This is a genomic window from Streptomyces sp. NPDC091416 (assembly GCF_044756845.1).
In the GTDB taxonomy this organism is placed as follows: Bacteria; Actinomycetota; Actinomycetes; order Streptomycetales; family Streptomycetaceae; genus Streptomyces.
The window spans coordinates 166,242-281,584 of the sequence record NZ_JBIVTU010000003.1; the positions used below are offsets into that span (position 1 = coordinate 166,242).

At 72.0% G+C, this 115,343-nt stretch carries 89 protein-coding genes and 1 riboswitch (2 of these 90 cut by a window edge); of the genes, 48 read left to right on the plus strand and 41 right to left on the minus strand.

The features are described 5' to 3' along the window. The 5 genes from ACIQMX_RS11460 to ACIQMX_RS11480 form a co-directional block, all read left to right on the plus strand. On the plus strand, window positions 1-383 hold the final stretch of the coding sequence (locus ACIQMX_RS11460) for an ABC transporter ATP-binding protein (protein WP_402476773.1). 460 nt of this gene lie to the left of the window's left edge; only the last 383 of its 843 coding nucleotides appear in the window; its start codon lies off the left edge, out of view; the stop codon is at window positions 381-383. Window positions 384-497: 114 nt separating this feature from the next. After that, window positions 498-1,559 carry an iron-siderophore ABC transporter substrate-binding protein gene (locus ACIQMX_RS11465; RefSeq protein ID WP_363072108.1) on the plus strand — a complete coding sequence of 354 codons (1,062 nt, stop codon included), beginning with the start codon at window positions 498-500 and terminating at the stop codon, window positions 1,557-1,559. A gap of 40 nt (window positions 1,560-1,599) precedes the next feature. Further along, entirely contained in the window at window positions 1,600-3,387 is a 1,788-nt protein-coding gene (locus ACIQMX_RS11470) for an ABC transporter ATP-binding protein (protein ID WP_402476775.1), read from the plus strand. A gap of 61 nt (window positions 3,388-3,448) precedes the next feature. Continuing rightward, window positions 3,449-14,368, plus strand: a complete 10,920-nt coding sequence (locus ACIQMX_RS11475) for an amino acid adenylation domain-containing protein (protein WP_402476778.1) — start codon at window positions 3,449-3,451, stop codon at window positions 14,366-14,368. Beyond that, window positions 14,355-16,055 carry an ABC transporter ATP-binding protein gene (locus ACIQMX_RS11480; RefSeq protein ID WP_402476780.1) on the plus strand — a complete coding sequence of 567 codons (1,701 nt, stop codon included), beginning with the start codon at window positions 14,355-14,357 and terminating at the stop codon, window positions 16,053-16,055. The genes ACIQMX_RS11475 and ACIQMX_RS11480 overlap by 14 nt, the downstream gene beginning before the upstream one ends. Window positions 16,056-16,189: 134 nt before the next feature. On the opposite strand, the gene ACIQMX_RS11485 is transcribed toward ACIQMX_RS11480, so the two are convergent. Further along, entirely contained in the window at window positions 16,190-17,344 is a 1,155-nt protein-coding gene (locus ACIQMX_RS11485; protein WP_402476783.1) for an alpha/beta hydrolase-fold protein, read from the minus strand. A gap of 213 nt (window positions 17,345-17,557) precedes the next feature. Between ACIQMX_RS11485 and ACIQMX_RS11490 the strand changes: the two genes are divergently transcribed. Continuing rightward, entirely contained in the window at window positions 17,558-17,770 is a 213-nt protein-coding gene (locus tag ACIQMX_RS11490; RefSeq protein ID WP_363072117.1) for an MbtH family protein, read from the plus strand. Between the two features lie 91 nt (window positions 17,771-17,861). Next, on the plus strand, window positions 17,862-18,383 hold the full coding sequence (locus ACIQMX_RS11495; protein WP_402476786.1) for a GNAT family N-acetyltransferase: 522 nt from the start codon (window positions 17,862-17,864) through the stop codon (window positions 18,381-18,383). A 78-nt stretch (window positions 18,384-18,461) separates the two neighbouring features. Here ACIQMX_RS11495 and argB read toward each other — a convergent pair whose 3' ends face one another. Further along, window positions 18,462-19,409: an acetylglutamate kinase gene (argB, locus tag ACIQMX_RS11500; RefSeq protein WP_402476789.1), complete on the minus strand. Its 948-nt coding sequence runs from the start codon at window positions 19,407-19,409 to the stop codon at window positions 18,462-18,464. Window positions 19,410-19,763: 354 nt separating this feature from the next. Between argB and ACIQMX_RS11505 the strand changes: the two genes are divergently transcribed. The 5 genes from ACIQMX_RS11505 (at window position 19,764) to ACIQMX_RS11525 (ending at window position 26,760) form a co-directional block, all read left to right on the plus strand. Beyond that, a complete protein-coding gene (locus ACIQMX_RS11505; RefSeq protein ID WP_402476792.1) occupies window positions 19,764-20,426 on the plus strand; it encodes a TetR/AcrR family transcriptional regulator in 663 nt (220 codons plus the stop codon). Window positions 20,427-20,811: 385 nt separating this feature from the next. Then, a complete protein-coding gene (locus ACIQMX_RS11510; protein ID WP_402476795.1) occupies window positions 20,812-22,182 on the plus strand; it encodes a GH1 family beta-glucosidase in 1,371 nt (456 codons plus the stop codon). A 14-nt stretch (window positions 22,183-22,196) separates the two neighbouring features. Continuing rightward, window positions 22,197-23,453 (plus strand): MFS transporter, encoded by a 1,257-nt coding sequence (locus tag ACIQMX_RS11515; RefSeq protein WP_402476798.1) that lies wholly within the window; start codon window positions 22,197-22,199, stop codon window positions 23,451-23,453. A gap of 137 nt (window positions 23,454-23,590) precedes the next feature. Continuing rightward, window positions 23,591-25,663, plus strand: coding sequence for a discoidin domain-containing protein (locus tag ACIQMX_RS11520; protein ID WP_402476801.1), 2,073 nt, complete (start codon window positions 23,591-23,593; stop codon window positions 25,661-25,663). A gap of 338 nt (window positions 25,664-26,001) precedes the next feature. Then, on the plus strand, window positions 26,002-26,760 hold the full coding sequence (locus ACIQMX_RS11525; protein ID WP_402476804.1) for an IclR family transcriptional regulator: 759 nt from the start codon (window positions 26,002-26,004) through the stop codon (window positions 26,758-26,760). Window positions 26,761-26,814: 54 nt separating this feature from the next. On the opposite strand, the gene ACIQMX_RS11530 is transcribed toward ACIQMX_RS11525, so the two are convergent. Further along, window positions 26,815-27,228, minus strand: a complete 414-nt coding sequence (locus ACIQMX_RS11530) for an organic hydroperoxide resistance protein (protein WP_402476806.1) — start codon at window positions 27,226-27,228, stop codon at window positions 26,815-26,817. 118 nt (window positions 27,229-27,346) lie between these two features. Between ACIQMX_RS11530 and ACIQMX_RS11535 the strand changes: the two genes are divergently transcribed. Next, entirely contained in the window at window positions 27,347-27,850 is a 504-nt protein-coding gene (locus tag ACIQMX_RS11535; protein WP_402476809.1) for a MarR family winged helix-turn-helix transcriptional regulator, read from the plus strand. Window positions 27,851-27,879: 29 nt separating this feature from the next. Here the strand turns inward: ACIQMX_RS11535 and ACIQMX_RS11540 are convergent, their stop codons facing one another. From ACIQMX_RS11540 to ACIQMX_RS11570, 7 genes are all read right to left on the minus strand, one after another. Beyond that, window positions 27,880-28,572 (minus strand): hypothetical protein, encoded by a 693-nt coding sequence (locus ACIQMX_RS11540; protein ID WP_402476812.1) that lies wholly within the window; start codon window positions 28,570-28,572, stop codon window positions 27,880-27,882. A 131-nt stretch (window positions 28,573-28,703) separates the two neighbouring features. After that, on the minus strand, window positions 28,704-29,051 hold the full coding sequence (locus ACIQMX_RS11545; protein ID WP_363072139.1) for a DoxX family protein: 348 nt from the start codon (window positions 29,049-29,051) through the stop codon (window positions 28,704-28,706). A 169-nt stretch (window positions 29,052-29,220) separates the two neighbouring features. Further along, window positions 29,221-29,853: a class I SAM-dependent methyltransferase gene (locus ACIQMX_RS11550; protein ID WP_363072141.1), complete on the minus strand. Its 633-nt coding sequence runs from the start codon at window positions 29,851-29,853 to the stop codon at window positions 29,221-29,223. 28 nt (window positions 29,854-29,881) lie between these two features. After that, a complete protein-coding gene (locus tag ACIQMX_RS11555) occupies window positions 29,882-30,667 on the minus strand; it encodes an SAM-dependent methyltransferase (RefSeq protein ID WP_363072143.1) in 786 nt (261 codons plus the stop codon). Window positions 30,668-30,815: 148 nt separating this feature from the next. Then, entirely contained in the window at window positions 30,816-31,829 is a 1,014-nt protein-coding gene (locus tag ACIQMX_RS11560) for an FAD-dependent monooxygenase (RefSeq protein WP_363072145.1), read from the minus strand. Then, the gene (locus ACIQMX_RS11565) at window positions 31,826-32,347 is read right to left on the minus strand and encodes an isoprenylcysteine carboxyl methyltransferase family protein (protein WP_363072149.1); all 522 of its coding nucleotides are present in this window, start codon (window positions 32,345-32,347) and stop codon (window positions 31,826-31,828) included. The genes ACIQMX_RS11560 and ACIQMX_RS11565 overlap by 4 nt, the downstream gene beginning before the upstream one ends. Window positions 32,348-32,359: 12 nt before the next feature. Beyond that, window positions 32,360-33,415 carry a type III polyketide synthase gene (locus ACIQMX_RS11570; protein ID WP_402476816.1) on the minus strand — a complete coding sequence of 352 codons (1,056 nt, stop codon included), beginning with the start codon at window positions 33,413-33,415 and terminating at the stop codon, window positions 32,360-32,362. A gap of 118 nt (window positions 33,416-33,533) precedes the next feature. Here ACIQMX_RS11570 and ACIQMX_RS11575 point away from each other — a divergent pair, with 118 nt between their 5' ends. Further along, window positions 33,534-34,403 (plus strand): UbiA family prenyltransferase, encoded by an 870-nt coding sequence (locus tag ACIQMX_RS11575; protein ID WP_402476819.1) that lies wholly within the window; start codon window positions 33,534-33,536, stop codon window positions 34,401-34,403. Window positions 34,404-34,434: 31 nt separating this feature from the next. Here the strand turns inward: ACIQMX_RS11575 and ACIQMX_RS11580 are convergent, their stop codons facing one another. From ACIQMX_RS11580 to ACIQMX_RS11590, 3 genes are all read right to left on the minus strand, one after another. Next, on the minus strand, window positions 34,435-34,992 hold the full coding sequence (locus tag ACIQMX_RS11580; RefSeq protein WP_402476821.1) for a hypothetical protein: 558 nt from the start codon (window positions 34,990-34,992) through the stop codon (window positions 34,435-34,437). Window positions 34,993-35,014: 22 nt separating this feature from the next. Then, the gene (locus ACIQMX_RS11585) at window positions 35,015-35,749 is read right to left on the minus strand and encodes an SDR family NAD(P)-dependent oxidoreductase (RefSeq protein WP_402476824.1); all 735 of its coding nucleotides are present in this window, start codon (window positions 35,747-35,749) and stop codon (window positions 35,015-35,017) included. 185 nt (window positions 35,750-35,934) lie between these two features. Further along, complete coding sequence (locus ACIQMX_RS11590) at window positions 35,935-36,117, minus strand: DUF6381 family protein (RefSeq protein ID WP_363072159.1); 183 nt, start codon at window positions 36,115-36,117, stop codon at window positions 35,935-35,937. Between the two features lie 193 nt (window positions 36,118-36,310). On the opposite strand from ACIQMX_RS11590, the gene ACIQMX_RS11595 reads away from it, so the two are divergent. Next, window positions 36,311-36,997: a ribonuclease H gene (locus tag ACIQMX_RS11595; RefSeq protein ID WP_363072160.1), complete on the plus strand. Its 687-nt coding sequence runs from the start codon at window positions 36,311-36,313 to the stop codon at window positions 36,995-36,997. A gap of 142 nt (window positions 36,998-37,139) precedes the next feature. Further along, a complete protein-coding gene (locus ACIQMX_RS11600) occupies window positions 37,140-37,871 on the plus strand; it encodes a CDP-alcohol phosphatidyltransferase family protein (protein WP_402476828.1) in 732 nt (243 codons plus the stop codon). On the opposite strand, the gene ACIQMX_RS11605 is transcribed toward ACIQMX_RS11600, so the two are convergent. Further along, window positions 37,840-38,286: an adenylyltransferase/cytidyltransferase family protein gene (locus ACIQMX_RS11605; protein ID WP_363072164.1), complete on the minus strand. Its 447-nt coding sequence runs from the start codon at window positions 38,284-38,286 to the stop codon at window positions 37,840-37,842. The two genes, ACIQMX_RS11600 and ACIQMX_RS11605, sit on opposite strands and share 32 nt — an antisense overlap. Window positions 38,287-38,513: 227 nt before the next feature. Between ACIQMX_RS11605 and ACIQMX_RS11610 the strand changes: the two genes are divergently transcribed. From ACIQMX_RS11610 to ACIQMX_RS11620, 3 genes are read left to right on the plus strand one after another with little or no spacing between them, the layout of a single operon-like run. Next, window positions 38,514-39,776, plus strand: coding sequence for a glycosyltransferase (locus ACIQMX_RS11610; protein ID WP_402476831.1), 1,263 nt, complete (start codon window positions 38,514-38,516; stop codon window positions 39,774-39,776). Continuing rightward, a complete protein-coding gene (locus tag ACIQMX_RS11615; RefSeq protein ID WP_402476834.1) occupies window positions 39,773-41,527 on the plus strand; it encodes a lipopolysaccharide biosynthesis protein in 1,755 nt (584 codons plus the stop codon). The genes ACIQMX_RS11610 and ACIQMX_RS11615 overlap by 4 nt, the downstream gene beginning before the upstream one ends. Further along, window positions 41,524-42,771, plus strand: a complete 1,248-nt coding sequence (locus tag ACIQMX_RS11620; protein ID WP_402476836.1) for a hypothetical protein — start codon at window positions 41,524-41,526, stop codon at window positions 42,769-42,771. The genes ACIQMX_RS11615 and ACIQMX_RS11620 overlap by 4 nt, the downstream gene beginning before the upstream one ends. Here the strand turns inward: ACIQMX_RS11620 and ACIQMX_RS11625 are convergent. Next, window positions 42,740-44,254, minus strand: a complete 1,515-nt coding sequence (locus tag ACIQMX_RS11625) for a hypothetical protein (protein WP_402476838.1) — start codon at window positions 44,252-44,254, stop codon at window positions 42,740-42,742. The two genes, ACIQMX_RS11620 and ACIQMX_RS11625, sit on opposite strands and share 32 nt — an antisense overlap. Window positions 44,255-44,367: 113 nt before the next feature. Between ACIQMX_RS11625 and ACIQMX_RS11630 the strand changes: the two genes are divergently transcribed. Next, window positions 44,368-45,531, plus strand: coding sequence for a glycosyltransferase (locus ACIQMX_RS11630; RefSeq protein ID WP_402476841.1), 1,164 nt, complete (start codon window positions 44,368-44,370; stop codon window positions 45,529-45,531). A gap of 1 nt (window position 45,532) precedes the next feature. On the opposite strand, the gene ACIQMX_RS11635 is transcribed toward ACIQMX_RS11630, so the two are convergent. From ACIQMX_RS11635 to gmd, 5 genes are read right to left on the minus strand one after another with little or no spacing between them, the layout of a single operon-like run. Next, window positions 45,533-46,360, minus strand: a complete 828-nt coding sequence (locus ACIQMX_RS11635; RefSeq protein ID WP_363078015.1) for a glycosyltransferase family 2 protein — start codon at window positions 46,358-46,360, stop codon at window positions 45,533-45,535. Then, window positions 46,357-47,061: a hypothetical protein gene (locus tag ACIQMX_RS11640; RefSeq protein ID WP_363078013.1), complete on the minus strand. Its 705-nt coding sequence runs from the start codon at window positions 47,059-47,061 to the stop codon at window positions 46,357-46,359. Before ACIQMX_RS11640 ends, ACIQMX_RS11635 begins: the two co-directional genes overlap by 4 nt. Continuing rightward, window positions 47,058-49,313, minus strand: a complete 2,256-nt coding sequence (locus tag ACIQMX_RS11645; RefSeq protein ID WP_402476845.1) for a LamG-like jellyroll fold domain-containing protein — start codon at window positions 49,311-49,313, stop codon at window positions 47,058-47,060. Before ACIQMX_RS11645 ends, ACIQMX_RS11640 begins: the two co-directional genes overlap by 4 nt. Further along, window positions 49,310-52,099, minus strand: coding sequence for a LamG-like jellyroll fold domain-containing protein (locus tag ACIQMX_RS11650; RefSeq protein ID WP_402476848.1), 2,790 nt, complete (start codon window positions 52,097-52,099; stop codon window positions 49,310-49,312). Before ACIQMX_RS11650 ends, ACIQMX_RS11645 begins: the two co-directional genes overlap by 4 nt. Continuing rightward, window positions 52,096-53,109 (minus strand): GDP-mannose 4,6-dehydratase, encoded by a 1,014-nt coding sequence (gene gmd / locus ACIQMX_RS11655; protein WP_402476851.1) that lies wholly within the window; start codon window positions 53,107-53,109, stop codon window positions 52,096-52,098. The genes ACIQMX_RS11650 and gmd overlap by 4 nt, the downstream gene beginning before the upstream one ends. Window positions 53,110-53,222: 113 nt before the next feature. Here gmd and ACIQMX_RS11660 point away from each other — a divergent pair, with 113 nt between their 5' ends. Beyond that, window positions 53,223-54,206, plus strand: a complete 984-nt coding sequence (locus tag ACIQMX_RS11660; protein ID WP_402476853.1) for a GDP-L-fucose synthase family protein — start codon at window positions 53,223-53,225, stop codon at window positions 54,204-54,206. 99 nt (window positions 54,207-54,305) lie between these two features. Here ACIQMX_RS11660 and ACIQMX_RS11665 read toward each other — a convergent pair whose 3' ends face one another. Next, the gene (locus ACIQMX_RS11665; RefSeq protein WP_363078003.1) at window positions 54,306-55,808 is read right to left on the minus strand and encodes a sugar transferase; all 1,503 of its coding nucleotides are present in this window, start codon (window positions 55,806-55,808) and stop codon (window positions 54,306-54,308) included. A 417-nt stretch (window positions 55,809-56,225) separates the two neighbouring features. Here ACIQMX_RS11665 and ACIQMX_RS11670 point away from each other — a divergent pair, with 417 nt between their 5' ends. Further along, window positions 56,226-57,485: an FAD-binding protein gene (locus ACIQMX_RS11670; RefSeq protein WP_363078001.1), complete on the plus strand. Its 1,260-nt coding sequence runs from the start codon at window positions 56,226-56,228 to the stop codon at window positions 57,483-57,485. 72 nt (window positions 57,486-57,557) lie between these two features. Here the strand turns inward: ACIQMX_RS11670 and ACIQMX_RS11675 are convergent, their stop codons facing one another. Then, a complete protein-coding gene (locus ACIQMX_RS11675; protein ID WP_363078023.1) occupies window positions 57,558-58,553 on the minus strand; it encodes an MASE1 domain-containing protein in 996 nt (331 codons plus the stop codon). 64 nt (window positions 58,554-58,617) lie between these two features. Beyond that, the gene (locus ACIQMX_RS11680) at window positions 58,618-59,445 is read right to left on the minus strand and encodes a PP2C family protein-serine/threonine phosphatase (protein WP_363077999.1); all 828 of its coding nucleotides are present in this window, start codon (window positions 59,443-59,445) and stop codon (window positions 58,618-58,620) included. A gap of 255 nt (window positions 59,446-59,700) precedes the next feature. Between ACIQMX_RS11680 and ACIQMX_RS11685 the strand changes: the two genes are divergently transcribed. Continuing rightward, the gene (locus tag ACIQMX_RS11685) at window positions 59,701-60,000 is read left to right on the plus strand and encodes a DUF1876 domain-containing protein (protein WP_363077997.1); all 300 of its coding nucleotides are present in this window, start codon (window positions 59,701-59,703) and stop codon (window positions 59,998-60,000) included. 91 nt (window positions 60,001-60,091) lie between these two features. On the opposite strand, the gene ACIQMX_RS11690 is transcribed toward ACIQMX_RS11685, so the two are convergent. Further along, window positions 60,092-61,396: a pectate lyase gene (locus tag ACIQMX_RS11690; protein ID WP_402476860.1), complete on the minus strand. Its 1,305-nt coding sequence runs from the start codon at window positions 61,394-61,396 to the stop codon at window positions 60,092-60,094. 283 nt (window positions 61,397-61,679) lie between these two features. On the opposite strand from ACIQMX_RS11690, the gene ACIQMX_RS11695 reads away from it, so the two are divergent. After that, window positions 61,680-62,327, plus strand: coding sequence for a DUF6629 family protein (locus ACIQMX_RS11695; RefSeq protein WP_402476863.1), 648 nt, complete (start codon window positions 61,680-61,682; stop codon window positions 62,325-62,327). A gap of 415 nt (window positions 62,328-62,742) precedes the next feature. Then, on the plus strand, window positions 62,743-63,228 hold the full coding sequence (locus tag ACIQMX_RS11700) for a lamin tail domain-containing protein (RefSeq protein WP_402476866.1): 486 nt from the start codon (window positions 62,743-62,745) through the stop codon (window positions 63,226-63,228). A 185-nt stretch (window positions 63,229-63,413) separates the two neighbouring features. Here the strand turns inward: ACIQMX_RS11700 and ACIQMX_RS11705 are convergent, their stop codons facing one another. Then, a complete protein-coding gene (locus tag ACIQMX_RS11705) occupies window positions 63,414-65,438 on the minus strand; it encodes a SpoIIE family protein phosphatase (protein WP_363077991.1) in 2,025 nt (674 codons plus the stop codon). Between the two features lie 262 nt (window positions 65,439-65,700). On the opposite strand from ACIQMX_RS11705, the gene ACIQMX_RS11710 reads away from it, so the two are divergent. Then, on the plus strand, window positions 65,701-67,581 hold the full coding sequence (locus ACIQMX_RS11710; RefSeq protein ID WP_363077989.1) for a rhamnogalacturonan lyase: 1,881 nt from the start codon (window positions 65,701-65,703) through the stop codon (window positions 67,579-67,581). 44 nt (window positions 67,582-67,625) lie between these two features. Here the strand turns inward: ACIQMX_RS11710 and ACIQMX_RS11715 are convergent, their stop codons facing one another. Beyond that, window positions 67,626-68,924 carry a DUF6777 domain-containing protein gene (locus ACIQMX_RS11715; RefSeq protein ID WP_363077987.1) on the minus strand — a complete coding sequence of 433 codons (1,299 nt, stop codon included), beginning with the start codon at window positions 68,922-68,924 and terminating at the stop codon, window positions 67,626-67,628. A 335-nt stretch (window positions 68,925-69,259) separates the two neighbouring features. Here ACIQMX_RS11715 and ACIQMX_RS11720 point away from each other — a divergent pair, with 335 nt between their 5' ends. Then, on the plus strand, window positions 69,260-70,546 hold the full coding sequence (locus tag ACIQMX_RS11720; RefSeq protein ID WP_363077985.1) for a streptophobe family protein: 1,287 nt from the start codon (window positions 69,260-69,262) through the stop codon (window positions 70,544-70,546). Here the strand turns inward: ACIQMX_RS11720 and ACIQMX_RS11725 are convergent. The 5 genes from ACIQMX_RS11725 to ACIQMX_RS11745 all read right to left on the minus strand — a co-directional run bounded on the left by ACIQMX_RS11725 (window position 70,543) and on the right by ACIQMX_RS11745 (window position 77,047). Then, complete coding sequence (locus ACIQMX_RS11725; protein ID WP_363077984.1) at window positions 70,543-71,559, minus strand: serine/threonine-protein kinase; 1,017 nt, start codon at window positions 71,557-71,559, stop codon at window positions 70,543-70,545. The two genes, ACIQMX_RS11720 and ACIQMX_RS11725, sit on opposite strands and share 4 nt — an antisense overlap. Beyond that, window positions 71,559-72,140: a hypothetical protein gene (locus ACIQMX_RS11730; protein ID WP_363077983.1), complete on the minus strand. Its 582-nt coding sequence runs from the start codon at window positions 72,138-72,140 to the stop codon at window positions 71,559-71,561. Before ACIQMX_RS11730 ends, ACIQMX_RS11725 begins: the two co-directional genes overlap by 1 nt. A gap of 9 nt (window positions 72,141-72,149) precedes the next feature. Then, window positions 72,150-74,501 (minus strand): FHA domain-containing protein, encoded by a 2,352-nt coding sequence (locus ACIQMX_RS11735; RefSeq protein WP_402476873.1) that lies wholly within the window; start codon window positions 74,499-74,501, stop codon window positions 72,150-72,152. 121 nt (window positions 74,502-74,622) lie between these two features. After that, entirely contained in the window at window positions 74,623-76,263 is a 1,641-nt protein-coding gene (gene pgm, locus ACIQMX_RS11740) for a phosphoglucomutase (alpha-D-glucose-1,6-bisphosphate-dependent) (protein ID WP_363077980.1), read from the minus strand. 46 nt (window positions 76,264-76,309) lie between these two features. Further along, window positions 76,310-77,047: a 4'-phosphopantetheinyl transferase superfamily protein gene (locus ACIQMX_RS11745; RefSeq protein WP_363077978.1), complete on the minus strand. Its 738-nt coding sequence runs from the start codon at window positions 77,045-77,047 to the stop codon at window positions 76,310-76,312. Window positions 77,048-77,231: 184 nt separating this feature from the next. On the opposite strand from ACIQMX_RS11745, the gene ACIQMX_RS11750 reads away from it, so the two are divergent. Further along, on the plus strand, window positions 77,232-77,726 hold the full coding sequence (locus tag ACIQMX_RS11750; RefSeq protein ID WP_402476876.1) for a GNAT family N-acetyltransferase: 495 nt from the start codon (window positions 77,232-77,234) through the stop codon (window positions 77,724-77,726). 72 nt (window positions 77,727-77,798) lie between these two features. Here ACIQMX_RS11750 and ACIQMX_RS11755 read toward each other — a convergent pair whose 3' ends face one another. Continuing rightward, entirely contained in the window at window positions 77,799-78,278 is a 480-nt protein-coding gene (locus tag ACIQMX_RS11755; protein WP_402476879.1) for a hypothetical protein, read from the minus strand. 71 nt (window positions 78,279-78,349) lie between these two features. Here ACIQMX_RS11755 and ACIQMX_RS11760 point away from each other — a divergent pair, with 71 nt between their 5' ends. The 10 genes from ACIQMX_RS11760 (at window position 78,350) to ACIQMX_RS11805 (ending at window position 91,889) form a co-directional block, all read left to right on the plus strand. Further along, the gene (locus ACIQMX_RS11760; RefSeq protein ID WP_402476882.1) at window positions 78,350-78,571 is read left to right on the plus strand and encodes a hypothetical protein; all 222 of its coding nucleotides are present in this window, start codon (window positions 78,350-78,352) and stop codon (window positions 78,569-78,571) included. 366 nt (window positions 78,572-78,937) lie between these two features. Continuing rightward, window positions 78,938-83,227, plus strand: coding sequence for a discoidin domain-containing protein (locus ACIQMX_RS11765; RefSeq protein WP_402476885.1), 4,290 nt, complete (start codon window positions 78,938-78,940; stop codon window positions 83,225-83,227). Window positions 83,228-83,441: 214 nt separating this feature from the next. After that, complete coding sequence (locus tag ACIQMX_RS11770; protein WP_363077970.1) at window positions 83,442-84,866, plus strand: extracellular solute-binding protein; 1,425 nt, start codon at window positions 83,442-83,444, stop codon at window positions 84,864-84,866. 79 nt (window positions 84,867-84,945) lie between these two features. Further along, the gene (locus ACIQMX_RS11775) at window positions 84,946-85,905 is read left to right on the plus strand and encodes a sugar ABC transporter permease (protein ID WP_363077968.1); all 960 of its coding nucleotides are present in this window, start codon (window positions 84,946-84,948) and stop codon (window positions 85,903-85,905) included. A gap of 16 nt (window positions 85,906-85,921) precedes the next feature. Further along, the gene (locus tag ACIQMX_RS11780) at window positions 85,922-86,878 is read left to right on the plus strand and encodes a carbohydrate ABC transporter permease (RefSeq protein WP_363077966.1); all 957 of its coding nucleotides are present in this window, start codon (window positions 85,922-85,924) and stop codon (window positions 86,876-86,878) included. Window positions 86,879-87,017: 139 nt separating this feature from the next. Beyond that, entirely contained in the window at window positions 87,018-88,643 is a 1,626-nt protein-coding gene (locus ACIQMX_RS11785) for a glycoside hydrolase family 13 protein (RefSeq protein WP_363077964.1), read from the plus strand. A 164-nt stretch (window positions 88,644-88,807) separates the two neighbouring features. Beyond that, on the plus strand, window positions 88,808-89,134 hold the full coding sequence (locus tag ACIQMX_RS11790; protein WP_363077962.1) for a cupin: 327 nt from the start codon (window positions 88,808-88,810) through the stop codon (window positions 89,132-89,134). A gap of 68 nt (window positions 89,135-89,202) precedes the next feature. Then, the gene (locus tag ACIQMX_RS11795) at window positions 89,203-89,838 is read left to right on the plus strand and encodes a GNAT family N-acetyltransferase (RefSeq protein ID WP_363077960.1); all 636 of its coding nucleotides are present in this window, start codon (window positions 89,203-89,205) and stop codon (window positions 89,836-89,838) included. A gap of 102 nt (window positions 89,839-89,940) precedes the next feature. Continuing rightward, on the plus strand, window positions 89,941-90,804 hold the full coding sequence (locus ACIQMX_RS11800; RefSeq protein ID WP_402476890.1) for an ABC transporter substrate-binding protein: 864 nt from the start codon (window positions 89,941-89,943) through the stop codon (window positions 90,802-90,804). A gap of 152 nt (window positions 90,805-90,956) precedes the next feature. Further along, the gene (locus ACIQMX_RS11805; protein ID WP_402476893.1) at window positions 90,957-91,889 is read left to right on the plus strand and encodes a carbohydrate kinase; all 933 of its coding nucleotides are present in this window, start codon (window positions 90,957-90,959) and stop codon (window positions 91,887-91,889) included. A gap of 158 nt (window positions 91,890-92,047) precedes the next feature. Here ACIQMX_RS11805 and ACIQMX_RS11810 read toward each other — a convergent pair whose 3' ends face one another. Beyond that, window positions 92,048-93,370 (minus strand): hypothetical protein, encoded by a 1,323-nt coding sequence (locus ACIQMX_RS11810; protein WP_402476896.1) that lies wholly within the window; start codon window positions 93,368-93,370, stop codon window positions 92,048-92,050. A 166-nt stretch (window positions 93,371-93,536) separates the two neighbouring features. Between ACIQMX_RS11810 and ACIQMX_RS11815 the strand changes: the two genes are divergently transcribed. The 4 genes from ACIQMX_RS11815 to ACIQMX_RS11830 all read left to right on the plus strand — a co-directional run bounded on the left by ACIQMX_RS11815 (window position 93,537) and on the right by ACIQMX_RS11830 (window position 98,970). Next, window positions 93,537-95,468: an acyl-CoA dehydrogenase gene (locus tag ACIQMX_RS11815; RefSeq protein ID WP_363077952.1), complete on the plus strand. Its 1,932-nt coding sequence runs from the start codon at window positions 93,537-93,539 to the stop codon at window positions 95,466-95,468. Between the two features lie 333 nt (window positions 95,469-95,801). Next, window positions 95,802-95,988: riboswitch (cobalamin riboswitch) on the plus strand. Between the two features lie 59 nt (window positions 95,989-96,047). Next, window positions 96,048-97,088, plus strand: a complete 1,041-nt coding sequence (locus tag ACIQMX_RS11820) for an ABC transporter substrate-binding protein (protein WP_402476900.1) — start codon at window positions 96,048-96,050, stop codon at window positions 97,086-97,088. Then, window positions 97,085-98,185, plus strand: coding sequence for a FecCD family ABC transporter permease (locus tag ACIQMX_RS11825; protein WP_402476903.1), 1,101 nt, complete (start codon window positions 97,085-97,087; stop codon window positions 98,183-98,185). Before ACIQMX_RS11820 ends, ACIQMX_RS11825 begins: the two co-directional genes overlap by 4 nt. Continuing rightward, window positions 98,182-98,970 (plus strand): ABC transporter ATP-binding protein, encoded by a 789-nt coding sequence (locus ACIQMX_RS11830; RefSeq protein ID WP_402476905.1) that lies wholly within the window; start codon window positions 98,182-98,184, stop codon window positions 98,968-98,970. The genes ACIQMX_RS11825 and ACIQMX_RS11830 overlap by 4 nt, the downstream gene beginning before the upstream one ends. A 138-nt stretch (window positions 98,971-99,108) precedes the next feature. Here ACIQMX_RS11830 and ACIQMX_RS11835 read toward each other — a convergent pair whose 3' ends face one another. Further along, entirely contained in the window at window positions 99,109-100,167 is a 1,059-nt protein-coding gene (locus ACIQMX_RS11835) for a PRC and DUF2382 domain-containing protein (RefSeq protein WP_402476908.1), read from the minus strand. A 484-nt stretch (window positions 100,168-100,651) separates the two neighbouring features. Here ACIQMX_RS11835 and ACIQMX_RS11840 point away from each other — a divergent pair, with 484 nt between their 5' ends. The 6 genes from ACIQMX_RS11840 to ACIQMX_RS11865 all read left to right on the plus strand — a co-directional run bounded on the left by ACIQMX_RS11840 (window position 100,652) and on the right by ACIQMX_RS11865 (window position 107,512). Next, window positions 100,652-101,452, plus strand: a complete 801-nt coding sequence (locus tag ACIQMX_RS11840) for an IclR family transcriptional regulator (RefSeq protein ID WP_363077233.1) — start codon at window positions 100,652-100,654, stop codon at window positions 101,450-101,452. A 127-nt stretch (window positions 101,453-101,579) separates the two neighbouring features. Beyond that, window positions 101,580-103,247 (plus strand): OPT/YSL family transporter, encoded by a 1,668-nt coding sequence (locus ACIQMX_RS11845; protein ID WP_402476913.1) that lies wholly within the window; start codon window positions 101,580-101,582, stop codon window positions 103,245-103,247. Window positions 103,248-103,323: 76 nt separating this feature from the next. Beyond that, complete coding sequence (locus ACIQMX_RS11850) at window positions 103,324-104,388, plus strand: hypothetical protein (protein WP_363077237.1); 1,065 nt, start codon at window positions 103,324-103,326, stop codon at window positions 104,386-104,388. 85 nt (window positions 104,389-104,473) lie between these two features. Continuing rightward, window positions 104,474-105,775: an alpha/beta fold hydrolase gene (locus ACIQMX_RS11855; protein ID WP_402476917.1), complete on the plus strand. Its 1,302-nt coding sequence runs from the start codon at window positions 104,474-104,476 to the stop codon at window positions 105,773-105,775. 50 nt (window positions 105,776-105,825) lie between these two features. Further along, the gene (locus ACIQMX_RS11860; protein WP_363077241.1) at window positions 105,826-106,551 is read left to right on the plus strand and encodes an adenosylcobinamide amidohydrolase; all 726 of its coding nucleotides are present in this window, start codon (window positions 105,826-105,828) and stop codon (window positions 106,549-106,551) included. A 55-nt stretch (window positions 106,552-106,606) separates the two neighbouring features. Beyond that, on the plus strand, window positions 106,607-107,512 hold the full coding sequence (locus ACIQMX_RS11865; protein ID WP_363077243.1) for an NAD(P)-dependent oxidoreductase: 906 nt from the start codon (window positions 106,607-106,609) through the stop codon (window positions 107,510-107,512). A 28-nt stretch (window positions 107,513-107,540) separates the two neighbouring features. On the opposite strand, the gene ACIQMX_RS11870 is transcribed toward ACIQMX_RS11865, so the two are convergent. The 7 genes from ACIQMX_RS11870 to ACIQMX_RS11900 form a co-directional block, all read right to left on the minus strand. After that, a complete protein-coding gene (locus tag ACIQMX_RS11870; protein ID WP_402476920.1) occupies window positions 107,541-108,809 on the minus strand; it encodes a sulfite oxidase in 1,269 nt (422 codons plus the stop codon). Window positions 108,810-109,348: 539 nt separating this feature from the next. Continuing rightward, window positions 109,349-110,308 (minus strand): RNA polymerase sigma factor SigF, encoded by a 960-nt coding sequence (locus ACIQMX_RS11875; protein ID WP_402476923.1) that lies wholly within the window; start codon window positions 110,306-110,308, stop codon window positions 109,349-109,351. A gap of 310 nt (window positions 110,309-110,618) precedes the next feature. Beyond that, window positions 110,619-111,230, minus strand: a complete 612-nt coding sequence (locus ACIQMX_RS11880; protein ID WP_363077247.1) for an XRE family transcriptional regulator — start codon at window positions 111,228-111,230, stop codon at window positions 110,619-110,621. Between the two features lie 68 nt (window positions 111,231-111,298). Continuing rightward, window positions 111,299-113,227, minus strand: coding sequence for an ABC transporter ATP-binding protein (locus ACIQMX_RS11885; protein ID WP_402476927.1), 1,929 nt, complete (start codon window positions 113,225-113,227; stop codon window positions 111,299-111,301). Continuing rightward, window positions 113,227-114,051: an ABC transporter permease gene (locus tag ACIQMX_RS11890; RefSeq protein WP_402476930.1), complete on the minus strand. Its 825-nt coding sequence runs from the start codon at window positions 114,049-114,051 to the stop codon at window positions 113,227-113,229. Before ACIQMX_RS11890 ends, ACIQMX_RS11885 begins: the two co-directional genes overlap by 1 nt. Continuing rightward, window positions 114,048-115,106 (minus strand): ABC transporter permease, encoded by a 1,059-nt coding sequence (locus ACIQMX_RS11895; RefSeq protein ID WP_363077253.1) that lies wholly within the window; start codon window positions 115,104-115,106, stop codon window positions 114,048-114,050. The genes ACIQMX_RS11890 and ACIQMX_RS11895 overlap by 4 nt, the downstream gene beginning before the upstream one ends. After that, window positions 115,103-115,343: the 3' end of an alpha/beta hydrolase family protein gene (locus ACIQMX_RS11900; protein WP_402476934.1), read on the minus strand. It continues 1,886 nt past the right edge of the window; only the last 241 of its 2,127 coding nucleotides appear in the window; the start codon falls outside the window, past its right edge; it ends in the stop codon at window positions 115,103-115,105. Before ACIQMX_RS11900 ends, ACIQMX_RS11895 begins: the two co-directional genes overlap by 4 nt.

Here is a 115,343-nt window from a genome sequence, read left to right on the forward strand (position 1 = left end):
ACTCGCTGTCGGGCGGACAGCGACAGCGCGTCTGGATATCGATGACGCTGGCTCAGGGCACCGATCTGCTGCTGCTGGACGAGCCGACCACCTACCTGGACCTGGCCCACGCGATCGATGTGCTCGACCTGGTCGACGACCTGCACGAGTCGGGCTGCACCGTGGTCATGGTGCTGCACGACCTCAACCTGGCCACCCGGTACAGCGACAGCCTCATCGTGATGCGCGAAGGCGCGATCCTGGCGCAGGGGCACCCGCGCGACGTGATCAGCCCCGGGCTGCTCGAGGAGGCGTTCGGGCTGCGGGCCATGGTGATCGACGATCCGGCCGGCGACCGGCCGCTCATCGTTCCGATCGGCCGAACCCATGTATCGATCAACTAGGTTTTGAGTCAAGCGAATCCGAAAGTTAGGCTAGGCTTACCTCACCCCGTCGGGGTAAGGTTTGGCTGCCCTTACGCAGGGCTCATTGGACAGTGCGAAAGCAAGGGATTCCGGATGCTCCTCCATAGAACGATGCTCACCAAGCCCTGGCAGCGGGTGGCGGCGACGGTCTCCGCCGTGACCCTCGGCATCGGCCTGATGGCGGGATGCGGTTCCGACTCGAAGGACGAGGCGGACAAGGCGAGCGACAAGGCTCCGGCCGCCGCGGCCGGAGCGTTCCCGGTCACCGTGGAGCACGCGTTCGGATCCACCGAGGTCACCAAGGCGCCCGAGCGGGTCGTCTCGGTCGGCTACACGGACGACCAGACGATCCTGGCGTTCGGCATCAAGCCGGTCGGCATGGTCGACCAGTACCCGAACCCCGCCGGCAAGACCCCCGACATCAACACCCAGTGGCCCTGGGTGAAGGACAAGTGGGGCGACGCCCGCCCCGAGGTCATCATGAAGAACGGTGACGCGGGTCCCAACTACGAGAAGATCGCCGCCCTTCGGCCGGACCTGATCATCGCGGTCTACTCGGAGGTCGACCAGGCCGCGTACGACAAGCTCTCCAAGATCGCCCCGACGGTGGGCCGCACCAAGGCGGAGAAGGAGCCCTTCAGCGCGCCCTGGCAGGACAACGCGCTCCAGATCGCCAAGGCGCTCGGCAAGGAGACCGAGGGCGCCGCGATGGTGAAGGGCGTTCAGGCGCAGCTCGACGCCGCCGCCAAGGCACACCCGGAGTTCGCGAAGCAGACCGGTGTCGCGCTCTCCTGGTACGAGAAGTCCGTGGCGCCGTTCACCACCACCGACGTTCGCGGACGGCTGCTGACGGGCATCGGCTACAAGGGTGCGACGGAGATCGACAAGATCGCGGGCGGCAAGTTCTACACCGTGCTCTCGCCCGAGCGGATGGACCTCGTCGACGTCGACCGCATCTTCGTCATCAACGACAAGGCCGACCAGGAAGCCCTGAAGAAGTCCGAGCTGTTCAGCAACCTGAAGGCGGTCAAGGACGGCCGGGTGTCGTACCTGCTCGACAGCGAGGGTCCGGCGATCGGCGCGGCCATCTCCCAGGGCACGCTGCTGTCGATGCCGTACGCGATCGACGAGCTCGTGAAGTCGGCCGAGCAGTGACGTCGTCCGGAACCCCCGGCCGGCCCGTCCCGGTCCGCGTGTGAGTACCACCGGCACCCGCGCCGCCCCGGCAACGCTGCGCACGGCCACCGGGCGCGAGGCGACCCGGTGGGTCGGGGCGCACTGCCGCGAGGTGCCGTGGCTGACCTCGGCCACCGTGCTCACCACGGTGGCCGGGGCGGCGCTCCAGGTACTTCCGGTGCTGCTGCTCGGCCAGGTGGTCGACGGGGTGGTCGACGGCGAACCCCGTTCCCTCCTCGTCCGGATCGGCGTGCTGATGGTGGCCGCCGCGCTTCTCGGGGCGGCGGCCACCGCGGCGTCGACGTACCTGATCGGGCGGCTCGGCGCCGATCTGCTGGCCCGGCTGCGCGAGCGCGCCGTCCGGGCGGTGCTGGGGATGCCCAGCGCCCGGATCGAGCAGGTCGGCCGGGGCGATGTGCTGTCCCGGGTGGGTGACGACGTGGCCGTGCTGTCGCGAGGCATCCGGTCCGCCGTGCCCACGGTGTTCTCGGCGGGCGTGCTCGTCGCCATCGCGACGGCCGGCATGTTCGGGCTCGACTGGCGGCTCGGCCTCGCGGGCGCCGGTGCGCTCCCCGCGTACGCGCTGGCGCTGCGCTGGTACCTTCCCCGGTCCGCGCCGCTCTACCGGAAGCAGCGGGCGGCTCAGGCCGACCGGGCCCAGGCGCTGATCAGCGGTCTGAACGGGATCGACACGGTCAGGGCGTACCGTCTGGAGGGTGCCTTCCGCGAGAAGGTCACGGCCGAGTCGTGGCGGGTGCGCGAGTTCGGCATCGAGGTGTTCCGGTTCTTCGGCCGCTTCGTCGGCCGGGAGAACCGTGCCGAGTTCATCGGACTGGTCCTGATCCTCCTGGTCGGGTACGCCCTGCTGGAAGGCGGCGCGGCCACCCTCGGTGAGGTCTCTGCCGCCCCCCTGATGTTCCACCGGCTGTTCACGCCGCTCGGCGCCATCATGTTCACGTTCGACGAGGCGCAGAAGTCGGGTGCGAGTCTGACCCGCCTGGTCGGCGTGCTGGGGGAGGACGCTCAGGACCGTCTGGTGGGCGACTCGGCCGTGGCGCCCGCGGACTCTGCTCCGTACCCGGTGACGGTGGAGGGGCTGACGTTCAGTTATCCCGATGCCGAAGACCCGGTCCTCAGGGACGTCAGTCTGACGATTCCGGCCGGTGGTTCGCTCGCCCTGGTCGGGGCGACCGGTGCGGGCAAGTCGACCCTCGCCGCGCTGATCGCGGGCATCGGGACCCCGCAGTCCGGTTCGGTGCGGATCGGGCCGAACGATCTCGCGGATCTCGACGAGGCCGGGGCCAGAGCCATGGTGAGCATCCTGACGCAGGAGACGCATGTGTTCTCCGGCCCGCTCGCCGACGATCTGCGGCTTGCCGCGCCGACGGCGACCGACGCCCGGCTGACGGACGCGCTGCGGACGGTCGGTGCGGGTGTGTGGGCCGACGCGCTGCCGGACGGGCTGCTGACCGTGGTCGGTGAGGGCGGTGAACGCCTCGACGTCACCAAGGTCGCGCAGATCGCCCTGGCCCGGCTGGTGCTGGCCGGGGCGCCGGTGGTCGTGCTGGACGAGTCGACGGCCGAGGCCGGGAGCGAGGGCGCCGCCGAACTGGAGCGCGGCGTGCTCGCCGCGTGTGCCGGCCGGACCACGCTGTTCGTGGCACACCGGCTGACCCAGGCGATGGCGGCGGACCGGATCGCCGTACTGGACGAGGGCCGGGTGGTCGAGCAGGGGACACACGAGGAACTGGTGGCCCTGGGCGGCCGGTACGCGCGACTGTGGCGGGCCTGGCGCGAAGGTAGTTAGGTAAGCCTTAGTTAGGCTAGGCTAAGTTGGACACCTCGTCGGTTGGGAAGCGGAGTTTTCGATGATGGAACCGGGCGCTCGTCTCGTACTGCTTTCCGAGGAGGGCCTGGCCGGCCTGCGCCGGAGGGCCGGTGATCACAGCGACGGGACCCTCGTCACCGCCTGTGCCATCGCTCTGGCCCACTGGGCGGCAGGACAGAGTCCTGAGGGCATGGACCTCACCCCCGGCACCCTGTTCGCCGATGTCCTCGGATGGGCCGGCAACGGCGGCTCCGGGACCGCCGGTTGGGAGGCCGACGCGGCGGAGCGCACCATCGCCGTCCCGGAGGGCTTCTCCGTGGCCGAGGCCCAGCTCGCCCTCGACGACCTCGCCGAATTCCCCGACCGGCCGCTGGGGACCATCGGCGCCTCCGGCCTCGCGGAACGGATCGAGGTCCTGGCCCGGTGGAACGACACCGAGGCCGGCCGGGTTCGTCCGACCATCGTGGAGATGTTCCACGAGCAGGTGCGCAAGCGACCCGACGCGGTCGCGATCGTCGACGAGAACCGCTCACTGACCTACGGTCAGGTCGGCCGTTGCGCCGCACAGTTGGCCCACCACCTGATCGACCGCGGGCTCACGGCCGAACAGGTCGTGGGCATCTCCCTGGGCCGCAGCGCCGACATGGTCGTCGGGCTGCTCGGCGTGCTCCAGGCGGGATGCGCCTTCGTCCCGCTCGATCCGATGTGGCCCGCCGCGCGCCGCGCGGTCGTCATCGAGGACGCCCGCGCCGTCCTCCAGCTCAACAGTTCGGGCGAGTCCGAGCCGGGTGAACCGGAGGCCGTGGCCGTCGACCTCGACGACTGGAAGTTCACCTCCCACCCCGTCGAGGCGCCCGACGTCACCGTTCCCGGACCCGCCCTGGCCTACGTGATCTTCACCTCCGGCTCGACCGGCCGGCCCAAGGGCGCGATGATCCGTCACGAGGCGATCAGCGAACGCCTGTTGTGGCAGGTCGACGAGATCCTGCACTTCGGCCACGACGACGCGTCCCTGTTCAAGGCGCCGCTCTCCTTCGACATCTCGATCAACGAGATCTTCCTGCCGCTGGTGTGCGGCGGCCGGCTGGTGGTCCTGCGGCCCGGCGGCGAACGCGACCCGCACCACCTGCTGAGCGTGATCGCCGAGCAGCGCGTCACCTTCACCTACCTGGTGTCGTCCATGCTGGACGTCCTGCTGGAGATGGCGGGGGACTCCGGGCGCCTCGACAGCCTGCGCCATGTGTGGTGCGGCGGCGAGGTGCTGACCCCCGAACTCTACGAACGGTTCCGCACCCGCCTCGACATCCCCATGTACCACGGCTACGGCCCGGCCGAGACGACCATCGGCGTCTCCCACGTCATCTACCGGGGCGCCGCGGAACGCCTGTCGACATCGATCGGCAGGGCCAATCCCAACACCCAGCTGTACGTGCTGGACGACGAGCTGCGCCCCGTCCCGGTCGGGGCCGGCGGTGAACTGTACGTCGGCGGCTTCCTCCTGGGCCGCGGATACGTCAACGCGCCCGGCCTGACCGCGTCCCGCTTCGTGGCGAACCCGTTCGCCGCCGACGGCTCCCGGCTCTACCGCACCGGCGACCTCGCCCGCTTCGCCCCGGACGGCTCACTGGACTTCCTGGGCAGGGCGGACAACCAGATCAAGATCCGGGGGATGCGCCTGGAGATCGAGGACGTCGAGGCCGGTCTCGCCGAGCACCCCGGCGTACGGCACAGCTGTGTCGTCGCCAGGAAGAACACGGCGGGCGGTACCTACCTGGTCGGGTACGTGATCCCGGCCGCCGGGCACGAGGACCTGCACGCCGACGAGGTCAGGGCATGGGCCGACGCGCACATGGTCGAGTACATGGTGCCCACCCACACGGTCGTGATGAAGGAGTTCCCGCTCACCGCCAACGGCAAGCTCGACCGGGCCGCACTGCCGGAACCCGTCACTTCGGCCGGTCCCGTCGTCCAGCCCGCCACCGAGAACGAACGCGTGGTCTGCGCGGCCGTCGCCGCCGTCCTGAGGCTGGACGAGGTCGGCGTCGACCAGGACTTCTTCCGGCTCGGCGGGGACAGCATCCTGGCGATCTCCCTGCTGAGCGCGTTGCGCGACGCCGGGCTCCACGTCACCGCGGGGCAGATCTTCGCCCACGGCGTCGTCGGCGCCCTCGCCGCCGTCGCGAGCCGCGAGAGCGCCTCCGCGGTGCAGGACGACGACGTGGCGACCGGGCCCGTGGCCGGATCGCCCATCGTCCAGTGGCTCGGCGAGGTCACGGACGCGGTCGACGGATTCGTGCAGTCGGTGGTGCTGAACACCCCGCCGGACCTGAGCGCCGAAGCCCTGGGCGAGATCCTCACCGCCGTGGTCCGGCGGCACGACATGCTGCGGGCCAGGCTGGTGCGCGGCGAGCGCTGGAGCTTCGACATCCCCGAGGCCGGTGAAGCCGTCGTCGGGTGGCAGGAGAGCGGCCTGCCGCTCGACGCCTGCGTCGAGCTGGCCACCGACGGGCTCGACCCGGACCGCGGGGTCATGCTGCGTGCCGTCTGGCGCCGCGCGGCACGGGAACTGGTCGTGGTCGTTCACCACGTGGTCGTCGACGGTGTCTCCTGGCGGGTCCTGATGGAGGACCTGGCCACGGCGTGGCGGCAGTCGAGCGCGGGCGCGCCGGTCGAACTGCCCCCGGTGGGAACGTCGTTCCGGCGCTGGACCGAACTCCTCGCCAACACCCCGTTCGACGAGGACCGCGCCCACTTCGCACGTCCCCTGCCCGGCGTGGACGGCCCCCTGGGCAGGCGTGCCCTGTCCGGCGCAGACACCGTGGCAAGCGAGCGGGAGCGTACGGTATCGGTCGGATCCGGGATCACGTCGGCGCTGCTCGGCGAGATCCCCGCCAGGTTCCACGCGGGCGTCAACGACGTCCTGCTCACCGCGCTCGCCGTCGCCCTCGCCCGGTGGCGCCGTGACCTCGGACAGGACCAGACGTTCGCCCACATCGAACTGGAGGGCCACGGCCGCGAAGGACGCTTCGTCGCGGACGGCGCCGGCTTCGAACCGGAACTGTCACGGACCGTGGGCTGGTTCACCACCCTCTTCCCGGTGACCGTCGACCCCGGTCCCGCAGCCGACCTCACCGCACCCGCCTACCTGGCCGCCGCGCTGAAGGCGGTCAAGGAGGACCTCGCCCGCGTCCCGGGCAACGGCCTCTCCTACGGCGCCCTGCGGTACCTGGGCGGCGCCCGGTTCGAGGCGCCCGCGCCACAGGTGCTGTTCAACTACCTGGGCCGCTTCGACTCCGACTCCGCCGGGGACTGGCAGCTCGCCGGTGCCACCGGGCAGCTGGGCGAGAAGCGCGACCCGAGGATGCGCCTTCAGCGCGCCCTGGAGTTCAACCTGATCGCCGAACCGGCCGCCGACGGCGGGTACGAACTCGTCACCACCATCTCCTGGCCCGACGGCGTGTTCACCGACGACGACATCACCGTCGTCGGCGCGTACCTGCGGGAGGCCCTCGCCGGGCTGGCCGCGCTCGAAGGCGGCGGCCACTCGCCCAGTGACTTCGCCCCGCTGCCGCTCACCCAGTCCGATGTCGACGCACTGGACGGCCCCGGGCTGTGCGACATCCTGCCGCTGACCCCGCTGCAGGAAGGCCTGTACTTCCACTCGGTCTTCGACGACGAATCTGCGGGCAGCTATGTGGAACAGCAACTGCTCACGCTGGAAGGCGAGGTGGACCCCGCACGGCTCGCCGCGGCGGCCACCCGGCTCCTGACGCTGTACCCCAACCTCGCCGCCCGGTTCACCGCCCTCGCCGACGGCCGGGTCGTCTCCGTACTCGAAAGCGGCGTCGAGGCACCCTTCACCACGCTGGAGCGCCCCGGCATCACCGACGCCGGGATCCGCGACCACGCCGAGCGGGACCGCCGCGCCGGGTTCGACCTGGCCACCGGCCCGCTGATGCGCTACACGCTCATCCGTGACGGCGCCGGCCGCAACGTGCTGGTGCAGACCGTGCACCACATCATCGCCGACGGCTGGTCGGTGCCGCCGATGCTCCGCACGCTGCTGGCCGAGTACCACCGGCCCGGGAGCGCGTACCGGACCGGAGGCTTCCCCGACTACGTGCACTGGCTCGGCGGACGGGACGCCGACGAGAGCGACCGGGTCTGGCGCGAGCAGCTCGCCGGTCTGCCCGGCCCCTCACTCGTCGCCGACGGGCACATTCCGTCCGACCGGTTCGCCGACACGGCCGTTGAGCCCCCGGACGACATCGACGCGGCAGCCCGGTCGGCCGGCGTACCCCTGAGCGTGGCCGTGCACAGCGCCTGGGCGGTGACGCTCGGCGGCATCCTGCCCGGTAACGACGTCGTGTTCGGCTCCACCGTGTCCGGACGCGACGCGGACGTTCCCGGCATCGCCGACATGGTGGGCCTGTTCATCAACACGATTCCCGTACGGGCCCGCTGGGGCGCGGCCACGACGGCCTCCGGCCTGCTCGCCTCCGTACGGGAACACCAGAGCGCCGTGCTGCCGCACCAGCACGTCTCGCTGGCACGGATCGGCAGGCTGAGCGGCGCCGGCGCCCGCTTCGACACCCTGGTCGTGTTCGACGTCGCGACCGATGTGGCCGCGCTGCGCCGGCCCGGCGACGAACTGGTCGTCACCGGCATCGTGAACGAGGGCGCCCCGCACTACCCGCTGACGCTGGTGGTGGAACGCACCCCTGACGGACGGCCGCGCTTCAACCTGATCTACGACGGCGCGCTGATCCGGGAATCCGGCGCCGCGGAGATCCTGCGCACGTTCACCCGCACGCTGACCGGACTGCTCACCCGGCCGGACGCACGGGTCGAGGAGCTGGCGGCCGAGGACGACCGGCGCCCCGCGCCCGTCACGCCCACGACCCTGGGCGCCCTGTTCGACGCCGCCGTACTCCGCGACCCGGCCGCGGTCGCCGTCACCCAGTGCGCGCTGGACGGCTCGGCAAGCTCCCTCACCTACGGCGAACTGGCCGCAGAGAAGGCGAGGCTGGCAAAGGCGCTGCGAACCTCCGGTGTCGGACCGGGCGGTCGTGTCGCCGTCGCGGTCCCGCGTTCCCTGGAACAGGTCGTCGCCCTGGTCGCCATCGTCAGCGCGGGCGGCGCGTACGTACCGCTCGATCTGGCGTACCCGGACGAGCGGCTGGAGTACATCCTGTCCGACGCCGCACCGCAGGCCGTGCTCGTGGACCGTGAGCAGCGCGAGCGGTTCACCGGCCTGCTGGCCCGGGCCGGCGTACCGGCCCTGGTGCTCGTGCTCGGGGACGAACTGCCGCGGGCGGACGAAACGGTGCCGGTGAGCGCGGTTCCGGGCCCGCAGGATCCCGCGTACGTGATCTACACGTCCGGGTCCACCGGCCGGCCCAAGGGCGTCGTCGTTCCGCACGCCTCCGTGGTGGCGCTGCTCGCGCACACCCGTCCCGACATGGAGTTCGGCCCGCACGACGTGTGGGTCCAGTTCCACTCGTACTCCTTCGACTTCGCGGTCTGGGAGCTGTGGGGCGCACTGGTGCACGGCGGTGAGCTGCTCGTACCGGACTACGCGCTGACCCGCTCCCCGGTGGACTTCCACCGGCTGGTCCGCGAGCGCGGAGTCACCGTGCTCAACCAGACCCCGTCGGCGTTCTACCGGTTCATCGAGGCGGACCGGCACGCCGGCGAACCCGCAACGGCGCTGCGCCGGATCATCTTCGGCGGCGAGGCGCTCGATCCCGCGCGGCTGCGCGGCTGGGTCGAGCGCTACGGCACCCGTTCGCCGGAACTGGTCAACATGTACGGCATCACGGAGACCACCGTCCACGTCACCCACCGGGTGCTCACCGACGAGGACTTCGGCGGTGACGTCAGCCCGATCGGCGGTCCGATCCCCGGTCTGGACACCTATCTCCTCGACGACAGGCTCCGGCCGGTGCCGCCCGGCACGGTGGGCGCCATCTATGTCGCGGGCGACCAGGTCTCCCTCGGCTACCTCGGCAGGCCGGGGCTCACCTCGGGCCGGTTCGTGGCGAACCCGTTCGCGGGCGACGGCTCCCGCATGTACCACACGGGCGACCTCGCCCGCCGGACGCTCGACGGCGAGCTGGAGTTCGCCGGCCGGGCCGACGGACAGGTCCAGCTCAAGGGGTTCCGGATCGAGCTCGGCGAGGTGGAGTCGGCGATCAGGGAACTCGACACCGTGGTCGACGTGGCCGTCACCGTGGCGGCCGGCGGCGACCACCTGGTCGCACACGTCGTGGGCCGGGCACCGGCCGGCCTCACCGCGCTCCTGGCCGCGAAGCTGCCCGCACACATGGTGCCGGGCCAGGTGCGGTGCGTCGACGCGCTGCCGCTGACGGTCAACGGCAAACTGGACCGCGAGGCCCTGGCCGCGCGCGCCGCCGGGGACGACGCCCCGCAGGACCAGGGCGGCGACGCGCGGACCGTCGTCCCGCCGGCTGCGAGCGGTGCCGCGCTCGCCGCGCTGACCGGGATCTTCGGCGAGACGCTCCCGGGCGTCACCGCGGACGCCGACACCGACTTCTTCTCGGCCGGCGGTGACAGCATCCTCGCCATCACCGTCATCAACCGGGCCAGAGCGCTCGGACTGCACATCGCACCCCGCGACGTCTTCCTGTTCAAGACCCCGCGCGCACTCGCCGCGCAATTGGACTCCCGCACACCGCGGAGCCCGTCCACCGGTCCCGTCCGCCGCGAGGACGGCCCGCTGCTCCCGACGCCGGTCATCATGCGCAGGCGGGAACGGGGCGGCTCGCTCGCCCGGTTCGCCCAGGCCAGGACGCTGCCGGTCCCCGAGGGCGCCGGCATCGGCGACGTCCAGCGCGCCGCGAACGCCGTCGTCGCCGCGCACCCCGTCCTCCGCCTGAAGCTGGACGTGGAGCACGGCGTGTGGGCCCTGCGCACCGAACCCCACCGCGAGGTCACCGTCGTCCGCGCGGAGAGCGACGACCCGACGGCCGTCGCGAACGAGGCCGCCGGGCGGCTGGACCCCGAGTCCGGGGAGGTCGTCGCCTTCTCCTGGATACCGGAGAGCCGGACCCTCGTGGTCACCGCGCACCACCTCGCCGTCGACGCGGTGTCCTGGCTGATCCTCCTCGACGACCTGGCCACCGCCCTGGGCGGCGCGGCCCTGGCGCCGCCCACCACCTCCTACGGCGAGTACGCCGAGGCGTCGGGCGCCCGCAGCGGCGAGGTGACCGGCCTCGGCGACTGGATCACCACGCTCCGGGCACCCGCGCTGCTGCCCTTGGCCGAGGGCCTGCGCGAGACGACCGTCGTGCTCGCGCCCGACGTGAGCGACCGGGTGACGCGCACCGCGCCCGCCGCACTCGGCATCGGGCTCACCGAGCTCCTGTGCGGCGCGCTGCGGACCGCACTGACCCGGATCCAGACGACCCCCACCGATCTCGCCGTCGACCTGGAGCGGCACGGCCGTGTCCCCGTCCGGGACGACCACGACTACACGCGCACGGTCGGCTGGTTCACCGCCATCGCGCCCGTACGGCTCACGGCGCACACCGACCCCGTCGAGGCGGCGCGCGAAGTCGCCGACCGCCAGAGCGACGAGGACGGTCACGTCGCCTACGGCAGGCTGAGATACCTCAACCCGCAGACGGCCCCGCTGCTGACCGCCCGCCCGCAGGTCCTGTTCAACTACCTCGGCCGCAGCGGCGAGTCCCAGGTGCCGCACATCACCGGCGCGGACGAGGGCAGCCCGTACGCCGTCGAGGTCAACGCGTGGACCGACGACACCACGGGCAGCCTGCACGCGGCCTTCACTCTCGCCGACGGCGTTCCCGACGAGATCACCGGTCACTGGCTGACCGCACTGGAGCGCATCGCGGAGGCCTCCACCACGGCCGAGCGCACCGCACCGGTCACGCCTCTCCAGCGCGGCCTGTACTTCCAGGCCCAGATGGCGGGGACGGCCGGGCACTACGTCGCGCAGAGCTACTTCACCTTCGACCGTCGCCTGGACACCGGCGCCCTCGCCGAGGCGATGGCCTGCGTGATCGCCCGGCACCCCGTCGTGGGCGCCGGCTTCACCACCGACGAGCGCGGAAACCCGGTCCAGGTCCTGCGGGCGGGCCGCCGCGTCGACGTCCGCACGGTCACCGTCGCGACGGAGGCAGAGGCCGACGCCCTGCGTGCCAGGGACCGCGACACGGGATTCGACCCGGGCGAGCCGCCGCTGGTCCGGCTGACCGTGGTGCGCCTGCCCGGTGACCGCGACGGCCTGCTGCTGAGCTACCACCTGCTGCTGTGGGACGGCTGGTCCCGCGAGATCCTGCTGCGGGACCTGTTCGACGCCTACCAGGCCGTCCTCGCGGGCGATCCGCCGGCCGCGATCCCGCTCTCGCCCGGCTTCGAGGACTACGCCCTCGCGCTCGCCGCCAAGGACCCCGCCGTGGCGGAACGCTTCTGGGCGGACCACCTCGACGGCCTCACCGGCCCCACCCTGCTCGCCGGGGAGCAGCCGGCCGTCACGGACGAACTGCCGCGTGCGCTCGTCCGCACGATGTCGGCCGAGCTGTCCGATCTGCTGCGGCAGGCGGCCAGGACCCACGGCGTCACCCTGAACACGGTGCTGACCGGGGCGTTCGGCCTCCTGCTCGGCGCGCACACCGGCCGCAGTGACGCCGTGTTCGGCGTGACCGTCTCCGGCCGCGAGGGCGAAGGACTGTCCGGCATCGTCGGCGTCCTGCTCAACACCGTGCCCATGTGGACCCGGGCCCGGCCGGACGACACGGTCGGCGCGTACCTGTCGGCCGTCCAGGCGGCCCGCGTCGAGGCCATGGAGCACGAGCACCTGGGCCTCGGCGAGATCCAGCGTGCCAGTGGCCACGACACCCTGTTCGACAATCTGTTCGTGCTCCAGAACTTCCTGGACCTGGACGCCTTCGCCGAGATGAACGCCCGCCACGGCATCACCGCGGTACAGGCCGACGACTCGACCCACTACCCGTTCACCTGGGTCGTCACGCCGGGCGACCGGCTCACCGTCAAGCTGGAGCACCGCGACGACGACCCCGAGGGCGCCCGCCGCCTCCTCGACGGCTACCTCCGCGTACTGGAGGACCTGGCCGGATGGGCCGGCCCGGTCGGCGCGCTGCCCGGGGCGGGCACACTGCCCGAACCGGCGCCCCGTACGGACGTCGGCACGGACACCGTCGTCGACCGGTTCGACCGGGCGGCCGACCGTGACCCGCAGCGCGTCGCGCTCGTCGCCCACGGATCGGCGATGACCTTCGCCGAGCTCCGGGACCGCAGCCGTGCGGTGGCAGGCGTGCTGGCGGGCCGCGGCATCGGACCGGAGCGGACCGTGGCCCTCGCGATACCGCGCTCCCTGGACTCGATCGTGGCGCTGTTCGCCGTACTGCGCGTCGGAGCGGCCTATGTGCCGCTGGAGCTCGACCATCCGGACGAGCGGATCGCCGCGATCGTCGAGGCCGCCCGCCCGGACGTGATCCTCACCGTGAGCGCGGTGTCGCCCCGGCTGACCGGTGAACTGATCGAGCTCGACCGCCCGCTGCCCGGCGCCGAACCGTTCCGCACGTTCGCGCCGGAGGATCCTGACCGCCTGCGGCACCCCGCGTACACGATCTTCACCTCCGGATCGACCGGGCGGCCCAAGGGTGTGGTGACCGAGTACGCCGGACTCACCAACATGCTGATCAACCATCAGCGGCGCATCTTCGAACCGGTGCTGGCGGAGCACGAGCACCGGGTCTTCAGGATCGCGCACACCGTGTCGTTCGCCTTCGACATGTCGTGGGAGGAGCTGCTCTGGCTCGCCGACGGACACGAAGTGCACATCTGCGACGAGGAGTTGCGCCGTGACGCGCCCCGGCTGGTCGCGTACTGCCTGGATCACGGCATCGACGTGATCAACGTGACCCCTACCTACGCGCAGCAACTGGTGGCCGAAGGACTGCTCGACACCCCCGGACGGCGGCCCGCGCTCGTCCTGCTGGGCGGGGAGGCCGTCACCCCGGCACTGTGGCAGCGGCTCACGGAGACCGAGGGCACGGCCGGCTACAACCTGTACGGACCCACCGAGTACACCATCAACACCCTCGGCGTCGGCACCTTCGAGTGCGAGGACCCGGTGGTCGGGGTGGCGATCGACAACACCGAGGTGTACGTGCTGGATCCGTGGCTGCGGCCCCTGCCGGACGGCGTGCCCGGCGAGCTGTACGTGTCGGGCGTCGGCATCGCCCGCGGTTATCTCGGGCAGCCCGCGCAGACGGCGCACCGGTTCGTGGCGTCCCCGTTCGGCGACCCGGGCGAGCGCATGTACCGCACCGGAGACCTGGTGCTGCGGCGGCCGGACGGCAACCTGATGTACCTGGGGCGGACCGACCAGCAGGTCAAGATCCGCGGGCACCGCGTCGAGCCGGGCGAGGTCGAGGCGGCGTTCGCCGCGCACCCGGCGGTACGGTTCGCCGCCGCGGTCGCCCAGCCGGACCCGCAGGTCGACGGAGCGTACCGGCTGGCCGCCTACCTGGTGCTCGACGGCGCCGGCCTGGCAGCCGTCGCCGCCGAAGTGTGCGCCGCCCTCCCCGACTTCCTGCGCCCCACGCACTACGCGCAGGTCGATCGCATCCCGCTGACCGTGAACGGGAAGGCCGACACCAAGGCGCTTCCGGAGGCCAGGCCGCTGGGCGTCCTGACGACGGTGGCCGAACGCGCACCGGAGACGGACACCGAGATCACGGTGTCCGAGTTCTTCGCCGAAGCGCTGGATCTGGACGACGACGAGGTCAGCGCGGTCAGCGACTTCGTCGCCCTCGGCGGACACTCCATGCTGGCGGTACGCCTGATCGGGCTGCTCCGCCGGGAGTACGGTCCAGTGATCACGATCCGAGACCTGCTCACCCTGCGAACCCCCGAAGCGATTGCCGGTCACCTCGATGCGAACTCCTGACCCCCACCGGCCCGTCACCGGAGCCGGCATCCTGCGGACGGCCCTGCGCCGCAACCTCGCTGCCATGACCTGGGGCACCGTCCTGATGGGCCTGTACCAGGCAGGCGAGACCGCCTTCCCCATCGCGCTCGGCCTGATCGTCGAGTACACGCTGCAGGACCGGAGCCCCGGTTCACTCGGGGCGTCGATCGGCGCGCTGGCCGTGATCATCACGACCGTGTCGCTGTCCTGGCGGTTCGGGATGCGCGTCCTGCAGAAGGCCAACACGACGGAGGCGCACCGCTGGCGGGTGGAGGTCGCGGCGTGCGGGCTCCAGCCGATGGACCGGAACATCGATCTGAAGTCCGGCGAGGTGCTGACCATCGCCACCGAGGACGCCGACTCCACCGCCGACATCATCGAGGTGGTGCCGCTGCTGATCAGCTCACTGGTCGCGGTCGTCGTCGCGGCGGTCGCGCTGGGCCTGGCGGACCTCCGGCTCGGACTTCTGGTGATCATGGGAACCGTTGTGATCCTGACGATCCTGAGCGTGATGTCCAAGCGGATCGGCGCCAGTACCCAGGAGCAGCAGGCCCGGGTGGCGCGGGCCGGTGCGAAGGTCGCGGACCTGATCACCGGCCTGCGTCCGCTGCACGGGTTCGGCGGCAACCACGCGGCGTTCGTGTCCTACCGGAAGGTCAGCACGGAGGCGAAGCACCAGGCGGTCACCGTGGCCAGGGTGAACGGCGCGTACGCCGGCGCCGCGCAGGCCCTCAACGCGGTCCTGGCCGCCGCCGTGACGCTGACGGCGGGCTGGCTGGCGTTCGACGGCCAGATCGGCATCGGGGAACTGGTCATGGCGGTGGGCCTCGCGCAGTTCATCATGGAACCGCTGAAGATGTTCTCGGAGATGCCCAAGTACGTGATGATGGCGCGTGCCTCGGCCGAACGGATGGCTCTGGTGCTGGCGGCGCCGCCGGTGTCGGCTCCGGGCCCGCAGCGCCCGGCCGCGGGCGGCGACCTGGAGATCGACGGTGTCCGGTACGGGACGCTGCGCGAGCTCAAGTTCCGGGTGGCCGCCGGGGAGTTCGTGGCGATCACCGCCTATCAGCCGCGCGCCGCCGCCGACTTCGCGTCGATCCTGGCCGTGAACGTCCCGCCGCAGGAGTACGAGGGCACGGTCCGGATCAGCGGGCGGGAGATCGCGGACCTCTCGGTCGAGGCCGTCCGGGAGCACATGCTGGTGAATCCGTACGACGGGGAGATCTTCGCCGGGACCCTCCGTACGAACATCGACCCGGCGGGCACCAGCCGTACCGTTCCCGAGGCGGTGGAGGCGTCCATGCTGACCGATGTCGTCGCGCTGCACCGTGACGGACTCGACTACGCCATCCGTGACCGGGGCGCCAACCTGTCCGGGGGACAGCGCCAGCGGCTGTCCCTGGCCCGCGCCCTGGCCGCCGACACCGACGTCCTCGTCCTGCACGATCCGACCACGGCCGTCGACGCGGTCACCGAGCAGCTGATCGCGCGCAACCTCGTGAAGCTGCGCCGGGGCCGTACCACCGTGGTGATCTCCAGCAGCCCGGCCGTCCTGGACGCGGCCGACCGGGTGCTCGTCCTGGACGACGGGATCATCACGGCCGAGGACACCCACCGCAACCTCCTCGCCACCGACGAGGCGTACTGCCTGGCGGTGGCGAGGTGAGCGGCCGGGGCCGCTGCCGTTGAGGGCCTCGCACCGGACCGGGCGCCGGAGAGAGGGCAGGCACGCCTGCTCTCTCCCGGGCTTCCCAGGCGCGTGGGCGGGCAGCTCTTCCCGCCTACGGCGACTCCGGAGCCTCAGGACACCGCAGGGGCGTCCGGGTGGGTGCCCGGGGCCCGGAGAGGCCCGCCGAGCGCCCAGGCGACATCCCTCAGCAGGGCGTGCCGCCAGCCTGCCCGGTCGTGTCCGGATGCCGACCGTGACACCCGTACCGTCGCGCCCGCCTCTTCGGTCAGGGTCTCGACCAGCCGGCAGTGGGGGAGCATCCGCGTCTCGTGCTCCCCGACGTCGAACGCGATCCGCAGTCCGGTCAGGTCCGGGCGCTCCCGCAGCCGCCCGGCGACGGAGCCGCCGGCCGGGCCGCCGAGCGGGTCCGCCAGGTCCGGCGCTCCGGGTGCCCACCAGAACGAGCCCGACTGGCAGGCCACCCGGGAGACCAGCTCCGGGAAGTCCAGTGCCGCGTTCACCGCGCTGAGGCCGCCGAGGCTCTGCCCGGCCACCACCAGCCGGTCCGGGTCCGCCCGCACTCCGGACTCCGCGACGAGCGGCAGCAGTTCGTCCCGGACGGCCTCCCACAGCCCGGACCCCGCCGCGAACTCGGCGACCCGGTCCTTGGCCGGCAGGAAGACGAGCGTGACGGGCGGCATCTCGCCTGCCGCGACCGCCGAGTCGAACGCCGCCATGGCCGGATGCAGGTAGAGCCAGTCGTCCCCGTCCAGCAGCAGGACGACCGGTCCGCCGCCGCCCGCCGGGTGGATGCGCACCGTGCGCCGGCCGCCCAGCCGTTCGCTGTTCCAGCGGAGCCGGGTGTGCGGAACGGGGAGCACGTCGTCGGCGCCGACCATGGGCCAGTGCGGCTGGGCGGGGACGTCCGGGGTCGCGGCGACGGAACGGTCCATTCCGGCGCCGGCCGGGTTGAACGGATCCGCGTGCGGCGTCTCGTCCACGAGGAACCGATAGGTCACGCGGAGCCGTTCGGGCATGGGTACTTCGGCGTACCAGCAGTCGGTGTCGCGCCACCGGCGCAGCGGGACCGGACCCGACCAGCTCTCGAAGTCGACGGTCGCCGGAGAGCCGCGCCAGAGGAACAGGGACAGCCAGCCGCCGTTGGCGGCGGGTACCGACGCGGGTGTGCGCGCCGCCGCCCAGAACGCGTCGGTGCCGGGAGCGCCGGTCAGTCCGAATCCGATGAAGTCGCTCTCGGTACGGATCCGTTCGGTCACCGGGGGCATGAACGTCTCCTTGTGAGAGGGGGAGGGAAAGAGCTAAGCTCTGAGCAATTAGGCGAGCCTAACCTAAGTTGGGTTGCTCCTTCCAGATCTCTGGCACATCATCCCCACCGCTCTCCGGGCCCGTTCCGGTGAGCTCCGCCGGCCCGCCGGCGGCCAGAAGCACATGCTCGACGCGGCTGCACCGGCCCGTCGGACCCGAGGAGGTACTGACACATGAGCACCAACCCGTTCGACGACCCCGACGGCCGGTTCCTGGTCCTGGTGAACGACGAGGGCCAGCACTCGCTGTGGCCGTCCTTCGCGGACGTGCCCGGCGGCTGGACGATCGCCCTCGACGAGAGCAGCCGGGAGGCGTGCCTGGACTTCGTCGAGGCCAACTGGACGGATCTCAGGCCCCGTTCCCTCGTCGTGTCCGCGGAGGCATGACCGGCCCAGGACCGGTCCGCAGCCCGCGATGCCGGCGCTCGTGCACCCGGTCGGCTGTGCTGCCCACTCGTGGAACCCGGGAAGGAATGCGTTGACCACGGCCCTGCCGCGTCCCGCCCCTGAGGCACAGGCGTTCCGTGCGCCGGCGCCCTCCGTACGCTTCGCCCGTGCCGAGGACGCCGGCCGGCTCGTCGCCCTGTCCGGACCCTTCGTCCGGGCGGGAGCGCTGCGGGAGCGCCCTCTCTCGCTCTATGCCGCCCATGCGGGCGACTTCCTGGTGGCGGAGTCCCCGGGCGGCCGGCTCGACGGATGCGTGGGTCTGACCGTGTATCCGGCCGGTCCGGTGCCGGGCGGCGCGCCGACGGGTGTTCTGTACAACTTCTGCGTGGCGGAGCGTCGGCAGGGGTGCGGGGTCGGGTCCGTGCTGCTGAGCGCCGCGCTGGCCCTGGCCCGGTCCCGCTCGCTCGGTGCGCTGTTCACCGCGACGACCGGCGACGGGCGGCTGTTCGAGCGGTACGGGTTCGGGCCCGCGGTCCCGTCCACGGCGCCCCGGTCGTGGGCGGAGTCGCTGGACCCCCGGCGCGGCGCGCGGGTTCTCGCCAGGGCCGTGTGAGGCGGCGGTGCCGGTGGCGGGGAGTCACGGCTCCCCGCCACCGGACTCGGTGATACGTCGCCGGTCACCACGCTCCGGTCAGGCCGTGGTCCGTGCCGGCGCCGGCCTCGTGGCGCCGGCGGCCGTCACGGTGTCCCCGGCCACCACGGTGGTGCCCGGGCCGTCCTCGTCGAGGACGGCCCGCAGGACCGCATGCGGCACCCGGCCGTCGAGCACCTGCGCCCTGCGCACGCCGCCGCGGACGGCCCGCAGGCATCCCTCCATCTTCGGCAGCATCCCGCTCGCCAGTCCCGGCAGCAGTTCGTCGAGCGCGTCGGCCGTCAGGTGCCTGATCACCTCGGTGCTGTGGGGCCAGTCCGCGTACAGCCCCGCCACGTCGGTGAGCATCACCAGCCGTTCCGCTCCGAGGGCCACGGCCAGGGCCGATGCCGCGAGGTCGGCGTTGACGTTGTAGACCTGCCCGTCGTCGCCCCGGGCCACGGGGGACACCACCGGGATGTGGCCCTGTTCCAGGAGTGCGCGCATCATGCCGGGGTTCACGTCCACGATGTCACCGACGAGACCGATGTCCACCGGGCGGCCGTCCACATAGGCGGGTCGCCGCACCGCCGTCAACGTGTGCGCGTCCTCGCCGGTCATGCCCACGGCGAAGGGCCCGTGGGCGTTGATCTGGCCGACCACTTCCCGCTGGACGCGGCCGGACAGGACCATGCGCACCACGTCCATGGCTTCCGCCGTGGTCACGCGCAGACCCGCCTCGAAGTGGCTCTCCAGGCCGAGGCGTTCGAGCATCGCACTGATCTGGGGCCCGCCACCGTGCACGACGACCGGGTGAAACCCCGCGTGCCACAGCTCCACGACATCCTGGGCGAAGAGGCGTTGCAGGCCCGCGTCCACCATCGCGTTACCGCCGAACTTGACGACGACCACGCGGCGCCGTGGTTCTGCCGGTCCGGCCGGTCCGGCCGCCGACCCGGTCGACGCATCCGTGTCCGGGTTCACGCGATCTGTGACGACCGGTGTCATGTCTGCCCCACCCCGTTCGAGAAGTTAGCTTAGCCTAACCTGAATAGTCGGGTCCGGGTGGCGATCCAGCCGTTCCGCCCGCTCGTCGCCGCGGGTGTTCCGGGCTGCGCGCGGCGCAGGCGGCCCCGGAGCGGTTCCCCTTCGCTTGTGGAGCCCTGGCCGTAGGTGCTCGGGCGGCTTGGCAGTGCTGCCTGCGACGCTGCCCCGTACTCGTTCGCCGGGATCCGAGCCTGGGTCCGGTGCGGGGTGGACGGCGGTGCCGAAGCCGGTCGGACCGCCCCGGCAGGCAGGTTTCGGCGTGGCGTGCCGCTCCGAGGCTGCGTGTTACGTTCGCGTCATCGGACGAGCGGGGGCGTGGTGACGGAAGCAGGCGAGCCGCAGCCGGTCTCTCGGGGGCCGTTGCGGAGGCGGCCTCAGCAGGCACGGAGCCGGGCCCGGGCCGAGGCCATCCTTGCCGCGGCCGACCGGATCCTTTCCCGGGACGGGTACGAGGCGCTGACGATGCGGCGGATCGCCGAGGAGGCGGGCACGCCCGTCGGCAGCATCTACCAGTTCTACGCGGACAAGAGCGCCGTCGTGGACGCGCTGGGCGGGCGGTATCTCGACGTCTTCAAGGCCGCCATCGACGAGCTCGTCGAGCGTGCGGTCGAAGACGAACTGTCAGACCCCGTCGGGGAGATGGTCGGCGTCTACGCCGACCTGTTCCGGTCTCAGACGGGCGGCATGGCTCTGTGGGCGGGGCGGCACCTCAGCCCCGAGCTGGCCCGGGCCGACGAGGCGAGCAACATGTACATCGCCGAGGGCCTCCAGGGCATCGTCGAGCAGCTGACAGGCGGGTCCGGCGGTCAGCGGGTGCGACGGGCGACGCGGATGGTGGTGTGGGCCGCCAACGCCGTGCTGCACGAGGTGTTCAGGAGCGACGGCGAGCCGGACCTGGAGACCGTGGACGAACTCAAGCGGATGCTGAACGCCTACTGGGCGGATCTGCGGGGCCGGCTGACGGCCGCGGAGGGGTGAGCCGAGGCGTTGGGCGGCTCGTGGGGGACCGGGCCGCGGTACCGGGCTGCCGGGCGGGCCGGTAACGCCGCTGACCGGCCCGCCCTCCCGGGCGGTGTGACACGGCCTTCGCCCCGGCCGGCCCCGCCCGCAACACGCACCGGCCGAGCCCGGCGCCACCCGGGTTCCCCTCTCCGCCGGCCAGGCCGTGGCCGGGCCCGCGCCATAGAACGTGAACAGAAGTTCATGTTATGGTGCGGCCCACTTCGGACGGCGTGCCCGGTGACAAACAGCCGCCGCCGGGCTGCCGTTGGGGTGCGAAGAGTGCCCGTCGGCAGAGGTTCCGGGGCCGCTCGGGGCGGCCCGGCCCGGGCGACTCGCGCATCACCCATGAAGGCAGGCCCCAGTGACGACGAGCTCCACCGATGCCACCGGACTTCCCCGGCTCCCGGACGACTTCGTCTGGGGCGCCTCGACCGCCGCGTACCAGATCGAGGGTGCCGCCGACGAGGACGGCAAGGGGGCGTCCATCTGGGACACCTTCGTGCGGCGCCCCGGGGCCGTACGTGACGGCCACACGGGCGACATCGCCTGCGACCACCACCACAGGTTCGACGAGGACGTCACGCTGATGCGCCGCCTCGGGCTCGACGCGTACCGCTTCTCGGTCTCCTGGCCCCGCGTGATGCCCGCCGGCGCGGGAAGGATCGAACCGCGCGGACTGGATTTCTACGACCGCCTGGTCGACGCGCTGCTCGGGGCCGGGATCGAGCCCGTACCCACCCTGTTCCACTGGGACCTGCCGCAGGCCCTGGAGGACGAGGGCGGAGGATGGCTGAACCGCGGGACCGCCTACCGTTTCGCCGAGTACGCGGCCGTGGTCGCGGAACGGCTCGGCGACCGGGTCAAGCGGTGGATCACCCTCAACGAGCCCTTCGTCCACATGTCCTTCGGCTACGGCTTCGGCGTCCACGCCCCGGGCCGCGCACTGATGCTGGACGCACTGCCGGTCGCCCATCACCAACTGCTCGGCCATGGCCTGGCGACCGCGGCGCTGCGGGCCGCCGTTCCGGGCGGACGGATACTGATCGCCAACAACTGCACGCCCGTCCGTCTGCGCCATGACGCCCGCCACGTCAAGGACGTGGCGGCCGCCTCGGCCTATGACGTCTTGCACAACCGGCTCTTCAACGATCCCCTGCTGTTGGGGAGTTATCCCGACCTTTCGGCCTACGGCATGACCGACCCGAGCTGGGGAGGAGTGGTGCGCGACGGCGATCTCGCCACGATCGCCGCACCGCTGGACGGACTGGGCGTCAACTACTACAACCCCACCTGGGTCACCGCCCCGGCCGATCCCGCCGCCGCGCTTCCCTTCGACCTGGCCGAGCCCGCGGAGCCGTACCAGCGGACCGCGTTCGGCTGGCCGGTTGTTCCCGATGGGCTCACGGAGCTGCTCACCGGTCTCAAGGCCCGCTACGGCACCGGCCTCCCGCCGGTCTGGATCACCGAGAACGGCTGCTCGCAGCCGTCCGGACTGCACGACCGGGCGCGTATCGAGTACCTCGCCGGGCACATCGACGCGGTCGCCGTTGCCCTGGCCCGAGGGGTGGACGTGCGCGGCTACTTCACCTGGTCGTTGCTCGACAACTTCGAGTGGGCCGAGGGCTATCACCAGCGTTTCGGTCTGGTCGAGGTCGACTTCGCCACCCTGCGACGCACGCCCCGGGCGAGCTTCGAGTGGTACCGCGGCCTGATCGCCTCCCAGCGGTCCTGAGCGGCGGAGCCGTGATGTCACCTGCCTCCGCGGCGGACGACGCCGCCGTCTTCGCCGAGCCCGCCGTCCCGGTCAAGGCCATGTGGACGGTGGACCTCTCGCTGGCCACGCTGGCCGTCTTCATGGCGTTCATGACCCCCATTCAAATCCTGCTGCCTCTCCAGCTGCAGCACATCGATCCGCATGACAAGAACGACGCGCTCTCGCTCGTCACCGGCCTCGGCGCACTCGTCGCGGTGCTTGCCAACCCGCTTGCCGGCGCATGGTCGGACCGCACCACGAGCAGGTTCGGCCGCCGACGGCCGTGGATTCTCGGCGGCGCCCTTGCCGGGGCGGCGGGACTGTCGATCACCGCCACGCAGCACACCGTGGCCGGGGTCGCCGTCGGCTGGTGCCTCGCACAGGCGGGCCTGAACGCGATGCTGGCCGGAGTCACCACCCCGATCGCCGACCGGGTACCGCTCACTCAACGCGCCCAGGTCTCCGGCTGGACCGGGATCACGCAGTCCTTCGGCCTCGTCGTCGGCGCGCTGATCACCACACTGCTCATCACCGGTGTCCGGTCCGGCTACGTCACCCTCGCCGTGCTCACCGTCGCACTCGCCCTTCCCTTCGTGCTCCGCCACTCCGAGCCGCCCCTGACCCGGGCACTGTGCCCCGCCTTCGACGCCAGGGCCTTCGCCCGCTCGCTCTGGGTGAGTCCCCGCCGGCACCCCGACTTCGGCTGGGCCTGGCTCACCCGTTTCCTGATCAACCTCGGCAACGCCCTCGGCACCCTGTACCTGTTCTACTTCCTCACCGACGCCGTCCACTACGACGACCCCGGCACCGGCGTCCTGGTCCTCACGGTGATCTACACCCTCTGCGCCGCGCTCACTGCCATTCCGTCCGGTGTCCTGTCCGACCGCCTCGGGCGCCGCAAGGTCTTCGTCGTCCTCTGTTCGCTGGTCATGGCCGCAGCGGCAGTGCTGCTCGCCGCGCTCCACACCTGGCCGTCCGCCCTCGCCGCCGCGGCGGTCCTCGGCGCGGGGTACGGCATCTACCTGGCCGTCGACCAGGCCCTGGTCACCCAGGTCCTGCCCGAGGCGACCGACCGCGCCAAGGACCTCGGCGTCATCAACATCGCCAACTCCGGCCCGCAGGTCCTCGCCCCCGCCGTCGCCTCGCCGGTCATCACCCACCTCGGCGGCTACACCGGCCTCTATGCCACCGCGGCCCTGGTCATCCTTGCCGGCGGACTCCTCGTCAGCCGCATCCGCAGCGTGGCCTGACGGACGGACCGGACCGGGGTCCGCCAAAGATGAGAATCTCTCATGTTTCTCTGTCCGGACCGTTGACTCCGCCGGCCGTGGTCGCGATTCTGATAACTCGTCAGTAACTTCAGTGGACATGTCAATCGAAGTGAGTGATGACCATGGCTCGAACTCCGCGCCGCAGATTCAGATCCCTCACGGTGGCGTCACTGCTCCTCGCCGTGCTGTCCCTGGTACTCGGTCCGATGCCCAGCTCCGCGGCGGCGCCGGACCTCGGCTGGTGGAACCCGACCGCGCGGCCCGCGCCGGACGCGCAGATCGACGTCACGGGCGAGCCCTTCAAAGGCGCAGACGCCCAGGGCCGCGTAAGAGGCTTCGTCGACGCCCACGACCACATCATGTCCAACGAGGGCTTCGGCGGCCGGCTGATCTGTGGCAAGCCGTTCTCGGAGCAGGGCGTCGCCGACGCGCTCAAGGACTGCCCCGAGCACTATCCCGACGGCTCGCTCGCCGTCTTCGACTTCGTCACCAAGGGCGGCGACGGCAGGCATGACCCCGACGGCTGGCCCACCTTCAAGGACTGGCCCGCTCATGACTCGCTGACCCACCAGCAGAACTACTACGCCAATATCGAGCGGGCCTGGCGCGGCGGCCAGCGGGTTCTCGTCAACGACCTCGTGACTAACGGCGTGATCTGCTCGGTCTACTTCTTCAAGGACCGCAGCTGCGACGAGATGACCGCCATCCGTCTTGAGGCGAAGAAGTCGTACGACATGCAGGCCTTCATCGACAAGATGTACGGCGGCCCCGGCAAGGGCTGGTTCCGGATCGTCACCGGCAGCGCCCAGGCCCGTGAGGTCATCGAGCAGGGCAAACTGGCTGTGGTCCTGGGGGTCGAGACGTCCGAGCCCTTCGGCTGCAAGCAGATCCTGGACATCGCGCAGTGCGGCAAGGAGGACATCGACCGGGGCCTGGACGAGTTGCAGGAACTGGGCGTGAGCAGCATGTTCCTGTGCCACAAGTTCGACAACGCCCTGTGCGGGGTGCGCTACGACTCCGGCGCACTCGGTACGGCCATCAACGTGGGCCAGTTCCTGTCGACCGGCACCTTCTGGAAGACGGAGGCCTGCCGCGGCCAGCAGCACGACAACCCCATCGGCAACGCGGTGGCGGCGCAGGCGCAGAAGCTGCTGCCGAGCGGGGTGTCGGTCCCCGCGTACGCCTCGGGTGCGCAGTGCAACACCCGCGGACTGACCGGCCTGGGGGAGTACGCGGTACGCGGGATGATGAAGCGCCACATGATGCTGGAGCTCGACCACATGAGCGTCAAGGCCGCGGACCAGGCCTTCGACGTCCTCGAGTCCGCGTCGTACCCGGGCGTCATCTCCTCGCACAGCTGGATGGACCTGGGCTGGACCGAGCGGCTCTACAAGCTCGGCGGGTTCGCCGCCCAGTACATGAGTGGCTCCGCGGCGTTCAGTGCGGAGGCCGCACGTACGGAGGCGCTACGGGAGAAGTACCAGGTCGGCTACGGCTACGGCACCGACATGAACGGGGTCGGTGGCTGGCCCGCCCCGCGGGGCGGGGACGTCCCCGACCCGGTGCGGTACCCCTTCCGCAGTACGGACGGCGGTTCGGTGATCGAGAAGCAGACCACCGGCGAGCGCACGTGGGACTTCAACACCGACGGTGCCGCGCACTACGGCATGGTCCCGGACTGGATCGAGGACATCCGCATCGTCGGCGGCCAGGGTGTCGTGGACGACCTCTTCACGGGCGCCGAGTCCTACCTGCGTACCTGGGGGAACGCCGAGAAGCACACGTCCGGGGCGAATCTGGCCTCGGGTGCGACCGCCTCGGCGTCCACGTCGCAGTGGTGGAACCCGGCCGTCAGCTATGCTCCCGGCCGCGCCGTGGACGGTGACGAGGGCACTCGCTGGGCCAGCGAGTGGACGAACGACCAGTGGCTGCAGATCGACCTCGGATCAGCGAAGCCGGTCGGGCGCGTCACCCTCGACTGGGAGGCGGCATACGCGAAGTCCTACCGGGTCGAGCTGTCGCTGGACGGCAGCAACTGGCAGACGGCGTGGTCCACGGCCACGGGTGACGGCGGCCTGGACACAGCACGGTTCACCCCGGCTCAAGCGCGCTACGTACGCATGCACGGCCTGGAGCGTGGCACCACATGGGGTTACTCGCTCCAGGAGGTCGGCGTCTACAGCGGCTGACGGCAATCGGCAGCGCTGTTCCGGCCGGGGAGGGCCAGGCGGCGGGCGGAGGCGGTACGGCGACGGGGCCGTGCCGCCTCCGGTGCGTAAGGAACGGGCAACGGCGGGCCGACGCCGACCGGGACGACGCCGGACCCGCGGGCACAGGCCGCCCCGAGGCGGCGGGCGGGCCGCTGTGGCCCGCCCGCCGGGGCGTCCACCGGTTCCGGGCGGGATGGGCGAGGCGGGCGGTCCGGGGCCGCGCCGGCCGGACGGCGTCCTCGTGCGAGGGTGCTCCCCGGTGCCCTGCGCACGGGGACGCCTTGCCGCTCCCGGGTCCCGGGGCGATGCTTGGGGACATGGCTGACCAAGCCGGCCCTGAGCCTGTCGCGGCCGTCAGACGTGCTCTTCGCCTGTTGGAGGCCGTCGGGGCGCACGGGAGCGGGGCCACCGCGCAACAGCTGGCCCGGGAAGCGGGGCTTCCCCCGGTAACGGTGGCCGAGCTGCTGCCCGGACTGGCCCGGGACGGGTTCGTGACCGACCTGGGCGACGGCGGGTACGTCCTCGCCGACACCGGGACCGCGCCGGGAGCCGGACACGACGGCCGCGAGATGCACGAGCGTGTCCGCCCCGTGCTCACCGCACTGCGGAACGATCTCTCGGCCGCCGTCTACCTGACTCTGTACGAGGAGGGCGAGATCCGTGTCATGGAGATCGCCGACAGCGCCAGGACTCCGCGGGTGGACCTCTGGGTGGGCTTCGAGGATGCCGGGCATGCGACCGCCCTGGGCAAGAGCGTGCTGCGGGAGCTGGACGGGGAGGCGCGGGCCGAGTATCTGTCGCGGCACTCCCTGACCGGGCTCACACCCAGGACCATCACGCGCCCGGAGGAGCTGCTCCGGCAGCTGGACGCGTTGTCGGCGGCGCCGCTGGTGATGGACCGCGAGGAGTACGCCCGGGGTACGACCTGTATCGCGGTGCCCGTGTACAGCGGCGATCAGGTCGGGTCCCTCGGCATCTCCTTCCGGTCGGACCGGATGTACCGGTCGGACCGGGTCCGTGAAGGGCTGCTGTCGTCCTCGATCCGCGTGTCCAGGCGGCTCTCGCTCCCCGGGTGAGCCCGGGGAGCCCTCGCGGGTCCGCCGCCGCGCATGCGCTGCTCGATGACCCGGCTACTCGATGACGAGCTCGACCGGGATGTTGCCTCGGGTCGCGTTGGAGTAGGGGCACACCTGGTGAGCCTGCTCGACCAGCTTGCGGCCGGTGGCCTCGTCGACGGACCCGGGGAGCTCCACGCGCAGGGTGACCGCGAGTCCGAAGCCCTCGCCCTGCTTGCCGATGCCGACCTCGCCCGTCACGGCGGCGTCCGTGACGTCGACCTTGGCCTGGCGGCCCACGAGGCCGAGCGCGCTGGCGAAGCAGGCGGCGTACCCGGCGGCGAACAGCTGCTCCGGGTTCGTGCCCGTACCGCTTCCGCCCATCTCCACGGGGATGGCCAGCTGCAGGTCCAGCTTGCCGTCGGAGCTCACGGCGCGGCCGTCACGGCCGTGGGTGGCGGTGGCGACGGCGGTGTAGATCGATTCCATGGAAACCGGTTCCTCTCGAAGGTCATGGTCCGCGGCGGGTCCGGCCGCTTCCTCTGAAGTGAAGCACACAATTCAGTTGTGCACAATCAAATGGGGTGTCCGGCGTTATGCTGAAGCCATGACCGCCACGCCCAGCACCTCTCGCCAGGACCCGCCCGAGGCCGGCTACCTCCGCCTCGACCAGCAGATCTGCTTCTCCCTGAACGCCGCCTCGCGCGCCTTCGGCAGCGTCTACCGGGTGCTGCTCAAGGATCTGGGGCTCACCTACCCCCAGTACCTCGTGATGCTGGTGCTCTGGGAGCACGGCGAACTCCCGGTGAAGGCGCTCGGGCAGCACCTGCGGCTGGACTCCGGCACGCTGTCGCCGCTGCTGAAGCGGCTGGAGGCGGCGGGCCTGGTACGTCGTGAGCGGAGCGCCCGGGACGAGCGCTCGGTGCAGGTGCGCCTCACGGACGAGGGATCCGCCCTGCGTGAGCGGGCGCTGCTCGTGCCTCGCCGGATCGCCGCCGCGACCGGGTTCGGCCTCGACGAGATCAGTGAACTGCGTGACCGCCTCGACCGGCTCACCTCCGCACTCGACGCGGCGGCGGAGGAGGGGCAGGACGGCGACGGCGCGCCGTAGCCCCCACGGGACGCGAGGCGCCGGACCGGTCAGGCGGCGTACGCGGTGACGGCCAGCGTCGCGGACAGCACCTTCCAGAGCGCCCAGGCGCCCGTGCGGCTCGCCACCGCGCACGGGGTGCTCCGCGTGCAGGAGGTCGGCCGGTCCTGCCAGGCGCTCACGACCAGATAGTGGAAGCCGAACGTGCGGCTGAACGCGAAGCGGATGTGCAGGCCGTCGCCCAGGTCGTGACCGGGAAGGGTTGCGATCTGCAACCGGGTGGCGCCGACGGCCTCCACCCGGACCGGGTTTCCGCCCAGCAGATCACACTCGTCCGCGGGCCGGATCCGGGCCGGACACGCGCCGCTCACCGGGAACAGCCAGAAGTGGTCGGTGAGCTGCCTGCGTACCTCGTGCGGGCTGGTGAACGGATGCAGCCCCAGTGCGTAGCTGTACCGGTACAGCCACTTCACGCCGCCGTGGCACGCCGCAGGACCCTCGTCGCACCCCTCGGCGGCGGCGCCGTGGCTGCCGGACGACCGGACGGGGGAAGGGGCGGCGTGGGAGGACGGGGCCGGGGCGACGAGCGCGAGCGAGCCGGCGAGCAGCGCGGCCGACGCGAAACGTGCGGCCGTGCGGGTGAACGCCGGCGTGTGCCGGGAACCGGCTGCTCCACCGCCGCCCGCCGTTTCCCGCGCGGGCCCGTGGGAGGCACTGGACCCAGGGCGATCCGTCTTCCGCATCAGCGCCTCCCGACGGGCGGTACGAGCCACCTGGACGCTATGTCCTCGGGAGAGGTTCGGCATCCCCGCGACAGGCGCCTTCGCCGCAGGCGGCGCCTGCCCGGGACCCGCCCGGTCAGGCGCCGCCGGGTTCAGGCCGCGAGGCCGAGGACCATGGCCCCGACGACCGGAGCCGCGTACACCATCGGGTAGGGAATGTGCGTGTACCAACGGGCCCGGATCACCGTGACGACCGCCCCGGCGAAGTACAGCACCAGCCCGGAACCGGCCAGGACGCCGACGACCGGGACGAACAGCCCGACGACCAGACCCGCGGCCCCGGCCGCCTTCGCCGCGCCGAGCCACGTCCACCAGGAGCGCGGGACGCTGTAGTCGGTCAGGGCCTGGACGACCCACTGGGCACGGAACAGCAGGGCACCGGCCGAGTAACCGGCCATGGCGGCAGCGACGAGAGTGACGACGACGTGGGCGACGGACATGATGGGAGCTCCTCAGCGGGCGGGTGCCGGGGTGTTCTCGCCGGCCTCGGTGGCCGGCCCGGCACTGCACTGAAACGCCCCGGCGGGAAAACGTGACACGTCCGCGAAGAATTCTTCTCGGCTGCGGCCCGGCGACGCGCGGGGCAACGTGCCCCGCAGCGCCACCGCGTCAGGTCCGGCGCGCCAGGAGGAACAGCTGAGGCTCGGGCACGGCCGTCGGATGGTCCGGTGTGAACAGGACGCTCTCCCGCTCCAGGACCGTGAATCCGGCTGCCGTCACCACCCCGGTGAACGCCTCCTCGCCGAAACTCGTCACCCGCACCGGCTGGTCCATGAACGTGCCGCTCACGCCCTCCAGGTCCAGCGGCACCGTCGCCACGGCCAGATGGCCGCCGGGACGCAGCACCCGGGCGGCCAGGCGCAGCACATCCGTCTGCTCCGCACGGGACAGCTGCAGGAGCGAGAAGTACACGCAGACCGCGTCGAAACTCCCGTCCTCCAGGGGCAGGTCGCGGACGTCGGCGCAGCGGAACTCGGCCCCGGGCACCTGCCGGGAGGCGATGCCCACCATGACGGGGGAGACATCGACGCCGAGCACGTGGTGACCGGCGTCGGCGAGCGTCCGCGCGGTCGGCCCGCCCGTGCCGCTGCCGACGTCCAGCACCCGGCTGCCCGGAGCGAGGTGTTCCAGGAGGAGCTCCAACGAGGCGTGGTGCGCGGCCGATCCGCCGAACGCCTGCTCGTAGTCGGCACCGAGGGCGTCGAACACCGAAGCGGCGTCGGGGTGCTGAGCCGAATCCATGGCGGATCCCTTCTTCTGCGGACGCTTCCTACGGTACGCGGGCGACGGCCACGTACAGTCCGCTGTGCTCGGGCTCGGGCGCGGGCGTGTCGCGGAACCACTCGGGCGCCGTGACGAGGCCCGGCTCGGTGACGTCCAGTCCGTCCAGGAACAGCGCGAACTCCGCCCGGGTGCGCAGCGCCAGCCGGATGCCGCCCTTGTCGTACTCGTCGGCCCCCTGCTGCCCGCGCTCCGGATTGACGTCGGACGCACCCTGGGACAGCACCACATAACTGCCCGGGGACAGCGCGCCCGTCAGGGTTCGGACGATGCCGGCCGGGTCCACGTCATCGGGCAGGAAGTGCAGCAGGCCGAGCATCGACAGGGCCACCGGACGCCGGAAGTCCAGGACCTTGTCGGCCGCCTCGAGGATGGTGCCCGGTTCACGGACGTCCGCCGGGACGTAGTCGGTGGCACCCTCGGGCCTGCTGATCAGCAGTGCCTCGGCATGACGCAGGACGATGGGGTCGTTGTCGCAGTAGACCACCCGCGAGGCGGGGTTGATCTCCTGGGCGATCTGGTGGAGGTTCGGCGCGGTCGGAATGCCCGTGCCGATGTCGAGGAACTGGTCGATACCCTCCCGGGCCAGCCACGCCGTGGCGCGGTTCATGAACGCGCGGTTCTGGTGGGCGCCGATCTTCGCCTCGATGGGCAGTTGCTCCGCAACAGCTTGGTCGACGGGGTAGTTGTCCTTGCCCCCGAGGAGTGCGTCGTAGACGCGCGCCGACTGCGGCCTGCTGGTGTCTATGGGGGGCTGGGACGTCCCTGCCGTCATGGCGAGCTCCGTTGCAGATGAGGTGATGCCGATCCTGCGGTGAAGTCTGCCACAGCAACTTACCGATGATCATGCGGTGTTGGAGACGGGCAGGTGGTCCGCCGGGCCGGTGGCCTGCAACGGAGCGGAATCCGGCGCGGCGGGGCGCCTACTGCAGCGCGCGCACCGCGGCACCGAACAGGGCCGGAGCCCGGTGCGCGGCCGGGACGATCATCCGTGCGGTGGCAGGACGCCGGGCCACCGACAGCAGACCCGCTGTGAGCAGCCGGTGACGACGGGTCAGCCGGGCCCAGCCGGCCGGGTAGTCCTGCGGTCGTCCCGCGGCGAGCGAGTCCACCGCCGCACCGGCCGTCGCCACGGCGAGCGCGACCCCCTCACCGGTCAGCGCGTCCACATAGCCCGCGGCGTCGCCGACCAGCAGGACCCGACCCGCCCGCCGGCCGCGCGCACGCCGGCGCAGCGGCCCGGCGCCGCGCACGGAACCGGCCTCCCGGCCCCGCAGTGTGGCGGCGAGGCGGGGGAAGTCCGCCAGCTGGCTCTCGTACCCCCGGCGTTCCCCGCTGAGTACCGCCACACCCACCAGGCCGTCCCCGAGCGGCGTCACGTACGCCTCACCGCGCCGGGACCAGTGCACCTCCACGAACTCCGTCCACGGGTCCAGCCGATAGTGCCGGCGCAGCCCGTAACGGCGCACGGGACTTGCGGGCCCCTCCAGGCCGAGCCCTCGACGGACCGGCGAGTGCAGCCCGTCGGCGGCGATCAGCCACCGGGCGGTGAGCCCGCACACGCCGACCCGGTCATCGCTCTGGCGGACCTCCGCAGCCTTCCCCGGCACGATCCGGACGCCGAGCGCCAGCGCACGCGCGTGCAGCGCGGTGTGCAGCGCCGTCCGGCGCACCCCGAGCCCGGCCCGGCCGCGGAACTCCGCCGCCGCGCTCCGGGCGCCGTCCACGTAACGGATCCCGCGCAGTGGATGACCGGACAGCTCGATGCCGAGGGCGAGCAGCGCCGCCACCCCGCTGGGCATGATGCCCTCGCCGCACGCCTTGTCGACGGGGAAGGCACGGGGCTCGACGACGACGGTCTCCATGCCGAGCGAGGCCGCCCGGATCGCCGCCGCCAGGCCGGCCGGGCCGCCGCCCGCGACGAGGAGATCGATCACGCCGGAACGCCTCCGGCACGGGCGAGGGCCGCCTCCTCGCACCGCACCCGTACGGCCATGAGCGCCGCGTTGAGCACGGTGAAGAGCACCGCGGTCACCCACGCGCCGTGGACCAGCGGCAGGGCAATCCCCTCCGCGGCGACGGCGACGTAGTTGGGGTGGCGCAGCAGGCGGTACGGGCCGCCCGTGACCAGCGGCAGCCCCGGCACCACGATGACCCGGGTGTTCCAACGGTGGCCGAGCGTACGGATGCACCACCAGCGCAGCGCCTGCGCGCCCACCACCACGGCCACCATCGTCCAGCCGAGCAGCGGCACGAACGGCCGGTCCGCCAGTCCGGCCTCGGCCAGGCATCCCGCCAGCAGCGCCGTGTGCAGGGCGACCATCGCGGGATAGTGACCGCGGCCCGACTCGGTTCCGCCCCGGGCCAGCGCCCAGCGGGTGTTGCGCAGGGCGACGGAGAGTTCGGCGAGGCGCTCGCCCGCCACGGCCAGCACCAGTGCCGTGTACCAGATCATGTGTCCTCCGACCTACCAGCGCAGCAGCACCAGTTCGCAGCAGAAACCGGGCCCCATCGCCATCAGCAGCCCGGGGGAGCCCCGTTCGGGCCGCCGCTGCTCCAGCGTGTCCCGCAGGACGTGAAGCACCGAGGACGACGACAGGTTCCCCACGTCGGCCAGCGAACGCCAGGTGACGTCGAGCGCGCCGTCGGGGAGCGAGAGGACATCGGCGACGGCCTCCAGCACCTTGGGGCCGCCCGGGTGGCACACCCAGTGGGCGATGTCCTTCGCCTTGAGCCCGTGCTCGGACAGGAAGTCCCCGACGTCGTCCGCCAGATGGCGGCGGACGACGTCGGGGACGCCCGGATCGAGCACCACCTTGAAGCCCGAGTCGCCGATGTCCCAGCCCATGACGTGTCCTGTATCGGGATACATCCGGCTGCGCGTGGCCACTACCTCGGGCCCCGCCTGGGCCGCCCTGCCCTCGCCGAGCGCCACCACGGCGGCGGCCCCGTCGCCGAACAGCGCGGTCGCCACCAGATTGGCGGGCGACGTGTCGCCGCGCTGGAAGGTGAGGGAACACAGCTCGACCGAGAGCAGGACCGCCACGTCGTCGGGCCGGCCGAGCAGGTAGTCGTGGAGCCGGGCGATGCCCGCCGCCCCGGCGACGCAGCCGAGCCCGAAGACCGGCAGCCGTTTCACATCCGGGCGCAGGCCGAGGCGCCCCACGAGCCGGGCGTCGACGGAGGGAGCGGCCACGCCGGTCACCGAGGTGAACATCAGCAGGTCCACGTCGCAGGGCCGCAGCCCCGCGGTCCGCAGCGCGCCGCGCAGCGCGTCGGCGCCCAGGTCCACGGCCGCCTCGATGAACACGTCGTTGGCGTCCCCGAAACCGTCCAGCTCCGCGTAGCGCTCCAAAGGCAGCACCATGGTGCGGCTGCGCACCCGGGCGTTCTCGTGGAGCCGGTCCAGGACCCGCCGGTCGGCCCCGGGCGGCAGACAGGTGCGGGCCACCATGTCGGTGACCTCGCGCTGGGTGTGGCGGTACGGGGCCAGGGTGCCGTGCACGGCTGCGATCCGTGTCATCCCGGGCCCTGCTTCTCAGACGTCATGGCCCATCCCTGCCCGGAACCAGGGGCAAAACACCGCAGACAACCCGTGCGGCTGTCAGGTCCGCGGTGTCCGGAGTACCTACGATCGCGTCATGGGCACTCAGGACCCGTCTCGCGCCTGCGCTCCGACCGCGTGGCCGCCGCGCCGTACCGCGGGGCTGGCCCGCTCCTGCCATCCGGGACCGGTCGTCGCCGTGACCGCGATCGCGGGCGCCCTGGGCGCGGGCGTCGGCCTCGACGCCGTCCGCTGCGCCCTCCTCGTCGCCGCCGTGCTGTGCGGCCAGCTCTCCGTGGGCTGGTGCAACGACGCCTTCGACGCCCGGCGCGACGCCGCCGCGGGACGCGCCGGCAAACCCGTGGCCGAGGGGTCGGTGAGCCGCGGGACGGTCTGGGTGGCGGCGTTCACCGCCGCGCTGCTGTGCGTCCCGCTCTCCCTGGCCTGCGGCCCGCTCGCCGGCGCGGTGCACCTGGCGGCCGTGGCGTCCGCCTGGGCGTACAACCTGAAACTGAAGGCCACAGCCCTGTCCTGGCTTCCGTACGTCATCGGGTTCGCCGCCCTGCCCGCCGTGGCCGCGCTGACCCTGCCCGGCCGTCCCGGGCCGACGTGGTGGGTGGTGACGGCGGGCGCCCTGCTGGGACTGGCGGCGCACCTGGGCGACGTACTGCCCGACATCGAGGACGACCTGCGCAGCGGTGTGCGCGGCCTCCCGCAGCGGCTGGGCCCCACCGCCACCGGGATGCTGCTGCCGGTGCCCCTCTTGGCGGCCTCCGTGGTCCTGGCCCTCGGCCCGGCCGGGCCTGCCGGGCGCTGGGGAGCGGTCACGCTCGCCGTCGCGGCGCCCGCGGCGCTCGCCGGGATCCTGTTCGGCCGGACCTGGCGCAAGGCGCCGCTCGCGGCGGCGGCCGTCGTCGCGGCGGCGGACGTGGCGCTGCTGCTGGTCCGCGGCACCGCCCTGGTCTGAGCCGGGCACGCGGCCCTCACGCCCGTGCCCCTCACGCCATGCCGCCTCGCGCCGTGCCCCCTGCCAGTCTGCGCAGCCAGATGTCGATCAGGCGCAGGTCGGCGTCGGTCAGGCCGAGTGCGGGATCGACCCGGCGGAGCAGGGCCGGTCCTCCGTGGTGAGCCGCCACCCAGTGCCGGTCCCGCTCGGTGATCTCGTCGTCCACCCATACGAAGGCGCGCCCCGCGGCCCAGCCGACGAGCGTGCGCGTCTTCCAGTGGAGCCCCGCCCGCATGTCCCGCTCCTCCCGGTCCGAAGAGGCGGGCCAGACGACCACACGGAGGCGCGGCAACCCGAGGCGCGGTCCGACGACCGCGTTCGCCTCGTCCCCCCAGGTCGTCGCCCAGACCGGCTCGCACCGGAGCGCCGCCAGCCGGGGCCCGAGCGCCGGGTCGATCCGGTCGAGCAGCGGATGCGCCCCGGCCTCCGGCGGACCCGGCGGACCCGGCGCACCCGGGAAGACGGGGTGCCCGCCGGCGCGCGGGCCGAACGGGACGAGGGGGCCGTCGACATCGAGGAAGAGCAGCGGAAGCCCGCCGGGACCGGTCACCGCCGCACCGTACCTCCGGGCGTCAGCGACCGCCCGCCACCCTGAGGATCGCCCCGGTGGCGTACGAGGCGTCGTCCGACAGCAGCCACGCGACGGCGCCGGCGATCTCCTCGGGCTCTCCCGGCCGGCCCAGGGGGATTCCGGAGGCAGCCTTGTCGGGGCGTTCCGGGTCCGCGTGGAACCCGGTGCGGATGATGCCGGGGGCGACCGCGTTGACGCGGATGCCCGCCGCCGCGACCTCCTTGGACAGCCCGATGGTCAGCGTGTCCACAGCTGCCTTCGCCGCGGCGTAGTGGATGTACTCGCCAGGACTGCCGAGGGTGGCCGCCGCCGACGACATGTTCACGATGGCCCCGCCGCCCGACCCGGTCATGTCGCGCACGGCCCGCCGCGCGCAGAGCAGGTAACCGACGACGTTGACGTCGAGGGCGCGCCGGAGCCCGGCCGCGTCGGCATCGGCGAGCGGGCCCGTCGGCCCGCCGACGCCGGCGTTGTTGACCAGGCCCGTGACCGGGCCGAGCTCGGCCGCCGCGGTGTCGAAGAGCAGATCGACGCCCGCCTCGTCGGCGGTGTCCATCCGCACCGTCACACAGCGCCGGCCCGTCTCCCGTACGGCCACCGCGACGGCCTCGGCCGCTGCCGCGTCGGAGCGGTAGCCGAGGGCGACGTGATGACCGTCGGCCGCCAGACGTACGCAGACGGCGGCGCCGATCCCGCGACTGCCGCCGGTGACCACGGTGACCGGTTGACGGCTCATGCAAGGCTCCTCGCTCCTGTGCGACGGCGACGTGACGCCCTCGGTGAGGACCCAGCGTAGGGATCGAAGATCAACCGCCTCCGGGCGGGCCCCCGGTGTGCGGGTGTCCACGCGGGCCGGGCGCGCCGATGGGCTGCCACCCCCTCATGGAAGGGTGGCAGCCCATCGTCCGCGTGTGCGGGTGGCTACACGGGGCGGCCGCTGCCGCTCCGGACGCCCTGCTGCTCGCTCTGTTCCTGCAGCTTGCGGGCCTTCTCCTCCAGCCGGCGACGCTGCTCGGGGTCGCTGGTGCGCTCCGCGGCCTCGGTCATGTGCCTGGCCTTCTCGCGCATCTGCTGGGCTCGGCCGGATTCTCCTGCAACGCTCATCGTCACTCCTTGAACGGTAGGGAAGAGCGGGCCCCCTCAGAGAAGCAGCGCTGCGTGAGCAGCGCACCCCGAAGCGTCACGGACGGTGAGAGTGGCAGGTGGGGCGGGTGGGACGCCGCGGCGATGCGATGCGCACACCGGGAGCGGAACCGGCGTGATCCGGCCCCCCCCGGACGCTGGCATGATCAGGGGTATGAACGAGCGCATGATCGCCGCGTGTGACGGGGCGTCGAAGGGTAATCCGGGGCCGGCCGCCTGGGCCTATGTGGTGGCTGACGCGGCAGGCAGGCCGGTGCGGTGGGAGGCCGGTCCGCTGGGCACCGCCACCAACAACGTCGCCGAGCTCACCGCCCTCCAGGAACTGCTGGAGTCACTCGACCCGGCCGTGGCGCTCGAAGTCCGGATGGACTCGCAGTACGCGATGAACGCCGTCACCAAGTGGCTGCCGGGCTGGAAGCGGAACGGCTGGAAGACCTCGGCCGGCAAGCCCGTCGCCAACCGCGACCTGGTGGCCCGCATCGACTCCCTGCTGACCGGCCGGGCCGTGGAGTTCGTCTACGTGCCGGCCCATCAGGTGGACGGCGATCCGCTGAACGCCCTGGCCGACCAGGCAGCCAGCGAAGTGGCCGTCGCGCAGCGTGCGGCGGGTACCTCGCAGGGCTCCGCGGACCTGCCGGTTCCCGCACCCTCCCGTGCCACCGAAGGACGGCGGACCGGCGCCGCGACGAAGAAGGCGGGCGGCGCGGCCCGGGCCGGAGCGACCATCCGTGCCAAGTTCGCCGGGCGGTGCCACTGCGGAAAGCCGTACGCGGCCAAGGACATGATCGCCAAGAACGACCATGGCTGGGGCCACCCCGAATGCCGGACCGCCACCGCCTGACGGGGCACCCTGCCGCCGCGTACCGGACGGGTCCTTCGGATCGCGCCCGTGCGAGGGGGCGCGCGTGCCATGATGCGGCTCCGGCGGCGAGGGCCTGAGCTGCCGCCGGAGCTGTGGGGAACGGCGACACGCTGGGGGGCGTATGGAATCCACGGGTACGGTGCTGCGTGAACTGCGCGGAGCGCAGAAGTCGGCCAAGGGGGTGTCGCTCTACTCCCGGTACGTGAACCGGCCGGCCGGCCGGGTCTTCGCGGCGGCCGCGTACCGAATCGGCATGACACCCAATCAGGTCACTCTGGTGAGTGCGGCGTTCACCTTCGCCGCCCTCGCTTCGGTGGCTCTGGTGCGCCCCGCCTGGGGACCTGCGGTCCTCGTCTACCTGGGGCTCGCCGTGGGGTTCGCCCTGGACTCGGCCGACGGCCAGCTCGCCCGGCTGACCGGCCGCGGCGGCCCCGACGGCGAATGGCTGGACCATGTCGTCGACTGCGCGAAGATGATCCTCGTCCACACCGCCGTACTGATCTCGTTCCACCGCTACTTCGGCCTCGGGTCCGACGCCTGGCTGCTCCTGCCGCTCGGCTTCCTGTTCGTCGCGGTGCTCACGTTCTGCGCAGGGCTTCTGCGTGAGCAGCTGGGCAAGGCCGCCGCCCGGCCCTCGCCGCAGGGCGGAGCGCCCGCCGCGCCCGTCTCCCGGCTGCGGGCCGTGGCGCTGCTGCCGGCCGACTACGGGGTGTTCTGCCTGGTGTTCCTGCTGCTCGGTGACGAGACGGCGTTCCGCACCGGATACGCCGTACTCGCCGCCGTGCACGCGCTGTTCCTCGTGGCGTTCCTCGGCAAGTGGTTCAGGGAGCTGAGAGCGCTCCGGGCGGACTGACCAGTGTGTCCAGCGCCCGGCGCAACTGCGTGCTGGAGGTGTGCACGGTGTACGGGAAGTAGACGACCTCCACACCGACCTCGGCGAAGTCGCGCTCCAGCCGCCTGCCCTTCTCCGTGTCGCGCCAGTCGTCGCCCTTGAAGATGACGTCGAACCTGACCTGTTGCCAGGTCTCGACCTTGTCCGGGACCGTCTCGACGAAGGCCGCGTCCACGTACCGCACGCTCCGGACGATCTCCAGCCGCTCCGGCAGCGGTATGACCGGCTTGTGCCCCTTGGCGAGTGCCGCCATCTCGTCCGAGACGACCCCTGCCACCAGGTAGTCGCACTGGCTGCGGGCATGCCGCAGGATGTTGAGGTGACCTATGTGGAACAGGTCGTAGACCCCCGGCGCGTAGCCGACCCTGTGCACCATCCGTTCTCTCCCCCCACGGTGTGAACGTGATGTCCGTGTCCCATCGGCCGGTGTCCGGACATGGCATCCGGTCCGGTGGGATAACGGTATCGGTGTTGATCGTGCAACGACCTTACTGTGAAGACCACTTGCGCATCTCGTGAACGGATAAGCTCACTTTTGGGGCTGTTCCTTGGGGGGAACACAGGTGGCTCCGGGGGGAAGGCGAGCGTCCGATGCCAGAACAGATGCCAGAGGAAGAGCACCGCATGCCGCTCGACGGCCGCCGTCTGCTGGTGGTCTCCACGAACTACGCACCCGAGCTCACCGGTATCGGCCCGTACGCAGCCCAGCTCGCCGAGCACTGGGCCCGGTGCGGGGCCGACACCCATGTGCTGACCGGCATGCCGCACTACCCGTCCTGGCGGACCGATGCGGCCTACCGGGGGGTGTGGCGGACCGAGGAGCAGCGCGCGGGTGTCACCGTCCACCGGCGAAGACACTATGTGCCGCCCCGTCAGAGCGCCCTGCGCAGAGCGGCTTTCGAGGCGAGCGTCCTCGCCCACGGTCTCGCCGCCCCGCCCGCGCTGCGGCCCGACGCGGTGCTCGCCCAGCTTCCGAGCCTGGCCGGAGGCGTCATCGGCGCCCGGCTCGCCCGCCGTCACGGCATCCCCTACATACCCGTCGTCCAGGACCTGATGGGCGCCGCCGCCGCGCAGAGCGGCATCCGGGGCGGGGGCAGGGCGGCCGCCCTGGCCGCACGGGCCGAGCGGTATGCGCTGGGGGCCGCCACCCTGGTCGGCGTCATCCACGAGAGCTTCGTCCCCCGGGTCACCGCCTACGGGGTGGACCCGGAACGTATCCGGCTGGTCCCCAACTGGTCACACGTGCAGGCGCCTTCGGCGGACCGCGCCACGACGAGGGCCCGGCTGGGCTGGCGCGAGGGCACACCCGTGGTGCTGCACTCCGGCAACATGGGGCTGAAACAGGGGCTGGAGGTCCTCGTCGACGCGGCGCGGCTCGCCCCGGAGATACGCATCGTCCTGATGGGGGACGGCAATCAGCGCGACGCCCTGCTGGCCCGTGCGTCCGGGCTGCCCAACCTCGACTTCCTGCCGCCCGCGGGCGCCGACGAGTTCACCGACGTCCTGGCGGCCGCCGACGTCCTCGCGGTGACCCAGCGCGCGTCCGTGCTCGACATGAGCGTGCCCTCCAAGCTCACCTCGTACTTCGTGTCGGGCCGCCCCGTCGTCGCCTCCGTGGCCGAGGGGGGCGGCACCGCACAGGAGGTGCAGCGCTCGGGCGCCGGGCTGCTGGTCGCACCGGAGGACCCGGCCGCAGTGCTCGCCGCGGTCCGCAAACTGACCGAGGAACCCGCGGCCGCCGGTGAACTCGGCTCCAACGGGCCGCGCTACGTGGCCCGTCACCTCGGCCGTGAAGCCGGACTCGCCCGCTTCGACGCACTGATCACCGAGGTCCTTCAGGACGCCGAAGGGAGAGACCGCCGATGACCCACCCGATCCGCGCCCTGGAGGACCAGGACGAACCCGCGCTGCTCAGGGACCAGTTCCGCCAGCTCCTGCGCTACCGCACGCTGCTCGCCTGCGGCGTCGTCGTCGGACTGCTCGGAGCCGGCTGGCTGGGCCTGGGCGGCGAGGACACCTACACCTCCACCGGCGAGGTGTCCGTGCGCTCCGCCACCTCCGACCCCTTCGCCGCCGGTGCCTCCGCGGACAAGGGAATCAACATCGGCTCCGAGCGCCAGACCGCGGTCAGTGACGCGGTCGGCACCGTCGCCGTCGGCTCGCTGACCAGGACCGGCGACACCGTGGACGTGGGGACGCTGCTCTCCGGGCTCCAGGTCACCAATCCGCCCAACACCCTGGTGCTCAGGTTCTCCTACACCGGCCGCACCCCCGAAGAGGCGAAGGCCCGCGCCCAGGCACTTGCCGAGGCCTACCTGGAGATACGCCGGGAGCGCACCGAGAACAGCATCGACAACATGGTCGACGGCTACCGGGCCCAGCTGAAGCCGCTCACCGAACAGCGGGACCGGCTGGCCGAGCAGGAGACCGGCACGGTGGGCAACGACGTCACCAGCGCACGGGCCAATCTCATCGTCTCCATCTCCGAACTGAGCCAGAAGATATCGGAGTTGCGCGCACTGGACACCACGCCCGGCTATCTGAACAAGAAGCCCGTCGCGCCGCAGAAGCCCAGCGGAGCCGGGCTGCCGCTCCTCCTCGGCCTCGGCGGCGTCGTCGGACTCGCGCTCGGCCTGCTGCTGTCCTGGGTACGGCTCGTCTTCGACCCCGCTGTGCGCTCCACCAGGGAACTCGTCCGCTCGCTGGGAGCTCCGCTGCTCGGCACGCTGCCCAGGGAGCGCGCCGCCGCCGGAATCCTGCTCGCCATCGGACGCGGCGGCAGCAGACTCGCCGAGGAGTACCGGGCGGTGGCCTTCCGGCTCGCCTACGACCCCTCGTTCACCGAGCGCCGCCGGATCCTCGTCACGGCGCCCCGCGGCGACAACGGCATGGCGACGGCCGCCGCGGCCAACCTGGCTGCCGCCTTCGCCGAGATGGGGCGTGACGTCCTGCTCGTGGAGGCCGATCTGAGGTCCCCGTCCCTGGCCGGGGCGCTCGGCGCGGTGGGGCGGGCCGGCCGGCCCAGCTGGGCCAACGAGCGGGACGGGCGCGGCTGGCCCTCCGACAGCCGCACCAACGTGGACGTGCCCGGCTCGGGGGCCTTCACGCTCATCGCCGGCCGCCGCACGGACAACGTGCCGCGCGCCCTGACCTCCGCGCCCGTCAGCCGCATCCTCGCGGAGGGGGGCCGGCCGGGAGCCGTCGTCATCGTGCTCGCCCCGCCCGTGCTCTCGTACGCGGACGCCGTCGCCCTCATCGACCGGGTCGAGGGGGTCGTGGTGGTCTGCGATCCGCGTGAGGTGCACCGCAGCGACCTGGAGCGCATCCGCGAGATCATCGGTGCGGCGGGCGGCACCGTCCTCGGCACCCTGCTCCACCCCGGTTACGGACGCCTGGAGCGCCGGGCCCGCAGGAAGGCGGCCAAACGCCGGGGCCGCGGCCGTCCGGCACCCGCGGACGGCCGCGACGCCCGCGAGGACACGGGCGCCGACGGTCCCGGCCGGGCGCACGATGCGGCCCGCACCGGCGACCCCACCGAGACCCTCGGCCTGCGGACGCTCGACGGCGGCGCGGGAAGCGGCGGCAGCGACCGGAGCAGTACCGCGGGACACCGATGAGGGCACGCACCGCCGTCGTCTGCTCGGTCGCCGACCAGGGGGTGGCGGCGCTCACCAACATCCTGGTGCTGGTCGTGGCCGCCCGGCTCTCCACCGTCGCCGACTTCGCCCGCTTCTCCGCCGTCTACCTCGTCTTCTCCGTACTGCTGGGGGTCTTCGGCGCCTACACCGGACAGCCCCTGGTGCTGCGCCGGCAGGCGGCGAGCGACGAGACGCGCGGAGCCTGCCGGTCAGCGGTCGGCTTCACCCTGCTCGCCTCGGCCGTCATCGGCGGCCTGCTCGCCGCGGTCTGCGTCCTGCTGCCGGGGGAGACGGCACGCGCCGGGGCGATGCTCGGACTGGTGCTGCCGGTCGTCCTCGCGCAGGACACGGCCCGCTACGCCTTCGCCACGCTGCACGCACAGCACCTGGCGCTGGCCTCCGACACGCTGCGCCTGGCCTGCGTACTCGGCGCGCTGGCCGCACAGCCGCACGGCACCCCGGCGGCCCGGCTGGTCATCGTCTGGGGCCTCTCCGCCCTGCCCGCGCTCCTGTTGTCCGCGGCCGTGCTGCACCGCAGGACGGCCGGCACCCCGGTGCGGCTGAAGCCCCTGCTGGCGAAGGGGCACCTGGGCCGCCGGTTCGTCGTCGAGTTCGGCGTGGGCAACGCGACCAGCCAGCTCTCCGTGCTCGGGCTCGGCGCCGTCGGCAACCCGCTCGTCGTCGGTGCCCTGCGCGGCGCCACCACGCTCTTCGGCCCGCTGAACGTGCTGTACACCTCGGCCACCGGCTTCGGCCCCCCACTCCTCGGGAGGCTCGCCACCGACCGGCTCCGGGTGCGGGCCACCGCGGCCCTGGCCGCGGTCCTGGCGCTCACCGCCGCCGGCTGGGCCACCGTCCTCGCGCTGCTGCCCGGCTCGGCCGGACGCCATCTGCTCGGCGACACCTGGCCGACGGCCGCTGCGCTGCTCCCCGCGACCGGCAGCCAGTACGCGGCCATGGCCGTCGGAACCTGCGGACTGCTGGCCCTCAGACTCCTTGATCCGCGCACCACGCTCTCCATCCAGGTGGTCTTCTCCCTCGCCGCGGTCGCCTTCCTCGCCGGCGGCTATCTGCTCGGCGGAGTGATGGGAGCCGCCTGGGGCCTCTGCCTGGGATCCGTCTGCAAGGCGGTCGCCACCTGGACCCGGGTGGTCCGGCTCACCCGGGTCGGTGAGCGCGAACACGCCCCGGTCAGTGCGACCGCCGTCGGCTCCGGCCCGTGAAACTCGTGATCATCGCCAGGCACAGCGCCGCGATGGCGAGCTTTCCGACGGCCTGAAGCAGGGGGCCGCGCAGCAGAATGAAGGTGTATCCCGCGATCAGCGGCGCCGTGATCGCCAGAACACTGCCCGGCCCCGGACCGTCCCGCGAGACCGCCCGCGCATAGCGGCGGTCGGTGCGCGCCGTCGCGTAACCGATCAGGGCGAACCCGCCGATCAGGCCCGGCGCCCCGAAGTCCACCCACAGCTCGGTCCACAGCGGCGCGGAGAGATTCGTCATGTTCATCCCCATCCACTGCCCGACCCGCACCCCGGTGTCCTCGGGCTTCCCGCTCCACGCCGCCCGCGGCACGAAGAAGAAGGCCGAGCCCGCCAGTTGACGGCCGTACGTGTGGCCGCGCGTGTCGACCCACGAGATGGTGTTGGCGAACATCACCGTCTGGTCGTAGTCCTTGGTGGCCAGCGGCTCGAAAACCGACGACGACTGGACCGGGCGGTACCCGGAGTCGTCGTAGCGGAACCTGTCCGCGTACGGGAACAGCACCAGGGCGCCGACCACTCCCATGGCCAGCACCGAGCGGTACATCGCCGCGCTGCTCGGGAACGCCGTGAACAGCAGCGAGACCAGCACCGTCAGGAACCAGTAACGGGCATTGGAGATCGGGTTGTTCACGACCAGGTTCACCACGGCCAGCGCGATCCACACGAGAACGGTGGACGGTGAGCGCCGGGCCCGGCGCGAGGTCACCAGCCGGCGGGTGTAGAAGAGCAGCGCCAGCAGGGCCGGAACCGTGCCGAAGCCCTTCAGGAACGCGGAGCCCACATTGGACTCCCCGGACGCGACACCGCTCTGAGCGACCGAGGCGCTGATCTCCTGCCGACTGGAGAAGAAAACGCCGGGCCCGCCGAGCTTCAGCACGTAGTAGCCGCTTGCCGCGAAGGCGAGCAGGACCAGCAGCCGGAGCCTGACCGGATGCGCCGTGGCCGGGCCGCCGCCCCCGCGGGCCGTGGTGCGCCGCCGCAGTGGACGCCGGGACGCCAGCAGCGCCCCCAGGTCGAAGGCGGCGCATCCCACCAGGATCAGGGCGATCGCCGTGACCAGGTCGGAGCGCGGCCCGACCATCGGCGTCGGCGTCTGGCCGATGACCGCCTGGGCGAACGGCGCCACCCCCATCGCGATGTACACGAACATCCAGAAGACGCCCTGCAGCAGCCGTCGCCGGGTGGAGAGGATCATGGTCGAGAGCCGGGCCCCGGCGTAACACGTCAGCACGAGCTGCAGCCAGTACGCCGTGTCCCGGGACCCGGTCCCGGGCTGGGCGGCGATCAGCGCGGGCAGGAAGCAGACCAGCCCCAGGATGAGCGGCACGGCCATCGCCCGCGACAGCATCGCCCAGGACATCGGCCTGGCGGGCGGTTCGACCGGAGGACGAGGACCGTCGCCCCGGAAGGGCGCGGACGGCGGAGCCTGCTGCACGGACGTCATCGTCTCCCCGTTCCGTGAGCCTGCGCGCCTGTGAACACCTTAGCGAATCACCCCACTTGAGGTGATGCGATGACTAGGCTGTGAACAGCCGGCCGAGGTCGAGGGGAACCCTGGTGAAGATCCTGCACATCGTCACACTGCACACCCCGGACCATGCCTTCGGCGGTCCGACCCGGGTGGCTCTGAACCTTTCGAAGGTGCAGCGCGCCGGGGGCGACGACGCCCGGATCATGGCCCTGGGCGACGGCTTCGACGGGCCGCTGCCCGCCGAGGTGGAGGGCGTGCCCGTCCATCTCTTCCGGGCCCGGCACCTGCTGCCGATGTTCGAGGTCAGCGGCATCACCTCCGGAGCCCTCCTGCGGACCGCACACCGCATGATGCGCGGCGCCGACCTCGTACACGTCCATCTGATGCGCGACCTGGTGACGCTGCCCGCCGCCCTCCTCGCCCTGGCCACCCGTACCCCGCTCGTCGTCCAGACGCACGGCATGGTGGACCCCACCGAGAAGCGGGTGGCGCAGTTGACGGACCTGCTGGGGGTACGCAAGGTCCTGCGGGACGCGGACGCGGTGCTCCATCTCACCGAGGCCGAGCGGACCGATGTGAACGCCGTCGCGGCCCCCGTCGCGCTCACGAGGACCGTGCGCCTGGTCAACGGGGTGCGCCCGCAGGAGTTCAAGCCGGCCCGCGATCCGGACCGCCCGCCGACCGTGCTCTTCCTCGCCCGGATCCAGGAACGCAAGCGTCCGGAGGACTTCGTGGCCGCGATGCCCACGGTCCTGGCGAAGCACCCGGACGCCCGTTTCGTCCTCGCGGGCCCGGACACCGGCGCGCTCCCGGACACGCTGCGACGGGCCCGCGCCCTGGGTGTGCTGGACTCGCTCGACCACGTCGGACCGCTGGGCCACGAAGAGGTACTGGAGGCCGGACGGCGGGCCGATGTGTACGTCCTGCCGTCGATCGAGGAACCCCTGGGCGTCTCCGTCCTCGAAGCGATGTCCGTCGGCACCCCCGTGGTCGTCACCCGCACCTGCGGCCTCGGCCCCGACGTCGCCCGGGCCGGAGCCGGACGAGTGATCGACAGCCGGGTGGGCGAGGACGGGGCCAACGCGCAGAAGGTCGCCCGGGCGGTCCTGGAACTGCTGGAGCCCGCGGCCAACGCCGAGGCGGGGAAGGCCGCCTGGGATCTGGTCAACGAGCACTTCACCATCGACGTCGTGACCCGGACGCTCCGGCGGACCTACGAGGACGTGACGGCCCGCCGGAAGCGCCGATGAGTCAAGGAGACGGACTCTCCCGTGACTTGAGGGCGATCTGCCAGCGGTAGAAGCTCATCGCCAGGGCGAAGTCGAGCCCCGCCCGCCCGTCCAGGAAGCCCCGCCGGTAGACGTACATGTACGCGAAGGACACCAGCGGCTTGAACGGCGCCTTGTGGAACAGCTGCCCCTGCCGCGACTTGACCCGGCGCACCTGTTCCTTGACGTCGGGATGGTGCTCCAGCCACGCCTCCCAGTCCGAGTACCTGTTGTGCCGCTCGAACCAGGCGGTCACCGGATCGAGATCCTGGTGCTCGATCGGGTTGCGGAGCGAGCCCGCACTCTCAGCGACCGGCTGGTAGTGCCCTTCCACCTCGCCGATGCCCGGCGCGTCGAGATCGCCCACCTCCGGGTAGCGGCTGCGGGTACGGTCGGTCAGCGAGCGCTTGCGGATGGTGTATCCGTGCCGCAGCCGCTTCCCCGAGAACCAGTACCCCAGCGGGATGTCGTACGCGGCCGGCCGGGGCGCCTCCGGATCGGCGAAGACCTGCCGCAGCTCGGCCAGCAGCCCCGGGCTCAGCCGTTCGTCGCCGTCGAGCAGCAGGATCCAGTCCAGGTCCGTGCGGACATGGTCCAGGCACCACTGCTTCTTCCTGGGGTGCCCGCCCTCCCAGGTGTACATCATGACCTCGGCCCCGCACTCCGCCGCGATCTTCGCCGTGTCGTCCGTGCTGTGCGAGTCGACGACGACGACCGCCTCGAAGTGCCCGAGCACCGACTTCACGGCCTCGGCGATGTTGAGTCCCTCGTTCTTCGTGGGGATCGCCACGGCTATGGGCAGCTTGCTCATCCGTTGTCTCCTTCGGGCAGCCAGGCATAGCAGCCTGTGGACGTGAAGGCGCGGGCCGTCTTCGGGATCGTGATCACGCTCCGCCTCCCGTCGTCGGTGGAACCCGACACGAGGTCCTTGCCGTCCGCCCCGGTGACCTGCCAACTGCACGTCCTGGTGGGGGAGACGTCGCGGTAGCGCCCCGCGCGGAGCGCCTTGCCCTCGTGCGTGCCGTCGGCGTACCCCCCCGAGGCCCGCTCCACCAGCTCCGCGTGCTGCACGCACAGGTGCTCGACGGCGGGCTTCGCGTCGGCGATCTCACCGGTGACGATCGCGCCGACGGCGGTGTCCCGGTCCACCTTGACGAGATACGTCAGCCGGTCGCAGGTCTCCTGCCCGGTCTGGAGAACGGCCGCCGGATCCATGCCCCGGGGGACGCGGTCGACGAGGTACTCCTTCTGCTTCTTCGTGAACGTGCCGGTGGCCGGGGTGAGTTCGGCGGCGGGGACCTTCGGTGGCTCGCTGGTCGGGGAGGCCGTCGGATCCGTGGCGGAAGAACTCCCCGGTCCGGCCACGGGCCCCGACGGGAGGGCCCCCGACGAGGCCGCGGGGCCGGCCGCGGCCGGCTCCTTCCCGCCTCCGCCGCCGGAGGACGAACCGCAGGCGGCCAGCGCCGCCGTCATGACGACGACGGCGGCGCCGGCCAGGAACGGATACCTCATCCACCCGTCCTCAGCGCGTAGTGGGCAGCGACCTTCGAGCCGCTCAGCACGGTCGGATAGACCGCTGTCTCGTCGACCTGCCCGGCGAAGAAGTTGCTCGTCGGACGGTTCGGCCAGCCGGACAGATTGTCCCCGCCGACCCGCCAGTAGCCCCGGTAGTTCCTGTTGCCGGTGTACAGCACGTTGCCGGCGCGGAGTTGTCCGTCGACGTACAGCGCCACGCCTGCGGAGCCCTGGGTGGCCACCACGTGGTGCCAGGCCCCGTCGTTGTACGCCGCGGACGTGGCCACCGCCTTGTAGCCGCCGCTGTACACCCCGAACACCAGACGTCCGTCGTTGCGCATGTAGACATGCTTGTCGTGCTGGCCGCTGTTCTCCATGGTCAGATTGCCGAAGCCGAGGATGTTTCCGCCCCGGGTGGTCGTGGTCTTGATCCATGTCTCCACCGAGAAGGTGGAGGGTGAGGAGCTCGGAGTGTTGCCGTAGGCGTACTCGTCCGTGCCGTTGAAGCCGATGGCGGTCGACGGACCGGAGATCGCCGCCGGAGTCTGGCGGTAGGAGGGTGCGTTGCGCAGGAAGCCGTTGTTCAGATTGCCCGAGGCGTCGGCGGCGAACGTCGAAGTCCCCTCGTCGTAGCGCCAGTACAGCGAGGCCCCGTCGGCGATCACCCGAGTGGGATACGCCTCCGCCCCGGACGCCACCACGGCCGTCACCGCGGGTGACTTGGCGCTGGTGTTGGTGCCGTCGCTCGCGCTGATCCGGTAGGTGTGCGTCTCACCCGGTGCCACGTCCCGGTCCGTCCACGTGAGTTGGGGCCGGTTCCAGAACACCGAGAAGCCCGTGGTGGTGTGCACCGGGGTACTCGCGCCGTCCTTGTAGATCCGGTACGTCAGCTCCCCGTCGTCCGTGTCGAAGCTCGTCTGCCAGTTCACGTCCACCTCGCCCGGGCGGACCGTGGAGACACTGGCGTTGGGCACCCACGGCGCTCCCGTGTCGGGCCCGTCGGCGAACCGGGTCAGCCCCTGCTGCGCCGAACCGTTGACCGTGGTGAACTCGCCGCCCACCCACAGGTAGTGGCGGCCGCCCTTGTCCGTCTGCGCCATCACCCGGGGGCCGACGGGTTCGCCGATGCCGTCATTGGTGTCCGGGAACCACGGAAGCAGCTTCGGGTCGTCGACCGCCTGCGCCAGCAGGTGCTTGCGCGGCTGGTCGGGGAACTCGCCCATGGACGCGCAGTCGTGGGCGTGACTGCCGCTGTACAGAACGCCGTTGTGGACCAGCAGGGCCTGGGTGGCGCCCAGGCAGGTGTCGCGCCAGACCTGGGAGAACGTGGCCAGGTCGAGGGCGATCCGGCCGTCGAAGACACCGCCGCCGGTGCCTTCGTTGGCGGTGTAGAACTGGGTGGCGTCCGAGGTCAGGTCCTGCACCGTCGAGGTGTTCGGAATGAATCCCGGATAGCTCTTGTCCAGGGCGCCCGTCGTCGCGTCGACCACGGCCAGCGCGTGCGAGTTCGTTCCGTTGACGGTGAAGAAGTCCCCGCCGATCACCACGTGCGAGCCGTCGGGGGTGACCTCCACGGCCCGGCCCACCTCGTCCGTGTTCGCCGTGAACGGCTTGAGCTGGGCGCCGGTGGTGACGGCCGCGAACTTGTTGCGGGTCTGCCCGGCGACACTGTTGAAGTCACCGCCGAGGTAGACGGTGTCATCGGTGACCGCGAGCGCCCGCACGGTCGCGGACACCGCGACCTTGAAGTCCTGGCGCGGGGTGCACGTGGCCGTGTCGACGGCCGCGATGTTGCTGACCCCGACCCCGTTGACCGCACCGAACTGTCCGCCCGCGTAAAGGGTGTCGCCGTCCGGCGAAAGGACGAGGGAGCGCACGGTGGCCGTTCCGGAGGAGAGGGTGAACGACAGGCTGCAGCCCGTCGGCGCTCCGCTCGCCGCGTCGAAGGCGGCGAAGTTCACCGCGGGCTGCTCGGAGGTGCCGGCCGGTGCGTCCGGCGGCCGTACGGTGGAGAAGGTGCCGCCCGCGTAGACCACCCCGTCGGCGGAGGCGGCCATCGACCAGACGATGCCGTTGGTCTGCCAGGTGGTCAGGTCGTCCGCGGTGATCGAGACCGGTGGGGCGAGGGCCGCTGCCGGGGAACCCCCGGCGGCGGCGCTCAGGGCCCCGGCGAGCAGGCAGAGCGCGGCGGCCGCGGCACGCGCGCGGCCGTGGGCGCCGCGTCCGCGCCCCGTACTTTCGTTCATCATTCAGCTCCGAAGGTGAGAACGAGCTGCGGCCGGTGGGCCGCGGTTGCGACCTCGCTGGACCAGATGCGGAGACTGTCCGTCCCGCCGCTGGTCAGAGCGAGTGAGTAGGCGGAGCCCAGGGCCCCGCCCAGTACCGGCGCGTTCAGCTCCACCGAGTAGTCGGTGGAGACGGCGGTTGCGCCGGAGATCGTTCCCAGCACCGTCGTGGCGAGCGACGGGCGGGTGTTGTAGGTGACCGCCGACTCGGTCCACGCGCCGGTGACCGGCACGAGCGTGTGGGGTTCGGCCGAGCCCGCCGTGGAGTCCGACGAGGTACGGAACGTGAGCCGGGCGCTCGTGAGCTCCTGCCCGGCCGGGGCGGCCGGCAGGGCGAAGCGGAGGTAGCCGAGGTACGGCGTGGTGCCCCGGGAGGCGAGCTGGCTGTCGTTGTACGTGGTGTTCGCGGCGACCCCGTTGACGTACGCGTCCTCCGTCGGCGTCAGGGTGACCGTGGTGTCGCCGGGACCGGACGGGGTGTCCGCCAGATCGTGGTGTGCGGCGACCTGGGCGGCGGTCAGCGCGGAGCCGTAGACGGCCGTCTCGTCGACCTGTCCCGCGAAGTAGGTGCTGGTGGGACGGTTGGGCCAGGCCGTGGCCATGGCGTCCCCGCCGACCCGCCAGTACCCGTTGTAGGAGCGGTTGCCCGTGGCGGTGTTGGTGCCGACCTGCGCCCCGTCCACGTAGAGCCGCATGCCGGACGGGCCCTGCGTGGCGACCGCGTGGTGCCAGGTGTTGTCGTTGTAGGAGGCGGCCGAGGTGATCGTCGGGCGGCTGCTGGAACTGCCGGTCTGGACCCCGAAGGCGAGGCGCCCGCTGTCGGTGAGGTAGAGGATCTTGTCGGAGATCCCGCTGGTGTGCCCCTGCGCGGTGCCGATGTTGCTGCCGTACCCGACGAGACGCCCGCCGCGGGTCGTGCTCGTACGGAACCACGTCTCGATGGAGTAGGGGGTGGGTGAGGTGTAGTGATGCAGCCGGTCGCTGTAGACGTACTCGTCGGAGCCGTTGAGGGTCAGCGCCGTGGAACCGGCCACGGCGGACGGCGTCGAACGGTACGACGGGGTGTTGGTGTAGACCCCGCCGTCGCCGTTGTCCGAGGCGTCCGAGGCGAAGGCGCCGCCCGCCTCGTCGTAACGCCAGTACAGATCCGCCCCGTCGGCGAGCACGCGTTCCGCGTACGGACTCGCCGAACCGGAGGCGGTGACAGAGGCGTTGGCGGAGAGCGCGCTGGTGTTGGTGCCGTCGCTCGCGGTGATCCGGTAGGAGTAGCTGCGGCCTGCCACGACGTCCGTGTCGGTGAAGGTCAGCTGCGGGCGGCTGAAGAAGAGCGAGGAACCCGTCGTCGTGTGGACCGGCGCGGCGCCGCCGTCGCGGTACACCCGGTAGGTGAGCCGGCTGTCGTCGAGGTCCAGGCTCGAACGCCAGCTCACTCGAACCTCACCGGCCCGCGGCGCGGAGAGACTGACCACCGGTGCGGACGGCGCCCCGGTGTCCGGCGAGTCGGCGAACCGGGTCAGGGCCTGCTGGGCGACACCGTTGACCGTGGTGAACTCGCCGCCCACCCACAGGAAGTCGTGCCCGTCGCGGGACGAGACGGTCAGCGTGCGCGGTCCCACCGGCTCACCTATGCCGTCGTTGGTGTCGGGCAGCCAGCCGAGCATCGCCGGATCGTCGACGGCCTGCGCGGTCAGGTGCTTGCGGACCTGGTTGGGGAAGCCGCCCATGGTGGAACAGTCGTGGACGTGGCTGCCCGCGTACAGCACCCCGCGGTAGACCCGCAGTGCCTGTGTGGCGCCCTGGCAGGTGTCCCGCCAGCGCTGGTCGAACGTGGTGAGATCCATCGCGAGCCGGCCGTCGAACGACGCCCCGCCGGCGCCCTCACCACCCACGTACCAGCCGCCGGACGCGGAGTCCGTGACGATGTCCTTGATCACGGCGGACGACGGGATGAAGCTGCCGGGGTAGGCGCGGGTCAGCGCCCCGGTGCCGGCGGCGGTCACCGCGAGCGCGTGCGAGTTCACCCCGCCCACCGTGAAGAAGTCCCCGCCGATCAGCACGCTCTGCCCGTCCGGAGTGACCTTCAGCGTCCGTCCGGGATCGTCCGCCTCCGGGTTCCAGGCGGTGAGCGCCCCGGCGGCCGTGACCGCGCCGAAGAAGCGGCGGGTCTGTCCGTTGACGCTCTGGAAGTCGCCGCCCGCGTAGACGGTTCCGCTCGCGGCCACGTCGAGCGCCCGCACGGTGGCCCCGAAGTTCGGAGCGAAGCCCGGACGCAGGGTGCAGGTGGCGGTGTTGACGGCGACCAGGCCGTTGGCGGATGTCCCGTTGACCGCGTTGAAGTAACCCCCCACGTACAACGTGGACTTGTCGGGGGAGACAGCGAGCGCCCGTACCGTCGCGGTCCCGCTGGAGCGGGTGAAGGAGAGCGAGCAGCCGGTGGGCGCCCCGGTGGCCGCGTTGAACGCGGCGAAGTTGACGGCCGGCGTGCTGTTGCTGCCGGCGGCGGAGCCGGCCGGGCGGACCTGGGTGAAGGTGCCGCCTGCGTAGACGACCCCGTTCGCCTCGGCGAGCGACCAGACGATGCCGTTCGTCTGGTACGTGGCGAGGTGGTCGGCGGTGAAGCCGACCGGATCGGTGAGCGCGGCGGCCGGGGGAGCGGTCGCCGCGGAAGCGGTCAGGACCCCGCCCGTGAGGGCGAGGACGGCGGTGAACACGCCGCCGCGGCTGCGTCTGAGACGTCCGGGGTATCTCATCGGTCCACCCGCACGGCTGCTCCGGTGAGCTGATCGGCCAGCAGCCGGACATCGGCGTCGACCATGATCCGGGCCAGCTCCTGCGACTTCACGGCGGGCTTCCAGCCCAGCAGCTCCGCGGCCTTGGACGCGTCCCCGATCAGCGCGTCGACCTCGCTGGGACGCTCGTACTTCGCGTCGTAGCGGACATGCTCGCGCCAGTCGAGACCGGCGTGCTCGAAGGCGTACTCCAGGAACTGCCGGACGCTGACCCCTTCCCCGGTCGCCACCACGTAGTCGTCCGGGGTGTCGCACTGCAGCATCCGCCACATCGCGTCGACGTACTCGGGGGCGTACCCCCAGTCACGCACCGCGTCCAGGTTGCCCAGATGCAGATGCGTCTGGAGTCCCGCCTTGATCCTGGCCACGCCACGCGTGATCTTCCGCGTCACGAAGGTCTCCCCGCGTCGCGGCGACTCGTGGTTGAACAGGATGCCGTTGACCGCGAACATCCCGTACGCCTCGCGGTAGTTGACGGTCGCCCAGTACGAGTACACCTTGGCGACGCTGTACGGGCTGCGCGGGTGGAAGGGCGTGTGCTCGTTCTGCGGCGGCGGGTTGGCGCCGAACATCTCCGACGAGGAAGCCTGGTAGACCCGGGTGTCGATGCCGCTGGCACGCACGGCCTCCAGCAGCCGGATCGTCCCGAGGCCGGTGACATCACCCGTGTACAGCGGGGCGTCGAAGGAGACCCGGACGTGCGACTGCGCGCCGAGGTTGTAGACCTCGTCGGGACGGATGTCGCGCAACAGGTTCACCAGGGCGACCCCGTCGGCGAGATCGGCGTGGTGCAGCACGAACGAGCGGTTCTCCTCCTCGGGCCCCTGGTAGATGTGGTCGATCCGCTCGGTGTTGAAACTCGACGAGCGGCGGATGAGGCCGTGGACCGTGTACCCCTTCTGGAGCAGCAGCTCCGACAGGTACGAACCGTCCTGTCCGGTCACGCCGGTGATGAGCGCGGTCTTCGCCATGTCTCCCCCTTCTGCGGCCGCCCGAGGCGGACGGGCAACGCCGAAATTTCAGATTTTGAGCGATCTGCGGCAAAACGTCACCGCGTCATACAGCTGCTGGCACAATCCGAGCCATGACGACTGATCTCCCCGGCCCTCCCCAGGAATCCGTCCCGTCCCTGCTACGCCCCGGCGCCCGTGTGTTCGTCGCCGGCCACCGCGGTCTCGTGGGATCGGCGCTGGTGCGGCGCCTGACCGCCGACGGTCATGAAGTGATCACCCGCGGGCGCGAGTTGCTCGACCTGCGCGACGCCGAGCGCACCGGGGCCTTCCTGCGCGACGCCCGCCCCGACGCCGTGGTGCTGGCCGCAGCCAAGGTCGGCGGGATCATGGCCAACAGCACGTATCCCGTGCAGTTCATCGAGGACAACCTGCGCATCCAGCTGAGTGTGATCGCGGGCGCGCACGCCGCCGGGACCGAGCGGCTGCTCTTTCTCGGGTCGTCCTGCATCTACCCCAAGCTGGCCCCGCAGCCCATATCCGAGTCCGCGCTGCTCACCGGTCCGCTGGAGCCGACCAACGAGGCCTACGCCCTCGCGAAGATCGCCGGAATCGTGCAGATCCAGTCCTACCGCCGCCAGTACGGTGCCGCGTACATCAGCGCCATGCCCACCAATCTCTACGGACCGGGCGACAATTTCGACCTGGAGACCTCGCACGTCCTGCCCGCGCTGATCCGCCGCTTCCACGAGGCACGGCAGGGCGGCGCCCCGGCCGTCACGCTCTGGGGCTCGGGCAGCCCCCGCCGGGAATTCCTGCACGTCGACGACCTGGCCGCCGCCTGCGTACTGCTGCTGGAGCGGTACGACGGTGACGCTCCCGTCAACGTCGGCTCCGGCCGGGACCTGACGATCCGGGAACTCGGCGCCACCGTAGCCGATGTGACGTCGTATCAGGGCCGGGTCGAGTGGGACACGGCCAAGCCGGACGGAACCCCGCGCAAGCTCCTGGACGTGTCCCGGCTCTCGTCCCTCGGTTTCGAACCGCAGGTCCCGCTGCGTGACGGAATCGCCCGCACCTACGCCTGGTGGCTGGAGGAGCAGGGCGCACAGGTCTGACCGGCCTCCGGCACCGGCTGCCCGGGCCGGGCGGACGGCCGCGGCAGCGCGACCCTCCGCCCGGCCCGCTCTCATCTCTCTCATGCGTGCCGCCCGCTCTCAGTAAGCCCCGCGGCCGTCGGTGACGGCGCGCAGCGTACGGGCCATGAGTCCCACGTCCGTGGCCACCGACCAGTTGTCGACGTACCACAGGTCGAGCGACACGGTCTCCTGCCAGGACAGGTCGGACCGGCCGCTGACCTGCCAGAGACCGGTCAGTCCCGGTCTGACGGCGAGCCGCCGCAGCTCGCGCTCGTCGTAGCGCGACACCTCGTCCGGCAACGGCGGCCGTGGGCCGACCAGGGACATGTCACCCCGTAGCACGTTGAAGAGCTGGGGCAGCTCGTCGAGGGACGAGCGGCGCAGCAGCCGGCCGATGCGGGTCACCCGGGGGTCCCGGCGCATCTTGAACATCGGGCCGTCGTTCTCGTTCGCTGTCACCAGCTGCGCCTTGCGCTGTTCGGCGCCCACCACCATCGTGCGGAACTTCCACATGGTGAACGGCCGGTTGTGCTGTCCCTGACGGGTCTGCCGGTGGAACACCGGTCCGGCCGAGGTGAACCGGACCGCGGCGGCGACCGTGAGCAGCAGCGGGGCCAGGACGAGCAGGCCGAGCGCGGCACCCGTGCGGTCCACCACGGCCTTGAGGGCCTGCTGCGGGCCGCGCCGCAGTGGCGGCACTATGTGGAGCAGGGTCAGCCCGGCGGCAGAGGAGGGCCGGATCCGGCTCTCGGTGATCTCCGAGAGGTGCGAGAGCACCGACAGGTCGAGCCCCCCGTCGTGCAGCCCCCAGGACAGCCGCCGCAGCCGGTCCTCGGCGAGTTGCGGCCCCGGTACCACCAGCGCGAGGTCCGCCTCGTGGGCGAACGCCGCACCGAGCACCGTCGAAGCGTCGTCGTCGGCCGGCTGCGGCGCGAGACGCCCCGGCACCGGGGCCTCGCAGCTCAGGCCGGTCGTCCCCACGGGCACAGCGGCCACCACGAGGTAGCCGTGGTCCGCCCGGGCCGCAAGCAGCCGCACCGCCCGGTCCACCCCCGCGGCCTCGCCCACCACCAGCACGCGGCGGGCCGTCCTGCGCCGCCCGGACCACGGCAGCCGCCGCACCCCGGACACCGCCGCCGTCGCCAGCAGGCCCGGGACCAGGGCCACCACGGCCGTCGCCGGGTCGATGGTGCTGTCGGCCGCGGTCCAGAGCACCGCCATCAGTCCGATGAGCAGCAGCCAGTCGCCGGTGGCGGTCAGCGCGCCCGGCGGCCGGCCCGTGCCGCGCGCCGTGTACCGGCCGCGCACGGCCCGTACGCCGGACCACACCATCGCGGCCGCCGCCGCGCCGGCCAGGGCCCTGGGCTGTCCGTCGGTGCGCAGGACGAGCCAGGCGGGAATCCCCAGGCCGAAGAGGTCGAAGCCGACCACGAGTGGCAGATACCGGCCGGGTCTGTTCTTCGGCCCGGGCCGGTCGGAACGGTCGCGCTGTACGGTAGGGCCCTGCCGCAGGCGGTCGAAGTCCTGCCGGCGGGGCCGGTGCGAAGCAGTCCGGGGACGAGGCGCCCCCGCCAGTCCCACGGGTCCTGATATTTCGGATTCGGGTAGCTCGACATGCCCCATGAACCCCCCAGTCACAGTCGCATTGCCACAAACGGGGCGCATCCGCCGATCCTGTGGACTGACGGATGCGCCCTCGCTCGGTGCACGATATCCACACACGTGCCATTTCGCTGGAGTTCCGGTGAAGTTCAGACAGGCCGTTCGCACCGGAACTCGTCCCGTTCCGTACGGGATCTCAGGTTCTGTGGCTGGCTGTTGGTAATTGGGACCCGCCGGAATCGGATGGTGTGCGGATATGTACGGCTGCCCGCCAACTGCCCTCCGTGGCGGGAGGGTTGCGTGTGATGCCCTGCTCGCCTCCGCGACGCCCACTGCCGTCTGGGAGAATGCGGTGCCGGGGGACAGCGCCCGGCACGAGCGAAAGAGGAACGCACGGTGACTCGCGCGGAGACGAACTGGGCCGGCAACATCACGTTCGGGGCGAGGCGGGTGTGCATCCCCGGCACCGAGGCCGAACTGCGGGACACGGTCGCCGCCTCCACCACGGTGCGGGCCCTCGGCACCCGGCACTCGTTCAACACGGTCGCCGACACCGCCGGGGACCTCGTGTCGGTGGCCGGACTGCCGCGGCTGGTCGACATCGACCGGGCGGCGGGCGAGGTCACGGTCAGCGCGGGGCTCCGGTTCGGGGAGCTCGCCGGTGAGCTGCACGAGAACGGCTTCGCGCTGCACAATCTGGGCTCCTTGCCACACATCTCGGTGGCCGGCGCCTGCGCGACCGGAACCCACGGTTCGGGTGTGGGTAACCGCTCCCTCGCGGGGGCCGTCCGGGCCCTTGAGATGGTGACGGCGGACGGCGGGACGGCCGGCCTGCGGCGCGGTGACGCGGACTTTCCGGGTGCGGTGGTGTCCCTGGGCGCCCTGGGCGTGGTGACCCGGCTGACCCTGGACCTGGTGGAGGCCTTCGACGTACGGCAGTGGGTCTACGAGGACCTGCCCGAGTCCGTGCTGACCGGCCGGTTCGACGAGGTGATGTCGGCCGCGTACAGCGTCAGCGTCTTCACCGACTGGCGGCCGGGCCCCGTGGGACAAGTCTGGCTCAAGCAGCGAGTGGGCGACGAGGGCACGCAGGAGGCGCCGGCCGACTGGCTCGGCGCACGGCTCGCCGACGGCCCGCGCCATCCGATCCCCGGAGTGCCGGCCGGGAACTGCACCCGTCAGCAGGGTGTCCCCGGGCCGTGGCACCGACGGCTGCCGCACTTCCGGCTGGAGTTCACCCCCAGCAACGGCGACGAGCTGCAGTCCGAGTACTTCGTGGCCCGGGAGGACGCCGCGGCGGCGTACGAGGCCGTGGGCCGGCTCCGCGACCGGATCACCCCGCTGCTCCAGATCTCCGAGATCCGTACCGTGGCGGGCGACGACCTGTGGCTGAGTCCGGCCTTCGGCCGTGACTCGGTGGCCTTCCACTTCACCTGGGTCCCCGACGGCGCGGCCGTCGCGCCGGTGCTCGCGGAGATCGAGGAGGCGCTGGCTCCGTTCGGTGCCCGGCCGCACTGGGGAAAGGTCTTCGGCACCGACCCCGGCGTCCTGCGCACGCTGTACGAGCGGTATGAGGACTTCGAGCGGCTGATGACCCGCTACGACCCGGCGGGCACGTTCCGCAACGACTTCCTGGACCGGCACTTCCGTCCGTGACCAGGCCGGCCGCTTCCGTGAGGATCACCGGCACTTCCGTCCGCGACCCGGCCGCCCGCACCCCGGGGTGGATCACCGGCTCTCGCGTTCGTCCCTCGCCCGGGACGGCCAGGCTGCCGCCGATCTGCCCGGGGCGAGCTGGTCCACCAGCTCGGCCAGCTCCTCGCAGGCACGCTCGATCCGGTGCCGGACGGTCTGCTGTTCGGCGACGAGGGCGGCCAGCAGCAGCGCGGTCAGCGCGACGGCACCGTTCAGGACCGTGAGGTTGACCATGATCTCCAGCATGGTGTGGTCCGTGAACGGGCCCACCCTGTCCGTCCCCGCGACCACCGCCAGGACCGAGATCAGCAGGGCGCACGGAGCGCTGCCCGCGAGCTGGAAGCGCAGCGCCGCCCAGATGAGGATCGGAAACACGAGGTAGAGCATCGACAGCGAGCTGCGGGTGGCGAGCAGCGTGCCCGGCACGGCGACGATCAGCAGCGCGGTGCCCTCCATCCACCGGTCGGTGAGCCGCGGCATCCGCAGGCGCCGCAGCACGAGCAGCAGCGGGGTGACGACGAGGACGCCCATGGCGTCCCCGGCCCACCACGCCGCCCAGACCGGCCAGAACCCGCTCGCGGGCAGTTTCCCGTCGGCCAGCAGCACAGCGGTTCCCGTGCTCGCGCTGATGGTCATGCCGGTCATCGCACCCAGGAACACCAGGACGACTCCGTCGCGCAGCCGGGCCAGCTCGGGACGGAATCCCACGCTGCGCAGCAGCAGGAAGGCGCAGACGGGCGCGAGCGTGTTGCCCGCCACCACGAGGACGGTGGACGCCGACACCGAACCGTTGAGCGTGGCGATGACGAGCAGGGAGCCGAGCGCGATCCCGGGCCACACGCGCAGTCCCATGGAGAGCAGGGCGCCCAGCGCGATTCCGGTGGGCGGCCACAGCGGCGTGACCACCGCCCCGTGGACCGTCACCTGCCGGAGCAGGCCCAGGTCCGCGGCCACGTAGTAGGCACCGGCGACGGCCAGAATGCGCAGTGAAGTCATGGCCCTGCGCCGGTTCTTCTCGCTGTGGATCACGGTTCTCATGAGACACCGGCCGTGACAGGAGGCCACGGCGTGACACGCACCGCCCTCCCCGGCCTCATCCACGGGCGGCGGGGGACGCCTCGTGGCGCAGCACGAGTACGGCGGCGTCGTCCTCGTGCCCGGTACGTTCCGCGGTTCCCAGGATCGCGTCGGCCAGCTCGTCCGCATCGTCGCCGACCCGGGTGCGCACCAGCCGTACGACGGCGTCCAGGCCCTCGTCGATCGGATACGACGGGCCTTCGATGACACCATCGGTGAGCAGCACGAACGCCCCGTCCGCCGTGAGCTGCCGGGTGGTCACCGGGTACTGTTCACCGCTCTGGATCCCGAGCGGCAGCCCGCCCTCGTCCTCGGTGACGCCCGACCGCCCGTCCGCCGTGGCCCACACCGCGCCCACATGGCCGGCGCGGGCACTCTGCAGTTCCCGGGTCAGCGGATCGAGCCGGACGAACGTGCAGGTCGCCAGGAGACCGGAGTCCACGCCCAGCAGAAGGTCATTGGTCCGGCCCACCACCTCGCCCGGATCGGCCGCCGTCGCCGCGAGCGCGCGCATCGCGATCCGGATCTGGCCCATGAAGGCCGCCGCCTCGACATCGTGGCCCTGTACGTCGCCGATGGCGAAGGCCAGCGAACCGTCCGGCAGGCGGAATCCGTCGTACCAGTCACCGCCGATGTCCAGGCCGCTGCGCGCGGGCGTGTACCGGGCGGCGGTCTGCAGCCCGGGCAGCGCGGGAAGGGCGGCGGGGAGCATTCCCCGCTGCAGTGCCTCCGCCAGTTCCACCCGTGCCTGGTGCAGCTCCACCTCCCGGCGGGCCCGCGAGGTGAGGTCCTGGAGGGTGGTGAGCAGTTCCTCGGAACTGGCGGGGCGGGGACGCCGGTTCATGGGCCGCTCCGCAGGGCAGATGATGGCGGTCCGCACCACGGGGTCGCGGCGGGCCGGGCCATGAGCCCGACGCCGGAGACCTGGAGGGCAAGGGTCCGGTCCGGCGCTGCGGGCGTGGTTCCTGCATCCTATTTCGGTCCGGCGGTCCTCGCAGGCCGAGCCGTGACGGGCGTGCGGGGCCGGATGGGTGGATGCTGGAAGCGGAGCCGTACGGCGGCGGGCGTCCGCCTGCCGGTGCGGGCCGGGAGGTGCACGATGAACCGCACGATGGAGTGGACGGTCCGAGTCGATCTGTCGGAGGACGACGGGACGACGAAGGCGGAAGCGGTGCTGGACACCGGTACGGCGAAACTCACCGGCCACGGGGTCGCCCGATGCAGCCCGCAGGACCCGGACGTGCCCACCATCGGTGACGAACTGGCGGCGAGCCGCGCGATGCGCGATGTCGCGGGTCAGCTGATGAGTGTGGCCGACCGTGAGCTGGGTCAGGCAGGTGCGGGATCCGGGGACGGGCCCGTGCCACCGCCGTACGCCTGGTCGGACGCGACGGCCTGAAGGGCCGTCCGGGTTCCGCGCAGGCGGGTCACGGCAGCGGACCCGCCCGCCCCGGTGTCCGGGACGGGCGGGCCCGGCACGTCACCGGTGGTCAGTCGACATAGGTGATGTCGGAGGTGGCGTACAGGCAGTTCGTGCTGTCCGGGCCGGTGCCCGTCTTGCTGGGCTCGCCGCTCGTCACACCCTTGTACTTGGTGCAGACGTCGATGTCGCGGTCTGCGTCGTCGTAGATCGTCACGCCGGAGAGACGGGCCGTGTCACCGTAGTTGGGGTTGATGCCCACGAGCCCGTCCCCGGGCGCGGTGATCCAGACGTTCTGCACCTGGACGTGGCGTCCGTACTGGGTCGAGCAGTTGCCGCACGAGCGGTAGAGCTTGCCGAAGTCCCTGACCTGGAAGTTCTTGATGATCAGGGTTCCGCCGCCGTTGTGCTGGAACACCTTGTCGTCCGCCAGCTTCGCGCCGCCGCCGTCGACCGTGCGCACCAGTGAGGAGGAGCCGCCGAGGAAGGTGGCGGCGTCCTCGCCCACGTCCTCCCACCAGACGTTCTTCAGTGTGCAGGCGCCCAGGCAGTGCACACCGTCCGCGGCGGGGGCGCCGAGAATGACGTTTTGCAGCGTGGCGCCGTCGGCCAGCTCGATCAGGGCCGGCTGGTCCTCGTCCTGGCCGTCGCTGCCCAGGTCGCCGCTGCCGTAGAAGCGCTTCAGGTTCCCGTCGTAGGTACCGGAGACCTTCATCGTCGAGCTCACGGCCTGGCTGCTGGTGGCCGTCGGCCAGGCGGGCGGCGACTCGGGGTCCGTCGGCGGGTCGGTCGGCGGATCCGTGGGCGGGTCGGTCGGCGTCGTCCCGGCCGTGGTGAACGTCCACCGCTTGCTGGTCACCGAGTCGCAGGAGTTCTGCTGGACGAGCGCGCCGGCGGCGGTCGAACTGTCCTTGACGTTCAGGCACTTGCCGCCGTTGGCGTTGACGACCTGGTACGTGCTGCCGCTGACCTGGGTCAGCGTCCACACCTGCCCGGCCCCACCGGTGCAGCTCTGCTGCTCCACGGCCTTGCCCGCGCTCGTCGAGGCACCGCGGACGCCGGCGCACTTGGCGCTGTGCGCGGCGGTCAGCGTGTAGCCGCTGCCGGAACTCTTGAGCTGCCACGTCTGGTTCGCGGCACCACTGCAGGATCGCTGGGCGAGCTGGACGCCGGCGGAGGTTCCCGAACCGGGAACCTCCAGACACAGTCCGCTCGCGCCGTTCGACAGGCTGTACGAGCCGACTGCGGGGGCGGCCGTCGCGGAGCCGGTGGCGAACATCGCCGTGAGCCCCGCGAGCACGAGCGCCGCTATCGCGACGAACGAGGCGGCTGCCCGTCCGCCCCTGCGTCTGGCATGCTGATTTCTGGTACGCACTGGGTATTCCTTTCACCGCCTGCGGTGTCCTCCGCAGGCACCAATGAGTGGTTTGGTGCGGTGGTAGGCAATCCCTCGACCATCGGAATCACGACGCGTGATGTTCCGTATGGTGAACCGAGTTCTTGTATGAGAACAGCGGTGACGGTACGTCAACGACATGGACCGGTCAAGAAGTCGGAGTGTCATGATGCGGCGCCCGCCGGGGCGGGCCGTAGCGTGACCGGGGGAGCGGCCGAGGCGGAGACCGGTCGCCGCGGACGAGAAACCCCTGGGTGACGCCATGTGCTGGAGTGCCACCGCCGACCTCGTCGCGGGTACGGCGATCACGGCGGTCGGTGCGGCCTGCGTGCTCCGCACCCGCCGGGTCCGGGACCTTCCGCTCGCGGCGCTGCCGCTGCTCCTGGGGGCCCACCAGATCATCGAGTCCGTGGTGTGGCGCGCGGACGGCGGAACGGGGCCGGCCACCGTCGCGTGGGCGGTCATCGCCCTGCCGGTCCTGGCGCTCTGGGTGCCGCTGGGCGTGCTGTGCGCGGCTCCGCCACGGGCCCGGCGCGGACTCGCGGTGCCGGTGGTGGCGGGGGCGGCGACCGCGGCGGCGCTCGCCCACAGCCTGGCGGCCCGGCCGGTGACGGCGCAGATCCGTGGCCACACGCTCGGGTACGTCCTCGACCTGCCGCGGCCGGAACTCCTCGTGGCGGGCTACCTCCTGGCCACCGTCGGATCGCTGCTCCTGTCGCGCGACCGGGTGCTGGTGCGGCTCGGCGTACTGGTCGCCGGCGGGGCCGCGGTCTGCGCCGCGCTGTGGCGACTGGAGTTCATCTCCACCTGGTGCGCGTTCGCGGCGGTCTGCTCCGTGGTCCTGCTCGGCTGGTCCGGGAGGAGTCCGGCCGGGTCCGCGGGCCGCCCTGTGCGCACTGTGGGGGAATGACGGACGGGGAGCCGGGCGCGATGCGGCCTTCGGACGGTGTTCGAGGGAACCTCCGTGCTTCTTCCCGCGGGTAACGGAACGGGCGTTCAGGTCCGGCCGTGACGCCGCTGTTACGGATACCGCGTCCGGACCGGCCGGGCGCGGACCCGCGGGCGCCGAAGGACCGTTCCGGCGTCGGCGTCCGTCAACCCGGTGCTGTGCGGGTGGATGCAGTCATCAGCGATTGACAGGTACCTGGAGGTTCCGGTGCATGTCGCGTACAACCGCGTGTGACGGAAATGTCCGCGTCTCGTAACACGGCTCCGGATGGTCACCCGGCGCCGGGCAACCCGGTCAAAGTATGCCTTCCCGGCACCACGCCGGGGCCGAACAACGCCCGGACCGCAGGGCCCGGGCCCGCACCTGAGGGGTCTTCATGTCCCGTTCCGCACGACGGATCACCGCTGCTGTTCTCGCTTCCGGCGCGCTGGTGGCCGCCGCCGCTCTCCCTGCGGTCGCAGACGACCACGACCACGACCACGGCCACGGACGCGGTCACGCCCCGCGCTCGGCCGTCGTTCTGGGCAAGATCCAGTACAACAGCCCCGGCCGCGACAACGGTTCGAACCGGAGCCTGAACGGCGAGTGGGTCACCGTCACCAACACGAGCCGCCACTCGGTCAACCTGCGCGGCTGGACGCTGCGTGACGAGAGCCACCGTACCTACCGGTTCGACCTGCGGCTGCCCGGCCGCTCCTCGGTGCGCGTGCACACCGGCGTGGGCCGCGACTCCCGCACCGACGTCTACCAGGACCTCCGCCGCTACGTCTGGGACAACAGCGACACGGCGACCCTGCGGGACGCGCACGGCCACAAGATCGACTCCAAGTCCTGGGGCCACCGCTACGGCGGCCACCGCTGACCCGTCGGCGGCCACCCACTGAACCCGGGGCGGCCGCCGGCGTCCTGACCGCGGCGCACCACGGCCCGACCTCCGTGGTGCGCCGCACCCATGCCCGGTCCGTCAGGAGGCGCCCGCGGCCTCCACCCGCTCTCTCGCCCGGCGCCGCCACCGCTGCCGGTGCGCTCCGCGGCGGTGCCGCCCCGTCAGGAACGCTCGTCGGCCGGGACCTCCTGCTCGGTCCAGAGCGCTTTGCCGTCGGTGCTGTACCGGGTGCCCCAGTGCGTGGCGAGCTGGGAGACGATGAACAGGCCGCGGCCGCCCTCGTCGACGGTGCGGGCGTGACGCAGATGCGGGGCCACCGGGCTGGTGTCGTGGACCTCGCACGTGAGGGTGCGGTCGAGCAGGAGCCGCAGATGCAGCGGCGGGGTCCCGTAGCGGACGGCGTTGGTGATCAGCTCGCTCACGATCAGCTCGGTCGCCTCGATCGTCTCCTCGCCGAGGTTCCAGCCTTCGAGCCGGTCGCGGACCAGGGTCCGGGCCATCGCGGGCGTGGTCCGGTCGTGGGCCAGCTCCCAGGTGGCCACGCGGTCGGGCGGGACGACGCCCGTTCTGGCGAGCAGGAGCGCCGCGCCGTCCGGGTGCGCCTCGGCGGGGAGGTTGTAGACGACGGCGTCGCACAGGTCCCGCAGCGGCCGGTCCGGATAGGCGAGCGCGTCCTGTGCCCGGGTCACGGACCGGTCGTCGGACAGCAGCGAACCGGTGAGGAAGGCCAGCACACTGCCCTCGGCGAGCTCGACCGTCGCGGTGGCGAACGGCGCGCTGTCGTCGGAGAACAGCGGCGGGCCCTCGGGCACGTCGAGTTCGACCGGGCGGCCGTCCGGATCGACTGCGACCGGCGCCGGGTGCCCCGCCCGCGCCACCGTGCAGGTCCGGGAGAAGGGGTCGTAGACCGCGTACAGGCAGGTCGCCGTCAGCGGCTGGCGGTGCAGCGAGTCACCCGGCGGAAGCGACCGGCGCTCCCGGGCCAGGCGGTCGGCCGTGTCGTTGAGGCGGGCCAGCACCTCGTCGGGGTCCAGGTCGAGCCCGGCCAGGGCGTGCAGGGCGGTGCGCAGCTGCCCCATGGTGATGGCGGTCTGGAGTCCGTGCCCGGCGACGTTTCCGATGATCAGCGCGGTCCGGGCACCGGACAGCCCGATGGTGTCGAACCAGCATCCGCTGTTGCGCCCCGGAAGCAGCACGTGCGCGGTCTCGACGGCGATGCGGGTGCCGTTGTACTGGGGCAGCAGCCTGCGCTGGACGGTCGAGGCGATCACATGGTCGCGCGCGTAGCGCCGCGAGGTCTCGATGCTCAGCGCCGCGTGGGCGGCCGCTGTGAGGGCGAAGGTGAGGTCCCGCTCGTCGAACGGTTCCGAGCCGGGGGAGCGGAACATGCTGACGAGGCCGAGGAAGGCGCCGTGCAGCTTCAGCGGAGCCACGATCAGGGAGTGGGCGCCGATCGCCGTGACCAGGTGTCCGGTGACCGGATCCGAGTCCAGCCACGGTGTGTCCGGGCCGAGCTGGACGAGCCGGGGCCGCAGATCATTGGCGGCGAGCGAGTACGGCGTGCCCGCGGGCAACCGCCGCGTCATGCCCACCGGGGCGTCCTCGTCGGTCCCCAGCTGGGCCGCGCGGCGCAGCGGGACATCGGATCCCAGCGGGCTGAGCGGCGCGCTCGAACCCCGCAGTACCTCGTCCACCACCTCGACCACGGCGAAGTCCGCGAACCGGGGCACGAGCGCCCTCACGAACCCTTCGCAGATCGCCTCCATGTCGAGGGAGTGGCCCACGTTCCTGCGGACCGCGGCAAGGGCGTCCACCCGGTCGCGCGACTTCTCGCGCTCGTTGATGTCGACGACGGCCGCCAGCAGTCCGAGCGGCCGGCCGGAAGGATCGTCGAGGCGGTGGACCGTGACCATCAGGCTGCGATCGGGCCCGGGCGCACCCCTCAGCTGTCCCCGCATCACATGGTTGAGGACCGGCACACCGCTCTCCAGCACGCCGCGCAGCAGCTCCTCGGCCTCCTCGGGGTCCTGGACGCGGTACGCCTCGGTGAAGTGCCGTCCCACGATCCGTTCGGGCGCGACCGCGTCGGACAAGGAGTTGACCCGCTTCACCCGAAGGTCCGTGTCGAGCACGTGCAGTCCCACCGCGGACTGGCTGAACAATGTGTCCAGGAGCGCGTCCGTCATCCCGTCGGACGTGGGCGTCCCCGGGATCGGTGGACCGGAGTCCGGCACGTCGCACCCCCATCTGACTCCGCCACCCAGGCGAATCGGCGGCTCTGCCGACAGACTGCGCAGGCCCCGCCCGGCCCGCCACCGCACTGCGGCAGACGGGTGACGCGGGCCCTCCCGGACCTCCGCGCGGATCCGGTGCGCACCGACGGCAACCTTTCCGGACCCGGCGGGGACTGAGGGGTACCCGACACCCCCACTCCGGAAGGCACGCACCGTGGCTCCTGAGCATCCCCGATCCCCCCGCGGCCGCCGCACCCGTACGCTGATCGGCGCCGTCACCGCAGGCGTGCTGGCCGCCGCCGGACTGATCGTCACCGGTCAGACCTCGCACGCCGCGACCGCGCGCCAGGCGGAGGCGCTGGACCGCGGCGTCGTCAGCGTCCACACCGATGCCGGCAACCTGATCAGCTGGCGCTGGCTCGCCACCGACGCCGACGACGTGTCCTTCAACGTCTACCGCGCCGGCACGAAGGTCAACGCCCAACCGGTCACCGGCTCGACGAACTACTTCCACGCCGGGGCCCCCAACTCGGCCGACTACACCGTGCGCGCGATCGTCGGCGGCGTCGAGCAGAGCGACTCCGTGCACGCGATCCAGTTCCGCAGCGGCTACAAGGACGTGCCCATCAGCCCGCCCGCCGGCGGCACGACCCCCGACGGCGTCGCCTACACCTACGAGGCCAACGACGCCTCCGTCGGTGACCTCGACGGCGACGGCGCACTCGACTTCGTACTGAAGTGGCAGCCCACCAACGCCAAGGACAACTCCCAGTCCGGCTACACGGGCAACACGATCGTCGACGGGATCAAACTCGACGGCACCCGCCTCTGGCGGGTCGACCTGGGCCGCAACATCCGCTCCGGCGCGCACTACACCCAGTTCCAGGTGTACGACTACGACGGCGACGGCAAGGCCGAGGTCGCGATGAAGACCGCCGACGGCAGCACCGACGGCAAGGGCACGGTGATCGGCAGCGCGTCGGCCGACCACCGCAACTCCTCCGGCTACATCCTGTCCGGACCCGAGTACCTGACCATGTTCAACGGCCTGACGGGCGCCGCCATGGGCACCGTCGACTACGTGCCCGCGCGCGGCACCGTCTCCTCGTGGGGCGACAGTTACGGCAACCGCGTCGACCGCTTCCTCGCCGGTACCGCCTACCTCGACGGAGCCCGGCCCTCGCTGATCATGGCCCGCGGCTACTACACGCGTACGGTGATCGCCGCCTGGGACTGGCGGAACGGGGCGTTCACCCGGCGCTGGACCTTCGACACCAACAGTTCGACCAACTCCGGCAAGGGATACGACGGCCAGGGCAACCACCAGCTGTCCGTCGCCGACGTCGACGCGGACGGCAAGGACGAGATCGTCTACGGTGCGATGACCGTCGACGACAACGGCAACGCCCTGTGGACCACGAAGAACGGCCACGGCGACGCCATGCACGTCGGCGACCTGGACCCGTCCCGCCCGGGACTGGAGGAGTTCAAGGTCGACGAGGACAGCTCGAAGCCCTCGTCATGGATGGCCGACGCGAGGACCGGCCAGATCATCTGGTCGACGCCCGCCGACGGCGACAACGGCCGCGGCGTCAGCGACGACATCTGGTCCGGCAGCGCCGGAGCGGAGTCCTGGTCGTCGGCGGCCGACGGAGTACGCAATCCCAAGGGCGCCGTCGTCGCGAGCCGCAAGCCCTCCAGCGCCAACTTCCTGTCCTGGTGGGACGGTGACACCACCCGGGAACTCCTCGACGGCACCCACATCGACAAGTACGGCACCTCGGGCGACACCAGGCAGCTGACCGGGGCGTCGGTCCATTCGAACAACGGCACCAAGGCCACCCCGGCGATCTCGGGCGACCTGTTCGGCGACTGGCGCGAGGAAGTGGTCTGGGCGACGACGAACAACACCGCCCTGCGCATCTACTCCACGCCGTACGAGACCGGCACGAAGATCACGACCCTGCTCCACGACACCACGTACCGCACGGCCCTGGCCTGGCAGAACACGGCCTACAACCAGCCGCCGCACCCGAGTTTCTTCATCGGCAGCGGGATGGCGACGGCGCCCCGGCCGACCGTTTCCACGCCCTGACGGTGCCCGGCCCGCCGGGTGAACCGGCGGGCCGGGGCCCGGCGCTACGCCGTCGCTCCCGAGGAGCCGTCGCCGGACGCCGGCGGTGGTGCCTGTGACTCGCCGGTCTGCGGGGTCACGGGCTCCGGGGCCGACTCCGATGTCGGCGGGGGCGCCTCCGAGGACGGCGGCGGTGACGGGGGCGGCTCCTCGGACGAGGGAGGCGGCGGGGGCGGCTCCGTGGACGGCTCACCGGGCTCCGTCGGGGGTGACGACGGCTTCCCGGACGACGGGGCACGTGAGGAGGCGTCCGAGGGGCAGGGCTCGGCCGAGCCGCCGCCGGACCGTGGCGGACACCGGGAGCCGTCCTGGTCGGCGGGCGGATCGGTCTTCTTGTCGCCGTGGCCCGTGTCGCCCGCGCTCCGCTCGAACCAGCCCTTGGTCCGGGGGTCGAACATGACGAACACGTTCACCGGCTGAGCGGCGGGCTCCACCACCACGACGTCTCCGGCCCGGTACCCCGGCCACGCCTCGCCCTTCTGCTGCGGTGTTCCCTTCAGCGCGACAGGCGGCAACAGCGGATTGCCGCACGCGCACCGGACCCTGGGCACTCCGCGGTCGTCGATCAGTACGGCCGTGCCGGCCTGGAGGACCGCCTGGTAGCTCGTGGCCGTACCGTTCTCGTAACCGTGGTTGGTCACGCGGGTGTCGAGCCGCAACTGGACCGGAGTGAGCGCGCGCAGATACGCCGGGACGCCGGACGGGGCGATGCCCTCGACCGAGGCGAAGGCCTTGTTCCTGGCAGGCTGGTCCGCAAGGGCGGTGATCTGTTTCTCCACGTCGCAGGAGGCGGCCTTGCGGGTGCCGCCGTACAGTCCGGGGGCCGAACCGTCCACGCCCCGGGTGACGTTGGACCGGGTCCGGGAGGCGCTCGCCACCGGACTCGGCACGGCGGTGGGCGTGGTGTCCCCGGCGCTGCTGTGCGCGGTCGAACCGGTGAACGGAGCAGGTCCGGTCGATCCGGCCGCTTCGAGGAACACCTCCCCGCCCGCCCGGTCGGACCCGTCCGGCCGGGTGAGGACGACCGTCAGCACCACCGCCGCCACGAGGGCGACGGCGATCGTCGCCACCTTGGGGACCGACCGCCACCAAGGGGTCCGGGGGCCGCGCCCCGGGCCGCCTGGGGTCTCACCGGGGCCGCCGGGGCCGGGGGGCCCGCCCTGTCCGCCGCCCGAGGGCGGGCCCGCCGGCGGACCGGACGGGCGCTCAGGAGGCGGCGGGACGGGGCCTTCCTGCGAAGGACCCGAAAGCGGTCCCGACGGCGGCCCCGTGGGGCGGCCGGACGACGGCGGCTGGTCACTCACGGCTCTTCTTTCCCACGCCAGGGTCGTTGCCGAATTCTTCAGGTATCAGCCATTGTGTGCCCGCTACCCGCGCGGCCCGCAAGCCGACGCGGTCGGCCCGATCGAGGGGCGCGGCACCTCGCGCCCGGCCTTGAAGAGCGTTCTGTCCCGGCGGCCGCACGAGGACAGCCACGGCACCTCTCCCCGTGGCCTGGAAACGAACGGGGGGACCCACTCCGTTGCCGGAACGCCCGCATACATCCGGTATGCGGGCGCCCCTCCGCCCTGCGATGCGCCGCATCCGACGCCGCGCGCTGATCCACCGGGAATCGCGGGACAGCCCTTAGCGTGGGCCCGTGAGCACACAGGGATCGGACGGCCGGGACCGTACGGGAATCCGGGCCGCGCACGGCTGGGGCGACGCCCTGCTGACCGCTCTCGCCGGGCTGCTGGTCATGGGCGTCACCGCGGCCCTCGGGCTGTGGGCGGCGGGCGCGGCGGAACTGCCCGGCGGTTCCTTCCCCCGGGTGGTGGCGGCCGTCGTCGTCATGGCGGCGGGCGGATCGGTCGCCCTGTCGGGGAACGCCGGGGACCTGGCCACGACGCACGCGGACATCTCGGCGCTGCCGCTCTCGGTCACCCTGGTCGGAACGCTCGTCCTTGCCGCCGGATTCCTGCGCCCGCTGCGGCACCGGGCCGTCGCCACCACCCGCGAACTGGCCGGATGGGCGGGCCGGATCGCGGCGCTGTGGCTCCTGGTGCTCATCGGGCTGTCCCTCCTGGCCCGGCAGACCTTCGACGTTCCCGGGGCCGACCCGACGGGCGGCGTCATCGGTGACGTGTTCGACGCGACCCCGCAGGCCGGCTTCCGTGCCGAGATCCCGCTGACCCTGGTCCTCGGCCTGCTCTGGCTGGCCGGCGTCCTCGTCCTGGCCCTGCTCGTCTCGCGTGGCGCCCCGCTGCCCGCACGGCTGGTGCGCTTCCAGGAATCGGTGCGCCCGGCCGCGTACGCGATGGTGGCGCTGCTGCTCGCCTACGTACTGGTGGGTCTGGTCATCGCGCTCGTCGTCGTGGTGACCCGGGGGCATCCGGCCGAGACGTTCGCGGTGATCCTGCTCGGACTGCCCAACCTCCTCTGGCTGGTGTTCACGCTGGGCCTCGGCGCGTCCTGGGAGGGCAAGGTGGACGGACCGTTCGGACTGCCGATGCCGCAGGTGCTGGACTCCGTCCTGCGGACACCGGACCTGTCCACGCTGAACGTCGGCACGCTCGCCGAGCAGGACGGCCGCGTCTGGTGGTGCGTCGTCGTCGCCGCGCTGTTCACCCTGGCGGCCGCGTTCCTGGCGGCCGTACGGTCACCGGCCCGGATGCGTTCCTGGCAGCACGCCGTGCACATGGCCGTGGCGCTCGCCGTCACCGTGCTCGCCGTGTGCCTGCTCGTCCGGATCTCGGCGCACTACGGCCTGTCCCTCCTCGGCCTCGGCGACCTCGGCGGCGGGCTGGGCGGCGAGGTGCTGCTGCGGCCGCGGCTGTGGGGTGCGCTGGGAATCGCGGTGCTGTGGGGGCTCGTCACCGGCTTCCTCGGCGGGCTGCTCGCCGCCCGCGTGCACCGGCGCGGTGAGGTGGATCCCAGCAGCCCCTAAGGACGGTCGCCGAACACCGGCGACGCCCACGGCGGCGGCGCGGGCGGCGGTTCGGGCCCCGACTGCCAGGTGCCGATCCTGCGGTCCACCTGCGTCGGCGGATGACCGCCCTCCGCCTCGCCCCGCGCCGCGGCACGCAGCGCGGCCACGAACTGGAGGCACGAGTCGTAGCGGTCGTCCGGACTCTTGGACAGGGCCTTCGCCAGCACCGCGTCGACGGCCGCCGGGAGATCGGGCCGCAGCCCCGTCAGCGCCGGCGGCGGATCGAACTGGTGGGCCCACAACAGCGCCATGTCGTCGTCGCGCCGGAACGGCGGGGCGCCGGCCATCGTCTCGTGCACGACGCACGCGAGGCTGTAGACGTCGCAGCGTCCGTCCACCGGACGGCCCGAGATCTGTTCGGGCGCCACGTAGTCGAGCGTTCCCACGAACTGGCCCACGGACGTGAATCCGGTCAGCGACAGCGACTTCTTCGTGAGGCCGAAGTCCGTGAGGTACACATGCTCCGGATGGTCGCTGTCCGTGCCCGCCGCGACCAGGATGTTGCCGGGCTTGACGTCCCGGTGCACCAGGTCGTGATCGTGGGCGGCATCGAGCGCGGACGCGACCTGGGCGGCGATCCGGACCGCGGTGCCCAGGGGGAGCGGGCCCTGCCGGTCGAGGAGTGCGCGCAGATCCTGGCCGGCGACGTAGCGCATGGCGATGTAGAGGATGCCCTCGGTCTCACCCGCCTCGAAGACCGGGACGATGTGCGGGTGGTCGATCGCGGCGGCCACCCGCGACTCGTGGGTGAAGCGTTTGCGGAAGGTGTCGTTGCGGGCGAGTTCCGGGGCGAGCAGCTTGAGGGCGACCGTGCGGTCCAGGCGCAGGTCCTTGGCCCGGTAGACGACGGCCATCCCACCGCGGCCGATCTCACCCTCCACCAGATAGTCGGCGATCTGTCTGCCGATCAGGTCGGATGGCCGCCCGGTGGGAAGCGCGGAATCGCCGGACGGGCCGGCGGCGGGAGCCATCAGCCGTCACCCCGCCGGGTCCGCGGATGCGTGCCGGGGTCGACGAGCCGGGTCGCCTCGGGCTCGGAGCCGCCCGCCGGGGCGTTGCTCGGCCGGCCGGGTCCCGACTGCGCCGCGTAGGTCGTCAGCCGGGTCCCGTCCGTGTACACCCAGCGCTCGTGCTCGGCGTCGAACAGCCACACGGCCTCGCCGTCGACGACCACTCCGGCCCGCAGCCCCTGGGTGCGACGGCGGAAGGTCTCGCCGTCGATGCGGCCCTCGACGAGTTCCTCGGACGCCCGGCGGAAGCGGTCCAGCGACTCCTGGACGCGGGCGAGCAGCGGCCGCGGGTCCGCCGTGCGGGCCATGGGCTGTCCGGCCCGCGGCGGGTCGTGCGGTACGGAGACGAGCAGCCGGCCGTCGACCCAGGCGGACCAGCCGTTGGCACACAGGACCTGGCCCCAGTCGCCGCGCCGGTCGAGCAGCTGCACGGGAAGCAGCGGGTCCAGCGGCTCGGTGGGCCGGGACACATCGGGCGCCTCCCAGGCGGGCAGCCCTTCCTGGGGGACGACATGGGTGGGGCGGAAGTCCTCGGTCTCCATGGGCCGCCCCTACTTCCGCATGATGGCGGGCTCGTGCCGGCGCAGGAGCCGGGCCACCGCGATGCCGAAGACGACGGACAGCACCACCAGCATGCCCATGTCGAGGAGCCAGATTCCGGCGGAGTGCTCGAACAGGGGGTCCGCGGTCAGCTTCCCGGGCACGATCCTCGCCAGGCCGATGGTCCCCGCCATGGCGCCCAGCGCCCAGCGGGAGGGGATCAGCCAGGACAACTGCTCGATGCCGGGCACCCCGTGCAGTTTCAGCAGCGCGCCGCAGAAGACGACCTGGACGATCGCGAGCAGCACCAGGAGGGGCATGGTGACCTCCTCCTTGCGCACCAGCGCGGACACCAGCAGGCCCAGCATCATCGCGGTGAAGGACAACAGTGCCACCGTCAGGGTGATTTCGGCCAGTGGTGGCAGCAGCACCCCTTGCCCGCCCGGGGCGTTGAGATCGACGCCCATGAGCCCGACCAGGGTCAGTACGACCGCCTGGAGCACGGTGATGGTGCCCAGCACCACGACCTTGGACATCAGGTAGGCGGATCTGGACAGGCCGACGGCCCGTTCCCGCTGGTAGATCACCCGTTCCTTCACCAGTTCCCGGACGGCGTTGGCGGCGCCCGTCAGGACACCGCCGACACACAGGATGAGCAGCGCGTTCATCGCCGTCTCCTGGGTCAGCCTGCTTCCGGCCAGGGCCCGCGTCATGGCGCCCATCACGAACGGCAGCGCGATCATGATGACGAGGAACGTCCGGTCGGCGCCGAGCGCGGCCGCGTACCGCCGTACGAGGGTCCGCAGTTGCGCACCCCAGCTGCGGGTCTTGGGCGGCGGGGCGACCTCCGCGGCCGCGGCGTGCGGCAGCCGGGGCTGTGAACTGGCGTTGGCGATGTACTGCCGGTGGAAGGGGGAGGCGGCGAACTCCTCGGCCCAGGGACGGTCGCGGTCGGTCTCGAAGGCCTCGAACGCCTCCGGCCACTCGGCGAATCCGAAGAAGGCCAGCGCGTCCCCGGGCGGACCGTAGTAGGCGATCTTCCCGCCCGGTGCAAGGACCAGCAGCCGGTCGCACACGTCGAGGCTCAGCACGCTGTGCGTGACGACGATGACCGTGCGCCCGTCGTCGGCGAGCCCGCGCAACATGTGCATGACGGAGCGGTCCATGCCGGGGTCGAGTCCCGACGTAGGCTCGTCGAGGAAGAGCAGCGACGGCTTCGTCAGCAGTTCCAGGGCCACGCTCACCCGTTTGCGCTGGCCTCCGGAGAGACTGTGGATGGGCTGGCCCGCACGCTGTTCGAGTCCGAGCTCGCGCACCACCTCGGCGACGCGTTCCTGACGCTCGGACTTGGCGGTGTCCTGCGGGAAACGGAGCTCAGCGGCGTAACCGAGCGCTCTGCGTACGGTCAACTGGGCGTGCAGGATGTCGTCCTGCGGCACCAGGCCGATGCGCTGGCGCAGTTCGGCGTAGTCGTGGTAAAGATCGCGGCCGTCGTAGAGGACGGTTCCCTCGTCGGCCGGGCGCAGTCCGGTCAGGGCGTTGAGGAGCGTGGACTTGCCGGCGCCGCTGGGGCCCACCACCCCCAGGAGGCATTTCTGGCCCACCGGGAAGGCGACGTGGTCGAGCAGCGTCCTGCGTCCCCGGTCGACGGTGACCGCCAGGTCCTGGACGTCGAGCGACACCTCGCCGGTGTCGACGAACTCCTGCAGCGTGTCCCCGACCAGGCAGAAGGCGGAGTGCCCGATGCCGACGATGTCTCCCGGGGAGACGGGCGCACGGTCGGCCGGCTGACCGTTGAGGAAGGTCCCGTTGTGGGAGCCGAGGTCGACGATCTCGTACGTGCCGTCCGTATGGGCCAGCAGTTCGGCATGGCGGCGGGAGACGCTCAGATCGTCGACGACCAGGTCGTTCCCCGATCCGCGGCCGATCCGTACCGTGCGGGACGGCAGCGGCCGCACGGTGGTCGGCTGCCGGAAGGTGCCGGTCGCGGCGGGCACGGAGACGGCCGACGGGCGGTCTTGCGAGGGCGTCGGCGCCGGTGCGGGCCGGACCCTCAGGACCGCCCGCGGGCCGTCCTCCGGATGGCCGAAGCGCAGGAGGGTGCCGGGCCCGACGTCCGACGTACGGATCCGCCGGCCACTGGTATAGGTGCCGTTCGTGCTGCCCTCGTCCTCGATCGACCAGTGGCCGTCGAGCGCCCTGAGCACGGCGTGGTGCCAGGAGACCCGGACATCGTCGATGACGATGTCACTCAAGGGGTCGCGTCCGACGTGGTACTCCCGGCCCGGACTCATCACCGTGCGTCCCGCGTCGGTTTCGAGTACGAGTTCGGGTGCAGTCGGTGCGGCCGGCGGCTCTCCCATGCCCGAATTCTATCGACCGGTACGGTTATGCGCCCGACCAGTCGGCGGTGGGCGAGGCCTGTGGGGAGGACCCTGACCGGCCCCCCCCCGCACCGGCCCGTGCGGGGGGAGCCCGCTTCCGTCAGGCGTTCAGGGCCGCGGAGACGACGGCCTTCGCCTCCTCCTGGACACGGGCGAGGTGCTCGGCGCCGCGGAACGACTCCGCGTAGATCTTGTAGACGTCCTCGGTGCCCGAGGGGCGCGCCGCGAACCAGGCGTTCTCCGTCGTCACCTTGATCCCGCCGATCGCGGCCCCGTTGCCCGGCGCCGAAGTCAGGACGGCGGTGACCGGTTCGCCCGCCAGAGTGTCCGCGCCGACCTGCTCGGGGGACAGGCGCGCCAGCACGGCCTTCTGGTCGCGGTCCGCGGGTGCGTCGATCCGGGCGTAGGCCGGCTCACCGAACCGGGCGGTCAGCGCCCGGTAGTGCTGGGACGGCGAATCGCCCGTCACCGCGAGGATCTCGGAGGCGAGCAGGGCCAGCAGGATGCCGTCCTTGTCCGTCGTCCAGACCGATCCGTCGCGGCGCAGGAACGAGGCCCCGGCCGACTCCTCGCCGCCGAAGCCGAGCGACCCGTCGGCCAGGCCGTCCACGAACCACTTGAAGCCGACCGGCACCTCGACCAGCCGCCGGCCGAGATCGGCGGCGACCCGGTCGATCATGCCGGACGACACGAGGGTCTTGCCGACGCCCGCACCCGCCGGCCACCGGTCCCGGTGCGCGTACAGGTAGTTGATGGCCACGGCGAGGTAGTGGTTCGGGTTCATCAGCCCCGCGTCCGGGGTGACGATGCCGTGCCGGTCGGCGTCGGCGTCGTTGCCGGTGGCGATCTGGAAGCGGTCGCGCTGCCCGATCAGCGAGGCCATCGCGTACGGCGAGGAGCAGTCCATCCTGATCCTGCCGTCCCAGTCCAGCGTCATGAAGCGCCAGGTGGGGTCGGTGAGCGGATTGACGACGGTCAGGTCGAGCCGGTGCTGCTCGGCGATGCGGCCCCAGTACGCGACCGACGCGCCGCCCAGCGGGTCGGCGCCGATCCGGACACCGGCCGCGCGCACCGCGTCCAGGTCGAGCACGGACGGCAGGTCCGCCACATAGCTGCCCAGGAAGTCGTACGTGCCGGTCGTCGGGGCTGCCAGCGCCCGGACGTACGGCATGCGGCGGACGTCCTTGAGCCCGCCCGTGATGATCTCGTTGGCCCGCTCCTGGATCCAGCCGGTCGCCTCGGACCCGGCCGGGCCGCCGTTCGGCGGGTTGTACTTGAACCCGCCGTCGCCCGGCGGGTTGTGCGAGGGCGTCACCACCACCCCGTCGGCGAGGTGCGAGGCGCGGCCCCGGTTGTACGTGAGGATGGCGTGCGAGACCGCGGGGGTCGGCGTGTAGCCGTCGGCGGAGTCGATGAGCACGGTCACATCGTTCGCGGCGAACACCTCGATGGCGGTCACCCGCGCGGGCTCCGACAAGGCATGGGTGTCGGCCCCGAGGAAGAGCGGCCCGTCCGTGCCCCGCTGCGCCCGGTACTCACTGATCGCCTGGCTCGTCGCCGCGATGTGGTCCTCGTTGAACGCGGTGGCCGTCGACGATCCGCGATGTCCCGAGGTGCCGAAGGCGACCCGTTGCCCCGGTTCGGCGGGATCGGGGTGCAGCGTGTAGTACGCCGTCACCAGCCGCGCCACATCGGTCAGGTCCTCCGGGCGTGCCTGCTGCCCGGCTCGTGTCTGCGGCATCTGCCACTCCTCCGTATCGGTCGGTCAATGCGATCTGCGCGCCCCGTCATTTTCGCCGTTCGCCTTCACGGGCGGGCGGCTGCCCCGCCGCGCGGACCGCCACTGCCGCCGCATAACCGGCGGGGACCCCGACATCGGTGACCGTCCACTCCCCGGGGCCCGGCCGGGGGTGGGGGCCGGTGCCCACGTGTTCGGCCGCGAGGCCGTCGGCCAGGCCGATGCCCTCGCCCTTCAGATAGGCCTCCTTGCGGGTCCAGACCCGGGCGAAGGCGGCCGGGCGCTGTTCCTCGGGAAGTTCCGCCAGCTCGCGGGACTCCGCCGGATGCAGCTGACCGGCTATCTCGGCCACGGTCGTGAGCTTCGGGACGAGCTCGACATCCGCTCCGACCGGCGAGTCCGCGAACGCCAGCAGGGCCACCCCGCGGGTGTGCGAAAGGGAGAAGTGCACGCCGCCGTCGGTCGCGGGACGGCCGTGCGGGCCACCGCAGGAGGGGCACGGCTCCCGCCTGAGGCGCACGGCGTCCGGAGCGACGCCCAGCCGCGCCCCGAGCAGCAGCCGCAGGGCCACGTGTGCGGCGACGTAGCATCTGCGGTCGGCCTCGACGACCAGGCGTGCGGCTCTGTCGAGTTCGCCGGCATCCAGGACCCCCGGGGCGAGCCGCTGGGCCTGCCCGCTCTGCCGTTCCGCGTCCACCAGCCACAGCGCGGGGGAGCCGGGAGGGAAGAGGGGAGCGGGGATCCGGTGGCCGTCCTCGGGGAACACGAACAGGTTGGGCTGATACACCGTTACGTCGATTCCTTCGCAGGGCGGGCGCCGTGAGGACGTGTCACGGCGGAGCGGTCACCGATATCCTATGGAGATCCGGACAGGTGCCGACGTACGTTCGATCACAGGGTGGCCAGTTCACCGCGCTCACCGGGCGCCTGGGCTCTCCGGTCGCCCGGCCCCGTCGGACAGGAGACCCCGGATGTCATCGGACAGCCACCCGTACTCGGACGCCGTACTGCTGCGCGAGGCCCGCGCCGAGGACGCCGGCATCCTCACGCGGCTCTTTCTCGATTCCCGCGCTGCCGCCCTGCCGTACCTGCCGAGGGTGCACAGTGACGAGGCGACTCTTGGCTGGATGACGCACGTCGTGCTGCCCGGCACGGACGTCTGGGTGGCGGAGGTCCGGGAGGACGGGCGGGCGGCAGAGCCGGTTGGTTTTGTCTCGGTCGACGGCGATGAGCTCGAACACCTCTATCTGCGGCCCGACTCGCTGCGGCAGGGCATCGGAACGCAACTGCTGGCGAAGGCCAGGGAGCGCAGCCCGCAAGGGCTCGCGCTGTACACCTTCCAGCGCAACTCCGGTGCCCGGGCCTTCTACGAGCGGCACGGATTCACCGCCGTCGGCTTCGACGACGGCAGCCGCAACGAGGAGAACGAGCCGGACGTCAGATACCGCTGGAGCCCGGCCGGCTGAGCCTGGGTCTGCACGACCGAGGAGGACGAGCGGGGGCCGCGGACGCGGGCCCCGCTCGTCCTTGAGGTGTGGTCACCCCTTCGGCGGGCGAGGCGCGAGCCCGGATGCCGATGCGGCGGGCCCGCACCGTGCGCGCCCGGACCGCGGCCGCACGGCCATCGCGACGGCGGCAGCCGCAGCGATCGCGAAGCCCCCATGTGCGCCGTACGCGTCCACCGCGCGCCCGGACATCGCTGCCGCACCGGCCGACTCTGCGGCACTCGCCGAGTTCAGCCGGGTGAACGCCTGGGTGAGCGCGGCCCGCTCCACGGCTGCCGTGGTGAGGACCGAGGAGAGCACCAGGACCGGGGCAATGGTCATGCCGGTGACAGCGAGTACGAGCCCCGCCTCCAAGAACGAGCCGACGACGAGCGGCGGCAGGCGGCTGAGGGCCGGCCCGGCCGACACCATGGCCAGCTGTACCTGCGGAGCCACCCGCCACCGGCGCAGACCGTAAGGCAGGCCGACGCAGTTCGACGCCGCCGCGCGCCCGCCCTGGAGCAGCGCTGCCATCGGGCGGCCCGACAACGCCCGAGCTGCGGATCGGTGGCGCCCGCGAGCACTCCGGCCGCTGCCATCAGCCCGTGCGGGCTGCCGCTTCGGACGAGGGTCAGCAGGGTGACCCTCGCGGTGGTGCGGGCGAGGAGAACGGGTGGCAGCACGCGGGTCTGGCCGAACCGGTCGATCAGCCGGGCGAGTTGCGGCCCGCACAGGGCCTCGGCCACGGCGAATCCGCCGGTCACGAGTCCGGCCGCGGCGGCGCCGACTCCATCACCGAGCAGAGGTCTCTCGAAGGGTCGGGGTGAACGAACAGCCCGATCCCGGCTCCGTGCGGCCGGGCGGCAGGCCGCGCTGCTGCCTCCCGCTGTGAGCTGGCACCTTTCAGTGACTTTCATAGAGACGCAAAAGACTTGCGTAGAGGCGACCGGGTCAATGGCTCATTGAAGAGCGCTCAAATGCCGTTCGCATCAGGCGAGTTAGGGCGTTTTGTGAGTGCCGACCCAGACTCCTTTCTCTGTCACAGCAGTGGACGAGGCGTCACTTCTCTGCAATTCTGCGACCGCAAAACGCAAAAGTCCATTCCCGTTGGTGCAGAAAGTCATGACCAACGGGTACGCAGACAGAGCCGCGCCTTGGTCGCGCCCTGCGCCGAGGCCGAAGATCGGGGACCAATGAGAACGCAACACCGCCGATGGCGGGTCCTCTCCGCCACCCTCACCACCAGCCTGCTGATGGTCGGCTGGCCGGCGCTCAACGCGTCGGCCGCCGGCGGCCCGAACATCGCCGCCGGTCACCGGACGGCCGCGAGCAGCGCGGGCAGCGGCAGGGACGCCGGGAACATCGCGGACGGAGAACAGTCGACATACTGGGAAGGGTCGGACAGTTCCCTTCCCCAGTGGGTGCAGAGCGATCTGGGCAAGGTCACCCGCATCGACCAGGTCACCCTGAAGCTTCCCGAGGACTGGAAGAGCCGCAGCCAGACCCTCTCGCTCCAGGGCAGTGCCGATGGCACGAGCTTCACCACGCTGAAGACCTCGGCCGCCTACACCTTCGCGCCGGGCAGTTCCAACAAGGTGACGATCTCCGTCCCGGCCACCCGGGCCCGCTTCGTCCGGGCGAACATCACCGCGAACTCCGCGTCGGACAACGGCCAGCTCGCCGAGCTGGAGGTGCGCGCGGCGGCGGAGTCGTCGGTGAACCTCGCGGCCGGCCGTACGCTCACGGCCAGCAGCCACACCCAGACCTATATCGCCGCCAACGCCAACGACGGCAACGCCGGAAGCTACTGGGAGAGCAGCAACGGCAACCTGCCGCAGTGGATCCAGGCCGACCTCGGATCCTCCGTACGCGTCGACCGGGTGGTCCTGCGGCTGCCGGACGGCTGGGAGACCCGCAGCCAGACGCTGAAGATCCAGGGCAGCACCAACGGCACGGACTTCAGCGACGTGACGCAGTCCCAGGCGTACACGTTCAGCCCCACGGCCGGTGAGACGGCGACGGTCTCCTTCGACGCCGCCACCACCCGCTACGTACGCGTGCTCGTCAGCGCCAACTCCGTCCAGCCGGGCGCCCAGGTCTCCGAGCTGGAGATCTACGGACCCGAGGCGGGCGACACCCAGGCGCCCACCGCACCCTCCCAGCTGGCGTACACCGAACCGGCCACCGGCCAGATCAGGCTGACCTGGAACGCGTCGACGGACAACAAGGCCGTCACCGGCTACGACATCTACGCCGACAACGCGCTGCTGACGAGCGTGGCGGGCAATGTCACCACGTTCACCGACACCCGGCCGGCGGGCTCCACCGTGTCGTACTACGTCCGGGCCAAGGACGCGGCGGGCAACGTCTCCGGGAACAGCAACACCGTGACCCGGACCGGGAGCGGCGGCGACACCCAGGCGCCGACCGCACCGGCGAACCTGAGCTTCACCGAGGCGACCGCCGGTCAGATCAAGCTGGTCTGGCAGGCGTCCACCGACAACAAGGGCGTCACCGGGTACGACATCTACGCCAACAACGTGCTGCGCAAGAGCGTGGCCGGCGATGTCACCACCTACACCGACACCCAGTCCGCCGGGACCACCGTCTCCTACACCGTCCGGGCCAAGGACGCGGCGGGCAACGTCTCGGGCGACAGCAACACCGTCACCCGCAACGGCAGCACGGGCACGGCGTCCAACCTCGCGGTCGGCAAGCCCATCACCGCCTCGTCCGTGGTCCACACGTTCGTCGCGGAGAACGCCAACGACAACAGCGTGACCACCTACTGGGAAGGCGCCGGGGGCAGCTACCCCAACACGCTGACCGTGAAGCTGGGTGCCAACGCCGACACCGAGAACGTCGTCGTCAAGCTCAACCCGGACAGCAGCTGGGGCGCCAGGACGCAGAACATCCAGGTCCTCGGCCGGGAGCAGAGCGCCTCGGCGTTCACCAGCCTGGTCGCGGCGAAGGACTACGCGTTCAGCCCGGCCAGCGGCAACACGGTGACCATCCCGGTCAGCGGCCGCGTCGCCGACGTCCAGCTTAAGTTCAACTCCAACACCGGATCGGGTGCCGGTCAGGTCGCGGAGTTCCAGGTGCTGGGCGCCCCGGCGCCCAATCCGAACCTCCAGGTCAGCTCGGTGACGGCGGCTCCGGCCGCGCCCGTCGAGTCGGATCCGGTCACGCTCACCGCGACGGTGCGCAACACCGGTTCGGTCGCGGCACCGGCGAGCAAGGTCGAGTTCCGGCTCGGCGGCTCCAAGGTCGCCACCGCGTCCGTGGGCGCGCTGGCGGGCGGGGCCTCCGCCCAGGTCAGCGCCGACATCGGAGCGCGTGACGCCGGTACGTACGCCCTGAGCGCGGTCGCCGACCCGGGAGACGAGGTCATCGAGCAGAACGAGACCGACAACACCTACACGAGCACGACGGGCCTGGTCGTGAAGCCGGTCGCCAGCTCGGACCTGGTCTCCACCGGGGTCGGCACCTCCCCGTCGGCCCCGTCCGCCGGGCAGAACGTCACCTTCTCCGTCGCCCTCAAGAACCAGGGCTCGGTTGCCTCGGCGGCCGGCGGCCACGCCATCACGCTGACCCTGCTCGACTCCAAGGGCGCCACGGTGAAGACCCTCACGGGCACCTACACCGGGGCGATAGCCGCGGGTGCGATGAGCGCCCCGGTGAACCTGGGCAGCTGGACGGCGGTCAACGGGTCGTACTCCGTGAAGACGGTGATCGCAGCGGACTCCAACGAACTGCCGGTGAAGCGCGAGAACAACACCACCACCGGTTCCCTCTTCGTCGGACGCGGCGCCGACATGCCGTACGACATGTACGAGGCGGAGGACGGCGTCACCGGCGGCGGCGCGCAGGTCGTCGGCCCGAACAGGACCGTCGGCGACGTCGCGGGCGAGGCGTCCGGCCGCAAGGCCGTCACCCTCAACAGCACCGGCAACTACGTCGAGTTCACCACCAGGGCGAGCACCAACTCCCTGGTGACCCGCTTCTCCATCCCGGACTCCGCGGGCGGCGGCGGCATCGACTCCAAGCTGAACGTCTACGTGGACGGCACCTTCCTCAAGGCGATCGACCTCACCTCGAAGTACGCGTGGCTGTACGGCTCCGAGACCGGTCCGGGCAACTCCCCGGGCGCGGGTTCGCCGCGGCACATCTACGACGAGGCGAACATGCTGCTGGGCAGGACCGTCCCTGCAGGCAGCAAGATCCGGCTCCAGAAGGACGCCGCGAACACCAGCACGTACGCGATCGACTTCATCAGCCTGGAGCAGGCCACCCAGATCCCGAACCCGGACGCGGCCGCCTACGCCGTTCCCGCCGGGTTCACCCACCAGGACGTCCAGAACGCCCTGGACAAGGTCCGGATGGACACCACGGGCAAGCTGGTCGGCGTCTACCTGCCGGCCGGTGACTACCAGACCGCGAGCAAGTTCCAGGTCTACGGCAAGGCCGTCAAGGTCGTCGGCGCGGGGCCCTGGTACACCAGGTTCTTCGCACCGTCGTCCCAGGAGAACACCGACAACGGCTTCCGTGCCGAGGCCAGTGCCAAGGGCTCGACGTTCGCGAACTTCGCGTACTTCGGGAACTACACCTCACGCATCGACGGTCCCGGCAAGGTGTTCGACTTCTCCAACGTCTCGGACATCGTGATCGACAACGTCTGGAACGAGCACCAGGTGTGCCTCTACTGGGGCGCCAACACCGACGGCGTCACCATCAAGAACTCCCGCATCCGGAACACGTTCGCCGACGGCATCAACATGACCAACGGCTCGACGGACAACCACGTCGTGAACAACGAGTCCCGGGCCACCGGAGACGACAGCTTCGCGCTGTTCTCCGCCATCGACTCCGGCGGCGCGGACATGAAGAACAACGTCTACGAGAACCTCACGTCCCTGCTGACCTGGCGTGCGGCGGGCGTCGCCGTCTACGGCGGCTACGACAACACCTTCCGCAACATCCTCATCGCGGACACGCTCGTCTACTCCGGCATCACGGTCAGCTCGCTGGACTTCGGCTACCCGATGAACGGTTTCGGGACCGGTCCGACCACGGTCGAGAACGTCTCCGTGCTCCGATCCGGAGGCCATTTCTGGGGGTCGCAGACCTTCCCCGGCATCTGGCTGTTCTCCGCCTCCAAGGTCTTCCAGGGCATCCGGATCAACCATGTCGACATCGTCGACCCGACGTACAGCGGCATCATGTTCCAGACCAACTACGTGGGAGGACAGCCCCAGTTCCCGATCAAGGACACGATCCTGACCGACATCTCGATCTCCGGCGCGCGCAAGAGCGGTGACGCCTACGACGCCAAGTCCGGCTTCGGACTGTGGGCCAACGAGATGCCCGAGGCCGGCCAGGGGCCCGCTGTCGGCGAGGTGACCTTCAACGGTCTCAAGCTCAGCGGCAACGCCCAGGACGTGAAGAACACGACGTCAACGATGAAGATCACCGTCAACCCGTAACCGGCACCGCAACCAGGGGCGCCGTCCGGTCCGCCGGACGGCGCCCCGTGCTGCGTGCGCGCCGGGTCCCGCACGCCGCGTGCGAAGCGCTGTCAAACTTTTACGAAAACTGCGCGAGATATTGCGTTCACATGTCGACGCTGGTTGAGTGTGCCTCGCCCCGGCAGAGAGTCGGCCGAGGGCCATCCACGCTCATGCCCAAAGGGGACCATCGATGAGAAGTGCTGGGTTGCGCCGCACACGCCGTATCAGCCGTGCCTCCGCGGCTGCCCTTGTCACCGCACTTGCCCTGACCTCGCTCGCCTCCTGCGGCACGAGCAGCAGCAAGGACGAGGACACGAAGAGCGCGTCCAAGGGTTCGTCCGATCCGTCCGCCCCGCTCGACCCGAAGGCGAAGGTGACGATCTCGATCGACTGCATGCCGCCGGCGGCCAAGGCCGCGGAGCTGCGCGAGTGGAACGAGGACATCAAGGCGTTCAACAAGACCTACCCGAACGTCACGATCAACGGGAAGTCCACCCCCGGCCAGTGCAACGAGCCGCCGCGCTTCACCGCCATGCTGAAGGGCAAGTCGCAACCCGACGTCTTCTACGCCTACTTCAGCGACCTCCAGCAGGTGCTGGACAACGATGGTGCCGAGGACATCTCCGCGTACGTCACGGACAAGACCGTGCCCGCGCTCAAGGACATACAGACCCAGGTCGTCGACGTGGCGCGCAAGGACGGCAAGCTCTACGGCCTGCCGACCAGCAACTACACCATGGGCCTGATGATCAACCGGAAGCTCTTCACCGAGGCCGGCCTCGACCCGAACAAGCCGCCGGCCACCTGGGACGAGGTCCGCACCGCGGCCAAGAAGATCGCGGACCTGGGCAAGGGCATATCCGGCTACGGCGAGTACAGCGCCGGCAACAACGGCGGCTGGCACTTCGCGGCCACCCAGTTCGGCCTCGGCGGCGACGTCGTCGACGCCTCCGGCAAGAAGGCCGCGTTCAACAACGAGACCGGCAAGCAGGTCCTCCAGCAGCTGCACGACATGCGCTGGGAGGACGACAGCATGGGCAAGACCCAGCTGCTCAAGTGGGGCGACCTCCAGAAGCAGATCGCCAGCGACAAGCTGGGCATGTTCCTCGCCGCCCCCGACGACATCGCGTACATGGTGCAGCAGCTCGGCGCCCAGTACGAGACCTTCGGGCTGGGCCCGATCCCCGGCGCCCAGGGAACGCTGTTCGGCGGCAACAACTACCTGATCAAGAAGGGCAGCTCGCCCGACCAGATCAAGGCCGCCATCGCCTGGCTGAACTTCAAGAACCTCACCCCGGGCAAGGGCCAGTTCGACTGGGCCCGCACCAAGTCCGACAAGCTCCCCGTCGGGCTCCCGCAGCCGAACTTCTTCCTCGGCGACAGCAAGACCAAGGACGACGCCGCGCGCGCCGCGAACGCGACGATGCCCGTCGAGAACTTCAAGGCCTTCATGGACAACCCCGTCCCGGGCAAGGCCGAACCGCCGAAGGCGCAGGAGATCTACAAGATCCTCGACAACGCCATGTCGGGTGTGCTGACCAACAAGGACGCGAACATCGACAAGCTGCTCTCCACCGCCGAGCAGCAGGTCAACCAGGTTCTGGCGAACCAGTAACGGACGCGCGGGGCCGGGTCACGCGGACCCGGCCCCGCCTCCGGCCCCCCTGAGTTCACCGGCACCAAGGAGACGCACCATGTCGGCCCCAACACTGTCCTCCCGCAAGGCGACCACGCCTCGCCCAGGACATTCACGCCCCGCCCGCCGGGACTCCGCCCGCGAGGACTTCCTGCGCGCCGTTCGCCGCAACCTCTCCGCGCACGGCTTCCTGATCGGAGCGGTGCTCTGCTTCTCGCTCTTCTCCTGGTACCCGATGGTCCGGGAGTTCGTCCTGGCGTTCCAGAAGACCGAGGACGGCAGGACCACCTGGGCCGGCTGGTCCAACCTGACCTACGTCTTCAACGACCCGGCGTTCTGGCAGGCCTGGCGCAACACCCTGCTGTTCACCGTGCTGGCCCTGCTGCTCGGATTCGTCGTGCCGTTCGTCGTCGCCGTCGTGCTCAACGAGTTCCGGCACGGACAGGGCTATCTGCGACTGCTCGTCTACCTCCCGGTGATGCTGCCGCCGGTCGCCTCCGTGCTGCTCTTCAAGTACTTCTACGACCCCGGGTACGGACTCTTCAACCGCATCCTGGACGTCTTCCACCTGCCCGCCCAGCAGTGGCTCCAGGACACCGACACCGCCATGCTCTCCGTCGTCATCGCGGCGACCTGGATGAACATGGGCGGCGCCACCCTGATCTACCTGGCCGCCCTCCAGGGCATCCCGGGCGAGCTGTACGAGGCCGCCGAACTCGACGGCGCGGGGCTCCTGCGCAAGGTCTGGCACGTCACCATCCCGCAGACCCGGCTCATCCTCTCCCTGCTGCTCCTCATGCAGGTCATCGCGACGATGCAGGTCTTCACCGAGCCGTTCCTGCTCACCAACGGCGCCGGCCCCGAGGGCTCCACCACCACCGTCGTCTACCTCATCTATCAGTACGCCTTCAACTTCAACAACTACGGCAGCGCGGCGGCACTCGGCCTCGTCCTGCTCGTCGTCCTCGCGGGCTTCTCCGCGGTGTACGTGCGGCTGAGCCGCAGCAGCGAAGACTAGGACGGGAGCCAAGACCATGGCATCGAACACGCTTGTCTCCCGCGGGAGCGACGTACGCAAGTCCGCACGGCGCAGGGCGGAACGAGGCGCCGACGCCGGGCGCCAGCGGACCCTGATCTCACCGGCCCAGCTCGGCAGGCCGCGCGGCAAGGCCCTCTACTGGATCGTCTTCACCCTGGTCGTCATCCTGTTCACGGTCGCCTTCCTCGGACCGCTGTACTGGATGGTCACCGGCGGACTCAAGACCACCCAGGAAGTCGTACAGAGCCCGCCCACCGCATTCCCCAGCTCGCTCCACACCGAGAACTACAGCCAGGCCTGGACCGTGATGGACCTGTCCAAGCTGCTCTTCAACACCCTGTACTACGCCTTCGGCGCGCTCGCCTTCCAGCTGGTCTTCGACGTCGCGGCCGCCTACTCGCTGTCGAAACTGCGACCGGTGTTCGGCAAGGTCATTCTCGGCATGATGCTGGCCACCCTGATGATCCCGGCCACCGTGCTGGTCGTCCCGCAGTACCTCACGGTGCTGGACGTGCCGGTCTTCCAGCGCAATCTGGTCAACTCGCCCTGGGTGATCTGGCTGCCGTCGGTCACCAACGCCTTCAACATCTTCCTGCTGAAGCGGTTCTTCGACTCCATCCCGCGCGAACTCCTCGACGCCGCCTCCATCGACGGCGCGTCGCCCCTGCGCACCCTGCGCTCGATCGTCCTGCCGATCTCCCGGCCGATCCTCGGCGTCGTCTCCATCTTCGCCGTCGTCGGGGTGTGGAAGGACTTCCTCTGGCCGATGCTGACCCTGCCCGACCCCAGCAAGCAGACGCTCAACGTGGGCATCTACTCACTGGCCAGCGGCGTACCCGAGAACGTGCTCATCGCCGCGCTCACCATCGCGTCGATCCCGACGCTGCTCATCTTCCTGCTGTTCCAGCGCAACATCATGAGCGGTCTGACCGCAGGCGGCCTCAAGGGATAGCACCCCTCCCAGGACCGCGCCCCGCCCGTACGGGGCCCCGTCCGGCCGCCTTCCCCTCAGCACTCCGCCGCCGGCCCTCCCATCCTGCCCCGCTCACCGGGCCGGCGGCGGAGTACCACCTGCCCGAAAGGAACGTCACGTGGCAGCCAACCGTCCGTCCGAGGCCACCGCGAACTGGTGGCGGGACGCCGCCATCTACCAGATCTACGTACGCAGCTTCGCCGATGGCGACGGTGACGGCACCGGCGACCTCGCGGGGGTCCGGGCCAAGCTGCCCTACCTCGTCGAACTGGGCGTGGACGCACTCTGGTTCACCCCCTGGTACCTGTCACCGCTCGCCGACGGCGGCTACGACGTGGCCGACTACCGCACCATCGACCCCGCGTTCGGCACGCTCGCCGAGGCCGAGAAACTGATCGCCGAGGCCCGAGGGCTCGGCATCCGCACCATCATCGACATCGTGCCCAACCACGTCTCCGACCGGCACGCCTGGTTCCGGGCCGCCCTCGAAGCCGGCTCCGGCAGCCCCGAGCGCGAGCTCTTCCACTTCCGTACCGGCCGCGGCGCGGACGGCGAGATCCCGCCCAACGACTGGGTCTCCGAATTCGGCGGCACACCCTGGACCCGCCTGGACGACGGGGAGTGGTACCTCCACCTCTTCGCCACCCAGCAGCCCGACCTCAACTGGGCGCACCCGGCGGTCCGCCAGGAGCACGAGGACGTGCTGCGCTTCTGGTTCGAGCGCGGAGTCTCGGGCGTACGCATCGACTCGGCCGCCCTGCTCGCCAAGGACCCCGCACTGCCCGACTTCACCGTGGGCCAGGACCCGCACCCCTTCGTCGACCGCGACGAACTGCACGACATCTACCGCTCCTGGCGCGCCATAGCCGACGAGTACGACGGCGTGTTCGTCGGCGAGGTGTGGCTCCCGGACACCGAGCGGTTCGCCCGCTACCTGCGGCCCGACGAACTGCACACCGCCTTCAACTTCAACTTCCTGGCCTGCCCGTGGGACCCCGCGCTCCTGCGGACCGCGATCGACGACACCCTCGCCGAGCACGCGTCGGTCGGCGCCCCGGCCACCTGGGTCCTGTGCAACCACGACGTGACCCGCACCGTGACCCGCTACGGCCGTGCGGAGACGGGCTTCGACTTCGCGGCGAAGACCTTCGGCACCCCCACCGACCTCGCTCTCGGCACCCGCCGGGCCCGCGCCGCCGCCCTCCTCTCGCTGGCCCTGCCCGGCGCGGCCTACCTCTACCAGGGCGAGGAGCTCGGACTGCCCGAGGCCGACATCCCCCTGGACCGCATCCAGGACCCGATGCACTTCCGCAAGGGCGGCACCGACCCGGGGCGCGACGGCTGCCGGGTCCCGCTGCCCTGGTCTGAGCGGGAGCCGCACGCCGGATTCGGCGCCACCACCGCACCCTGGCTGCCGCAGCCCGACGGCTGGACCGCCTACGCCGCCGACCTCCAGAGCGACGACCCGGACTCCATGCTCGCCCTGTACCGCGAGGCCCTGCGCCTGCGCCGCAGCGAACCGGGATTCGGTACGGAGGGAGAGCCCGGGATACGCAGACTGACCTGGCTGGACACGGCGCCCGGGGTACTCGCCTTCACACGGAGCGAAGGCCTCGTCTGCGTCGTCAACCTGTCCTCCGAGGCCGCCGGACTGCCCTCGCACACCGAGGTCCTGCTGGCCAGCGGTCCCCTGGACCGTACGGGACGACTGCCGCAGGACACCGCGGTCTGGCTGCGCGTCTGACCGCCCGTCCCGGGCCGTGTCCGCGAGGCGGTCCCGTCCGCCCGCCCTCCGGGCGGACGGCGATGCCTCGCGGACCCTGCCTCGCGACGGATCCGGCCGTGTGCGCCGCACGGCCGGGTCCGGCAGGATCGCGGGGGAGCGGGGGCTGCGGCACAGTGGAGCGTATGGACACGCCGAACGATCTGAACGCCCTGGCCGACGAGCACCTGGCCGCGGCCCGTACCTCCCCGCACGGCCGCAGCGCCCACCTGCTGCTCCGTGAGGACCCGCTGCGCCAGACCGTCATCGCGCTGGCCTCGGGCCGCGCCCTCGACGAGCACAACGCCCCGCCGGCGGCCTCCCTCCAGGTGCTGCGCGGCTCGGTCCGGCTCACGGCCGCGTCGGGCGATGTGGAACTCGCCGCCGGGCAGCTGCACCCGATCCCGCAGGAACGGCACGGACTGCTCGCCCTGGAGGACGCCGCGGTCCTGCTGACGGCCGTCAACGACTGACCGATCCGGCGACGTGACGCCGAAGAATTGCCTCACCACTCTTGTGGGAGCGCTCCCAAAGTCGCAGGATGAGGCAGGTGACCCTGCTTCCCGGCCTGCGGGCCTATCGATCCGGCGACCGCGACGCCCTCGCCGACATCTGCGTCCGGACAGCCGACAACGGCGGCGACTCGCGGCACCTGTACCCGGACCACGAGCTGATGCCGTCGATCTTCGCCGCGCCGTACGCGCACCTCGAACCCGATCTGGCCTTCGTCATCGACGACGGCACGGGCCGCGCCGTCGGCTACATCCTGGGAACGGCCGACACGCCACGCTTTGTGAAGGAGTTCCGCACGCTCTGGCTGCCCCTGGTCGAGGACCGCTATCCGCGGCCGGAGGCGGCACCGCGCACCCCCAGCGAGGAGATGATCGCCCTCCTGCACAACCCCGAGCGCATGGTCCTTCCCGAACTCGCCTCCCACCCCGCCCACCTGCACATCGACCTGCTGCCCGACTGGCAGCGCAAGGGGTACGGGAGGGAGCTGATGCGGGCCTTCCTCGGGGCCCTGGACGCCAAGGGGGTCGAGGGCGTGCATCTGTGCATGCTCACGGCCAACACCCGGGCCAGGGCGTTCTACGACCGGCTCGGTTTCGCCGAGACCGAGGTACCGGACCCCGGACCCGTCACCTACCTCGTGCGCTCCACGGCGGCGGACCTGTAGCCCGTCCCCTGCGCCACGGGTGCCGCGGGGCTCCGCTGGGCAGGTAGTCCGGGACGAGACCGCTACGGGGGGGGGCGGACAACCGGTGGCGAGAGGTGTGACGTGAGCGAACAGACTGTGTGGCGATTCTCCGACGACCGTGGGCAGGTGTCGACCGCCGGGCGGCGCCCGGCCCGGGTCCTCGCCTATGTCCAGGCCGGTGCGGCCTTATGGGATCACGGCATCCGCCCGAGCGGGATATTCGGCTCGGGGCACGACGACCCCGTGGTGCCCGACGAGGCGAAGACGGGGTCGCTGCCCCTGGCCGGCGTGGCCTACGTCGGAGCGGGTGCCGCGCTGGACGTGGACGCGCTGCTGAACGGCGAGCCGGACCTCGTGGTGGCCGTCAGCTACGGCGGCGGCCAGGTCTACGGCCTCGATCCGGAGACGGCCAAGCACCTGGAGGGACACGTCCCGGTCGTCGTCATCGACGTGGGCCAGGCGCGCACCCTCGCCGAGATCGGTGACCGGTTCGCGGAGCTGGCCCGTTCGCTCGGCGCCGAGGAGCCGGCGGCGGCCGGCCAGGAGCTGGACGCGGCCCGGGACCGGCTGCGCGCACTCGTCGCGGGCCCGGACCGGGCGAGGGTCCTCGCCCTGTCACCGGCGGGCCTGGAGCAGGCGCATCTGGCCCGCCCTCGCATGTGGCCCGAGCTGCGGGTGCTGGCCGAGCTCGGCGTCGGCCTGGTGGAACCGGCCGAGGGACCCGGCGCCAACTGGTCCACGGTCGGCTGGGACCAGGCCGCAGCGCTGGAGCCGGCCGTCGTGCTCGCCGACATCCGGGCCCACGCCACCGCGCTCCCGGGCGACGGGCCGTGGGCCGCGGTCGCGGGTTCCGCACGGGTCGTGCCGTGGAACCCCGAACCGGTGTGCAGCGCGCGGGCCCACGCGCGGTTCCTCGCGCTCGTGGCCGACGCGCTGGAGGCCTAGGCGGCGCAGGACGCTCCCGGGCGCCGCCACCCCGTACAGGCGACTCGTCGCCACCGGAGCCGGCCGCACAGGGCAGGATCGAGGCGTGCGCGGACAGTGCCGTGCCCACTGCCCGGACGCCGTGCCACCGCACTACAGGAGACATCACCCTCATGCCCGACAGAATCGACCTGCTGGTCATCGGCGAGTGCGTCGCCGACATCGTCCGGGAGCCCGGCACAGCCGACCGGGTCCATCCCGGCGGCAGCCCGGCCAACGTCGCGTACGGCCTGGCCCGGCTCGGGCACGGTGCCACCCTGCTCACCCAGCTCGGGCAGGACGGGAACGGGCGGCTGATCCGCGAGCACCTCACCGCGGCCGGGGTCTACGTCCGCACCGACGGCTCCACCGCTCCCACCCCGTCCGCGGTCGTGACCCTGGACGGCGCGGGACGGGCCGGGTACGCCTTCGACATCACGTGGACGCTCGGCCCGGTCGCTCTGGAGCGGACTCCCGCCCATGTGCACACCGGCTCGATCGCGGCAGTCACGGCACCCGGAGCGTCCGCCGTCCTCGCCGCCGTCGAGTCGCTGCGTGGTGCCGCGACGGTCAGCTACGACCCCAATGTGCGGCCGGAGCTGATGGGTGACCACGAGGCCGCCGTGCGCAGGGCCGAGCTCTGTGTGGCGCTCAGCGACGTCGTCAAGGCGAGCGACGAGGACCTGGAGTGGCTGTATCCGGGCGTGGACCCGGTCAGGGCCGCCGAGCGGTGGCTCGCCGCCGGTCCGGCCGTCGTCCTCGTCACCCGGGGCGGCGACGGGGCGTTCGCGGTCCTTCCCGAGGCACTGGTCACGGTCGGCGCCCTGCCGGCCGAGGTCGTCGACACGGTGGGGGCGGGCGACGCCTTCATGTCGGGCACCCTGCACGCACTGGCCGCGCACGGACTGCTCGGGCCGGCCGGCCGGGAGCGGCTGCGGACACTGGACCGGGCCACCGTGACGGACGTCCTGCGCCGGGCGGCGGCCTCGGCCGCGGTCACCGTCGCCCGGGCCGGTGCCAACCCGCCCGACGAGGCGGAACTCGACGCGGCGCTCGGCCGGATGTGAGCAGGGCGGTGCCGCCGTCACCCCCCACGGGGACGGCGGCACCGCCATCGCGCCGGCGAGGAAATGCTGGGTCGGTGGCTCCGGAGATGCTGCCCATCCCTCACCGCCCAGCTGTCACCGGCACGTCACCTTTGTACCCACCGCCCGTTACTCGGGCATTACAAGGCGGCCCCGCCGCCGCCGGAGTGCGCGGGCGCGGCCAGATGCGGAGTGCTGTCGTCGTCGAGGAACTCGACGACCGCCAGGACGAACAGGGCGCACAGGGCGATCCACACCGTGACCAGTCCTGTCGGCCGGTCCCACGCCAGCAGCACCGCGACGGCCACCATGACCACCGTCCAGTTCAGCGGCTGCCTCGCGCGGTGCACCCACCGGCCGACCGGGCCGCCGGTGAAACCGGCCGCGTCCCGTACGGCCCCGATGCCACCGCTCCACATCGCCATGACCCGGCTCGCCGCACGGCCGCCGCCCGTGAGCCACGCGGCGAGCGCCACCACCGCGCCGACGGTCACCACCAGACGGACTCCGGCGCGCAGATAGCCGACCAGCGTGTCGAACACCGCCCCCGCCGCAGGCTGGGAGACATGCGGGGGCAGGCTGTCGAGATAGAACGCGCGCCCGGCCCACAACCCGAGCCAGAGCAGTGCGGCACCCACCGCCATGGCCAGCGCCGCGGTGACCAGCGCCCGCCGGCGGCGTACCGCCAGCAGGACCCCGCCCGCCGCCACCACCAGCGTGAACACGGGAAGCCAGAAACCGAGGAGTTCGAGGGCCCGGAAGCCCTTCTTGGCCTTGCCGACCGATTCCGAGGTCAGCAGGGTGTAGTCGGTGTGGATCTCGGGAATCCGCTCGGCGACCGTCAGACCGCGGTCCACGAGGCGCTGTTTCACCCGGTCGATGACCGGGGCGAGGTCCAGGGTCACGGTGTCCCCGGTGAGCTCGACCGCGCCACCGCCCTCGCCGGTCAGGGCCTTCACGACGGAGGCGTGGGCGCGCCGGTTGAGTTCGCTCCACACCCGCGCGAAGGCGTCACTGGTGACGAAGCGCTCCACGGTGCCGTGCACGAAGTTCGTGACGCCCGCGGTGAGCGGGTCACCGAGCTTCCGGAGGGCCTTGTCCACCACGGGCCGGTCGGCGGGCGCGACGTCCGCCAGCAGCGCGTCGATGTCCAGATGGGTCATCACGGCGTCGGTGACACGTGCGGTCACCGCCGCCTGTACATCGGGGTCGGAGGCCAGCGGCTCCATCATGTCCACATAGCGGTCCGTGTCGCCGGCGACGTCGCTCGCCCAGCTCGACAGGACGCTCAGCGGGGTGAGCACGGCCGCGACCAGGATCAGCAGGACCGCGAAGAACGAACGCGGACGCAGCCGTGAGCGGGCCGGTGCGCGGGCTTCCTCCAGCTGTGCCACCCGGGCCCGCAGGGCTTCCAGTTCGGCGTGTTCGTCCTGTGCCGCGGGCTGATCGGGGTGCCGTTCCATGAACCAAGGGGATGTCCTGTGCGCCCGTACAGCGCGGCGGATTGCTGCATACAGGTGACGGACGGCCGCCCGGCCGCTGCCGTACCGGGTCTCGCCGCCCGGCCGGGCACGGCCCGCACACCGGCGTGTGGAGTGTCCTGAACGTTTCCTGATCGTTCCCGGTTTTATGAACACTATTTTCGACAGCACCCCACCTTCGGAGGCCGGAACCGGTCTCGTCGCCGGCCCGCTCAGCACCGTGCTCCTCGGTCCGGACGCCCGCAGCGAGCACGGATTCTGGCGCAGGCTCGTGGCCACCGAGCCGTTCCGGCGACCGCTCTGGCCGCCTCCCGGCCCCACGCCCGACGAGCGCCTCGCCCTGGCCCACGCACGGCTGCGCACGCTCAACAACGCACTGGACAGCGCCGCCCGCCCCGCCGCGGACCCCCGCGCCCTGGCCGCACTGCACGAGTGGCTCGCTCCGGTGGACCCGGCGTTCGCCACGGTCGCGGGCATCCACTACAACCTCTTCCTCGGCAGCCTCCTGGACCACGACGCCGACAGCCCCCGCGATCTGTCGGACTTCCTCGGGCTGCGGCGCGTCGGCACCTTCCTCTGTACGGAGGTGGCGCACGGCAACGACGCCACCGCCATCGAGACGACCGCCACCTACGACCCCGAACGGGACGGGTTCGTGCTGCACACCCCGCACGCCGGCGCGCAGAAGTTCATGCCCAACACCAGTCCGGCCGGCGGCCCCAAGTCGGGACTGGTCGCCGCCCGGCTGATCGTCGACGGCCGCGACCGGGGAGTCTTCCTGCTGCTGGCTCCGCTCACGGACGCGTCCCGGGCGCTTCCCGGGATCCGGGTGCGCCGGCTTCCCGCCCGGATGGGCAGTCCGGTCGACCACTGCCTGACCTCGTTCGACCAGGTCTTCGTGGACCGCGGGGCGCTGCTGGGCGGTGCGCAGGGGCGGGTCGGCGAGGACGGGGTGTTCCGCAGCGGCACCGACGGACGCACGCGCCGCTTCCTCGCCTCGATCGGACGGGTCACCACCGGCCGGATCTGCATGAGCGCCAGCGCGGTGGGCTCGGCCCGCACCACGCTGGCCGTCGCCGTCCGCTACGGGGGCCACCGCTTCGTCTCGGGCGGCCGCTCGGCACCGCCGGTCCCGGTGATGGCGCACCGCAGCCACCACGGCCCGCTCGCCGAGGCCATGGCCACCGTCTTCGCGATGAGCCTGCTGCACCGGCGCGTGCTCGACCGGTGGGAGAAGGCGGCGGCCCGGCCGCCCGCGGAGCGGGAGACGGACGAGCGCCTTGTGGACATCGCCAAGGCGTGGATCACCTGGCAGGCCCGGTCCGTGATCGTCGAATGCCGGGAGCGGTGCGGAGCCCAGGGCCTCCTGGAGAACAACGGGATGACCGAACTCGTCACCGGGATCGAGGGCGCCATCACCGCCGAGGGCGACAACCTGGCCCTTCACGCCCGGGCGGCGGCCGGGCTGCTCGCCGACGCGTCACGGCGCCCGCGGGAGGAACCGGCCGCCGCTCCCGCCGGCGGCGACCTCGCCGACCTCCGATTCCTCGGCCGGCTCCTGGACGAGGTGGAGCACATCTGGTTCGCCCGGGCGGCCGCAGGGATGGCGGGGGCGGCGGAAGGCGACCCGCTGGAGCGCTGGAACGCGGCATCCGGGCCGGCGCTGCGGGGGGTCGAGGCCCATGCGTACCGGCAGGCGGCCCACGCCTACGAGAACGCGCTCGCGGCGCTGCCCGGCGGCGAGGCCCGCGCGCGGCTGGACGAACTGGCCCGGCTGTTCGCGCTGCGCTGGGTCGCACGCAACAGCGGGGACCTGCTCGCGGCCGGCCACCTGACCCCCGCTCAGGTCGACGGACTGAGCGAGGCCACCGAACAGCTCGTCTCCACCGTGAGCGGCCACCTGCCGGAACTGGCCGCGTCCTTCGCCCTGCCCGGTGAACTGCTGGCCGACTGGCCCATCGCGAGTGCCCGCTACACCGACGCGTACGACGACCCCGGCGCCTCCTGGCACCCCACCGCGGCCCCGGAAGCGGCCTCCCCGCGCACCCCTGGAGGCGAATCGGTTCACCACAACGCGTGACCGGGAAGGGGCCGCGGCGGGGCCGCCCCGGACGGTCCGGCGGGCCGGGGGGGGGGGGGGGGGCCCCCCCCCCCCCCCCCCCCCCCCCCCCCCCCCGGGGGGGGGCCCCCCCCCCCCCCCCCCCGCGCCCGCCCCCCCCCCGCGCGGGGCGGGGGGGGGGGGGGGGCGCGCCGCCGCCGCGGGGGCGCGGGGGCTATTGGCGGGGGGGGGCGGGGGGGCGGGGGGGGGGCGGGGGGGGGGCCGCCGCGCGGGGGCGGGGGGGGGGGGGGGGGGGGGCCCCCCCCCCCCGCCCGCCGCACCCTCCGCACCGCCGCTGAGCTGGGCAGAGGCTCGTGGTAGCGTGCCGGAGCCAGTCGAACTCCACATAGGGGTCAGGGAATCCGGTGCGAATCCGGAACTGACGCGCAGCGGTGAGGGGGACGGGCGGGGCCACGGCCACTGGGAGACCACGGTTTCCCGGGAAGGCGTCCCGTCCGCATGAACCCGAGTCCGAAGACCTGCTGGCACCCGCGGTCCGGTTCCGGGCCGCGGAACTCCGTACGGGCCCCGCGCATGGGCCCAGAGACGCCGAGGTGTCCCGTGCCGCCCATAGCCGGCCCCGCCCGCTCCGCCGCCCTGCTCACCGCCGCCCTGATCCTGCTGACGGCCTGCGGCGGCGGAAAGGAAACCGCCACCGCCGAGTCCGCCGACGCCGACGGCTATCCGGTCACGCTGAAGAACTGCGGACGGACCGTCACCGTGGAAGCGGCACCGGAGCGCGCCGTGCCGGTCGACCAGGGATCGGCCGAGATCCTGCTCTCGCTCGGTCTCGCCGACCGGCTCGCCGCCACGGCCACCTGGACCGATCCGGTCCTGAAGGGCCTGGAGAAGGCCAACGAGGGCGTCCCGCGGATCTCCGACAACCGCCCCTCGTCGGAGAAGGTCCTGGACCAGGAGCCCGACTTCGTCAGCGCCTCGTTCGAGTCGACGCTCGCCAAGGGCGGTGTCGCCCCCCGCGAGCAGTTCGAGGAACTCGGCGTCCCCACCTACGTCTCGCCCGCCGACTGCACCGCCAAGGACAACAGCAAGGACGGCGACGGAGTCCGCACCGGCGCCCTGACCATGGACAGGGTCTACGCCGAAGTGCGTGATCTCGCCCAGGTGTTCGGCGTTCCGGAACGGGGTGAGGCACTCGTCGCCCGACTGCGCGCCCGGGTACGGAAGGCGACGAGCGGCATCGACGCCTCCGGGGCCTCGCTGCTGTACTGGTTCGCCAACTCCGAGGCCCCGTACCTGGCAGGCTGCTGCGGTGCGCCCGGCATCATCACCCGGGAACTCGGCGCGAAGAACGCCTTCGACGACACCCATGAGGAATGGCCGCAGATCAGCTGGGAGACGGTCGCCGACCGCAACCCGGACGTGCTGGTGATCGGCGATCTGACCCGCAAGTCGCAGACCGCCGAGAGCGCCGCGAAGAAGATCGCCTTCCTGGAGTCGGACCCCGTCACGAAGAACATGGACGCCGTCCGGCACAAGCGCTATGTGCTGCTCAGCGGTCAGGCGATGAACCCGACCATCCGGACCGTCGAGGGCGTGGAGCGCGTGGCCGCCGGCCTGCGGACCTTCGGGCTCGCGGGGTGACGGACACCGAACGGGCCGCGGCGGCGCGCGAGGACAGTGCTGCGGACGTCGCCCGGCCCGGTCGCCGGGACTTCCGGGGCGTCCGGGGCTTCCGGGAAGGGTTCCTGTGGGCCGCCGGCCTTCTGCTGCTCGCCCTGTCCGTCGCCGTCGCCGTCACCATCGGCCCGGCCCGGATCTCCGTCGCCGACGTCTGGTCCGCGGTCGCCTCCCACCTCGGCGCGGGCGAGTCGCGGCTCAGTCCGATCCGCGACGGCATCATCTGGAACCTGCGTATGCCGCGCACGCTGCTCGCCGCCGTCTGCGGTGCGGGGCTCGCGGTCTGCGGCACCGTCATGCAGTCGCTGCTGCGCAATCCGCTCGCCGATCCGTTCGTCCTCGGGGTCTCCTCCGGAGCCTCGACCGGTGCCGTCGTCGTGGTGGTCCTCGGGGTCGGCGGGGGAGCGGTCTCCCTGTCGGCCGGGGCGTTCATCGGGGCCCTGTGCTCCTTCGCCCTGGTCATGCTGCTCAGCCACACCCTCGGCGGCAGCACCGACCGGGTCGTCCTGTCCGGGGTCGCGGCCATGCAGCTCTTCTCCGCGCTCACCTCCTTCGTCGTGATGACCGCCGCCGACGCCGAGCAGACCCGCGGCGTGCTGTTCTGGCTGCTGGGCTCGCTCGGCGGCGTCGGCTGGAGCGATGTGTGGATCTGCTCGTCCGTGCTCGGCGTGACGCTGCTGATCTGCCTCGGCCACGCCCGCACGCTCGACGCCTTCGCCTTCGGCCAGGACGCGGCTGCCGCCCTCGGCGTCCACGTCGGCCGTACCCGGATCGTCCTGCTGTGCACGACCGCGCTGCTGACCGCCGCTCTCGTGAGCTCGGCCGGTGCCATCGGGTTCGTCGGGCTGGTGCTGCCGCACGCGGCCCGGGCACTCACCGGCTCCGGCCACCGCAGGCTGCTGCCCGTCACCGCGCTCGCCGGGGCCGTGTTCCTGGTCTGGGTCGACACCCTCGCCCGGACCGTACTCGATCCGCAGGAGGTACCGGTGGGCGTGGTCACCGCACTCATCGGGGTCCCCGCCTTCGTGCTCGTCCTGCACCGCACCCGGCGGACCCCGTGAGGCCGGCCGTCCCCGGCGGCCTGCGGGCCGACCGGGTCAGCCGGGAGGCGGGCGGCCGCCTCATCCTGGACGGTGTCTCGCTCGCTCCGCCGCCCGGCGCCACCATCGGGCTGATCGGCCCGAACGGCTCCGGAAAGTCCACCCTGCTGCGGATCCTGGCCGGGGTCCTCGCCCCGGACGCGGGCGTGGTCACCCTCGACGACGATCCGCTGACCGCGGTGGGCCGACGCACCGTGGCCCGGCGCGTCGCGGTGGTCGACCAGCACGCCGTCACCCAGGTCGAACTGAGCGTCGTCGACGTCGTACGCCTGGGCCGCATTCCGCACCGCCGCGCCTGGTCGGCGCCGACGGCGGCCGACGAGAGGGCGGTGCGCGAGGCCCTGGAGCGGACCGGTCTGGCGGAACGCCGCGACCAGTCCTGGCACACCCTGTCCGGCGGTGAGCGCCAGCGCGTGCAGATAGCGCGCGCGCTCGCCCAGCAGCCCCGCGAACTCCTGCTGGACGAACCGACCAACCACCTGGACATCCAGCACCAGCTCGAACTGCTGGCCCTGGTCACCTCGTTGCCGCTCACCGCCGTCGTCGCCCTGCACGATCTCAATCTGGCCGCGATGTTCTGCGACCGGATCGTGGCGCTGGACGGGGGAAGGGTCGTCGCGGGCGGCCCTCCGGCAGAGGTGATCACGGCGGACCTCATCGCCGACGTCTACCGGGTGCGGGCCGTCGTGACACCGGACGGCCCGCAGGGGCGGCCCACGGTGCGCTTCGTGCCGGGACGGCCCTGAGGTTCCCGCGGAGGCCGGGGGCCGCGAGGTGTCCGGCGTTCCTGCCGCGGCCGGTTCCGCGTCACGGAGCGCAAGGGGCGGGCCCCGGTGCGGGGCCCGCCCTTCCCGGTGCGGTACGTCCGGTGCGCTGGGCCCGGGTCAGCGGCGCCGTCCCTGACCGAACTCGCCGCCCATGTCCTTGCCGCCCATGTCCTTGGCGCTCTTGCCGGTGCCGTCCGCGTAGTCGATCTGCTCCTTGCGCAGCTCGGCGGAGACTTCCTTCTGCTCGGTCACCTTCTTCGTTTCCATCCGCACCCGCTCGACCGGCACGGTCTCCTTGCGCATCGTGGCGCGTTCGGCGTGCAGGGTGACCTCCACGTCCTGCTCCGTGATGTCGGACCGGCCGGCCGCCTTGTCGCCCGGACGGAGCGGTTCACGGACCACCCGCACTTCTTCGTGCGTGACGGGAACGGTCCTGGTGACGTTCTCCGTGACGACGTACTTGTGGAGGCGGGCCTTGCCGCTCTCGTACTCCTCGGTGCCGATGTGCAGCTGCTCCTCGGAGCGGATCATCTCCTCCTTGCCGCTGAGGTCGGCGCCGGAGCGTTCGGCTCCCGCGCCGGCTCCGACCAGCGGACGGGACGTGCCCGAGGTTTCCGTGTCGCGGTGCCTGCCGGTCCCGGTGCCCGCACCGGCCATGCCGGCCGACGTGGTCCTGTCGGTCGTGCGGCCCGTGCCCGCGGCGCCCATGGCCCCGGCCCCGGCTGCCGCACCGGCCCCGGCTGCCGCTCCGGCTCCGGCCCCTGTTCCGGCCGTGCCCATGGTGCCCGTGCCGGTCGTGGTCGGTGCGTCGGCGCTCGTGGTGCCGGCGCGGTCGCCGAGGGTGGCCTTGGTATTCCGGCTCAGGCCGTAGTGCCGGTAGAGCTCTTCCTCCTCGGAGACGGACAGATGGGCGTCCGCGTCCACCCGGGGGGCCTCCTTCACCAGGTCCTTCGGATGCGAGATGTGCAGGTCGGAGCCCACGCGACGGGCTCCGGCGAGGGGCACGAAACTCTCCTTCATGCCGAACAGGCCGGTCTTCACCGTGATCCAGTCCGGCCGGCCGGTGTTGTCGTCGACATACACCCGCCCCACGTTGCCGATCTTCTCGCCCTCGGTGTCGTACACCGTCAGGCCGTCGAGCTCTCCGGAATCCGTGAAACCGTCAGCGGCTCCCATGACCGATTCCTCCTCGCCCGGGCGCGTCCTGTAGGTGGGTCCAGCAGGGGAGGCGCGTCCGGTCTCCATCGCGCCTCACCCGGATGGACGCTGCAACCGCCCGGCCGCCGGAGGCCGGCCGCCGTACCCGCCCCCGGTCGGTGCAGGCCCCGTGCGACGCGGCTGCGGGGCCGCCCGCCCGGTTAGGCCAAACGAGTGAACGGGTCGGGGGGCCCGTGAGCCCGCCCACCGGAGGACGGGGGTGCGACGCCCGCATCGTCGGGTGCCCGGAGCGGACCGTTCTCGCCCACGTCGGGCGCCGGACCCGCCCTTGCCCGGGGCCTGCCTTCCACCGCCTCTGAACAGGCCGTTCCCGCCGCGGAGCGAATTTTCCGGAAACCCTTGACACCCGCCGGGGGCGCCCGCATCCTTTCGCCAGAAATCGCAACGCCGTTGCGATTTCCGCACCGACAGATCGACGACGTGGACGAAGGAGGCCCGGCCCATGGCTGAGCACGGCACGGACACCACCACTCCGGCACCGCCCGGACAGCAGGCCCCCGCCGTGCTGCAGACCGTGGACCGGGCCCTGCTCGTGCTGCTCACCTTCACCGAGCAGCGCCCCGAATGGGGCGTCAGCGAACTGGCCCGCCACCACGGCTGGGACAAGGCCGTCGTGCAGCGCCTGCTCACCACCCTGAGCGCGCGCGGCTTCCTGCTCTGCGACGACAACAGCCGCCGCTACCGCCCGGGTCCCGCCCTGTCCCGGCTGGCCAGGGTCAGCGAGCACAGCGGAGTGCTGTCCTCGATCTCCCGCCCGATACTCGCCCGGCTGCTCCGCGAGACCGGCGAGAGCATCGTCCTCAACGTCCCGCACGGCGGCAGCTACCGCTGCGAAGCCGCCGTCGACGGCACCGGACCCGTCCGCTACACCGCGATCATCGGCGCGGTCATGCCCGGCCACGCCGGAGCGTCCGGGCACACGATCTTCGCGTACCACCCCGAACGCGAGATCCGGCAGATGTTCGGCGCCACCGGACTGACGCGCTTCAACGACCGCACCATCACGGACCTGGACGCGCTGCTGGCCTGCTACGCCAAGGTCCGCTCCGATGGCTACTGCATCAGTCACGGCGAGTACGACGAGGCGGTGACCGCGGTCTCCGCGCCCGTCTTCCAGGGAGACGGCGTCCCCGCGTCCCTGACCGTCATCGGCCCCTCCCACCGCGTGGACCGGGCCGCCGACACCCTCGTGACGCTGGTCCGCGCCGGAGCGGCGGAGATCACCGCCGCCCTCGGCGGCTGAGCCCCGCGTCCCGAACCCGCCCCACCGCGGCCCTCCCGCGCCGCCGGCCTGCCCCGGCCCCGCCCGGCCGCCCACCCCACCGGGGACACACCGAGATCCCCGCCCTGCTCACCGAAGGGGGTGCCCCATGGCGCACCACGTCTCCGCGCCGCACCCTGCCCCGCCGCCGCCGGATTCCGAAGAGCCCCGGTCGCACCCGAGGGTGACGGAACCCGTCCTGCTGGTCATCCTCGTCGTGCTCTCCGCCGTCGGCGCAGTCATCGGCATCGACCTCGTCTCCAAACTGGGCATCTCCGCCAACACCTCGGTCGTCGGCGCACTCGTCGCCATGCTGATCGGTCGCATCCCGCTCGGCTTCCTGCGCCGGATGCGTTCCGTGCACCGCCAGAACCTGGCCCAGAGCGCCATCTCGGCCGCGACCTTCGCCTCGGCGAACGCGCTGCTCACCTCCGTCGCCGTGCCGTACGTCTTCGGCCGTGAGGACCTGGTCTGGCCGATGCTCGCCGGCGCGTTCATCGGCCTCCTCGTGGACGCCTGGGTCCTCTACCGGGCCTTCGGCTCCCGGCTGCTGCCCGCCGACGCCGCCTGGCCGCCCGGCACCGCCGCCGCGGAGACCATCAAGGCCGGCGACCGGGGAGGACGCCGCGCCCTGATCCTGGCCGGCGGCACCGCGGTCGGACTCGCCGGGACGCTGTTCAGCCTGCCGCTCTCCGCGGCCGGTGTGGCCTTCCTCGGCAACGTCTGGGCGCTGATGATGTTCGGCATCGGCCTGATGCTGCGCCAGTACAGCCCCGACGTCTTCCACACCGATCTCGGCGCCGGCTACATCCCGCACGGCGTCATGGTCGGCGCGGGCATCGTCGCCCTCGGCCAGGCCGTCCACCTGCTCATGGGCCGACGCGAACGCAAGCGGATAGAGGCGGCCGCTGAGGCCTCGAGCGTCGCGACCCTCCAGGACACGGACCCGACCACCGCCTACACCGTCGACGAACGGGCCCTGCGGGTCTCCCTGATCCGAGGCTTCGCGCTCTTCACCGCAGGCGCCGTCGTCCTCGCCGTCCTCGGCGGACTGATCGGCGACATGAGCCCCCTCGGCATCGTCGGCTGGGTGCTGTTCGCCGCCTTCGCGGCCCTGGTCCACGAACTGATCGTCGGCCTCGCCGCCATGCAGTCCGGCTGGTTCCCGTCCTTCGCCGTCACCCTGATCTTCCTCATCCTGGGCCTCGCCATCGGCATCCCGTCCGTACCGCTCGCCCTGCTGGTCGGTTACGTCTCCGCCACCGGACCCGCCTTCGCCGACATGGGCTACGACCTCAAGGCCGGCTGGCTGCTGCGACGCGAGCACCGCCCCTGGGACCCCTTCGAGCGCGAGGGCCGCCGCCAGCAGTTCATGGCCGCCCTCATCGGATTCGCCGTCGCCCTCGTCGTCGTCGCCGTCGCCTGGCGCTCCTACTTCGGGCAGGGACTCATCCCGCCCGTCGCCAAGGTGTACGCCGACACCATCAAGAGCGGTCTCAGCGACCCGGACGCGGTCCGCACCATGCTGATCTGGGCCGTCCCCGGCGCGGCCATCCAGCTGCTCGGCGGCACCCGCCGGCAGATGGGCGTCATGCTCGCCACCGGTCTGCTCATCCTCACCCCGCAGGCCTGCTGGCTCGTCCTCGGCGCCCTGGTCGTCCGGGTCGGCTACCGGAAGCTGCGCGGCCCCGCCGCCGACGAGGAACTCAACCTGGTCGGCGCCGGACTGATCGCCGGCAGTTCGCTCGGCGACTCCGCCCAGATCCTCAAGACCTGACCCCGCACCACCCCTGAACCGCATCCCGCACCACCGCACCACTCAGCACCACCCGCATGGCAAGGAGAACCACCCCATGGACATGTACAGCAGGCTCGAACCGCGCCCCGAGTACCTCAGCTTCGAACTCGCCCTGGCAGCCCGCAAGCTCGTCGAGGAGGTCATGCTGGTCAAGCGCGGCGAGCACGTCGTCCTCACCGGCGACACCAGCAGCGACCGCCGCGTCATCGAGGCCACCGCCCAGGCGGTCGCCGCCGCCGGAGCGCACCCGGTCGTCGTCTGGTACGAGACGCTGCCCGGCGCCTCCATGGAGCCGCCCCGGCCCGTCGCCGGGGCCATCGCCGACGCCGACGTGTGGATCGAGTTCGCGGTCTCGTACCTGATGCACTCCGACGCCTTCCGCGCCGCGATGGCGAACGGCTGCCGCTACACCAACCTCACCGCGATGGACGTCCAGATGCTGGTCGCCACCGTCGGCCGCCCCGACTTCCAGGGCGTCATCCGCCTCGGCAAGGCGCTCGTGGCCCTCCTGGAGGCCGCCGACGAGGTCCGGATCACCTCCGCGAACGGCACCGACCTCGTCGGCCGCAACGGCGACCGGCCGATCAACCTGCGCGGCAAGCCCGCCGAGAAGCCCGGCGAGACCGTGATGCTCTCCGGCCAGATCTCCTGGAACCCCCTGGAGGAGACCCAGGACGGCGTCCTCGTCTTCGACGGCGCCCTGTGGCCGCCGGACGAGCTCGGCCTGCTGCGCTCCCCGGTGCGCTGCACCGTCGAGAAGGGCGTCGTCACCAAGATCGAGGGCGACGCCGACGCGGACACCTTCCGCCGCTGGATGGAGTCGTTCGGCGACCCGAACATGTTCCGCATCGCGCACTGGTCGCTCGGCTTCAACCCCGGCGTCCTCGCCCCGACCGGCCGCATCGTCGAGGACGAGCGCGTCTTCGGCTGCGTGGAGCTCGGCATCGGCACGAAGGGCGCCTGGATCGGCGGCGAGCCGTGGGTCGCCGCAGCCCACACCGACGGCAGCGTCCTCGGCCCGTCCATCTACCTGGACGGCGTCGCGATCGAGGAGAACGGGCGCTACGTGCACCCCGAGCTCGTCGAGATCTGCCGCGACCTGGGCGTCGCCGGCTACTGAGCCGACCGCAGGGCGGGCCCGCACCCTTCCCGGTGCGGGCCCGCCCGGCACCCGTCAACCGCACCGAGACGCGCAAGGAGCGCCCATGACCACCCCCGCCCCCGTCTCCTACCGCCACGGCGGCCTGGTCTGCACCGACCACACCCTCGACGTGCCGCTCGACCACCACACCCCGGACGGCCCGGCGATCCGCCTGTTCGCCCGCGAGGTCGTCGCCGAGGGCCGCGAGCACGAGGAACTGCCCCGGCTGCTCTGGCTCCAGGGCGGACCCGGCGGACGCGCCGAGCGGCCCAACGCCGCGGGTGCCTGGCTGCGCCGCGCCCTCGCCGACTACCGCGTCGTCCTCCTGGACCAGCGCGGCACCGGCCGTTCCACCCCCGCCGACCGGGTCACCCTGGCCCGCTTCGGCACGGACTCGCAAGCGGCCGCCGACCACCTCGCCCACTTCCGCGCCGACTCGATCGTCCGCGACGCGGAGCACCTGCGCCGCCACCTCCAGGGCGACCGGCCGTGGAGCGTCCTCGGCCAGAGCTTCGGCGGGTTCACCACCCTCAGCTACCTCTCCCTCGCCCCCGAAGGCCTCGACCGGGCCTACATCACCGGCGGACTGCCGACGCTCACCGGCCACGCCGACGACGTCTACCGCGCCGCGTACGCTCGCACCCTCGCCCACAACGAGCGCTACTTCGCGCGCTACCCCGGCGACCAGGCCCTCGCCGACGCCGTCGCCGCGCACCTGGACAGGCACGACGTCCGGATGCCGGCCGGTGAACGCCTCACCGTGCGCCGCTTCCAGACCCTCGGCATCACCTTCGGTACCGCGGCCAAGTTCGACTCGCTGCACTACCTCCTGGAGACCGCCTTCACCGAAGGCGCCGACGGACCCGAACTCACCGACACCTTCCTGCGCGGCGTCGACGCCGCCGTGTCCTTCGCCGAACGCCCGCTGTACGCCGCGCTCCACGAGCCGATCTACGCCCAGGGCGGCCGCCCCACCGACTGGTCCGCGCACCGGGTCCGCCAGGAGTTCCCCGCCTTCGACGCCACCGCCGGCGGACCGCTCCGGTTCACCGGCGAGATGGTCTACCCCTGGCAGTTCGAGGAGGACCCGGCGCTCGTCCCGCTGCGCGCCGCCGCCGAGGCGCTCGCCGCCCGTACCGACTGGCCGGCCCTGTACGACCTGGACCGGCTCGCCGCCAACGAGGTCCCCGTCGTCGCCGCCGTCTACCAGGACGACATGTACGTCGACCGGGAACACGCCCTGGTCACCGCCGGGGCCGTACGCGGACTGCGGACATGGGTCACCGACGCCTACGCCCACGACGGCGTCCGGGCGGACGCCGCCGTGCTGGACCGGCTGATCGCCATGGGCCGCGGCCAGGCCTGACCTCGCCGGCAACGGGCAGGGCGCCCCGGGGGAGCCCTGCCCCGGCACCTATGATCGACGGGTCCCACGCCGATCAGCGTCCGCCGCACCACCGGGGGTGTCCCATCCGTTCCGTACGCATCCGGCTGCCCGAACAGCGTGGTGAACTGCTGGCCCGGCGCGAGGACGGCCTGGAACTGCACCATCTCGTGTGGCGGCTGGGGCCCGGCTGGCGGGTGTGCAGCAGCGCGGTCCTCGGCGGCGGTATCGGCCCGCGCGAATGGATCCTCAACGCACAGGTGCCCGGCGGCTATCCGCGTATGGACCCCGACCGCCACCTCGCCGAGATCGCCGCCGCCGAACGGCTCGCCGGTCCCGGCGCCGGGCTGATGACGGCCGCCGACGTCACCGCGTACACGGTCGCCGCCGACGAGGGCGTCACCGCGACCGCCACCTGTGGTCTCGGTGTACGTGGCTGGGCCGCGGCTGCCGGGGGAAGCGGGGGACCGCAGCCGCCCGGAACGGTCAACATCGTCGTGACCCTCCCCGCGCCCCTGACCGACGCCGCACTCGTCAACGCCGTCGCCACCGCCACCGAGGCCAAGGTGCAGGCCCTCCTCGACGCCGGACTCGACTGCTCGGGCACCCCCACCGACTCCGTCTGCGTCGCCGCACCCGCCCCCTCCGCGGACACCGGAGCCGGTGAACCGTTCGCCGGACCACGCTCGCGCTGGGGCGCACGACTCGCCCGGGCCGTACACGCTGCCGTCCTCGAAGGCGCACTGCGGCAATCCTGACCATCCGAAGCGCCGCGCGCCGGACTCCGCGCGGCCGACGAAGGGAACAGCCCTCATGACCTCAGCAGCCGACGCGGTCCCGCAGCGACCGGCCGTCGCCGTGCTCGGTACCGGAATCATGGGTTCGGGCATGGCCCGGAGCATGCTCAGGGCCGGACTCGACGTCCGCGTCTGGAACCGTACGCACGCCAGGGCGCTTCCGCTCGCCGCCGACGGGGCAACCGTCGCGGACACGGCGGCCGAAGCCGTACGGGGCGCCGACGTCGTCCTCACCGTGCTCAACGACAGCACCGCGGTCGCCGCCGCGCTCACCGCCGCGTCCGACGGCCTGCACCGCGGCCAGGTCCTCCTGCAGAGTTCCACCGTCGGGCCGGCGGCCACGGCCGAGCTGGCGCAGCGCGCAGTGGACCTCGGCCTCGTCTACCTCGACGCCCCGGTGTCCGGCACCAGGCAGCCCGCGGAACAGGGCACGCTGACCGTCTTCGTCTCCGGGCCGTCCGCCGCCCGCGCGGTGACCGGACCGGTTCTCGACGCGATCGGGCAGCGCACCGTCTGGGTCGCCGAGGAGCCGGGAGCCGCCTCACGGCTCAAACTCGTGGTCAACACCTGGGTGATCAACATGGTGGGAGGCGTCGCGGAATGCCTCAACCTCGCCGAGGGGCTCGGAGTGGACCCGCAGACGTTCCTGGACGTGGTGAAGGGCGGGCCGCTCGACTCCGGCTACCTGCACGGCAAGTCCGCCGCCGTCCTGTCCGGCGACCTCACACCGAGCTTCGCCCTGTCCACGGCCCTCAAGGACACCCGCCTCATCCTCGAAGCCGCCGCGCACTCCGGTGTCCGGCTGGACCTGACGGAGGCGTCGGCCGCCCGCTTCGCACGTGCCGAGGCGGCCGGGCACGGCGGCGAGGACATGATCGCCACCTACTACGCCGGGCGGCCCCCGGAGAAGGACGGCGACTGATCCCGCGCGTGCCCGGCGCAGTCTCCCGTCAGACGACCCGCACCCGGTGCCGGACCACCGCGTCGAACAGATAGCCCTGGGTGTTGTGCACGGCGACGTCCGGCTGGGTGCGGCCCGACCGGTCCGTCGCCCGTGCCAGCAGGACGGCCGGGCCGGGGGCCCCGGGCACCCAGCCGGCCGACCAGCGCACCCAGCTGCCCCCGCGCGGTTCGTCGCGCAGCCGTGCCCGGCGCCAGCGCGTGCCCCCGTCGGTGCTGATCTCGACCGTGCGCACAGGGGCCCCACCCGACCACGACCGTCCGGTCAGCACCTGGCGCCGATGGGCGGGGAACTGCGCATCCGGTGCCAGCTCGAAGGCGCTCTTGAGCGTCTGCCGGGTCAGCGGGGCACTGCCCTCGGCCGGGTAGCCGGGGCCGAAGAGCCGGTAGAGGCCGGTGTTCCAGGGGGAGACCAGGGGCTGGGCGCTCACTTCGATGTCGCCGACCCATTTGATGTTCGCGATCCCGACCCAGGACGGCACGATCAGCCGCACCGGATAACCGTGATCGGGCGGCAGCGGTTCGCCGTTCATCTCGTAGGCGAGAAGCACGTCGTCCAGAGCCTTCGCCACCGGCAGCGGCCTGCGCACATGCCCGAGGCCGATCCCGTCGCTGACCACCTCGTCGTCGAGGCCCCGCGGCAGCACGTCGACGGCGCGGCGGGTGATGCCGGCGCGGCGCAGCACGTCGGCGAGCCGCACCCCGCGCCAGCGGGCCGTACCGATCGCGCCCAGGGTCCAGGCGGTCCCGCTGACCTGCTGCCCCTGCTGCGCCGTGTAGTAGCTGCGGGCGTTGCCCGCGCACTCGACGAACGCGGTACGGGTCACCGAGGGCAGCGCGCGCAGCTCCTCGTACGTGAACTCCACCTCGGGTCCGCCGAGCCCGTCGCCCCACACCCTGAGCCGCCAGCCGGCCGCGTCGATCCGCGGGGTCACCGTGTGGTTGCGCACGAAGAAGCGCTCGGCGGGTGTGAGCAGCCCGGTGGTGCGCAGCGCGGCGAAGTTCGTCTCCGCGTTGGTGCCGCGCACCGTGAACACCTCGGGCGGCAGGGGCTTCACGATGCCCGGGGCGGCGGCTGCGGCCGCGGGCGCCGCGTGTGCGGGGGCGGTGAGGCCGGAGAGCGGGACCGTCGCCGAAGCGGCCGCGACCAGCCGCAGCAGATCACGGCGCTCGATCCCCGCGGAGCGGGCGGCACCGCGCGCCCACTGGCGCAGCCGCATCCGGTCGTAGGAGGCCTCGGACGGCGGAACGGATCTCATGGACGACTCCAGGGGCGAGGGGCGAGGGGCGAGGAGAGCGGGGCGGCAGAAGCGGTCAGAGGCGCGCGGGTGTGCGACGTCGGTCCCGCGGCGTGGATCAGCCGGTGGCCGGCGTGGACGCGCGACAACGCCCGCCGGGGCGACACGCGCAGGACCCGAGGTGTCCCGGATCCACGTGCCGCCGCGAGGAGGGAGCCGGGTTCGCGGGCATGCCGGTGAGCGTGTCAGCGGCCTGTCGGGGCGTCAACGCACCCCCGCGGGACTCCAGGACGTGGCGCGAACGGACGACGACCGGACCTCCGGCGCGGGCAGCGCGGCCCCGGGCCCCCGCAACGGCCTCGACCTGCGCGGACGTGGCGCCGGGGGTTCTGCCGCGCGGGGCCGGGGCCGGGGGCCGGTGGTGCGCGCGGGGGGTGTTGATTTCATCGGGCCGCAATGTTCGGGCGGTCGCGACGGCAGGTCCCGGCGAGAACCGCGCCCGGACAGACGTCCGGGCTCCGGGCCGCCCGTGGCGGCCCGGAGCCCGGAGTCACTCACGCTCATTCCTCGACGGTCATCCCGTCACGGAGCCTGTGCAGAATCCGGCTGATCAGCCGGGAGACGTGCATCTGCGAGATGCCGAGCTCGGCACCGATCTGCGACTGCGTCATCTCCTGGCCGAACCGCATGTCTATGATGCGCCGCTCACGCTCGTCCAGATCCTCCAGCAGCGGTGCCAGGGCGTGCAGGTTCTCGACCGTCTCCATGGCAGGGTCCGGGCTGCCCAGCACATCGGCGAAGGTCCGCCCCGTCGCGCCGTGCTGCCCCGCGTCGGCCGCGGCCGGCATGTCCAGCGAACCCGCGGTGTACCCGTTGGCCGCGACGATGCCCTCGGTGATCTCGTCCTCGCTCAGCCCGAGGTGCTCGGCGAGCTCCGGAACCGTGGGGTCGCGGTCGAGCTCGCCGGCCAGGGCCTCCTTGGTCTTGGCGATGTCGACCCGCAACTCCTGGAGCCGGCGCGGGACATGGACCGCCCAGCTGGTGTCACGGAAGAATCGCTTGATCTCCCCGGTGATGTACGGAACCGCGAAGGAGGTGAACTCGACCTCGCGGGACAGGTCGAACCGGTCGATGGCCTTGATCAGCCCGATGGTGCCGACCTGGACGATGTCCTCCATGTCGCCGCTGCCCCGGTTCCTGAACCGGCCGGCGGCGAACCGGACGAGGGAGAGGTTCATCTCGATGAGCGTGTTCCGCGCGTACTGATGGGCGGGCGTCCCCTCCTCCAGGACCTGGAGACGGTCGAAGAACAGCCGGGACAGTTCCCGTGCGTCGGTGGGAGCCACCTTGCCCGCGTCCTCGATCCACGGCAGGTCGCCGAGGTCCATGGGGGCCGGCCCGGTGCCCGTGAGTTCGTCCTGCCCGGCGACCGCCGTCACGGCCGCTCCATGGCCGGCCGGCGCAGACCGTGCACTCTCCGCTCGCTCCGCGCCGGCAGTCCGCGCAGTGTGCGTCTTCATCTCGTCACGCTCCCCTGGTAGGCCATCAGGTCTGGTCGCCTGCCCCGTCAGGAGAGTCCCATGCGCACAAACGGAACTCGATCAGTGAGTTGGCGTCAACGGCCGGAAGCCGACAGGGATCCCCGTCCCTCCGAAGGTCCCGGGGACCCCGGCGCACAGAACCGCCCCACCGGTACGGGGGAGCCCGGTGGGGCGGTCCTCACCAGAGTGCCACAGCCGCGGCCGTCAGGAGACCGGCCGACGCTTATCCGGCGGTAGTTGAGTCGAAATCGACGGTGCGCCGAGGCGGGTCCGGCCCCGGGCGGGGCCGTCATTCGCGCGGATATCCGACGACCGTGTGAGTGACCGCCGGGGAGTCCTCGGTGGTGTAGTAGTGGCTGCACTGTGCCGAGAAACGGGCGGTGTCCCCCGCCTCCAGGAGGTACGGGACGTCGTTCACCACCAGCGTCACCTGACCGGACATCACGAGCACGTACTCCACCGAATCCGTGCCGTGCGAACTGACCTGGCTCTGCGCGTGCGGGTGGAGCCTGGTCCGGTAGATCTCCAGACGGCCCTGCTCGTGACCGGAGTACAGCAGACTGACCGAGGTCTCGTCCTCGGGCTCGTCCAGTGAGGAGGCCCGGACGATCTCGGGCTCCAGCAGCGGCTGGCGCAGCAGATCGGTGCAGTTGGTGCCGAGCACGTCGGCGATCCGGACCAGCACGTCCACGGTCGGATTGGCCTCCGCCCGCTCTATCTGGGACAGCAGCCCCTTGCTGACTCCGGTCGCTGCCGACAGCTCACGCAGGCTCCAACCCCTGGCGAGCCGACGCCGGTTGAGATTTCCGGCCAGCGAGGCCCGCACACCGGAGGCGGACTTTCCCGCCTCCGGCGGGGGCGCGGCCGGGGGCGATCCGGCGCCGGTGGTCGTCTCGGACACCGTTCCTCCTCGCTCTCGGTGGTACGCGCAGGTCAGCGGCACACTCTACCCGCGCCGGCGCGGACCGGTCAGGGGCGACCGCCGAGGCCGGCGGCCCGGGGGACAGCACCGACCATGCGGCGGGTCCAGGGGTGCTGCGGGGCGTCCAGGACCTGGGCGGCGACACCCTGTTCGACGATCCGCCCCCGGTGCATCACGGCCACCAGGTCCGCGATCTGCCGCACCACGCCCAGGTCGTGGGTGATGAACAGCACCGCGAAGCCCTCCTCGCGCTGAAGCGAGACGAGCAGGTTGAGCAGCTGGGCCTGGACCGACACGTCGAGCGCCGCCACCGCTTCGTCGCAGATCAGCAGCCGGGGCCGGGCGGCCAGGGCACGTGCCAGGGCGACGCGTTGGCGCTCGCCGCCGGAGAGCGCGGCCGGACGACGCGAGGCGTAGGCCGCGGGCAGCCCGACCTGTGCGAGCAGGTCCTCCACCCCGTGTGCGTCGCCCCGCCCGCGCCCGCCCGCCGCGGCGGCCAGGGCCTCGCGCAGCGTCGCGCCCACGGTGCGCAGCGGGTTGAGCGAGGAGTACGGGTCCTGGAACACGATCTGTACCTGTTCCGCCAGACGCCGCCGGTCCGTCGTGGTGGGTCGACGCCCCGCGGGCAGCGCGATCCCGCCCACGGACACCGCGCCCCCGTCGAACGTCTCCAGGCCGACCGCGATCCTGGCGAGCGTCGTCTTGCCCGAGCCCGACTCGCCGACCAGGGCGACGACCGTGTTCCGTGGAACGGTGAGGCTCACATCGAGCAGCGCGGCGTGATCCCCCGCCGACGAGCGGAACGTGCGGTCGACGGACGTGGCCACGAGCGCCGCGTCCGGGGCCGGTTCCTCTCCGGACTGCTGACCGGGAACCGTCGCCGGCTCCGCGACCGTGCGCGCCGACGGTGCGGCCAGCGCGTGGCCGATCGAGGGCAGGCGCACACAGGCCGACGACCGGCCCGTACCGTTCGCCGCCCCCGCCCCCACCGGCGGCAGCAGCTCGACCGGTTCGCTGCGGCACACCGGGGCGGCGTGGGCGCAGCGGTCGGCGAACGGGCAGCCCGGCCCCCGGGAACCCGGGGCGGGCACGGAACCGGCGATGGCCGGGAGTTGCGCGAACCGCCCGTGCACCGACGGCTCGGAGGCCAGCAGTCCCGCGGTGTACGGATGGTGCGGGCCGGACTCCAGCTCGTGCGAGCTGCCGTGTTCCAGCACGTGGCCCGCGTACAGCACGTACACCCGGTCGCAGGCGGAGAACGCGACCCGCAGATCGTGCGTGATGAGGACCAGCCCCATGTGCCGGCTCCGCTGGAGGCCGCGCAGCAGATCCAGTACGGCACCCTGGCTGGCGGCGTCCAGGGCCGTGGTCGGTTCGTCCGCGATCAGCAGTTCGGGATCGCCCGCGAGCGCCGCGGCCGCCGCGACGCGCTGACGCATTCCGCCGGACAGTTCGTGCGGATAGCGGTCGGCGACATCGGGGCCGAGACCGACCTCGGCCAGCCGCCGCTCCACTTCGGCGCGCCGGGCCGCCTTGGTCCGGCGCAGGTTCCGCCCGCCGTCGAGGTCGCGGAGGCCGTCCGCGATCTGGCGCCCGCAGGTGAGCTGCGGATGGAGCATGGTGAACGGGTCCTGCATCAGCAGCGTGACGCGCCGCCCTCGCAGCGCATGGCGTTCGCGTGGCGAAAGACCGAGGACCTCCCGGCCGTCGATGCGTACGGAGCCGCCCGTCACCCCGGTTCCGGACGGCAGGAGCCCCGCCACGGCCCGCATGGCCAGGGACTTGCCGCTGCCGGACTCGCCGACGATGCCGATGCACTCGCCCCGGCCCACCTCCAGCGAGATGCCCTCCAGGATCGGGACCGGGCCGCCCGGCGCGGCCGTCGCCGCCACCCGCAGGCCGTCGACGGCCAGCAGCTGTCCGGTCGCGGGCGGAGCGGTGGCGGAGGGGCCGGCCATGGCCGGACGCGCTGTCATCAGGACCTCCCACGGTCGGAGAACGCCTCGAACAGCCGGTCGCCGAGGAGGTTGAGTGCCACGGCCGCCGCGACGATGAGTACGGCAGGAGCGAGGGCCGCGGACGGGTTGTCGTACAGCAGGGTGCGGTTCTCGGAGAGCATCCGTCCCCAGTCCGGGGCACCCGGCGGAACACCGAGGCCGAGGAAGGACAGCGAGCTCAGCGCCACGATCGCCCCGGCGAAGTTGAGCAGCGTGTTCGCCACCACGACGGGCAGCACGTTGGGCCAGATGTGCCGGGTCATGACCGTGAAGGGGGAGAGGCCCAGGGTCTGTGCCGCCTCGACGTAGGCGCGGTGCCGCTGCTCCAGCACGGCGGACCGGACGAGGCGGATGTCGGCGGGTGACGTCAGCACGACGAGCACACCGACGGCCAGCGCGTAGCCGCCACCGCCGATCCCGGCGACGACGATCGTCACCAGGAGCGCGGGCAGTGCCAGCAGCAGATCGGCCCAGCGCCGCACGACCGTGTCGATCCAGCCCCCGCGGTAGCCGGCCAGGAGTCCGAGGACGTTGCCGATGACCATCGACCCGATCGCGACCAGGGCCGCACCGGCGAGGGTGGACCGGGCGCCGGCGACCACCATCCGCGCGATGTCGCGGCCGAGTTCGTCGGTGCCGAGCAGATGCCCGCCACCGGGCATGGCCGCGCCCGTCGCGAGATCCTGGGCGTCCCAGTCCGGCAGGACCAGCTGGCCGACGGCCGCGGCCAGCGCGAACAGCACCAGCAGGACGGTGCAGCAGACGGTGAGCGGCGAGAACCTGCGCACGCCACGTGATGTCACGCGTTCTCCTCCTCACGGGCGCCGGACGGCAGGGCGGCGGCGGGCGTCTTCGCCGCGGACGGGGTCCCGGCCGCGGGCGCGCTCCGCAACTGCGGATCCAGCAGCGGTTGTACGAGATCGGTGACGAGGTTGGCCAGACAGACGAGGGCGGCGATGAGCAGCGCCTCGGCCTGGACGACCGGAACGTCCCGGAAGGTGACCGAGTCGACGAGCAGGGAGCCGAGCCCCGGCAGGGCGAAGACCTGCTCCACCATGACCGTTCCCGCCAGGAGGTAGGCGAGGATCAGTCCGATGCCGGTGAGGACGGGGACGACGGTGCCGCGCAGCACGTACCGCAGCAGGATGTCCCGCTCCCGCACACCCCGGGCGCGGGCGAACGTGACGTGCTCCCGGCCGAGTTCCCGGATCACCGCCGCCCGGGTCAGTTTCAGCAGGACGGCGGTCACGGCGAGGCCGAGCGCCAAGGCCGGCAGCACCAGGTGCGTCAGCCGGTCCGTTCCCGAGCCCTCGCCCGGTCCGTACGCCGGGAACCAGCCGAGCATCAGCGAGAACACGTAGATGAGCACCAGTCCGCCCGCGAACGCCGGGGTGGACAGGGCCACCACACCGAGGCTCTGTACGGCCCGGTCGGTGACGCGCCGGTTGCGCAGGCCCGCCAGGACGCCCAGCGGGATCCCGAGGAGCAGTGCCACGGCGAAGCCCAGGCCGACCAGTTGTCCGGTGAGCACCAGGCGGTCGCCCAGAGCGGCGGAGACGCTCTCGCCGGTGCGGATCGACGTACCGAGGTCGAGCCGGACGGCGTCACTCAGCCAGTACCAGTACTGCACGGCCATCGGGCTGTCGAGGTGGTGGCGTGCCCGGACGGCGGCCAGCGCCTCGGGGGTCGCGCTGCGCGGGCCCAGCAGCGTCTGGGCCGGGTCGCCGGGGGCCGCCTGGAGCAGGGCGAACACGGCGACGGAGAGGACGACCAGCAGTCCCAGCGTGCCACCGAGCCGGCGCACCACGAGCCCGGCGGGGAGCGCGGCGCTCAGCCGCGACCGGAAGGTGGCCGTCATCGCCCGTCTCCTGCGGGGCCGCCGGAGGCGGGGCGGGGGATGGCGGGGCCGGAGGATGTCAGGAGGGTGACGTCCTGCGGCCCCGCCGGGAAGGCCGTGCCGGGGATCGGCTCGGGGGAAGCGTCCCCCGGCACGGCGGGCGGGCGGGCGGCCGCGGGACGCGGCGCCAGGTGGGTGGCGAGCCACTGTTCGACCCGGGCAGCGGCATCGAGGAGATGCCCGCCGTCGGTGAACTCG

What these genes read in the sequence shown, in the direction of transcription:
- ACIQMX_RS11850 (WP_363077237.1), top strand. Translation starts at nt 103,324, where the DNA reads ATGGACATGTACAGCAGGCTCGAACCGCGCCCCGAGTACCTCAGCTTC.
- ACIQMX_RS11780 (WP_363077966.1), top strand. Translation starts at nt 85,922, where the DNA reads ATGGCATCGAACACGCTTGTCTCCCGCGGGAGCGACGTACGCAAGTCC.
- ACIQMX_RS11735 (WP_402476873.1), bottom strand. Translation starts at nt 74,501, where the DNA reads ATGGGAGAGCCGCCGGCCGCACCGACTGCACCCGAACTCGTACTCGAA.
- ACIQMX_RS11765 (WP_402476885.1), top strand. Translation starts at nt 78,938, where the DNA reads ATGAGAACGCAACACCGCCGATGGCGGGTCCTCTCCGCCACCCTCACC.
- ACIQMX_RS11615 (WP_402476834.1), top strand. Translation starts at nt 39,773, where the DNA reads ATGACCCACCCGATCCGCGCCCTGGAGGACCAGGACGAACCCGCGCTG.
- ACIQMX_RS11840 (WP_363077233.1), top strand. Translation starts at nt 100,652, where the DNA reads ATGGCTGAGCACGGCACGGACACCACCACTCCGGCACCGCCCGGACAG.
- ACIQMX_RS11860 (WP_363077241.1), top strand. Translation starts at nt 105,826, where the DNA reads ATGATCGACGGGTCCCACGCCGATCAGCGTCCGCCGCACCACCGGGGG.
- ACIQMX_RS11705 (WP_363077991.1), bottom strand. Translation starts at nt 65,438, where the DNA reads ATGACGGACGCGCTCCTGGACACATTGTTCAGCCAGTCCGCGGTGGGA.
- ACIQMX_RS11660 (WP_402476853.1), top strand. Translation starts at nt 53,223, where the DNA reads ATGACGACTGATCTCCCCGGCCCTCCCCAGGAATCCGTCCCGTCCCTG.
- ACIQMX_RS11685 (WP_363077997.1), top strand. Translation starts at nt 59,701, where the DNA reads ATGAACCGCACGATGGAGTGGACGGTCCGAGTCGATCTGTCGGAGGAC.
- ACIQMX_RS11730 (WP_363077983.1), bottom strand. Translation starts at nt 72,140, where the DNA reads ATGGAGACCGAGGACTTCCGCCCCACCCATGTCGTCCCCCAGGAAGGG.
- ACIQMX_RS11855 (WP_402476917.1), top strand. Translation starts at nt 104,474, where the DNA reads ATGACCACCCCCGCCCCCGTCTCCTACCGCCACGGCGGCCTGGTCTGC.
- ACIQMX_RS11865 (WP_363077243.1), top strand. Translation starts at nt 106,607, where the DNA reads ATGACCTCAGCAGCCGACGCGGTCCCGCAGCGACCGGCCGTCGCCGTG.
- ACIQMX_RS11520 (WP_402476801.1), top strand. Translation starts at nt 23,591, where the DNA reads ATGACCATGGCTCGAACTCCGCGCCGCAGATTCAGATCCCTCACGGTG.
- ACIQMX_RS11650 (WP_402476848.1), bottom strand. Translation starts at nt 52,099, where the DNA reads ATGAGATACCCCGGACGTCTCAGACGCAGCCGCGGCGGCGTGTTCACC.
- ACIQMX_RS11810 (WP_402476896.1), bottom strand. Translation starts at nt 93,370, where the DNA reads ATGGAACGGCACCCCGATCAGCCCGCGGCACAGGACGAACACGCCGAA.
- ACIQMX_RS11480 (WP_402476780.1), top strand. Translation starts at nt 14,355, where the DNA reads ATGCGAACTCCTGACCCCCACCGGCCCGTCACCGGAGCCGGCATCCTG.
- ACIQMX_RS11485 (WP_402476783.1), bottom strand. Translation starts at nt 17,344, where the DNA reads ATGCCCCCGGTGACCGAACGGATCCGTACCGAGAGCGACTTCATCGGA.
- gmd (WP_402476851.1), bottom strand. Translation starts at nt 53,109, where the DNA reads ATGGCGAAGACCGCGCTCATCACCGGCGTGACCGGACAGGACGGTTCG.
- ACIQMX_RS11550 (WP_363072141.1), bottom strand. Translation starts at nt 29,853, where the DNA reads ATGGATTCGGCTCAGCACCCCGACGCCGCTTCGGTGTTCGACGCCCTC.
- ACIQMX_RS11465 (WP_363072108.1), top strand. Translation starts at nt 498, where the DNA reads ATGCTCCTCCATAGAACGATGCTCACCAAGCCCTGGCAGCGGGTGGCG.
- ACIQMX_RS11790 (WP_363077962.1), top strand. Translation starts at nt 88,808, where the DNA reads ATGGACACGCCGAACGATCTGAACGCCCTGGCCGACGAGCACCTGGCC.
- ACIQMX_RS11885 (WP_402476927.1), bottom strand. Translation starts at nt 113,227, where the DNA reads ATGACAGCGCGTCCGGCCATGGCCGGCCCCTCCGCCACCGCTCCGCCC.
- ACIQMX_RS11755 (WP_402476879.1), bottom strand. Translation starts at nt 78,278, where the DNA reads ATGGCAGCGCTGCTCCAGGGCGGGCGCGCGGCGGCGTCGAACTGCGTC.
- ACIQMX_RS11640 (WP_363078013.1), bottom strand. Translation starts at nt 47,061, where the DNA reads ATGAGGTATCCGTTCCTGGCCGGCGCCGCCGTCGTCGTCATGACGGCG.
- ACIQMX_RS11835 (WP_402476908.1), bottom strand. Translation starts at nt 100,167, where the DNA reads ATGGGAGCCGCTGACGGTTTCACGGATTCCGGAGAGCTCGACGGCCTG.
- ACIQMX_RS11845 (WP_402476913.1), top strand. Translation starts at nt 101,580, where the DNA reads ATGGCGCACCACGTCTCCGCGCCGCACCCTGCCCCGCCGCCGCCGGAT.
- ACIQMX_RS11545 (WP_363072139.1), bottom strand. Translation starts at nt 29,051, where the DNA reads ATGTCCGTCGCCCACGTCGTCGTCACTCTCGTCGCTGCCGCCATGGCC.
- ACIQMX_RS11635 (WP_363078015.1), bottom strand. Translation starts at nt 46,360, where the DNA reads ATGAGCAAGCTGCCCATAGCCGTGGCGATCCCCACGAAGAACGAGGGA.
- ACIQMX_RS11515 (WP_402476798.1), top strand. Translation starts at nt 22,197, where the DNA reads ATGTCACCTGCCTCCGCGGCGGACGACGCCGCCGTCTTCGCCGAGCCC.
- ACIQMX_RS11535 (WP_402476809.1), top strand. Translation starts at nt 27,347, where the DNA reads ATGACCGCCACGCCCAGCACCTCTCGCCAGGACCCGCCCGAGGCCGGC.
- ACIQMX_RS11805 (WP_402476893.1), top strand. Translation starts at nt 90,957, where the DNA reads ATGCCCGACAGAATCGACCTGCTGGTCATCGGCGAGTGCGTCGCCGAC.
- ACIQMX_RS11775 (WP_363077968.1), top strand. Translation starts at nt 84,946, where the DNA reads ATGTCGGCCCCAACACTGTCCTCCCGCAAGGCGACCACGCCTCGCCCA.
- ACIQMX_RS11770 (WP_363077970.1), top strand. Translation starts at nt 83,442, where the DNA reads ATGAGAAGTGCTGGGTTGCGCCGCACACGCCGTATCAGCCGTGCCTCC.
- ACIQMX_RS11555 (WP_363072143.1), bottom strand. Translation starts at nt 30,667, where the DNA reads ATGACGGCAGGGACGTCCCAGCCCCCCATAGACACCAGCAGGCCGCAG.
- ACIQMX_RS11695 (WP_402476863.1), top strand. Translation starts at nt 61,680, where the DNA reads ATGTGCTGGAGTGCCACCGCCGACCTCGTCGCGGGTACGGCGATCACG.
- ACIQMX_RS11895 (WP_363077253.1), bottom strand. Translation starts at nt 115,106, where the DNA reads ATGACGGCCACCTTCCGGTCGCGGCTGAGCGCCGCGCTCCCCGCCGGG.
- ACIQMX_RS11585 (WP_402476824.1), bottom strand. Translation starts at nt 35,749, where the DNA reads ATGAGCCGTCAACCGGTCACCGTGGTCACCGGCGGCAGTCGCGGGATC.
- ACIQMX_RS11795 (WP_363077960.1), top strand. Translation starts at nt 89,203, where the DNA reads ATGAGGCAGGTGACCCTGCTTCCCGGCCTGCGGGCCTATCGATCCGGC.
- ACIQMX_RS11605 (WP_363072164.1), bottom strand. Translation starts at nt 38,286, where the DNA reads ATGGTGCACAGGGTCGGCTACGCGCCGGGGGTCTACGACCTGTTCCAC.
- ACIQMX_RS11525 (WP_402476804.1), top strand. Translation starts at nt 26,002, where the DNA reads ATGGCTGACCAAGCCGGCCCTGAGCCTGTCGCGGCCGTCAGACGTGCT.
- ACIQMX_RS11565 (WP_363072149.1), bottom strand. Translation starts at nt 32,347, where the DNA reads ATGATCTGGTACACGGCACTGGTGCTGGCCGTGGCGGGCGAGCGCCTC.
- ACIQMX_RS11610 (WP_402476831.1), top strand. Translation starts at nt 38,514, where the DNA reads ATGCCAGAGGAAGAGCACCGCATGCCGCTCGACGGCCGCCGTCTGCTG.
- ACIQMX_RS11570 (WP_402476816.1), bottom strand. Translation starts at nt 33,415, where the DNA reads ATGACACGGATCGCAGCCGTGCACGGCACCCTGGCCCCGTACCGCCAC.
- ACIQMX_RS11645 (WP_402476845.1), bottom strand. Translation starts at nt 49,313, where the DNA reads ATGATGAACGAAAGTACGGGGCGCGGACGCGGCGCCCACGGCCGCGCG.
- ACIQMX_RS11620 (WP_402476836.1), top strand. Translation starts at nt 41,524, where the DNA reads ATGAGGGCACGCACCGCCGTCGTCTGCTCGGTCGCCGACCAGGGGGTG.
- ACIQMX_RS11540 (WP_402476812.1), bottom strand. Translation starts at nt 28,572, where the DNA reads ATGCGGAAGACGGATCGCCCTGGGTCCAGTGCCTCCCACGGGCCCGCG.
- ACIQMX_RS11700 (WP_402476866.1), top strand. Translation starts at nt 62,743, where the DNA reads ATGTCCCGTTCCGCACGACGGATCACCGCTGCTGTTCTCGCTTCCGGC.
- ACIQMX_RS11600 (WP_402476828.1), top strand. Translation starts at nt 37,140, where the DNA reads ATGGAATCCACGGGTACGGTGCTGCGTGAACTGCGCGGAGCGCAGAAG.
- ACIQMX_RS11530 (WP_402476806.1), bottom strand. Translation starts at nt 27,228, where the DNA reads ATGGAATCGATCTACACCGCCGTCGCCACCGCCACCCACGGCCGTGAC.
- ACIQMX_RS11590 (WP_363072159.1), bottom strand. Translation starts at nt 36,117, where the DNA reads ATGAGCGTTGCAGGAGAATCCGGCCGAGCCCAGCAGATGCGCGAGAAG.
- ACIQMX_RS11875 (WP_402476923.1), bottom strand. Translation starts at nt 110,308, where the DNA reads ATGAAGACGCACACTGCGCGGACTGCCGGCGCGGAGCGAGCGGAGAGT.
- ACIQMX_RS11870 (WP_402476920.1), bottom strand. Translation starts at nt 108,809, where the DNA reads ATGAGATCCGTTCCGCCGTCCGAGGCCTCCTACGACCGGATGCGGCTG.
- argB (WP_402476789.1), bottom strand. Translation starts at nt 19,409, where the DNA reads ATGACACCGGTCGTCACAGATCGCGTGAACCCGGACACGGATGCGTCG.
- ACIQMX_RS11490 (WP_363072117.1), top strand. Translation starts at nt 17,558, where the DNA reads ATGAGCACCAACCCGTTCGACGACCCCGACGGCCGGTTCCTGGTCCTG.
- ACIQMX_RS11575 (WP_402476819.1), top strand. Translation starts at nt 33,534, where the DNA reads ATGGGCACTCAGGACCCGTCTCGCGCCTGCGCTCCGACCGCGTGGCCG.
- ACIQMX_RS11595 (WP_363072160.1), top strand. Translation starts at nt 36,311, where the DNA reads ATGAACGAGCGCATGATCGCCGCGTGTGACGGGGCGTCGAAGGGTAAT.
- pgm (WP_363077980.1), bottom strand. Translation starts at nt 76,263, where the DNA reads ATGCCGCAGACACGAGCCGGGCAGCAGGCACGCCCGGAGGACCTGACC.
- ACIQMX_RS11680 (WP_363077999.1), bottom strand. Translation starts at nt 59,445, where the DNA reads ATGAACCGGCGTCCCCGCCCCGCCAGTTCCGAGGAACTGCTCACCACC.
- ACIQMX_RS11815 (WP_363077952.1), top strand. Translation starts at nt 93,537, where the DNA reads ATGAACACTATTTTCGACAGCACCCCACCTTCGGAGGCCGGAACCGGT.
- ACIQMX_RS11750 (WP_402476876.1), top strand. Translation starts at nt 77,232, where the DNA reads ATGTCATCGGACAGCCACCCGTACTCGGACGCCGTACTGCTGCGCGAG.
- ACIQMX_RS11725 (WP_363077984.1), bottom strand. Translation starts at nt 71,559, where the DNA reads ATGGCTCCCGCCGCCGGCCCGTCCGGCGATTCCGCGCTTCCCACCGGG.
- ACIQMX_RS11625 (WP_402476838.1), bottom strand. Translation starts at nt 44,254, where the DNA reads ATGACGTCCGTGCAGCAGGCTCCGCCGTCCGCGCCCTTCCGGGGCGAC.
- ACIQMX_RS11475 (WP_402476778.1), top strand. Translation starts at nt 3,449, where the DNA reads ATGATGGAACCGGGCGCTCGTCTCGTACTGCTTTCCGAGGAGGGCCTG.